Source organism: Herbaspirillum rhizosphaerae, assembly GCF_001189965.1.
In the GTDB taxonomy this organism is placed as follows: domain Bacteria; phylum Pseudomonadota; class Gammaproteobacteria; order Burkholderiales; family Burkholderiaceae_D; genus Herbaspirillum; species Herbaspirillum rhizosphaerae.
Genome location: NZ_LFLU01000014.1, coordinates 57672 through 153985 on the forward strand (window position 1 = coordinate 57672; position 96314 = coordinate 153985).

Here is a 96314-nt window from a genome sequence, read left to right on the forward strand (position 1 = left end):
CTTGTCGTTATGTTTGCGCCGCGAGCACAGTACGCCGCGGAGTTGATATGCGCCTTCCTCGTGGGAAGAACTGTCCATTCGATGCAACGCACTGTATACACAATTACGCCAGCGAGAACAATACCGTACTTTCCCCTACTCCTGCTGGCGCCATTGCCGAGATCGGCGCTGCCGGCCTGCCCGATCAGGTAAAATGGCTGTTTACTCCACGGCTTTCGCCCGGTTTTACCGGCGCCCCTGCCGCCCTTATTTTCTCAAGTTTAAACGGTTCATCATGCTCGACAATCTGACCCAACGCCTTGCCAAAGTCGTCAAAACCATGCGCGGCGAGGCGCGCCTGACCGAATCCAACACCGCCGAGATGCTGCGCGAAGTGCGTCTGGCGCTGCTCGAGGCCGACGTCGCCCTGCCCGCCGTGCGCGAATTCATCGCCAAGGTCAAGGAAAAAGCCCTCGGCGAAGAAGTCATCGGCTCGCTGACCCCCGGCCAGGCGCTGGTCGGCGTGGTCCAGCGCGAACTGGCCAGCCTGATGGGCGCCGACCTCGGCGCGGAAGCATCGCAGCTCAACTTCGCCACCCAGCCGCCGGCGATCATCCTGATGGCCGGTCTGCAGGGTGCGGGTAAAACCACCACCGTCGGCAAGCTCGCCAAGTACCTGCGCGAGAACAAGAAGAAAAAGGTTCTGACCGTTTCCGCCGACGTCTATCGTCCGGCCGCGATCGGCCAGCTCGAAACCGTGACCGGCCAGGCCGGCGCGGATTTCTTCCCGACCAAAACCACCGACAAGCCGGTCGACATCGCCCTGGCCGCGCTCGATTACGCCAAGCGCCATTTCCATGACGTCCTGATCATCGACACCGCCGGCCGCCTCGGCATCGACGAAGCGATGATGCAGGAAATCAGCGCCGTGCACGCCGCCGTCAAGCCGATCGAAACCCTGTTCGTGGTCGACGCCATGCTCGGCCAGGACGCCATCAACACCGCCAAAGCCTTCAGCGACGCACTGCCGCTGACCGGCATCGTGCTGACCAAGCTGGACGGCGACTCGCGCGGCGGCGCCGCGCTGTCGGTGCGCCACATCACCGGCAAGCCGATCAAATTCGCCGGCGTGGCGGAAAAACTGGACGGCCTGGAAGCCTTCGATCCGAGCCGCATGGCCAACCGTATCCTCGGCATGGGCGACATCCTGGCGCTGGTCGAAGAAGCGCGCAAAGGCGTCGACGTCGCGGCGGCGCAAGATCTGGCGCAAAAGATCAAGAGCGGCGGCAAGTTCGACCTCAACGACTTCAAGGCCCAGCTGGGCCAGATGAAGAAGATGGGCGGCATGGCCGGCCTGCTCGACAAGCTGCCGGCGCAGATGCAGCAAGCCGCCGGCAACGCCAACATGGACCAGGCTGAAAAGCAGGTGCGCCGCATGGAAGGCATGATCAACTCGATGACGCTGCAGGAACGCGCCAAGCCGGAACTGATCAAGGCCACGCGCAAGCGCCGCATCGCCGCCGGCGCCGGCGTCCAGGTGCAGGAAGTCAACCGCATGCTGGCCCAGTTCGAGCAAATGCAAACGATGATGAAAAAGCTCAAGGGCGGCGGCATGATGAAGATGATGCGCAGCATGAAGGGCATGATGCCCGGCATGCGTTAGAAGCGGCCCGCGATCCTGCTGCGAGGCCATGATCCGGCAGCGGGCGGTGCTCGGAATCCCCCTGTACTAAAGTACCCTCCAAGGGTTACGCAATTGAGCTCCGCTCCGTCCGCTACCGGCTGATGGCCTTTCGCTACAGATCGCGGACAGCTTCCGATAAGGGCGAAAGCCGCTCCAGGCGGCTTTTCGAGAGGGTTGAAGCAGTTTTTTGAAGTTGTCGTGGTTTATAGCGTGTTTTCCCTCTGAAAACCGCTAAAAAACACTTGCATCGCCGGGAAAACCGCACCACTATTGTCGGTGCGTGATTTGCGCATTCAACTCTTTCCTTGCTTTGATCCCTTATTAAGGAGGCTTACAGATGGCCACAGCCAAAAAACCCGCAGCCGCAGCGAAGAAGCCCGTAGCAAAAGCAGCACCGAAAGCAGCACCGAAGAAAGCAGTCGCAGCACCGAAAAAGGCAGCAGCTCCAAAGGCCGCCGCCAAGCCAGCAGCAAAAGCAGCCGCTCCAAAGAAAGCCGCAGCACCAAAAGCAGCCGCCAAGCCAGCAGCAGCAAAGAAACCAGCAGTCAAGCGCACTCCCAACGCCGCATTCATGAAGCCGCTGACACCGTCGGCAGCACTGGCTGAAGTCGTCGGCGCCAAACCTCTGCCACGTACTGAAGTCACCAAGAAGGTGTGGGAATACATCAAGAAACACAAACTGCAAAACCCCGAAAACAAGCGCAACATCGACGCAGATGACAAGCTGAAGGTTGTGTTCGGCGGCAAGAAACAGGTATCGATGTTTGAAATGACCAAGCTGATTTCCGGCCATTTGAAATAAGCAATACAGGTTTTTGCAGACTTGCTTGCAAAACAAAAACGCCCGCATCGCGCGGGCGTTTTTGTTTTCTGAGGATAGCTTTTCAGCAATGATCGTTGCGCTGCGACCAGCGCCGCATCGACAATCGCATTACGACTACAGAGGACAATCTCCCACGCCGACAGTGCTTTCCTACAGGGTGGCGATATCGCTGTCGCCGGGTGAACTTTGCCGTTTTTATCAGGGTCTAGATTGCACGGACGTTTCCCGAAAGGACACCAGCATGACATTTCCCGATCAGAACATTGCTCACAGTAGCCAAGCTCTCCATCATCCCGCCTTGCACAAGACAGTCGCCATGCTGAGCGTTGCCGCTGCCGGCCTGCTGATCGCCGGCAGCGCTTTTGCAGCAGGCGCCGGCGGCAAGAGCAACGCCGAACTGGACGCGCAATATCAGCGCGAAAAGGCGGTCTGCACCAGCGGCCAGTCAAACCAGGACAAGGCCACCTGTCTTCGCGAAGCCGGTGCAGCCTATCAGCAGGCAAAACAAGGCAGCCTGCAGACCAACCAGTCTCAGCAATACAGCCAGAACGCCGTCGAACGTTGCAAGTCCCTGCCGACACAAGATCAGATGGATTGCCAGCGCCGCATCGACAATCCCACCGAGGTTGAAGGCAACGCGCGGTCCGGCGGCATCCTGCGCAAGGACGTGACGGTGGTGCCGGCAACATCGCAATAGGACATCGCCACACGCGTGTGACAGGCAACAGCTGAGTCGCCACAGACACGCATCGCTTCATCACGGCACGCCCACGGACTAGCGACGCCGACGGAGGGAATCAACGCAAGGCAGGAACGCGGAGATTCCCTCTTTTTCTTTGGTGCCTCTCTGCTTTCCTCTCGGCGGCAGAGACATCCTGATCGCTACCTTGGAGAGCGTCGCGCAGTCACATCATTTGGCGGCATATTCCCATCGCTTCGCCGCCTTCAACACGGCGGTCGGATACTCCGGCAAGCCGCGGCTGCCGTTGTATTTTCCCAGCGCCATGAAGTAATCGCCGCCTTCCTGATCGAGATACAGACGCAGGATGGCGCAGCCGTAGCGCAGGTTGCTGCGCATGTGGAACAGCTTGCGCCGGTCGCCGTCGCCGATGGTGCGCGTCCAGAACGGCATGACTTGCATGTAGCCGGTGGCGCCCGCCGATGAGATCGCATACTTTCGGAACGCCGATTCGACCTGAATCAGCCCCAGCACCAGCGCCGGATCGAGCCCGGCCCGTTTGGCTTCATACCAGGCGCTTTCGAGAAATTCGATTCTTTCCTGGCGATCGTGCAGCGTGTCGGCAAGGCGCGCGGACATGTCGCCCAGCCAGTTGAGATAGGCGATGCGCTGTTCGATGTCATTGAATTGCGGCGTCGGCGGACGAGCGTCCGCCACCGCTTGCGCCAGGGCCAGTTTGACCGAATCGGCCAGGCGCTCTTCTTTTTGATTACCGGCGCGGGCGGACAGGTTTCCGCACCACGCCAGAATCAGCAGCAGGCACAGTGTGCGCATGCTTTACACAGCAGACCGTCAGATCAGGCCAGCTTGCCCTGGATGAACGCCAGCGCATCCGCCAGCGGCACCGGCGTTGCTGCCGTGTCGCGACGCCCCTGGTATTCGATCTGGCCGTCTTTCAGACCGCGATCGCCGATGACGATGCGATGCGGCACGCCGATCAGTTCCCAGTCTGCAAACATCGCGCCCGGACGTTCGCCGCGATCGTCCAGAATGACGTCGACACCGGCCGCCAGCAACGCGTCGTACAGCTTGTCGATTTCGGCCTTGACGGCTTCGCTGCGGTCGTAACCCATCGGGCACAGCACGACTTCGAACGGCGCCAGCGTGGCCGGCCAGATGATGCCCTTATCGTCGAAGTTCTGTTCGATGGCGGCGCCCAGGATGCGGGTGATGCCGATGCCGTAGCAGCCCATTTGCAGCGGCTGCGGCTTGCCGGCTTCGTCGAGGTAGGTCGCCTTCATCGACTCGGAATACGCAGTGCCGAGCTGGAACACGTGGCCGACTTCGATGCCGCGCTGGATCGCCAGCACGCCCTTGCCGTCCGGCGAGGCATCGCCTTCGACGACGTTGCGAAGGTCGGCGACGACAGGCTCGGGCAGATCGCGGCCCCAGTTGGCGCCGGTGTAGTGGAAATCCGCTTCATTGGCGCCGCAGACGAAGTCGCTCATGCTGGCGACGGTGCGGTCGGCCACGACCTTGACCGGCTTCCTGGTGCCGATCGGGCCGAGGTAACCCGGCGGCGTGCCGAACCATTCAACGATTTCGGCCTCGTTGGCGAAACGATAATTGGCAAGACCTGGAATCTTGCCGGCTTTGACTTCATTCAACTCGTGATCGCCGCGCAGCAACAGCAGCCAGACTTCCTTGTCTTCCGGCTTGTCTTTCTCAACGGTCAGCACGATGGACTTGATGGTGCGCTCCAGCGGCAGCTTCAGCAACTCGGCCACGGCTTCGCACTTGGCCTTGCCCGGCGTCGCGGTCTTGCTCAGCGCTTCGGCGGCAGCGCCGCGGGTGGCGTTGACGGCCACGGCTTCGGCGGCTTCCATGTTGGCGGCGTAGTCGGAAGTCGGGCAGTACACCAGCGCGTCTTCGCCGGTGGCGGCGATGACGTGGAATTCGTGTGAGCCGGAACCGCCGATGGCGCCGTTGTCGGCGGCCACGGCGCGGAACTGCAGGCCGAAGCGGGTGAAGACGCGGACGTAGGCGTCATACATGATCTGGTAGGACTTCTTCAGGCCGTCGACATCGCGGTCGAAGGAATAAGCGTCCTTCATGGTGAATTCGCGACCGCGCATCAGGCCGAAACGCGGACGGCGCTCGTCGCGGAATTTGGTCTGGATATGATAGAAGTTGACCGGCAACTGCTTGTAGCTGCGCAATTCGGTGCGTGCCACGTCGGTGACCACTTCTTCCGAGGTCGGCTGGATCGCGAAATCGCGGCCATGGCGATCCTTCACGCGCATCAGCTCAGGCCCCATCTTGTCCCAGCGGCCGGTTTCCTGCCACAGCTCGGCCGGCTGGACCACCGGCATCAACAGCTCGACGGCGCCGGAACGGTTCATTTCTTCGCGCACGATCGCTTCCACCTTGCGGATCACGCGCAGGCCCATCGGCATGTAGGTATAGATGCCGGAGCCGAGCCGCTTGATCATACCGGCCCGCATCATCAGCTTGTGGCTGACGATTTCGGCGTCGGAAGGAGCTTCTTTCAAGGTGGAAATAAAAAATCGGGAGGCGCGCATGACGATGAGTTCTTTTTAAAAGAGGAAGGTTATAATCAACGTAATTTTAAAGGATTAGCTGGCTGATGCGCCCACTCTTTGCACAATTGATCGCTGTTTCACGCACATCTCATGCAGATGTGCGGGCACCTGATGCATCCGATGCCGCACCCGATGCAGGTGAGCACCGCCAATGATTTAGCCGTTGGCGGCGTAGACCGGATTGGGCAAGAGAGGAAGCCCTGCCGCAGAAAGTTTTGAGGTACCAATATGCTGGATCGAGAAGGCTTCCGCCCGAACGTCGGCATCATCCTGCTTAACGCCCAGAATGAGGTATGGTGGGGCAAGCGGGTTAAGGAACATTCGTGGCAATTTCCGCAAGGCGGAATCAAACATGGCGAAACTCCGGAACAAGCGATGTTTCGCGAGCTGGAAGAAGAAATCGGCCTGAAAGCGGAACACGTCAAGATCATCGGTCGCACCCGCGACTGGCTGCGCTATGAGGTTCCGGATCATTTCATCAAGCGTGAAATCCGCGGCCATTATCGCGGGCAAAAACAAATCTGGTTCCTGCTGCGCATGGTCGGACGCGATTGCGACGTCAACCTGCGCCTGACGTCGCACCCCGAGTTCGACGCCTGGCGCTGGCACGACTATTGGGTGCCGCTGGACGTGGTCATCGAGTTCAAGCGCGACGTGTATCAGCAGGCGCTCAAGGAATTGTCGCGCTTCCTGGCCCGCCCGCAGACCACGCATCGCCGCCCCGACGGCCAGGGCCAGTCCAAGAATGGACAGCCGTCATCCGATCATCCAGGCAATGCTCAGCAGGCAGATCCTTGCGAGTCTGCCACTCCGCCCACCACTAAGTGAACTTCATGCCCCAACGCTTCTGGAATACCTTTGCTTCACGCCGGCTTGCCCGCGCTCTGACTGCCGGTCTGCTGCTGTGCTCGGCTTCGCTCAGCTTCGCTCAGCAGCTCGGCACCTTCGACGAAGAATTCGACGATGAAGAAAAGCCATGGCAGGAAATTGCCGTGCAGCTGCCGCCGAATCCTTTGCAAGAAAATCTGGCCGAGTTCTATGTCGGCCCGACCACGTTGTCGAAATCGTATGTCGACCTCAAATCGCTGACCGTCGGTAGCGACAATGTCGTGCGCTACACCATGGTGACAAGGACTGACGGCGGCGCAACCAACATCGTCTATGCCGGTATCCGCTGCGAAACCTATGAGGTGAAGTGGTACGCCTTCGGTCACGCCGACGGCAAGTGGTCGCGTTCGCGCCAGGACAAATGGACCCGGATCAAGGACGCCGGCGCCAATCGCCAGGATGCAGCACTGTACAAGAGCTATCTCTGTGAAAGCGGTATGCTGGCCGGCAATCAGAAGACCATCTATGAACGCCTGCGCACTAATCGCATGCTGGATCCGGCACGCGACAGCCGCTAAAACACGAAGACCATGCAAAACGGGCGCAGCTGAACACTGCGCCCGTTTTGTTTTCGGCTCCGGATTCTTACAGAATCAGAGCAGCACCAGATTGTCGCGATGGATCAGCTCTGGCTCTTCCACAAACCCCAAAATGGAAAGAATCTCGGAAGATGGATGGCGCACGATGCGTCGCGCATCCGAGCTGGCGTAGTTGCTGATACCGCGCGCAATCGCCTTGCCGGCAGCATCCACGCAAGTGATGACGTCGCCGCGGCCGAATTCGCCGCCGACTTCGGTCACGCCGATCGGCAACAGGGACTTGCCTTCCGCCGTCAATTTTTGCACGGCGCCGTTGTCCAGCACCACGCGGCCTGCGGTCTGCAAATGATCCGCCATCCATTGCTTGCGCGCGGTCAGTTGCGCGGTCTGTGCGGTGAGCTGGGTACCGATGGCTTCGCCGGCGGCCAGACGGCTCAGTACACGGTCTTCACGCCCCCAGGCGATCACGGTGTGCGCGCCGGATGTCGCGGCGCGTTTGGCCGCCAGAATCTTGGTCAGCATGCCGCCGCGGCCGATGCCGGTGCCGGCGCCGCCGGCCATGGCTTCCAGCGACAAATCGCCGGCCTTGGCTTCATGGACGAATTGCGCATCCGGGTCGCGACGCGGATCGGCCGTGTAGAGGCCGCGCTGGTCGGTCAGGATGATCAGCGCATCGGCTTCGATCAGGTTGGCGACGAGCGCACCGAGCGTGTCGTTGTCGCCGAATTTGATTTCATCGGTGACGACCGTATCGTTTTCATTGATGATGGGGACGACGCCGAATTGCAGCAGCGTAAACAGCGTCGAGCGCGCATTCAGATAACGCTCGCGGTCGGCGAGGTCGGCATGCGTGAGCAACACTTGCGCTGTGCCGAGCTGATGCGCGCGGAAACTGGTTTCGTAGATTTGCGCCAGGCCCATCTGGCCGACGGCGGCGCAGGCCTGCAATTCGTGCACGCCGGTCGGGCGGCGCTCGAAGCCGAGGCGCTGCATGCCTTCGGCGATGGCGCCGGAGCTGACCAGCACCACTTCCTTGCCCAGCGTGCGCAAGTGCGCAATTTGCTCAGCCCATTTGGCGATGGCGGCGGCATCCAGGCCTTTGCCATCATTTGTCACGAGCGATGAACCAACTTTGATGATCAGCCGCTTGGCTTGTTGTATCACGGAATGCATGTCGTCAGAGGAAGATGAACCGGGCCGGAAAATTCAAATGTCCGCCGCACCGATGGTGTCGACGGACATGTATCGAGAACAAGATAGTAAACGATTTACTGCCGGATAGATCAGTCGAGAACCTTGAAGCGCGGATCATCCGGATCGATGGAAGAAATGCCGCGGGCTTCTTCGGTCATCTGGGTTTCTTCGGCGCGGTGTTCCTGATTGCGCTTGGTTTCCAGATAGCCGTAGATTTCCGTGATCAGGTCTTCGCAACCTTCGCGGGTCAGCGCGGAAATTTCGAATACCGGGCCCTTCCAGCCGAAACGCTTGACGAAATCCTTGACGCGTTTGGCGCGCTCGGCTTCCGGCACGACGTCGAGCTTGTTGAGCACCAGCCAGCGCGGCTTCTCGAACAGGGAGTCGTCGTACTTTTGCAATTCCTTGACAATGGCCTTGGCTTCCTTGACCGGATCGACGGTGTCTTCGAACGGCGCCAGGTCAACGATGTGCAGCAGCAAACCGGTGCGCTGCAAGTGGCGCAGGAACTGCACGCCCAGACCGGCGCCGTCGGCGGCGCCTTCGATCAGACCCGGAATGTCGGCGATGACGAAGCTTTTTTCATGGCTCACACGCACCACGCCCAGATTCGGGTGCAAGGTGGTAAACGGATAGTCGGCGATCTTCGGACGCGCGTTCGAGACGGCGGAAATGAAGGTCGACTTGCCGGCATTCGGCATGCCCAGCAGACCGACGTCAGCCAGCACTTTCAATTCCAGTTTCAGTTCGCGGCGCTGGCCTTCCTTGCCTTCGGTCTTTTGACGCGGGGCGCGGTTGGTGGACGTCTTGAAATGGATGTTGCCCCAGCCGCCTTCGCCGCCTTGAGCCAGCAGCACGACCTGTTCGTGCTCGGTCAGGTCGGCGATATGTTCGCCGGTGACGTTGTCCACGATCAGGGTGCCCACCGGCATGCGCAGGAAAATATCGTCGGCGCCTTTGCCGTAGCAATCGGAGCCTCGGCCGTTTTCGCCATTGCGCGCCTTGTGCAGCTTGGAATAACGATAGTCGATCAGGGTGTTGACGTTACGGTCGCCCACGGCCCAGATACTGCCGCCCTTGCCGCCGTCGCCGCCGTCAGGGCCGCCGAACGGGCGGAATTTTTCACGGCAAAAACTGGCGACGCCGTTGCCGCCATCGCCTGCGATCAGTTCGATCTTTGCTTCGTCGATAAACTTCATGATTGTTACCGCTAACTTAAAAAATAAGAAGCTCTGCTTAAATAACCTGGCAAGCGGTAAGCATCAATGAAGACCGGTCGCCGGAGACAGTGCCCGAACGGCGGTGGCGCCTCAATTACCAATAAGGGGCCACGAGATCGGAACACGGGTAGCTTAGGCAGAGATTCCTGAAGCTACAAGTACAGCCGCGTCAGCCGTGCCGCCGGTCACAAAGATGACCCGAACGGAGGCCCTGCGCGCTGCAGGATGAATACAAAACAGACAAGCTTAAAACTAAAAAAGGCTCCACCAGAGGCAGAGCCTTAAACAACTTTTGCTAAGGCTTGCGCCCTATGTACCGCATGTACCTTATGTAGTCACTGATGTGCAGGACTCAAGTCGAAACCGGGTTATAAAACCCAGTTTACAACTTAAGCTGCTGCAGCTGCAGCAACAACAGTAACGTACTGACGCTTCGCAACGCCCTTGATCACGAACTGGACTTTACCTTCTGTCAATGCAAACAGAGTGTGGTCCTTGCCCATGCCGACGTTTTCACCAGGATGAACCTTGGTGCCGCGTTGACGAATGATGATGCCGCCAGCGTTGATCGCTTGACCGCCATAGACCTTGACGCCGAGTCGTTTCGACTCTGAATCACGGCCGTTGCGCGTAGTGCCGCCGCCTTTTTTATGTGCCATTTAATGACTCCTTGTATCTAGTTTGACCTGCGCTATTAAGCGTTGATCGAGACGATTTGCAGTTCGGTGTAGTTCTGGCGATGGCCTTGACGCTTCTGATAATGCTTACGACGACGCATTTTGAAGATCTTGACCTTGTCGTGGCGACCCTGCGCTATGACAGTAACCAGCACCGTTGCACCCTCGACCAAAGGCGCACCGAATTTAACGGTATCGCCTGCGCCCACTGCGAGCACTTGATCCAAAGTGATTTGGGAGCCAATGTCTGCCGGTATCTGTTCTACTTTAAGTTTTTCACCAGCAGCAACTTTGTATTGTTTGCCGCCGGTTTTTATGACCGCGTACATGTGAAACCTCATCGAATGAATGAAAAAATTTTCTTTTTCTCCCCGGCGACGGCCCTATGAAAAGCGGCTTTCGAATCGGGAAAACCTCCAATTATACATAGACTTAGCCCGCACGTCAAAAGGTCTTGACATTCCCGCGCAACACCGGAAGAAAATAGCAATACGGCAATTTCGCGCGCCGAAACCGCAAACCAATACATACGCCGGCGCACTTACCTTCACGCTTGTCATCGTATAATCACGACAATCTTGATTTTTCACAGGTTCAGCCTTGTCCGCCGCTCTCCAATCCGCTACGCCAAATTCCTTCATTGACCCGATAGCTGCCGACATGGGCGCGGTCAATACCGTTATTCGCCAGCAACTTTATTCCGAAGTCCCGCTGGTGAACCAGGTTGCCGAATACATCATCAGCGCCGGCGGCAAGCGCATCCGGCCAGTGCTGGTGTTGCTCATCGCCAATGCTTACTCTTATCAGGGCAATGCGCACCACGCGCTGGCGGCGGTGATCGAATTCATCCACACCGCGACGCTGCTGCACGACGACGTGGTGGATGAATCGTCGTTGCGCCGCGGCAAGCAAACCGCCAACGCGCTGTTCGGCAACGCCGCTTCGGTGCTGGTGGGCGACTTCCTGTACTCGCGCGCCTTTCAGATGATGGTTACGGTCGGCAACGCCCGCGTGATGCAAATCGTAGCCGACGCCACCAACGTGATCGCCGAGGGCGAAGTGCTGCAGTTGCTCAACATGCACAACCCGGACGTGAACGAAGCCGATTACCTGCGCGTGATCCGCTCCAAGACCGCCAAGCTGTTCGAAGCCGCGGCGCAACTGGGCGCGCTGATCGCCGGCGCCGACGAAGCCGGCATCGAAGCGGCCGGCGAATATGGCCGCTCGCTGGGCACCGCGTTCCAGTTGATCGACGACGTGCTGGACTATTCCGGCAACGCTGCCGAAATCGGCAAGAACGTCGGCGACGACTTGCGCGAAGGCAAACCGACCCTGCCGCTGATCTATCTGATGGAGAACGGCACGCCGGAACAACGCGAGCTGGTGCGCAGCTGTATCGAGAATGGCGACGAGCAGCATTTCGATCAGATTCTTGCCGCCATTACCAACTCGGGCGCACTGGATTACACGCGCCAGGAAGCGCAAAAAGCAAGCCGCCGCGCAAGCGATGCAATTGCCTCGCTGCCGGATAGCAAGTACAAAGATTCTTTGCTAGAATTATCCGCTTTCGCGGTGGACCGTAATCATTAATACAATTAACGATGCGGACAGTCGGGGTGTAGCTTAGCCCGGTAGAGCGCTACGTTCGGGACGTAGAGGCCGGAGGTTCGAATCCTCTCACCCCGACCAAAAATTCCGTCGTGATATGGAACAACAAAGCCCCTGCTAACGGGGCTTTGTCATTTCCGCCCTTTTTCGCCTGAAAAGCAGCGGCGACGCCTCCACCCGCCACCGCCCCTCCGGCCCTCATCCACCGCCGGCCTTCCAGGCAAGGCGTGCTAGGATTCATGATCCGGCAGCATTAATCGGCGCTTCAGGGGAAAACGTGACCGACGTCCAGACCTACAAGCTGTACTCCCGCGTAGCGCGACTGGGCAGCTTTTCCGCCGCCGCGCGCGAATGCGGCCTGGCGCAGTCGCAAGTGTCGCGCATGATCGCCGAGCTCGAAGCCAGCCTCGGCACGCGTCTGCTTGCCCGCACCACACGCGCCGTCACGCCCACGGAAGCGGGGACGGAATTCCTGTCCCGCATCGAATCCATTCTGGCCTCTATCGAAGACGCGGAAAACAGCATCCGCGAGGCCGGCGAACTGCGCGGAACGCTGCGCGTGGCCATGCCTTCCACGCTGGCCATACGCGTCATCCTGCCGCGCCTGGCGGCATTTACCGAACGCCACCCCAAACTGCAGATCGAAGTCATGCTGGACGACAAGCGCCAGGACATGGTCCGGGAGGCGGTAGACGTCGGCATTCGCGTCGGCCCGCTGTCCGATTTGCCCGGCACCGCCCGGCTCATCGGCACCATGCAACGCGTGATCGCCGCTTCGCCCGGCTACCTTGAACGTCACGGCACGCCGCGTCACCCGACCGACATCCTGCAGCACCGCATTGTCGGCGGCCCCGCCGGCGCGCACGCCACTTCCTGGCAATTCGAACAGCACGGCAAGCGAGAATCCATCGACGTACAGCCGCACGTATCGGTGAACGACACGGCCGGCGCACTGGCGGCGGCAATCGCCGGCCTGGGCATCATCTCCACCACGTCCTGGGCTTGCCGCATGGACGTCAGCAACGGCGCATTGACGCCCTTGCTGTCCGACTGGCAAATGGTGGATTTGCCGGTGCACGCCTATTTCCCCCTGGGCCGGGCCACGCGCATGGCGGCGCGCAGTTTTGTCGAATTCATTGAAACAGAATTTGCGCGGGACGAATTCCAACAGCGCTAATGCTGCAACAGCATAAGTCTTAGACAAAATCACCGGCTACCGCGGCTTCCCGAGCCAGGCAATACTGAATTCAGTTTCACGATTCAACACATTCAGTCTGCCAACTTCAAGGAAAGCATATCCATCATGGACTTTATTGAAACCCTCATCCAGCGCAACGCCGAATTTGCGACGACCGCTTTTTCAGCAGGCATGAAAATCCTGCCCTCCCGCCGCACCTTGATACTGGGCTGCGTCGATCCTCGCGTCGATCCCATGGACGTGCTCCAGCTGCAAGCGGGAGAAGCCGCCGTCATCCGCAACGTGGGCGGACGCGTCAATCCCTCGCTGCTGGAAACCATGTCCCTGCTGCGCACGGTGTCGAAGGCGGGCGGCGAGCCGATCGGCAGCGGCTGGAATTTCGTCGTTCTGCACCACACCAAATGCGGCATCGCCGGTTGCTATCGCCATGCCCCGGCTTTGCTGGCGCAGCATATGGGCGTAACCGAAGGAAAAGCGCTGGATGCGCTGGCGATCACGGATCCCTACGCCTCCGTCGCCATGGACGTCGCCGCCCTGAAAGCCAACCCGGACTTTGCCGACGATCTCCAGATCACCGGCCTGGTCTACGACGTCGATACCGGCCTGATCGAGGTCGTGGCGCCCACGGCGCCGGCGCGGACACCTGCGGCCTGAATGCTTGCCCCGGATGAACGGCATTTTCGCGTCGCGCAAATGCCAAATCGTCCGCCGCCGCGGCTAGCTGGTTTCAGGCAGAAGTGCTAAACTCTGCCGCTCGCTGTTCGACGCCTGCGCAGACAGGCCGGAAGTCGGCATCTTTTGCCGGTGAAAGCGAAAATCATATCAACTACCTTACGGTGACCCTTTGGATACCGTGCCCATATGGGTGCAAATTCTTGCACTGGCACTTCTGATTCTTTGCTCGGCTTTCTTTTCCATGACCGAGACCGCCCTGATGGCTGCCAACCGGCATCGCCTCAGGCATTTAGCCAAGCACGGCAACAGGCGTGCGATCACCATTCTCTGGCTGCTTGAACGCACCGACAAACTGCTGTCGCTGATCCTGATCGCCAATACCCTGATCAATGCGCTGGCGACGGCGCTGGTCACGGCGCTGGCGATTGCCGCTTTCGGCAACCATGAAAAGGTCATCACCATCGCCACCGCCTGCGTGGCCGGCCTGCTGATCATTTTTGCGGAAATCGTGCCGAAGATCATCGGCGCCACCTTTCCGGAACGCATCTCGCTGTTCACCAGCTACGTCCTCAAGCCGCTGATGGCGCTGGCCAAGCCCTTGCTGTGGGTGGTCAACATCATCGTGTCGTCGATTCTGCGCATCATGCACATCAAGGCCAGCGGCCGCTCCCACGACCAGCGCCTGTCGCCGGAGGAGTTGCGCTCCATCGTGCTGGAAGGCGGCAACTTCATCCCGCAAAAGCACAAGAGTATCCTGCTCAACCTGTTCGATCTGGAAAAAATCTCGGTGGAAGACGTGATGACCCCGCGCGCCCAGGTCGAAGCGCTGAACCTGTCGGTCTCCATCGAAGAGATCCGCCACCAGCTCGCCACCTGCTATCACAACAAGCTGCCGGTGTACGAAGGCGAAATCAACCAGATCGTCGGCATCCTGCACGTGCGCAAAGCCATCACGCTGTTCGGCCAGGACGAAGAGATTTCCAGCGAAGACATCCGTCCGCTGCTGAGCGCGCCCTACTTCATCCCCCAGGACACCGACGTCTTCACGCAATTGCAATACTTCCAGGAAAACCACGAGCGCCTGGGCATCATCGTCGACGAGTACGGCGAAGTGCAGGGCCTGGTGACACTGGAAGACATCATCGAAGAAATGATCGGAGAGTTCACCACCTCCGTTCCCGGCGCGGCGCGCGCCGACAGCTTCAGCTGGAACCAGGACGGCGAATGCCTGCTGGAAGGCGCCACCACCTTGCGCGACATCAACAAACGCCTCGGCCTGAGCCTGCCGCTGGACGGCCCCAAGACGCTCAACGGCCTGCTGCTGGAATGGCTGCGCGACATCCCGGAAGCCAATGTCTCGGTCAAGATCGCCGGCTGCATCATTGAAATCATCCAGGTGCAGAACCAGGCCATCAAGGTGGTCAAACTGATCGTGCCGAAAGGCATGAAAACGGCGAAAGCCGAACAATAACGATATACAAGAACGTTGCCCGTCTGCATGATCAAGCGCTTCCACTTCTTTCGCAACTCGCTGAGAAGTCCGTTGAACTTCACACATTCAAGGAAGCGCTCCGACATGGGCGGGCCAGCCTGACGCCGACGCATCCCCATGGCCCGCAGCGCCTCCGCCCCGGCCATGTCCCCATACACCACACCACCGGCTCAGTCCCCTCTCTCCGCCAGCCCCGACATTGACGACACGCCCGTCGTCCACTATCTGCAAAAGATCCTGCTCGACGCCATCAACCTCGGCGCCTCCGACCTGCATTTCGAACCGTTCGAGCAGTTCTATCGCATTCGCTTTCGCATCGACGGCCAGTTGCGCGACATCCTCGAACCGCCGCTGTCGATGAAAGACCGGCTGTCGTCACGCATCAAGATTCTCGCCAACCTCGACATCGCGGAGAAACGCGTGCCGCAGGACGGCCGCATGAAACTGGCGCTGACCAAGACACGCGCCATCGACTTCCGCGTCTCGACCCTGCCGACCCTGTTCGGCGAAAAAATCGTCATGCGCATCCTCGACGCCGGCCAGGCGCAGATGAACATCGATACGCTTGGCTACGATGCGGCGCAGAAAGCATTGCTGCTGCAAGCCATCCGCCGCCCTTACGGCATGGTGCTCATGACCGGTCCGACCGGTGCCGGCAAGACGGTGTCGCTGTATGCCTGCCTGAACCTGCTGAACCAGCCCGGCACGAATATCTCCACCGTTGAAGACCCCGCCGAAATCAACCTGCCCGGCATCAATCAGGTCAACGTCAACGAGCGCGCCGGGCTGACGTTTCCGGTAGCCCTGCGCGCCTTCCTGCGCCAGGATCCGGACATAGTCATGGTCGGCGAGATCCGCGACCTGGAAACCGCGGACATCGCCGTCAAGGCTGCGCAGACCGGCCATCTGGTGTTTTCCACGCTGCATACCAACGATGCGCCGTCGACGCTGACCCGGCTGATGAACATGGGCGTGCCGGCCTTCAACATCGCCTCCTCGGTGATCATGATCACGGCGCAACGGCTGGTGCGCCGCCTGTGCAGCTGCAAGCAGGCTGCCAACCTGCCGGTCGCCGCGCTGCGCGAGGCCGGTTTCGACGAAGCCGACGCGCAAGGCGGCTGGCCGCTGTATCGCGCTGCCGGTTGTCCGCGCTGCGGCAACAGCGGCTACAAAGGGCGCGTCGGCGTCTACCAGGTCCTGCCGGTCAGCCCAGCCATCGAGCAGCTCATCCTGGCGCATGCCTCGACGCTGGACATTGAGCTGCAGGCGCGCAAGGAAGGCGTGCTCAGCCTGCGGCAAGCCGGGCTGAAGAAGGTCAGGGAAGGCCTCACCAGCCTCGAAGAAATCCTCGCCTGCACCAATCTTTGACACCAGGAGCAAACGAAACATGGCGACCTCCCCGCAACGGCCCTCCTCCCGACCGCGCGAAACGCTGTATGCCTGGGAAGGCAAGGATCGCAGCGGCAGAACCATGCGCGGCGAAATGCCCGCCGGCGGCACGGCCGTCGTCAGCGCAATGCTGCGCCGCCAGGGCATCCGGGCGATGTCCATCAGAAAGAAGCGCATACAGCGCGAGCGCCGCATCGGCGCAAAGGAGCTGGCGCTCTTCACGCGCCAGCTGGCGACCATGCTCAAGGCCGGTGTGCCGCTGCTGCAGGCCTTCGGCATCGTCGAACGCAGCCAGGCCAATCCGGCGCTGGCGCGCCTGATCCATGCCCTGCGCGCCGACGTGGAAGGCGGCGCCAGCCTGAACCAGGCTTTCGCCCGCCATCCGCGCTATTTCAACGCGCTGTTCAGCAATCTGGTGGCCGCCGGCGAGCAAGCCGGCCTGCTGGACGAGGTGCTGGACAGTCTGGCTCACTATCAGGAAAAAACGCTGGCGCTCAGGAGCAAGGTACGAGCCGCTTTGACCTATCCGGCCGCGATCGTGACGGTGGCGTTGCTGGTGACTTCCATCATCATGATCTGGGTGGTGCCGACCTTCAAAGACGTGTTCAGCAGCTTTGGCGCCGAACTGCCGCTGCCGACGCGCATCGTGATCGCGCTGTCCGACTTCATGGCACGATATTGGTGGGTGCTGGCGGCGTTGCTAGGCGGCGGCATCGGCTGGACTCTGCACCTTTGGCGGCGTTCCGCCGATTGGCGCGCGCGGACCGACCGCGTTCTGCTCAGGTTGCCGGTTTTCGGCAAGCTCGTGCGCCACGCGACCATTGCGCGCTGGAGCCGCACGCTCGCCACCTTGTTCAGCGCCGGCATCCCGCTAATCGATGCCTTGCAGGCGGTGGGTGCGGCGGCCGGCAACGCTGTGTATGCCGACGCCACGACCGCCGTCCGGCAACAAGTCGCCGGGGGCGCCAGCCTGACGGCGGCGATTGAGCACACCCGGCTGTTTCCCGACATGGTCGGGCAGATGGTGGCCATCGGCGAAGAATCCGGCGCGCTCGACCGGATGCTGCTCAAAGTGGCCGACTTCTACGACATGGAAGTCACGGAAGCGGTCGCATCGCTCTCCAATCTCATGGAACCCTTTATCATGGTGGTCCTGGGCGTCGTCATCGGCGGCCTGGTCATTGCCATGTACCTGCCTATTTTCAAACTGGGATCCGTTATCTGATGCTGGACTCGCTGCTGGAACTGCTGACATCTGCCGATCTGCATCGCGGCGCCAGCCCGCTGGCCGCGCTGGTTGCAGCCGGCATCGGCCTGCTGATCGGCAGCTTTCTGAATGTCGTCATCCATCGCCTGCCGCAGATGATGCAGCGCGAAGCCGACAACTACCTGGCGCACGAAACCGGCAAAAGCGCCCCCCACACCGATCGCTACAACCTGCTGACGCCGCGCTCGGCATGCCCGCATTGCGCCGCACCGGTTGCCGCCGGATACAACGTCCCCGTGCTCGGCTACCTGCTGCTGCGCGGCCGCTGCGCCCGCTGCGAGGCGGCGATCTCGCCGCGCTATCCTTTGGTGGAAATTCTCAGCGCGCTCATGTCGGCCTGGCTGGGCTGGCGTTTCGGGCTGGGGACGACGGGCCTGGCAGGTCTGGCATTCGCTTATTTTCTGATCGCGCTGAGCGTCATCGATACACAAACCCAATTGCTGCCCGACAGCCTGACGTTGCCGCTGCTGTGGCTGGGCCTGCTGGTCAATCTGAACGGCGTCTTCACGCCGCTGGCTGACGCCGTGCTTGGCGCAGCCGCCGGGTACCTTGTTCTATGGGCAATTTACTGGGTATTCAAGCTCATCACCAACAAGGAAGGCATGGGCTACGGCGACTTCAAGCTGATGGCTGCGCTGGGCGCGTGGCTGGGCTGGCAGGCATTGCCGCTTGTCCTGCTGCTGGCGTCCAGCATGGGTGCCACCGCAGGCATCGCCATGGTGCTGATGAAACGCAAAACCGCTGACCAGACGCTGCCTTTCGGGCCGTATCTGGCAATAGCGGGTATGCTGATGCTGCTGTATGGCAAATCGTTCATGTATTTCGGAACGCTTCAATGATCGCTTCACGATGACCAACACCTCCTCCCCTTTTTCCATCGGCCTGACCGGCGGCATCGGCAGCGGCAAAACCACCGTCGCCAACCTGTTCGGCGACCTGGGCGCCGCCCTCGTCGATACCGACGCCATCGCCCATCAGCTGAGCGCGCCCGGCGGCGCGGCGATTGCGGCGATCCGCAGCGCATTCGGCGACGACTTCATCACCGCCGGGGGCGCCATGGATCGCGCCAAAATGCGCGCTCACGTCTTTGCCGATGCGCAGGCCAGAAAACAGCTGGAGTCCATCCTGCATCCGCTGATCCGCAGCGAAACCGCGCGCGCCGCCGCCGAAGCGCGCGGCGATTATCTGATCTTCGTCGTGCCGCTGCTGGTGGAATCGCAACAATGGCGCAACCGCACCTCGCGCATCCTCGTGGTCGACTGCAGCGAAGAGATCCAGATCAGCCGCGTCATGCAGCGCAACGCCATGCCCCGCGCGCAGGTCGAGGCCATCATGGCGGCCCAGGCGACACGCGCAGAACGGCTCGCCGCCGCCGACGACATCATCGAAAACAATCTCGATACGGCCGCATTGCTGCCGCAAATTGCAGCACTGCATGCACGCTATCTGTCGCTCGCAAAAACAAATAACGGTGATCATTTGTAATTTTCCGCTGCATGGGTCAGAATCACGTAAATTAAACGCGCTTTATCAATATCTGCAATATCTTCAGTATCGCTTCGATATTTCAAGACATATTCATAAAGCGCGTTGTCGAATCCGGTTCAACTTTAAAGGGACGCAGCTTTGATCGTTTACGAATACCCTTTCAACGAGCGTATTCGCACGCTGTTGCGGTTGGAGGATCTGCACGAGAAATTCGTGTTCTTCCTGCATCAGGAAAGCCCGCTGCAACATCATGTCGCCCTCTCTACTATTTTCGAGATGCTCGAAGTAGCAGGACGCGCCGACCTCAAATCCGATCTGCTGCAAGAACTGGAACGCCAGAAGCAAATCCTGCTGGCGTATCAGTCCAATCCCAACGTCGAACCCGACATGCTCAATGCGATCCTCGGCGAAGTCGATCGCGCCTGCGTCGCGCTGGCGGCCTCGCAGGGCCGGACCGGGCAGAACATCCGCGAAAACGAGTGGCTGATGAGCATCCGCGGCCGCACCATCATTCCCGGCGGCGCCTGCGAATTCGACTTGCCATCTTATTACGCCTGGCAGCAACGCACGCCGGAGCAGCGTTTCAACGATATTTCGAACTGGTTTGCACCGCTGGCGCCGCTGTTCGACGCCGTCACCATCGTCATGCGCCTGTTGCGCGAATCCGGCCACGCAGTCAAGATCAACGCCGACGGCGGTAGTTATCAGCAAATGCTGCAAGGGAAGATTTACCAGATGCTGCGCCTGGTGCTGGATGAAGAGTTGGGCGCGATTCCGGAAATTTCAGCGAACAAATACATGCTTTGGGTAAGATTCACCTCGCAGGATGGCGACATGAAACCCAAGGCGTTTGAAGGTGAAGTGCCGTTCGAACTGGCGCTTTGCGGTTTTTAAGGTTTTTGAGGTAGATGTAATGGCAACAATCGTCGACTGCCCCACTTGCGGCGCCAAGGTGGAATGGACTGAAAAGAACAAATTCCGTCCGTTCTGCTCGGAACGCTGCAAACAAATCGATCTCGGCGCATGGGCCGAAGAGAAGTACGCGATCCCTGCCGTCAACCTGCCACAGGAGCAGGAAGACGACAGCTCGTCGATGCAATAAACCTGGCGCCCAAGTCTGCCGCCTGAACTTCAGGCGGGCGAACTTCCTCAGTCCCGCAGCTTATCGATCCATTCAATCAGCGGTATCGTCGCCGGCAGCAAAGGCTCCACGTCGACGCTGCCCTGCCAGGCAAACGCCTGCCCTTCCAGACTTTGCGGCTCGCCGCGCCATTCCCGGCTGATGTAAAAATGCAAACGCACGTGCGCGTGCGGATAGACATGCTGCACGCCGCACCACGGCTCAGCCGAGACCACCTCGATACCGAGCTCTTCCAGAAACTCGCGCTTGAGCGCCTCCAGAATCGACTCCCCGCCCTCGACCTTGCCGCCCGGAAATTCCCAGTAACCCGCATACGGCTTGCCTTCCGGGCGCTGGCCCAGCAAGACATCGCCGTTCGGCTTCATCAGGATGCCGACGGCGACATCGATGGGAGCTGCGACCTGCGCCGCCGTTGTTTCGGATGCAACAGTCATAAGAGCGTGTTATGGATTATTTCCGCCCCCGCGCAGTGCCGGGAACGGGTTGGATGCAAGGCGCGACGACACGCCGTAGCGGTGCTACGGCACGAAGGAGCAACGCCGCAGACGACCCGTTCCCGGCGCTGCCCGGAGGGTTCGGATGAAAAGGGCACATTGCGGCGTTGCGGCGCTTGCGCAGGGAACCACCCTGCGCGGCGCACCGCGCCTTGCACTGCATCCCTTTTCATCCGAACGCGGGGGTGGAAATAATCCATAACACGCTCTAAGCTTTCAGCTTTCCGGCGTAATCCTTGGAGAACTGCCACGCCACGCGCCCCGAGCGCGAGCTGCGCTGCAGCGCCCAGCGCAGGGCGTCGCCGCGCGCTTCTTCAATTTGGGCCGCATCGCAGCCGAAGTGACGCAGCCAGTGCGCCACGATGTCCAGATAATCGTCTTGCTTAAATGGGTAAAACGTCACCCACAAGCCGAAACGCTCGGACAGGGAAATCTTTTCTTCCACGGTCTCGCCCGGATGCAGGTCGCCGTCGTCGGTGTGCGTATAGGTCGAGTTATCCGACATGCGTTCCGGCATCAGATGGCGGCGGTTGGACGTCGCATAGATCAGCACGTTGTCCGATTGCGCCGCGATACTGCCGTCCAGCGCGACTTTCAACGCCTTGTAGCCGCTCTCGCCTTCTTCGAAGGATAAGTCGTCGCAGAAGATAATGAAACGCTCAGGACGCGCTGACACCAGATCGACGATGTCCGGCAAATCATGCAGATCGTCCTTGTCCACCTCGATCAGACGCAAACCGCGGTCGGCATACTGGTTCAGACAAGCCTTGATCAGCGACGACTTGCCGGTGCCGCGCGCGCCGGTCAGCAGCACGTTGTTGGCAGGACGGCCATCGACGAACTGCCTGGTGTTCTGATCGATCTGTTCCTTTTGCGGCCCAATGTTATGCAGGTCAGCCAGCGAAATGGCCGAGATATGTCCCACCGATTGCAGATAGCCGGCGCCATTGCCATTACGGCGGCGCCAGCGAAACGCCACACCCTTGTCCCACTCCACCGAGGCTGCCGATTGCGGCAGGATGGATTCGATGCGCTCCAGCAAAGCCTCGGCGCGCTGCAAAAACTGATCTAATTGAGTCATGACAAATTGGCAAAGTGGATGGTTACGTCACATTGTGACGGAAACCCGATCCGCCGCGCGTGAATAAAATTCGTGAAAACCGAAAGCCGTTCAACTAAGAAATTATATGGCCGCTGAATTGTTTCAGAAGCGTAGCGAGCGGCTCAAGGTCGGTGCGAGAAGCGCAGCCGTACTTGAGTACGGCGAGCATCACAGCGCCGAGATTGAGTCGCGCAGTAGCTTATGAAGCAATTCAGGAGCGGTAGTCGGCGTTGATGGTGACGTACTCGTGGGAAAGGTCACAAGTCCACACCGACGCCTTGGCCGTGCCGCGCGCCAGCTTCACGCGCACCACGATCTCGCTCTTCTTCATGACGCGCTGACCGTCCTCTTCCTTGTAATCCGGATTGCGCCCGCCGTTCTTGGCGACCCAGACATCGTCCAGATACAGATTCAGCTTCGACACGTCCAGATCGTCCACGCCGGCGTAACCGATGGCGGCCAGGATACGACCCAGATTCGGATCGGAAGCGAAAAACGCTGTCTTGACCAGCGGCGAGTGGCCGATGGAGTAGGCGATCTTGCGGCATTCTTCGACGTTCTTGCCGTCTTCCACGGTGATTTCGATAAACTTGGTGGCGCCTTCACCGTCACGGATGATCTGGTGCGCAAGGTTCTGCGACAGCGCGTTGACGGCGGCGGCCAGTTCCTTGTACTCGGCGCTGTCGGCGCTGGTGATCTCCAGCTCGCCGGCGCCGGTGGCGATCAGCATGAAGGAGTCGTTGGTCGAGGTGTCGCCGTCGATGGTGATGCAGTTGAAGGATTGATCCGCAGCGTCCTTGACCATCTGATTGAGCAGCGCTTGCGGCACCTTGGCGTCGAACGCCAGGTAGCCCAGCATGGTCGCCATGTTCGGCTTGATCATGCCGGCGCCCTTGCTGATCCCGGTCATGACGACTTGCTTGCCGGCGATGGTCAGCGTGCGCGACGCAGCCTTGGGTTGGGTGTCGGTGGTCATGATGGACTCGGCCGCATTGAACCAGTTGTCGGCCTTCAGGTTGCCGATGGCGGCTGGCAGGCCGGCCTTGATGCGGTCAACCGGCAGCGGTTCCAGAATCACCCCGGTGGAAAACGGCAGGATCTGCTCAGGCTTGACGCCGAGCAGGCCGGCCAGTTCGGTACAGGTCTCGTTGGCGCGCGCCAAGCCTTCTTCGCCGGTGCCGGCGTTGGCGTTGCCGGTGTTGATCACCAGTGCGCGAATTGGCAACCCGGGTGCGGCGTCGCTGACCTGGGCCAGATGGGTCTTGCAAATTTGTACCGGCGCGGCGCAGAAGCGATTGAGCGTGAACACGCCGGCCACGGTGGCCGTCGGCGCCAGTTTCATGACCAGCAAGTCCTTGCGATTGGCTTTGCGCACGCCGGCTTCGGCGTAACCCAGCTCGATGCCGGCAACAGGTTTCAGATCAGCGGAAACGGGAAGAGGAGAATTGACGGCCATGGTTGTCTAGTCTGCGTTGAAGGTAAGAGGAAATCGCAGCGGCGCGGAATAGCTGGAATGCGCGAAGCCGACGATCACGGAGAGCGATATTGTAAACGGAGTGCGTGACAGGAATGTTTTTTACGGCATCAGATTTTTGACCACGACAAACCACGGCCGGCGCGCCAGCGGCAGCAGCCGGGCATGAGCCTCGATCGGAATCAGCGATTCCGACACCGAATTGAAAACATTGCCGCCGATCACGCCGGCCCAGCCTTGTTCCGGGTGGATTTCATAGACCAGGTCGCAATGTCCCGGCAGACCCGGACGGATATCGTCCAGCGTCGCCGCCTGATTGCTGTCGCGCGGCGCGCAGATCAGATCGCCCGGCGCAATCGGCTCGCTGGCGGCGGGACGCAGGACGAACAAGGGCGCCGGCAGGCTCTGACGCGCCTTGAGGAAGCTCAGGTAATTGAAATGCACGTCGCTGACCAGGAAGTCGTCCGGCGACACGCCCGCCGTCTGCATCAGATAAGAAATGAATGCCGCCGACCAGGCTTGCTGCGTATCGGCACCGGTGTAGTTCTTGCCGACCGCCTGCCAGTACAAGCCGATGCGCTGCACGGCTTCACCCTCGTCTTCCAGCAAACCCAGGCGCGGTGCATTAAGCACCTCGCTGCGCATGTCGATCTGCTGACGGTCGAAGAAATCCCACTCGGTTTTGGCGACGGCCAGCAAGGCGGCACGGTGTGGCAATTCCCGCTGCACGACCGGCGCAGCCGCAGAATTTGTTGCCGACGGCGACGGCGTAACCGGCGTGCTGCTGCAAGCGGTCAGCGCCAGCACGGCGCTCGTGGCAACGGTGCGGCCAATGCCGCGCAGTGCACTTCGGGTGAACGGGAATGAAAACATGATGGCGCTCTTCCTATTTTTGTTGCCGCTTACTTCTTGCTTGCGGCGCACGGCTGAAAGTAAAAAGCCGCTCTCATAGTGAGAGCGGCTTTCGTCAAGCGATGCGCTTAAGCGAATAACACGATGCTTAAACCAGCTTGCCGTGGCACTGCTTGTATTTCTTGCCGCTGCCGCATGGGCATGGATCGTTGCGGCCGACCTTCGGCAGACCGTTGACCAGCGGCTGTTCACTGCTGCCGTCGTTGCTGTCCGGGTTGGCCGTCGGCGCCAGCAATTCTTCCGGCGCTGCATCGGCGTCGAAGTCGGCGTGCTGGTAGTGCAGGTTTTCGACATGCGACTGGCCGAGGTTTTCTTCCGCTGCTTCGATTTCTTCGCGGCTCTGGATTCGCACGGTCATGACGATCTTGATCACTTCGTTCTTGATCAGGTCGAGCATCTGGGCAAACAGCTCAAAGGCTTCGCGCTTGTATTCCTGCTTCGGATTTTTCTGTGCATAGCCGCGCAGGTGGATGCCCTGGCGCAGATGATCCAGAGCGGCCAGGTGTTCGCGCCAGTGGCTGTCGATGCTTTGCAGCATGACGCTGCGCTCGAAGCCGCTGAAGGCTTCCGTGCCGACCACATCCACCTTGGCGGTGTACGTCGTTGCCGCAGCGGACAAGACGCGCTCCAGCAGCTCTTCGTCGGTCAGGTTGGGCTCGGCTTCCAGAATGCTGGTCAGCGGCACGGCCAGTTGCCATTCGTTGCTCAGTGCGGCTTCCAGCGCCGGGATGTCCCATTGCTCTTCGACCGACTCTTCCGGCACGTGGGTGCGGAAGGCTTCGGTGAACACGCCTTCGCGCAGCGAGGTGATCATTTCCGCCATTTCGGCCGATTCCAGCAACTCGTTGCGTTGCTGATAGATGACCTTGCGCTGATCGTTGGCGACGTCGTCGTATTCCAGCAATTGCTTGCGGATGTCGAAGTTGCGCGCTTCCACCTTGCGCTGCGCCGATTCGATCGAGCGGGTGACGATACCGGCTTCGATCGGCTCGCCTTCCGGCATCTTCAGACGGTCCATGATGGCGCGCACGCGGTCGCCGGCGAAGATGCGCAGCAGCGCGTCGTCCAGCGACAGATAGAAACGCGACGAGCCCGGATCGCCCTGGCGACCGGAACGGCCGCGCAGTTGATTGTCGACGCGGCGGGATTCGTGACGCTCGGTGCCGATGATGTGCAGACCGCCGGCGCCGACCACGTGGTCGTGCAGCGATTGCCATTCGTCATGCAGCTTCTGCGCTTGCGCCGCCTTGTCGGCATCCGACAAAGACGCATCGGCTTCGATAATCTGGATTTGCTTCTCGACATTGCCGCCCAGCACGATGTCGGTACCGCGACCGGCCATGTTGGTGGCGATGGTGATCATCTTCGGACGGCCGGCCTGCGCAATGATTTCCGCTTCGCGCGCGTGCTGCTTGGCGTTGAGGACGTTATGCGGCAGCTTGGCCTGGTTCAGGATACCCGACAGCAGCTCGGAGTTTTCGATCGAGGTGGTGCCGACCAGCACCGGCTGGCCGCGGTCGTAGCAATCCTGGATATCCTTGACCATCGCCATGTATTTCTCTTGCGATGTCTTGTAGACCTGATCCTGGCGGTCTTTGCGTGCGCTCGGACGGTTCGGCGGAATCACCACGGTTTCCAGGCTGTAGATTTCCTGGAATTCGTAGGCTTCGGTATCGGCCGTACCGGTCATGCCGGACAGCTTGCCGTACATGCGGAAGTAGTTCTGGAAGGTGATCGAGGCCAGCGTCTGGTTCTCGTTCTGGATCTTGACCTTTTCCTTGGCTTCGACGGCCTGATGCAGACCGTCGGACCAGCGGCGGCCCGTCATCAGACGGCCGGTGAATTCGTCGACGATCACGACTTCGCCGTTTTGCACCACGTATTGCTGATCCTTGTGATACAGCGTGTGGGCGCGCAGGGCCGCGTACAGGTGATGCACCAGCGAGATGTTGGAGGCGTCGTACAGCGAAGCGCCTTCCGGCAGCAAGCCCATGCTGGTCAGGATTTGTTCGGCGTGTTCGTGACCGGCTTCGGTCAGCAGAACCTGATGGCCTTTTTCGTCCTTGGTGTAATCGCCCGGGACTTCGACCTTGCCTTTGCCGTCGGGCGTTTCTTCGCCGATTTGCAGCGTCAGCAGCGGCGGCACTTCATTGATCTTGTGGTACAGGTCGGTGTGGTTTTCGGCCTGGCCGGAAATGATCAGCGGGGTGCGCGCTTCATCGATCAGGATCGAGTCGACTTCATCGACGATCGCAAAATTGAGGCCGCGTTGCACGCGATCGCCGGCGTCGAACACCATGTTGTCGCGCAGGTAGTCGAAACCGAATTCGTTGTTGGTGCCGTAGGTGATGTCGGAAGCGTAGGCGCCCTGCTTGAGGTCGTGCTCCATCTGCGACAGGTTGATGCCGGTCGTCAGGCCCAGCCAGCCGTACAGCTTGCCCATCCATTCGGCATCGCGCTGTGCCAGGTAATCGTTGACGGTCACCACGTGCACGCCCTTGCCCGACAAGGCATTGAGGTAGGCCGGCAGGGTTGCCATCAGGGTTTTGCCTTCGCCGGTGCGCATTTCGGCGATCTTGCCGAAGTGCAGCACCATGCCGCCGATCAGCTGGACATCGAAGTGGCGCATCTTGAGCACGCGCTTGCTGGCCTCGCGGCAGACCGCGAAAGCTTCCGGCAGGATGTCGTCAAGCTTGGTGCCGTTGGCCACGCGTTGCTTGAATTCCGGCGTCTTGGCTTGCAGCTCTGCATCCGACAGTTTCTCGATGTCCGCCTCGAGTGCATTGATTTGACGGACAATTTTTTGATATTGTTTGAGCAACCGCTGATTGCGGCTACCGAAAATCTGGGTCAGTAATGACATGCTTGGATTCTAAAAAAGCGCCGAAAAATGACTCTGCGCGGCAGTTTTGCCCGCACGGAACCGGAATGAGGCCAATAAACCTTGGATTTTAGCATGCAAGCGCCCTGCTTCAGTGTTCCCGCGGGGTGCATGCATGAGGAGGCATTCCTGCCGTCGTCACTGATCGGCAAAAAACTTCTTCAAGGCAATAATCGAAACATCGACGCCGTGCGACAGACCGGCATTTCCGCTCAAATACTGTCAATAGATTGGGCTATGCCTTAAAGATTCAATATCGCCGACGGATTCCGGCCGGCAAGAGGGACGCTTTGTCAGCGATCAGTGCCCGGCGACGAAGACCGGCGCCGCTTTGGGGCCGCCGCCCGGGCTGCCCAGCGCCAGGAATTTGCGCGGATCCTGCGCCACGCCGCGGATGCGCACCTCGAAATGCAGGTGCGGGCCGGTCGAGCGTCCGGTGGTGCCGATGTCGGCCACGTGCTGGCCGCGCTTGACGATGTCGCCGACTTTCACGTACAGCTGCGAGGCATGCGCATAGCGTGTGATGAGGTCATTGCCGTGATCGATTTCCAGCATGTTGCCGAACTGATAATGGTATTCGGCGGCGATCACCACGCCGGCCGCCGCTGCGACGATGGGCGTGCCGGTGGAGGCGGGAAAATCCAAGCCTTCATGAAAAGCGTTGTGCCCGGTGAAAGGATCCAGACGCCAGCCGAAGCTCGATGAGTTGTAGGCCACATTGACCGGCGGATTGGTCGGCAGCAGGCGCGACTTGATCTTGTCGGCCATGAGCGTGGATTCCACCGCATTCATGTAGTCGGAACGATGCCCGACATCGACCGCCAGCGCATCCAGCATCTTTTGCAGCTCGCTCATGCCCAGCTCTTGTCCTGCGCCGCCGATGGACGAGACTTCCATGCCGCCGCGACCCGGTTTTTCCTTGAAGTTGAATTCTTCCGGACGCACGCCGGCCAGGCCCTGCACGCGCTCGCCAAGCGCATCGAGACGCATCAGCTGCGCCTGCATCTCGCCCAGCTTGACCGCCATGACGGCGAGGTTTTCCTTGAGGTATTTGTCCTTGCGATCATCTTCCTGCTGCGTCATCGACACCAGCAGCTTGTGCAGCATCGGCGAGCTTTCGCCGTCGGCCGCGTTGCGCAGAACGAGATAAGACAGCGCCGCCGCGGCAAGCGCAATACTGATCACCAGAAAAAGCAGCACCGCCACAACGTGTTTGGAAGTCAGCGTGACTGACCGTGCGCGCGTAAAGCGCGGGTGCAGCAGGATAATTTGCATCTTTACTCCTTTGACTCTCCTCGGCTAAGGAGGAGATGTGATAAGGTTTAAAGATGAAGTATCCCTCCACATTTACCCCTTATCGCCGTGGTCCTTCGGCTGCGCAGCTCAAGCGCAAGCCCCGGGACGCGACAGATTTTCTGCAGTCGGATAATGCGATGGCAAGCTTGTTGCCCGCTATTACCCGTATGTCGGCGCTGCAAAAAAGCTGCGCCGCGATTCTGCCGGCTATTTTCAAATCGTGCGACGTCATGAACTTCGAAGGCGGTCAGCTGGTGCTGAGCATGCCCAATGCGGCGCTGGCCGCGAAGCTCAAGCAACAATTGCCGAAGTTGCAAGAACGTCTGCTAAAAGATGGATGGCAGGTTAATGCAATCCGGATCAAAGTACAAGTTGGCAAAAGCTATGTCGTTCCGCCGGTCGAACGCCGGGTGCTCATTTTGCCCAGCCTGGCTGTGTCGTCGTTTGCAGAACTGAACGACGCACTGGAAGATTCAAAGCAGAATCAGGCGCTCAAGACTGCACTGGCGAACATGGTACGCCGCAATACCGGCGTCAAATAGAAAGAGTACAAAAAGAAACCCGGCCTTGTTCTTGCTCTGGCGAAAGGGGAGTTCGCCGGAGTCGCCCGCCGCAGCGAGTGCGGCAGAGACGAATGTATCGGGTAAATACCGGACTGATTCACGGGCTTGCGACTCCCGCTGCCAGACTCGCTACTGCAATGTTGAAATGCGGCGCTTAATTCAGCGCCCACTCCTGCTTGGCCTGCATCACGTAAGTCTGCGGGGCCGATTCCAGCGTGTCAAAAGTCACAATCTCGTAGGCGTCCGGCTGATCCAGCAAGGCGCGCAACAACTGGTTGTTCATGCCGTGGCCGGATTTGTGGGCATTGTAGCTGGCCAGCAGCGGATGGCCGATCAGGTACAGGTCGCCGATAGCGTCGAGGATCTTGTGCCGCACGAATTCGTTGTCGTAGCGCAGGCCGTCCGCGTTGAGGATACGGTATTCGTCCATCACGATGGCGTTCTCGAACGAGCCGCCGCGCGCCAGACCCATGCCGCGCAAGGTTTCCACATCCTGCATGAAGCCGAAGGTGCGCGCACGCGCGATTTCCTTGACGTAGGACTCAATGGCGAAATCGACTTCCGCCGTCTGGCCGGTGCCGTCGACGGCCGGATGATTGAATTCGATGAAGAACTTCAGCTTGAAACCGTTGTACGGCTCCAGGCGCGCCCACTTCTCTTTGTCGCCCTGGCCTTCGCGCACTTCCACCGGCTTAGTGACGCGGATGAATTTCTTCGGCGAGTTTTGCTCTTGCAAACCCGCTTGCTGCAGCAGGAACACAAACGACGATGCCGAACCGTCCATGATGGGAATTTCTTCGGCAGTCAGGTCGATGTACAGATTGTCGATGCCGAGGCCGGCGCAAGCCGACAGCAGATGTTCCACGGTCGAGACGCGCGCACCGTCTTTCGACAGCACCGAGGCCATGCGGGTGTCCCCCACGCCGGTGGCCGACGCAGGAAATTCCACGACAGGATCGAGATCGACGCGACGGAAGATGATGCCGGTATCGATGGCGGCCGGACGCAGGGTCAGCTCCACCTTGGTGCCGGAATGTAAACCGACGCCGACGGTCTGGACGATATTTTTAATGGTGCGCTGTTTTAACATCCCGCCATTATAGCCAAGATGCCATCCGGCCTGCTGCCGGCGTGCGGACTGTTGCAAAAAGTTCCCGCACTGCAAAAGAAGGTAAAAAGCGCGGAAACAGCCCTTTCGGACCGTCTTCCGCGCTTCTTTCCGCACTCTTCCGGCATGGCTCGGTCGGAGACCGGGCCATCCGAATCAGGCAGCTCAGCCGAGCTGACCCAGCAGCGTTTCTGCGTTGGACACTTCGAACTTGCCCGGCGCTTCCAGGTTCAGTTGCTTGATCACGCCGTCTTCGAGCAGCATCGAATAACGCTGCGAACGCACGCCCATGCCCTTTTCGGTCAGGTCGAATTCCAGGCCAACCGCCTTGGTGAAAGTGGCGCTGCCGTCAGCCAGCATGCGCACGACGCCGGTCGCCTTTTGATCGCGGCCCCATGCGCCCATCACGAAGGCGTCGTTGACCGAGATGCACCAGATTTCATCCACGCCCTTGGCCTTGAACTCAGCCGCGTGCTGGATGTAGCCCGGCACGTGCTTGGCGGAACAGGTCGGGGTGAAGGCGCCCGGCAATGCAAACAAGGCGATTTTCTTGCCCTTGACCAGATCGGATACCTTGAATGTGTTCGGGCCGAGCGAGCAACCTTCGGTTTCGGTCTCGATGAATTCAGCCAGTGCGCCTTCCGGCAGGCGATCGCCAACTTTAATGGTCATGATGATTTCCTTCTTGTGAGTAATTCGATAATTCGGGAATGCGGTGTCTGCGCCATCCATACCGCCAGACAAAAAAACGCCGCGCACAAAGGCGCGGCGCGCAGGCGATAGTATGCCTGTTTATGACACGGGTTGCTGCCGGTCGAACCAGACGAGCAACCCAGGCCGGGTGTTACTTAACTACTTAGTCCGCTTGTTTGCGCAGGAAAGCCGGAATGTCATAAGTTTCCATGCCATTCTTTTCCAGCGCGCGCACGGTGTCGGAAGCCGACTCGCGACGCCATACCGCCGGCGCCTTCATGCCGCCGAAAGCTGCGCCGGTTTGCGCGCCGCCGTTGGTGCCGTTGTTCATCGTGCCGGTGCCGGCCATCATCGGTTCGTTGTGCGTACCGGTGCGCAGCATCGGCGTCTGCACCAGCTGCACCGACTTGCGGCTGCGGCCCAGACCGGTTGCCACGACAGTCACGCGGATGTCGTCGCCCATGCCGTCGTCGTACGCGATACCTTGCGCGATCGATGCATCGGGAGCGGCGAAAGCGCGCACGGTTGCCATGACTTCCTTGATTTCCTTACCCTTCAGGTTGCGGCTGGCGGTCACGTTGACCAGCACGCCGCGCGCGCCGGACAGGTCGATACCGTCGAGCAGCGGCGATGCCACTGCCTGCTCTGCCGCAACACGGGCGCGATCCACGCCGGAAGCGGTCGCCGTACCCATCATGGCCTTGCCTTGCTCGCCCATGATGGTCTTGACGTCGTTGAAGTCGACGTTGATATGGCCCGGCACGTTGATGATTTCAGCGATACCGGCGACGGCGTTGTTGAGCACGTCGTCAGCATGACCCAGCCATTCGATCATGCTGTCGTCTTCGTAGATCTCTTCCAGCTTTTCGTTCAGGATGATGATCAGCGAATCGACATGCTGCGCCAGTTCTTCCAGACCCTGGTCGGCGATGTCCATGCACTTCTGGCCTTCGTACGAGAACGGCTTGGAGACCACGGCAACGGTCAGCGCGCCCAGCGACTTGGCGACTTCCGCCACCACCGGCGCAGCGCCGGTGCCGGTGCCGCCGCCCATGCCTGCGGCGATGAACACCATGTGCGCGCCGCGCAGCGCATCTTCGATGCGCGAGCGGGTTTCTTCGGCCAGACGGCGGCCGACCTGCGGCTGCATGCCTGCGCCCAGACCGGTTTCGCCGATCTGGATGACGTTGTCGGCCTTCGACATCTTCAATGCTTGCGCATCGGTATTGGCTGCAATGAATTCAACGCCGGACACGCCCTTGTTGATCATGTGCTGCACCGCGTTGCCGCCTGCACCGCCCACGCCCACGACCTTGATGATCGTGCCGAGAGTGGCGTTGTCGAGCATATCTATTTCCATGATGACTCCTTAAATATATGTATGTGCAGCTTGCAGTTGATAGGCATCACGCGGTGTGACGACTAGCAACTGAGAACTGCGTGTTGCTGATCCGAAGAACTGAATGACTAAAAAATAAATAACGCGACTGCTTAAAAATTGCCTAAAAACCATTCCTTCATGCGCTGCCAGATTGCCTTTACCGAACCTTCCTGTCGGGTGACGATGTACCCGCGCAGATATTGCTTTTTCGCTTCCAACAACAACCCCAAAACCGTCGAATAGCGTGGGCTGCGCACCACATCAGCCAGTTGGCCGCTATATTCCGGCGTCCCCAGTCGGGCCGGCTTGAGGAAGATGTCCTCTGCCAGCTCAATCATCCCCGGCATCATCGCGGAGCCGCCGGTGAGGACGATGCCCGACGACAGCACCTCTTCGTAACCCGACTCGCGCACCACCTGATGCACCAATGCAAACAATTCTTCGACGCGCGGTTCGATCACGGCCGCCAGCGCCTGGCGCGACAGGGTGCGCGGATTGCGGTCGCCCAGCCCCGGCACTTCCAGCGTCTCGGTCGGATCCGCCAGGATCTGCTTGGCCACGCCGTAGCGCAGCTTGATTTCTTCCGCCTCCAGCGTCGGCGTGCGCAAGGCCATCGCGATGTCGTTGGTGATCTGGTCGCCGGCGATCGGGATCACGGCGGTATGGCGAATCGCGCCTTCGGTAAACACCGCCACATCGGTCGTGCCGCCGCCGATATCGACCAGCACCACGCCCAGTTCGCGCTCGTCCGGCGTCAGCACGGAATCGGCCGAAGCCATCGGCTGCAGGATCAGATCCGACACTTCCAGGCCGCAGCGGCGCACGCATTTCACAATGTTCTGCACTGCAGAGACGGCGCCGGTCACGATGTGTACTTTTACCTCGAGTCGGATGCCGCTCATGCCGATTGGTTCACGCACATCTTCCTGATTGTCGACGATGAATTCCTGCGGCACGGTATGCAGCAATTGCTGGTCGGTCGGGATGTTGACGGCCTTGGCGGTTTCGATAACGCGCGACACGTCGGCGGCGCTGACTTCCTTGTCCTTGATCGCCACCATGCCGCTCGAATTGAAGCTGCGGATATGGCTGCCCGCGATGCCGGTGTAGACATTGCGAATCTTGCAATCGGCCATCAGCTCGGCCTCTTCCAGCGCCCGCTGGATCGATTCGACCGTGGCTTCGATGTTGACCACCACGCCCTTCTTCAATCCCTTGGATTCGGACTGGCCCAGGCCGATCACTTCGTGGCGTCCGTCCTGCAATACTTCCGCCACCACGGCCACCACCTTGGAGGTGCCGATGTCGAGACCGACGATCAGGTTTTTTGCGTCTTTTGTCATATCGTTCCGCTTATTTTTTCTTTCCGTTCAATGCAGCCAGTACCAATCCATCCGCCTTCAACGCCAGGCCGTTCGGATAGCGCATGTCGACATTTTCAATTTTCTTCCCCTGCAGGCGGTCCATCAGCTGCGGATAGACGGATACCAGCCTGGCAATTCTTTCCTTCAGCGTGGCATCGCTTTCGGCACGCCCCAGTTCGACCGTGATGCCGTTGTCGAGCTTGACGGTCCAGGCATAACGGTTCGACAAGGCCACGGCTTCCGGCGTCACCTTGATCGGCGCCAGCCAGTCGCGGAACTGATCGAAACGCGCCACCACTTCCTTCTCGCTGCCGTCCGGCCCGTCGAACTCCAGCAAGTCGCCGTCGTCTTCCGCCTCCGCCAGATTGGCCGTAAACACATCGCCCTTGACCGACAGCAGACGCCCGTCATCACCCCAGGTGCCGAGCGCGCGATGTTCTTCTATCGTCACGATCAGCTTGTTCGGCCATTCGCGACGCACCATGGCTTTACGCACCCATGGCACCGATTCGAACGCACCGCGCACCGCGTCCAGATCGGCAGTAAAAAAATTGCCCTTGATGCGCGGCACCGCGCTGGCGCGTATCGTCAGCGGATTCACGCGGCGCAACTGCTCCTGCGCCACGCCTTCGACGCGTATCGTCTTGAGCGTAAACATCGGCCGCTGCGCCAGCCACCACAGGCCGGACGCCAGCAATGCCAGCAGCACCAGCGCCAGCAGGGCGTTGGTGATTGCGTTGAGCATTTTGACGTCTTGCCACATGGTTGCGCCTTAGCCTTTATCCGTCGTGTTGCCGGCATCCGCCGACGCATGCGGCTTCCACGCATCGGACGGTTGCAGGTCCAGCGCTGCGGACTGCAAAATCTCGCAGCACAAATCTTCATAGCTCATGCCGGCCTGCTTGGCCGACATCGGCACCAGCGAATGGCCGGTCATGCCCGGCGAGGTATTGATCTCCAGCAGGAACGGCTCATTGTCCGAGGCCCGCAGCATGAAGTCGACGCGCGACCAGCCGCGGCAACCTAGCGCGTTATAAGCCTTTACCGCCAGATCCTGCACGCGCTGCGTCAGCGCTTCGTCGATCGGCGCCGGGCACAGGTACTTGGTGTCGTCGGTGAAATACTTGTGCTGATAGTCGTAATTGCCTTCCGGCGCGCGGATCTCGATCACCGGATAGGCTTTTGCATCACGTCCCTTGCCCAGCACCGGCACCGTCAGCTCGCGGCCGGTGACGAATTCTTCCGCCAGCACGGCGGCGTCATATTTGGCGCACAGATTGAACGCTTCCTGCATGTCGGAATATCCCGACACCTTGGCGATGCCGATGGTCGAGCCTTCGTGCGGCGCCTTCAGCATCAACGGCAAACCGAGCACGTCCGGCACCTGGCGCAACTCTTCGCGCGGCGTCGCGGCGCTGTCGAGCACGATGAAGCGCGGCGTCGGCAAGTCGTGGCCGATCCAGATGCGCTTGGTCATGACCTTGTCCATCGCAATCGAGGACGCCATCACGCCTGGGCCTGTGTACGGAATGCCGAGTTGTTCCAGCGCGCCTTGCAGCGTGCCGTCTTCGCCGTAGCGGCCGTGCAGCGCGATGAAAACGCGATCGAATTTCTCTGCCGCCAGTTCGGCCAGGCTGCGCTCAGCCGGATCGAAGGGATGCGCGTCGACGCCCTTGCTGCGCAGCGCCTTCAACACGCCGGCGCCGGACATCAGCGACACTTCGCGCTCGGCGGAACGGCCGCCGAACAGCACGCCGACTTTGCCGAATTGTTTGGCCATGTTCGAGTCCGTCATCATGCCCCCTGCCCTTGCGCATCCACGGATTGCGCCGTCAGTTTTGCCGGCACGCCGCTGATCGAACCTGCGCCCATGGTCATGACGACATCGCCGTCGCGCACCACGTTGAGGATGGTTGTCGGCATGTCGGCGATATCTTCGACGAACACCGGCTCGACCTTGCCTGCCACGCGCAGCGCATGCGCCAGCGCACGGCCGTCGGCGGCCACGATCGGTTGCTCGCCGGCGGAATACACCTCGGCCAGCACCAGCACGTCCGGTGTCGACAACACCTTGACGAAATCTTCAAACAAATCGCGCGTACGGGTGTAGCGATGCGGCTGGAACGCCAGCACCAGACGGCGTCCCGGATAGGCGCCGCGCGCAGCGGAAATGGTCGCAGCAGTCTCGACCGGATGGTGGCCGTAATCATCCACCAGCGTGAACGAGCCGGCCGGCTTACCCGCCGCATCGAACAACGGCACTTCGCCGTAGCGCGTAAAGCGGCGGCCGACACCGTTGAATTCGGTCAGCGCCTTTTGTGTATCGGCATCGGCCACGTCCAGCTCGCGCGCAATCGCGACGGCGGCGCAGGCGTTCTGCACGTTGTGCATGCCGGGCTGGTTCAGGCTGACCTGCATCGGCGCATAGCCGTCCTGAATCACGGTGAACTCCATCTTGCCGTCGACGGCCTTGGCTTCGATGGCGCGGATGTCTGCATCTTCATGGAAACCGTAGGTCAGGATAGGTTTGGAAATCATCGGCATGATTTCGCGCACGTGCGGGTCATCCAGGCACAGCACGGCGACGCCGTAGAACGGCAAACGCTGGGTGAACTCGACGAAGGCCTGCTTGAGCTTGGCGAAATCGTGGTTGTAGGTTTCCATGTGATCGGCATCGATGTTCGTGATGACTTCGATCACCGGCGTCAGATTCAGGAAGGAAGCATCCGACTCGTCGGCTTCGGCTACGATGAAATCTCCCGAACCGAGCTTGGCATTGGCGCCCGCGCTGGTCAGACGACCGCCGATCACGAAGGTCGGATCCAGTCCGCCTTGCGCCAGCACGCTCGCCACCAGGCTGGTGGTAGTGGTCTTGCCGTGCGTGCCGGCGATCGCGATGCCCTGCTTCAGGCGCATCAGCTCGCCCAGCATCACCGCACGCGGCACGATGGGAATGTGTTTCTTGCGCGCCGCCAGCACTTCCGGATTGTCGCCCTTGACCGCAGTCGAGGTGACGATGGCGTCGGCGTTGTCGATGTTCTCCGCCGCATGGCCGTAGAGGATGCGCGCGCCCAGTTGCGCCAGGCGCTGCGTCGCCGCGTTGCTGCCCAGATCCGAGCCGGACACGCCGTAGCCCAGATTGAGCATGACTTCGGCAATGCCGCTCATTCCAGAGCCGCCAATGCCGACGAAGTGAATATTTTTAACCCGATGTTTCATTGCTTTACCAATCTTTCCAGCACCTGCGCAATCGCCTCATTGGCGTTGCGCCTGCCTTGTTCATACGCCGCCTGCGCCATCTTCAGGCAGGCAGGCCGATCCAACGTTTGCAGCAATGCCGCCAGGCTGTCCGGGGTCAACCCGGTCTGCGGCAGATGCACTGCGGCCTTGCTTTGCGCCATCCATTTGGCGTTGTCGCGCTGATGCGAGGTGGTCGACGCCACCAGCGGCACCAGCACGCTGGCGACACCGGCCGCCGTCAATTCCGACACGGTGATCGCACCGGCGCGGCAGATCACCAGATCCGCATCCGCATAGCGGCGCGGCATGTCCTCGATGAAATCCACTACTTCCGCCGCGACGCCCGACTGCGCATACGCCGCGCGCAAGGCATCGATGTGTTGCTTGCCCGACTGATGCGTCACCAGCGGACGCTGGTCCGGCGGCAATTTCGCCAGCGCCGCCGGCACGCATTCATTCAATACCTTGGCGCCCAGACTGCCGCCGACCACCAGAATCCGCAACGGACCGCCATGGCCGGCATAACGCGGCGCCGGTTCGCCCAGGGCGATGATTTCCTTGCGCACCGGATTGCCGGTCACTTCCGCCTTGCCGGCCGCCTTGCCGAAATCTGCCGGGAAGCCGAACAGCACCTTGTCAGCCAGTGGCGTCAAGGTCTTGTTCGACAGCAGCAACGCCGCATCCGCATTCACCAGCGCCAGCGGCACGCCGCGCAAACGCGCCATCGCGCCACCCGGCACCGTTACATAACCGCCCATGCCCAGCACCACATCCGGCTTACGCTTGCCGATGATGCGGAAGCACGAACCGAAGCTGGCGATCAAGCGCCACACGCCTTTGACGGTATGCGCCAGGCCTTTGCCGCGCAGACCGGCGAAGACGATGGAGTCCATCTCGACGCCATGCTTGGGCACCAGCTCGCGCTCCATGCCGTGTGTCGTGCCCAGCCAGGACACTTGCCAGCCGCGTGCGCGCATGGTGTCGGCAATCGCCAGGCCCGGGAAGATATGCCCGCCGGTGCCCGCCGCCATGATTAGAAGACGCTTGCCTGTCGGAGTCATAGCCGCCCTCCGCGCATCAGCACGCGATTCTCGTAATCGATACGCAGCAGAATCGCCAGCCCGACGCAATTGATCAGCACGCCCGATCCGCCATAACTCATCAGCGGCAAGGTCAAACCCTTGGTCGGCAACAGGCCGAGGTTCACGCCCATGTTGATGAAGGCCTGCACGCCGATCCAGATGCCGATGCCCTTGGCGACCAGACCTGCAAAGGTCAGATCCAGCGCGATCGCCTGGCGGCCGATTTCGAAGGCATGCTTGATCAGCCAGTAGAACAGCAAGACCACCACCAGCACGCCGGCAAAACCCAGCTCCTCGCCGATCACCGCCAGCAGGAAGTCGGTATGCGCTTCCGGCAGGTAGTGCAGCTTTTCCACGCTGCCGCCCAGTCCCACGCCGAACAGCTCGCCGCGGCCGAAGGCGATCAGCGAATGCGACAACTGATAAGCCTTGCCCAGGGCGTTTTCTTCCACCCATGGATTCATGTACGCGAAAATCCGTTCGCGCCGCCATGGCGACAAGATGATCACCAGCGAAAAAATCCCGACCAGCGTGGCGCCGATACCGCCGAACCAGACGCCGTTGATGCCGCCCAGGAACAGGATGCCCATCGCGATACACACAATCACGCCGAACGCGCCGAGGTCAGGCTCCAGCAGCAGCAGCAAACCGACCACGCCCACCGCCAGCGTCATCGGCAAAAATCCCTTGGTCAGCTTGTGCATCACCGCCTGCTTGCGCACCGTGTAATCGGCGGCGTACAGAACAATGAACAGCTTCATCAGCTCCGACGGCTGCAAGTTGAACACCTTAAACGACAGCCAGCGCTTGGCGCCGTTGACGCCCTTGCCGATGCCCGGCACCAGCACCATCGCCAGCAAGATCAGCGTGACCACGAACAGATACGGCGCGATTTTTTGCCAGGTCTCGATCTTGATGCGGAACACCATCAGGCCGACCACCAGCGATACGCAGATGAACATCGCCTGACGGATCAGGAAATGCGAGGTCTTGTAATTCGCATACTTGGGCGAGTCGGGCAGCGCGATCGATGCCGAATACACCATGACCATGCCGAACAGCATCAGCAGCAAGACCACCCATACCAGCGGCTGGTCGTACTCCATCATGCGCGAACGCTGCTCGATACCGCTGATGCCCTTCAGGCTGCCGCTGTTGCTGCTCGCGCGCGCACTGCCGCGCACGCCGGGCTCATCCTTGGCGCCGAACCAGCCGGTGATCGAAGGCAGGGTCAGTTTCATCACATCACCTCCCCGCGCGACAGGGCGACTTCACGCACTGCATCGACAAATACTTCGGCGCGGTGTTCGTAGTTGCGGAACATGTCGAAGCTGGCGCAGGCCGGCGACAGCAGCACGGCGTCACCGCCTTGCGCCATTTCGGAGGCCTTTTCAACCGCCTCTTCCAACGTCGCGCAATCGATCAGCTCGACGCCGCTGTCTGCAACCGCAGCACGAATGGCGCCGGCATCGCGGCCGATCAGGAACACGGCGCGACCGTACTTCGACAAGGGCTCCGCCAATGGCGCGAAATCCTGGCCTTTGCCTTCGCCGCCGGCGATCAGCAACAAGCGGTTCGGCTTGCCGCCATGGCCGAGACCGTTCAATGCGGCAACCGTCGCGCCGACATTGGTGCCTTTGCTGTCGTCGTAATATTCGACCTCGCGTATCGTCATCACCAGCTCGACGCGATGCGGCTCGCCGGTGTAGTCGCGCAGACCGTGCAACAGGTTCGCCAGCGGCAGATCGGCCGCACGGCACAAGGCCAGCGCCGCCAGCCCGTTGGAGGCGTTGTGCAAACCGCGGATCTTCAACGCATCGACCGGCATCAGGCGCTTGAGCAGGAAAGGTTGCTCGACGACTTCCTTCGGATCCTTCTTGCGGCGGCGGCCTTCCGGCTTTTCTTCGTCTTCGACTGCGACGGCGGCGGCCAGCCACAGCATGCCGTTTTCATCGACCAGACCGAAACTGCCGGCCTTCTTCGGCTCATCCAGGCCGAAACTCGATACGGTCGCGCCGGGCGCGGCCATCGCCATCACGGCGGCATCGTCGCGATTGAGCACGCGCACGGTCTTGTCGCCGAAAATCCGCGCCTTGTCGGCGGCGTAGGCGTCCATGCTGCCGTGCCAGTCCAGATGGTCTTGCGTAATGTTCAGTACGGTGGCGGCGTCGGCCTGCAAGCTGTAAGTCGTGTGCAGCTGGAAGCTCGACAACTCCAGCACCCAGGCTTGCGGCAGGATGCCTTCGTACACCCGCTCCGGTTCCGGCGGCGGCAGTTCGAGCTGCAGTGGCGCGCTGTCGTCTTCGTCAAGGAGCGACGTCTGTGCGGCGACAACAATATCTTCCGCTTCGTCGATTTCCGCATCTTGCGATGCGACGCTGTCGACGTTTGTTTCTTCAACACTCGTTTCAGCAGCCTGTTCTTGCGAAGCCGATGCATCGACATGCTCTTCCGAGCCGTCGGCACTTTCTTGCGGCGCGGCGACGGCGACGGCGACTGTCAGACTGTCGTTCAGACCCATGTGCGCGGCTTGCGCCGGCTGCTCGTGTTCTGCGTCATCCGATGCTTCGACAGATGCCTCCGACGATGCTGCATCAAGCTCGGCAGACTCGGCTTGCTCGGTCAGCTCCAGCTGGCGCGAGGCTTCTTCTGCGGCAGCTTGTGCAGCGGCGGCTTCCTTCGCCGCTACTGCGTCGATTTCAGCCTGCGCTGCGGCCTGTGCTTGCGCCTGTTGTTCGGCGATGACCGCAGCTGCTTCCGCCTCGGCCTGCGCAGCCGCTGCTTCTTCGGCTCTTTGCGCGGCGACCACTATCGCGTGGGCTGCATCTTCGATCAGTGCTTCGCGCAAGACATCCAGCGCCGCCGGGCTGATATTGCCCGCAACCTTGGTCGTCAATCCGGCGCGACGGCACAGCATGCCGGTCAGGCTGGTGACGGTGGTCTTGCCGTTGGTGCCGGTGATGGCCAATACCTTGGGCGCGTAGGCGCGCTCTTCACGCAAGGCCGCCAGCGCCTGCGCAAACAATTCCATCTCGCCCCACAGGGGGATATTCTTTTCTGCCGCTGCTGCGGACAGCACGGCCAGGTCGCGCTCGGGCGCCAGGCCGGGGCTGACGGCGACGAAGTCGATGCCGTCGAGCAGTTCCGCCGACAGGGCCTTGCCGCCGATGAATTCGCTCTGTGCCGATGCCGCGCGCAATACGGCCAGGCGCTCGGCCACGGCCTGCTCTTCGCGGGTATCGGCCACACGCACGCGCGCGCCGCAGTAGACCAGCCACTGCGCCATCGCCAGACCGGATTCACCCAGTCCAAGTACCAGAGCGTGTTTATCGACGTAATTCATTCTTTATTACCTGAGTCTTTCTAAAATGATCTGATCAACGCAACTCAACGCAGCTTCAGCGTCGACAGACCGAACAGCACCAGCATCATCGTGATGATCCAGAAGCGCACCACGACTTGTGTTTCTTTCCAGCCTTTTTGTTCATAGTGATGATGCAGCGGCGCCATCAGCAGCACGCGCTTGCCGACGCCGTAGCGCTTCTTGGTGAACTTGAAGTAAGCCACCTGAATCATCACCGACAGGGTTTCCACCACGAAGATGCCGCCCATGATGAACAAGACGATTTCCTGACGCACGATCACCGCGATGGTGCCGAGCGCGCCGCCCAGCGCCAATGCGCCGACGTCGCCCATGAACACCTGCGCCGGGTAGGCGTTGTACCAGAGAAAGGCCAGACCCGCGCCGGCCATCGCGCCGCAGAAAATCAGCAGTTCGCCAGCGCCTGGAATGTGCGGGATGATCAGGTATTTGGCATAACTGGCGTTGCCGGTCAGGTAGGCGAAGATGCCCAGCGCGCCGCCGACCAGCACTGTCGGCATGATCGCCAGACCGTCCAGGCCGTCGGTCAGATTGACCGCATTGCTGGTGCCGACGATGACGAAATAGGTCAGGGCAATGAAACCCCACACGCCCAGCGGATAGCTGACGGTTTTGAAGAACGGTACGATCAGGTCGGCCTTGGGCGGCAGGTCGAGATTGAAACCAGACTGCACCCAGGCGAAGAACAGATCCAGCACCTTCATGTTGCTGACTTCGGACACCGAGAACGCCAGATAGAACGCCGCCACCAGACCGATCAGCGACTGCCAGAAATACTTTTCGCGCGAGCGCATGCCGTTCGGATCCTTGTAGACCACCTTGCGGTAGTCGTCGACCCAGCCGATGGTGCCGAAGCCCAGCGTGACGATCAGTACGATCCAGACGAAACGGTTGCTGAGGTCGGCCCACAGCAAGGTCGAAATGCCGATGCCGATCAGGATCAGCACGCCGCCCATGGTGGGAGTGCCGGATTTGACCAGATGCGTTTGCGGACCGTCGGTACGCACGGCCTGGCCGACCTTGAGCCGGGTCAGCATGCGGATCACCGCCGGACCGGCGACGAGGCCGATCAACAGCGCCGTCAGCGTCGCAAACACGGCGCGGAAGGTGATGAAGTTGAATACGCGCAGGAAACTGAAATCCTGCTGAAAATTCTGAGCCAGCCAAAGCAGCATGTTAATGAGTCTCCTGGTGAAGTGGCGCGGACTGCAACTGCGCCCCGACCAAATGCTGCACAACGCGCTCCATCTTCATGAAGCGCGAACCTTTTACCAATACCGTCGCCGTCGCGGATGCAGCCTCTTGGGCGGCGGCGCTGACGGCATCGATGGTGTCGAAATGCCGCGCCGGGAATGAGGCTCCCGGCACGGCGTTGTATGCGTCGATGGCGTCGCGCATGGCGTCGCCGAAACCGAGGAAATGCTCGATGCCGCGTTCGCGGGCATAGGCGCCGATTTCCCGGTGGAATTTGGGACCTTCGTTGCCGACCTCGCCCATGTCGCCCAAGGCCAGCACGCGCGGCGCGGCGGCTTGGGCCAGAACGTCGATGGCGGCCCGCACCGAATCCGGATTGGCGTTGTAGGTGTCGTCGACGACCAGTGCGCCGCTGACTGCAGTCTTGCGTTGCAGGCGGCCGCTGACCGGCTGAAACGCTTCCAGCCCGCGCACCACGGCGGCCGCGGAAATGCCGGCGCCCAGCGCGCAGGCGGTAGCGGCCAGCGCGTTGCGCACGTTGTGCTCGCCGACGGCGGCAAGCTTGATGCCGAACTGCTGCACGCGATCGCCGATGTGTGCAGTGACGGCAATCGCGCTGCCGAATTCGCGCGCCTGATAGCTGCCGCTGACATCCGCATCCTGATTCAGCCCGAAGCTGATCACCGGACGCGTGCCGGCGATCTCGCGCCAGACCCAGGCGTAGTCGTCTTCCGCCGGAAACACGGCGATACCATCCGCCGGCAGGGCCTCAAAGACGGCGCCGTTTTCACGCGCGACGGCTTCGACGCTTGCCATGAATTCCTGATGTTCGCGCTGTGCGTTGTTGACCAGCGCCAGCGTCGGACGAGCGATTTCCGCCAGCACGGCGATTTCGCCGGGATGGTTCATGCCGAGCTCGACCACCGCCGCCTGATGTTGCGGTTGCAGGCGGAACAGGGTCAGCGGCACGCCGATTTCGTTGTTGAAGTTGCCGCGCGTGGCCAGGCTGCGATCTTCGCCGAATGCCGCCGTCAAGATCGATGCGATCATTTCCTTGACGGTGGTCTTGCCGTTGCTGCCGGTGACGGCAATCACCGGCACATTGAATTGCTGGCGCCAGTGACGCGCGATCTGGCCCAGCGCCACACGGGTGTCCGGAACGACGATGGCGGGGATGCTCAGACCTGTCGGCACGCGCTCCACCACCACGGCGGCGGCACCTAGTCCGGCGACAGCGTCGAGGAAATCGTGTGCGTCGAAACGCTCGCCGCGCAGGGCGACGAACAGGTTGCCAGGTGCCACTGCACGGCTGTCGGTGGTGACGCCGCGCACCGTGAGTTCGCCGCCGGCGTTATGTACGCCATGCACGGTCGCGCCGTCCAGCCACTGCTGCAATTGTCCAAGCGTCGCCTGCACTATGCACCTCCCATCATCGTGGAGCGCGCGGCCAAAGCCAGTGCAACGTGGTCGGCATCGAGGAAGGGATATTTCTTGCCCGCGATTTCCTGATAGGTTTCGTGGCCCTTGCCCGCCAGCAGGACGACATCCTGCTTGACCGCGTGGCGTACCGCCCACAGGATGGCGCCGGCGCGGTCGGTCATGACATGCGGCACGATGCGGCCCATGCCGCTCTTGATATGCGAAATGATGACGTTGGGATCTTCGCTGCGCGGATTGTCGCTGGTCAGGATCACGTGATCGGCCAGTTCGGAGGCCGAGCCCATCTCCGGGCGCTTGCCCGGATCGCGATCGCCGCCGCAGCCGAACACGCACCACAGTTCGCCGCCGCGCTGAGCGGCAACCTGGCGCAGGGCGATCAAAGTCTTTTCCAATGCATCCGGCGTATGCGCATAGTCGATCACAATCAGCGGCACTTCCTGCCCGCCGAACTGTTGCATGCGGCCCGGCACGGCGGTCAGCGTGGCGATCACCGCCAAGGCTGCGTCCCAGCCGGTGCCCTTGGCCAGCATGACGCCGAGAATGCCGAGCACATTGCTGACGTTGAACTGCCCGACCAGTTGCGTCTTGATCTGGCCCGAACCGAATGGCGATTCGATATGGAAGCTGGTGCCGGTATTGGTGCTGCGGATCGCCGAGGCGCGCAGCACCGGCACGTCATCTGCCGTGACGTCGCCGAGCGAATAGCCGATCACCGGAATATTCTTGGCCTGCAGGTAAGGAATCAGACGCTGCCCCATCTGGTCGTCCAGATTGATGACGGCATGCTGCAGACCCGGCGAATCGAACAGCTGAATCTTGGCGGCTTCGTAGGCGATCATGTCGCCGTGATAGTCGAGATGATCGCGTGTGAAATTGGTAAACAGGGCGACGTCGACGTGCAACCCGTTCAGGCGGCCCTGATCGAGTCCGATGGACGAGGCTTCGATCGCCAGCACCGAAGCGCGTGCGGTGCGCAGGTCGGACAGCTTGCGTTGCAGCAGCACCGCGTCCGGCGTGGTGTAGCCGGTGACGTCGAACGCATGCGGCTTGCCGTCCTGGAACATGCCCACGCCCAGCGTGCCGACCACCGCCGCCGGGGCCGAGGAGCCTTGCAGGCGCGACAGCGCCATGCCCAGCCAGTACGAGCACGAGGTCTTGCCGTTGGTGCCGGTCACCGCGACGCTGAACATGTCCTTGTCGGGCTGCTGGTAATACATATTGGCGGTGAATCCGGCGAGGTGCTTCAGGCCCTTGACGCCGAAATGCGGCAAATCTTCCTTGTCGTCCCAGGCAAATCCAGCCTCTTCGTAGACGACCGCAACGGCGCCGCGCTCGATGGCGTCGGCGATATAGCGGCGGCCGTCGGCGCTGTCGCCGGGGTAGGCAAAGAACACATCGCCGGCCTGCACACGGCGCGAATCAGCGGTTAAATTCGCAGTCGGACTGGCGTTGGCAGCGGAAATGCCGTGCAGCCAGTCGACAATTTTTTGCGCGGAAAGCATGGTTGCAGGCATTACATGCTCTCCTCTAAGGCATCTTTTGGAATGATGATATTGGTCACGCTGGAGTCCGGCGCGACATTGAGCGCGCGTAAAGCGTTGGCCGTTACATTGGCAAAAACCGGGCCGGCGACAGTGCCGCCGTAGTGGCTGCCGGCACTGGGTTCATCCAGCATCACGGCGATGATCAGGCGCGGGTCGGACATCGGCGCAATGCCGACAAACGACGACACATATTTTTTCACGTACTTGCCGCCTTCGATCTTGTAGGCGGTGCCGGTCTTGCCGCCGACGCGATAGCCCGGCACCTGGGCCTGCGGCGCGGTGCCGCCCGGCGCCACCACGGTTTCCAGCATGCGGCGCATTTGCAGCGCGGTGTTTTCGGAAATCACGCGATGCCCGATCGGCAGGTCGTTGACCTTCTGGAACGACAGCGGAATCAGGTCGCCGTTGCGGGCAAAGATCGTATAGGCATGCGCCAGCTGAATCAGCGATACCGAGATGCCGTGGCCGTAGCTCATCGTCGCCTGCTCGATCGGACGCCACGATTTGTAAGGCCGCACACGGCCGGCAACCGCGCCCGGGAAACCGAACTTCGGCTGCTGACCGAGACCGATGCTGGTAAACATTTCCCACATTTCCTGCGGCGGCATTTCCAGCGCGATCTTGGCGGTGCCGATGTTGGATGATTTTTCGATAATCTGTGCGACCGTCAGCGGGCCGTGCGCGTGCGAATCGCCGATGGTGGCAGTGCCGATGGTCAGCTTGCCGGGCGAAGTCTGGAACACGGTGCTCGGCGTCACTCGATGGGTATCCAGCGCCAGCGCCACGGTAAAGGGTTTCAGGGTCGAGCCCGGTTCGAAGGTGTCGGTCAGGACGCGGTTGCGCAATTGCGCGCCGGTCAGCACCGAGCGGTCGTTCGGGTTGTAGGTCGGCAGGTTCGCCAGCGCCAGCACTTCGCCGGTGCGCGCGTCGACGACGATGATGCCGCCGGCCTTGGCCTTGTTCTTTTCGACCGCTTCTTTCAGCTGCGTAAAGGCGATGTACTGGATCTTGCTGTCGATGGACAAGGTCAGGTCCTTGCCGTCGTGCGGTTCGCGCACGGCTTCGATGTCTTCGACGATGCGGCCGAGACGGTCCTTGATCACGCGGCGGCTGCCGGTAACGCCGGCCAGCGTTTTCTGCGAGCCGAGTTCCATGCCGTCCTGTCCGGCGTCTTCCACATTGGTAAAGCCCACGACGTGGGCCATGACTTCGCCTTCGGGATAGAAGCGCTTGTATTCCTTGCGCGTCTCGATGCCGGCGATGCCGAGCTTGACGATCTTGTCGGCGGTGTCCTGCTCGACCTGGCGCTTCAGATAGACGAAGTTGCGGTCGGAATCGAGCTTCTTGCGCAGTTCGGCGTCGCTCATGTCGAGCAGCTTGGCCAGGTCGCGCAGCTTGTCCTTGGGCGCTTCCTGCACGTCGTCGGGGATCGCCCAGATCGCCTTGACCGGCACCGACGAGGCCAGCACCTGGCCGTTGCGGTCGGTGATCTTGCCGCGCGTGGCCGGCAGCTCAAGCGTACGCGCGTAGCGCGAAGCGCCCTGTTTTTGCAGGAAGTCGGTGGACATGCCTTGCAGCCACAGCGCGCGCGCAGCCAGCGCCAGGAATGCCATGAACAGCACGAACAACACCACGCGCGAACGCCAGGCCGGCATCGCGACCTGCAATACCGGGCTGGCCGAGAACGCGACGCCGCGCGAGGCAGCGACGCGGCCTCCCGTGACGTTGGTGCGTGGCGGCATGCGCGTCATTTGTTCCTCACCGTCAGGTATTGGGTTCGTTCCGGCGTCAGCGAGACCATGTTCAGGTCGCGTCGCGCCAGCGCTTCAATACGGGAATTCTTGCCCAGCGTGGATTGGTCCAGCTGCAGTTGCGCCCAGTCGATGTCGAGCTGGCGCGCCGTCGACTGAGCACGTTCGAGCTCGATGAACAACTGGCGCGCCTGATATTGGGCATTGACCAGCGACAGCGCACACAGCACCAGTACGGCAGTGACAAGGAAGCTCAGGCGGCCGGTCATGATGCGTCCTCAGCGACTGTGCGTTCGAGCGAACGCATCACGGCGGAACGGGCGCGCGGGTTGGCGGCGACTTCGGCGTCGCTCGGCTTGACGCGGGAATGCAATTTCCCGAGGGGTTGCGGCAGGTCGACCGCACGAATCGGCAGGCGGCGGTCCGGCTGCGGCACATGGGCTTTGGATGCCATGAACTGCTTGACGATGCGATCTTCCAACGAGTGAAAGCTGATCACAACCAATCTCCCATACTGCGCCATCTGCCGAAATGCTTTTTCCAGTCCTATTTCGAGTTCTTCAAGCTCTTGATTGATGAAAATCCGTATAGCCTGAAAGGTACGAGTGGCCGGGTCTTTGCCTTTCTCGCGGGTTTTGACGGCTTGTGCCACGAGCGTGGCAAGCTGTCGTGTGGTTGAAATTGGCTCGACTGCCCGGCGAGCAACAATCGTCTTTGCAATCTGAACAGCAAACCGTTCTTCCCCATAATCTCGTATCACCTTTGCTATCGTCTGTTCGTCCGCCGTTGCCAGCCACTCCGCTGCCGACACGCCGCGCGTGGTATCCATGCGCATGTCCAGCGGGCCATCGAACCGAAAACTGAAACCCCGCGCCGCGTCATCCACCTGCGGCGAAGAAATACCCAAATCCATCAACACGCCATCGACACGTGTCACACCATGCGCCGCCAGCGCCTGATCCAGCGTCGCAAAGCTGTCATGCACAATGGCGAAACGCGGATCCGCAATGGTCTGCGCCGTGGCAATCGCCAGCGGATCCTTGTCGAACGCGATCAAGCGTCCACGCGCGCTGAGGCGCTCCAAAATCTTGCGGCTATGCCCGCCGCGGCCGAAGGTGCCGTCCAGATAGACACCGTCAGCCCGGCCGCCTTCTATTACCAGGGCATCCACCGCTTCATCCAACAACACCGTACGGTGCTGCAAATCGGGCACCGATTGCAAAGTCATCGCGTCGTGCCGTCAGAAGGAAAAATTGCTCAACACATCCGGCATGCCCGCAGCAACAGCTTCCGATTCGTTCTCGGCCAGCTTGGCGGCATCCCAGATTTCAAAATGGCTGCCCATGCCCAGCAACATGACGTCGCGCTCCAGGCCGACCGCTGCCCGCAACTCCGGCGCGATCAGGATGCGGCCGGCGGAGTCGAGCTCCACGTCGCACGCATTGCCGAGGAAAACGCGTTGCCAGGCGCGCGCCGACATCGGCCACGCGGCGATCTGCTCGCGATGGATTTCCCAGGTCGGACGCGGGAAAAACAGCAGGCAGCCGTGCGGATGGCGCGTCAACGTGACCCGTCCTTCGCACTGAACAGCCAAGGCGTCACGATGCCTGGCCGGAATAGACATCCGTCCTTTGGCATCGAGATTGATTGATGACGCGCCTTGAAACACTGTGTTTGACCTTTTTTCCTGTCGCTGTTGGCATGCTTGAATTCGGTGTTTCGATGCCGGGAATTCAAAAACACCCCACAAAAAAACACTTTTTCACACTATCGCCCACTTTAGAGGATGCACTAATACAGGTCAAGCGATATTCATGGGCCGAAACAGGGATTTTTTTAATAAAGTCAAAGACTTAGCGCGCATAGTTAAAAAGCATCTAAAAGCGCTTTTTCCTCGAAAATGAATGACTTAGAGAATCTATTGAATGTTCCACTTGAGATATACACATGTGTTTATCTCGAATTCCGCGTGGTTTCTGGGGGAGAGACGGGTCAGCGAATCAAAAAACGGCCGACCGGCTTGAGAAGGGATTTTTGCAGACTATCAAAAGCACCAACCTGGACCGACATACAACGCGACATGAAACCGCACATCAAAATGCAGCCGGCGACGCCACTCAACAATTTACCGGCAACCGAAGTATGCCTGAAAAACGCCGTGCAAAAAAATCAGGGCCGCACCGAAAATTCAATCAACGAACACAGAAAACGATGCGTGAAACTCTCCACGGGTATCCGGATTTTTTCAATTCGATGAAATTCCGGTGAAATAGATCATGACAATTCAATTAAACATCAGATGGGGCTTGCGGAGTAGGCGCATTCCAATGCTAAAATCTCGGCACCTTAACAGTGAAAGGAATTTTAAAGTGAACAAATCCGAATTGGTCGACGCAATCGCTGCTGATACAGAAATCTCGAAGGCTGCTGCACAACGTGCTTTGGACTCCGTCGTTGAAAACATCATCAAGGCAGTTACCAAGGGCGACACAGTGCAACTGGTTGGCTTCGGTTCTTTCTCCACAGGCAAGCGCGCTGCTCGTACCGGCCGTAATCCACAAACTGGCGAAGAAATCAAAATCGCTGCTGCAACTACAGTGAAGTTCTCCGCTGGTAAGTCGTTCAAAGAAGCAGTGAACAAGAAGAAGAAATAATGGTTCCATTTGAATGCTGTGAACCAGGAGTTCACGGCATTCAAATACCGCTGCTGCCGCTTCATGCGGCAGCACACCCTCCCCGGCTTTATCCCGCATCATCCCTCTTCTTCAGCCTTTCCACCGCATTCCGCCAGCTTCACGCATAGTCAGACGCAGTTCCTTCGCCATGCTCCGGACGCACGAACGCCGCAGTAAACACGTCAGACTTGCCGCAGCTTGTTTCGTCCCGGATTGTTTGATCAGGCCTGCGCGAACGAAATATCGACCTTGCCGATGTTCTGCAGCAAGGCGTTGACGCTGCTGCCTTTGTCGGCGAACAGCAGACCGGTGCACGATCCCGTGGTCACGAACTGCCCTGCTTTCAGACCACCGCAACGCTCGCCGACGTGATTGGCCAGCCAGGTCACCAGCGGCCAGATGTCGACCACCGGGTTGCCGCCGACGGTCTTGGCGACCTCCAGGCCGTTGAAATACAGCTCGGCGTGCTGGATGCTCTGATCGATCTGGCCAAGGTCGTTGCGTCCCGGACCATAGATAAACGCGCAGTTGCTCAGCGCATCAGCCAGCCCGGCCAGTGGATTGGACGCCGGATATTCGGTATAGCGCGAAGACACCAGCTCGATCGCCGGATGCACCGTACCGACCGCCGCCAGCACTTCTTCTTCGGTGTAAGGCGTGGCGCGAGCCGGCAGATCGCTCTTCATGCGCAGCGCGATTTCGACTTCGATGCCGCGCGATCCGGCGGTCAGCAAGTCGAAGAAATGATAAGGCGCGGCGAAGATGAACTGGGCCGGCATCGGTGCGCAGCTTGGCGGCGCGCCCGGCGCCTTGGCGCCGACCTTCCATCCGCCGACCTCGCCCAGCGACCGGGAAACCGTATCCTGCACCGCGTAGGCTTCAGCGGCGTCGGCCGGAATATATTCATCCGGCAGGCGCGCCAGGGTGATTTCATGCTTGCGCGCCGCCAGCAGCAACTCGGCGGCGGCCTTGATTTTTTGTGTATCCATAGCGAGATCGATAAAGAAACGCTCCGGTGAAGGAGCATGATTAAAACAAGCAAACCCGGTTGCCCGGCTAACAACGGCAAGCGCCGTTCCCACTGGGGAATTCAAGAATCAGATGCGTCATCCTTCCTGTGCAGTTCGGCATCCTTGGCTATTTCAGCCAACTTCCTTTGCAGTTCGGCATCCCCAGCTATTTCAGCGAACTTCGCCTCACTCTCCCGCTTAATCCTGAGCCAATCCTGAAACATAGGCATCACTTCAGCGGCTCCATGTCGCTGCTCATCTGACAGCATCACTGAAGCTTCTGGAGCCGCCATAACAGGCTTAGATTCTTGCGTGGTGAGCGGAAGGCTGGCTCTCTTTGCCTCCGAGGATATTTGGGCGCCGACGGCCTGACCACGAATGCCGATGTTCTGGCCATGGGAGTCAATCTGCCTTGCACCGCTTGACGTCCTTGATTGGTTGGCAGAAAAACCAAACTGGATAGGCGGTTGGCCTACGCGCCTGAGCATGGGCCATATTTCACGAGGCAGTGTCACGCCGCGAGATTTCGCATCCCTATCCATGAGATCCATGTGAAGCTGTCGCTTGTTGGCGTGGGTCTGCATTGATTGCACAAAACCCGTTAAAACATTGTCGGACCATGCGATCCCCTGAGCAGAAGCCTTATTACGCGCACGACTACTTGCCCCATGGATTGCCTCCGGATGCGAAGTCACACCTATCATTGGCGCTCCGTACCGGGTTTCAAAACCTTCCGGATGTCCGTCTTCAAGACTCAACGCCGACACAAGCAATTCGGATTCGTTGTTTCCGGCAGGTAATGCGCTCTTCTTAGCCGGCAAACGCTTGACGCCTTTTATCTCTGCAGCTGTTTCGACGTCGCCTTGCGGGTCAAGCGCAATGACCTTCTCATGCGTGGAATTCACTTTATCCACTCCAGGTGCTCGCGACCCCTCCGGCCACTTTCCTGGCGTGACAACAGGCAGTTTCGGCACCGCTCCAGCAAGTATCGTATGAACATCTGGAAATCTCAGTCCATGCGCCTGCTCGGCCAATCCGCTCTGGTGAATTTTCTTACTATCCTCATCCAGCATCTCTTCTTGGGCGCTGAATCCCCTCGCCATCGATCGTGATCCGCCACATACCGCCAGTATGGGCAAGCCTGTGTTGCGCGCATATCTGATCATTGCCTGCTCATGGATTTCGCGTGTGACGGCGTCTCTCTCATTAAGCTCTGCTGCAAGTTTTTCATCTAACCCTAGCTCCTGGACACGTTCTTCATCCAGCGTAAGCCTATCCTGCCCCCCCGGGATGTACAAGCCGTTTGCCGCAGCAAGATCGGCCATCAGACAAGCGCGGGCAAGCGCGCCCTGCTGTGCGTCTGCAGCGCTTACTTCGGCCTCCGGAACTCCCTGGGTTTTATCATAGACGCGCTCACGAGCGCGGAACAATACCTCCAGCTCGTCGACCGAGAGCTTTATGGGGGGCACTTTCTTTATGGGGCGGTGCTTGACCTCTTCATCGGGTACGAAAGCTCTCTTGTCATACCCATACGCTTCGCGATAACTGATCGCCACCGTTACAGGCGATGTTGATCGCCTGTTAAAAATATCATCGATTCGCTGCCGCTCTGCTGCGTCCATCACGATGCCTGGCTTTCGTTCTACGTCTGGAATGGCATCATCTTCGTGCGCCGCCTTCACCTCGCCGGACGTAGGCGCCATGGGCAGGGGAGGATACGCGCTCGGCGCTGACCTCTTGGACTCATCTCCGCCGTCGCCGCCATCTCGCGCATGCCTCGCAACTTCACGCGCAAAGCTCGAATTGGAAGAAAGGCCAAGCGGCATACCCGGTCCCGGCTGTGGGTTACTTTGCTGCGGCACCGCTGCGTGATTGCCGATAACAGCCGCGCTATCCCTGACTGCTGCTGGTCGAGGTTCTCTTTCAGGTCGTCCGGCAGATCTCATGATTTTCCCTTCTTAAAAGGTCCAGGCAAGCATAATGAATCCCTTTCTTCCGCCAAGCTTTCAAGAGCATGCTCAAGAAAATCCGAAGCGCCGCGGCAGCCACAAACTCAGATCCGGCCAGACGATGATCACCACCAGCGTGACCAGCAGCATCGCCAGATATTTCAGATACGGCTTCACCACATCCTGCAAACGCACCTGGGCGATTGCGCAGGTCGCATACATCCCCAGTCCGAACGGCGGCGAGAACAGGCCGATGCCCATCGAAATCACCAGGATAATGGCAAAGTGTAGAGGATTGTAGCCAAGCTGTACCGCAATGGGCGTAAGCAGTGGTCCGAAAATGATCAGCGCCGGTGCGCCTTCCAGCACCGCGCCGAACAGGATCAGCGCCAGCACCGAGATCAGGATGAACATCCAGCGACCATAATCGTGAGCCAGGCTCACCATCAGTTCGGCCAGCGCATGCGGGATCTGTTCCACGGTCAGTGCATACGCCACGCTGCTGGCGGCTGCCACGATGAACAGCACCATGCCCGACATCGACGCTGCATCGACGAACAGCTTCACCAGCACCTTGCGGTTGAGTTCGCGGAAAGCCAGCCAGCCGACCACGATCGCATACACCACAGCGAACGAGGAAATCTCGGTCGACGTCGCCACGCCGGAAGCCACGCCCTTGCCGATCATCACGATCATGATCAGACCTACCAGCGCGCCGCCGATCAGCTTGCCCATCGGACGCGGCTTGATGAAGACGACGCTGACGTCGACCTTGCGGCCGGTGTAGTACGCCAGGATGGACAAAGCGATCGCCATCGCCAGCGCCGGCAGGATCCCCGCGAGGAACAGGCCGCCGATCGACAGATTGGCGACGAAGCCGAGGATGATCATGTTGATGCAGGGCGGAATCGTCTCTGCCATGATGGCCGAGGCTGCCAGCAGGCCGGCGGCTTCGTTCGGATTCTGCCGGGTCTGGCGCACCGCCGGCATCAGGATGCCGCCCACGGCGGCGACGTCGGCCAGCTTGGAGCCGGACACGCCCGAGAAAAAGGCCATCGCCGTCACCATGATCAGATTCAGGCCGCCGCGCAGACGCCCGAACATGCGCAGCAGCAGTTCGATCAGGCGCGACGACATGCCGTTGCACTCCATCACCATGCCGGCCAGGATGAAGAACGGCACCGCCAGCATGACGAAGTGGTCGGTGCCGGCCGCGACCTGCTGGGCGAACACCATCACTGACAGAGACGGCTCCAGCAGGAAGAACATCAGCGCGCCGAAGGTCAGCGAAAACGCAATCGGCACGCCCGCCACCAGACAGAACAGGAAGCCGAACAGCAAAACGTGCATCGGCCTCAGCGCATGATCGGGCCAGAACTCCTGTAAGGCCAGCACGCCGCCGACCACCGCCAGGCCAAGCAAACCCGACACCAGCGCATGGCGGCCGAACTTCTTCAGCGCATGCGTCATCGCGAACACCGACAACAGCAGGCTGCCGATCAGCACCGGCAAGACAAAAATCGTCTGCGGCAAACCGGAAGGCGTGGTCTGGTCGTTGGAGATCTCCAGCAGCAGCCAGGTGGTGTAAGCCAGCGACATGGCGACAAAGGCGATCACCCAGTCGCACAGCCGGAGGATATACGGCAGCCATGATTTCGGAAAAACGCCGCGCAGGCTGTCGATGCCGACGTGGCGGCTGCGACCCAGCACGCTGGCCGCGCCGAAAAACACCAGCGTGATCATCAGCGCGCGCGCCACTTCTTCCGACCATTCCAGCGGATCGTGCAAGGCGTAGCGCCAGATCACCGAGAAGAACACCACCAGCACATCGACCGCCAGCACCGCCGCCGAGGTCAGCTCCAGCACGCGTTGCAGGCGCGGATAATCCACCACATCGTTGGGCGAGGCGTGCAGCGACTGAATCGCATTTTCGACTGCTGCAGCGTCTTCGGGCGGCGCCAGCGGCGCGGTCATTGTCTTCATCATGGCTTCCTTTGGCTCCGGATTCGGCGCGACATCAGCCGCGCACGGCGACGATCTCGTCGACCACCGGCTTGACCGCCGGATATTGCGCAGTGAACTCGCCCCACAGCGGCGCCACGTCCTTGCGCAGCGCTTCGCGATCGACGGTCGAAACGGTCAGGCCAAGTCCCTTGAGTTTTTCAAAGGCGTCGCGCTCCATATCGGCGGCGCGCTGGCGTTGATACATGGTTGCCTCGGTCGCCGCATCGAGGAAGGCCTTTTGCAAATCAGCCGGAATCTTGGCGAAGGAACGCTTGCCGATCACCGGCGTCTGCGGGTTGTAGATGTGCTGGGTCAGCGCGCAATATTTGGCGACTTCGAAGAACTTGCCTGCCAACGCGGTCGGTGCATCATGTTCAAAACCATCGACCACGCCGGTCTGCAGCGAGGTGTAGATTTCACCGAAAGGAATCGGCGTCGGCACCGCGCCCATATAGCGCAAGGTGCTGACGAAATTTTTCACGGGCAGCACGCGGATCTTGGTGCCCTTGAGTTCCGCCACGCTGCGCACCGGATTCTTGGTGAACACATTGCGCGCCCCCAGCGAATATGCCCAGCCCAGCACCTGTACGCCGATGCGGTCGTACATCAGCTTGCTCAGGATGGCGCCGGCCTTGCCGTCCAGGGCGCGGCCGGAATGATCGAGGTTGGCGAACAGATAGCCCATGTCGAGCACGCCGATTTCCGGCACGGTAGTCGACCAGATCGACGAGCCCGAGATCATCATGTCGACGCTGCCGATGCGCACCTGGTTGACGACATCGGATTCCTTGCCGAGCTGATCGCTGGGGAAATAGTTGACGACGATCTTGTTGCCGACGGCGGCCTTCAGGTTCTGCGCGAAGCGGCTGTACCAGACATAGTGGGCGGAATTGGCGTCGAGCGGCAGCGTCGACGACATGCGCAGCGTGACCAGCGGCTTCTCCTGCGCGAAGGCGAGGTTGCCGGACAAACCCAGCCCCGTCGATGCGGCGGCGCCGATCGCCAGGCCGGTTTTCAGAAATTGTCGTTTGGATGCGTTGGTGGTGTTCATCATGTCTCCTGTAGTTTTATATAGGTCTACTTTTGCTTGCTGCTGATGCCTGTCCTTTGCTACCCACTGCCCTGCCTGGCGGTTCTATCCTTTCGCAAACGGTGTGTCCGGCATGCCGGCGACACCCGGATTCAGTGTCCAGACGATGCCCGCGCCGGCGTCGCCTTGCGGCGCGCCGAGGCTGATGCTGGTGACGATCATGGTCTTCAGGTCGTCGCCGCCGAACGCGCACATGGACGGCTTTTTCGCCGGCACTTCGATAGCTCGATCGAGCTTGCCGTCCGGCGTGAAGCGCAGCAGGCAACCGGCGTCGTTGGCGCAAATCCAGTAACAGCCGTCGATATCCATCGCCGCGCCGTCGGGACGGCCGCGATGCTGGTTGAGATCGGCAAACACGCGGCGGCGCGACGGCGTGCCGCTGTCGAGGTCGTAGTCAAACGCCCAGACCAGGCGGCTGGCAGGATGCGAGTCGGACAAATACATGGTCTTGCCGTCGGGTGACCAGGCCAGACCGTTCTGCACGATCAGGCCATCCACCACCGGCGCCGACAAACCCGCTGCGTCATAGCGATACAACTTGCCGTCGGCGCGCGCGAGCGACATGTCAAGACACATCACGCCACTCCAGAATCGTCCCTGGCGGTCGCAACGGCCGTCGTTGAAACGCTGGTCGGCTTGCAGGCCGACCGGCTGTGCAAGCTTGTCCAGCAGCACGTTGCCATCGTCCTGCAGCGTCACGCTGAAGATGCCGGTATGCATGCCGGCGATCAAGCCGCCCGCGTCGTCGGGTGCGATGCACGCCACCATTTCCGGCAGTTGCCATTGCTGGTAAATGCCGTCGACGGTCTGGCGGCAAATCAGCTTGCGCGCAATGTCGACCCAGTACCAGGCCGATTGCGCGGCATGCCAGAACGGGCTTTCGCCGACGTCGTAACGGTGATCGTTGAGGGGAAGGGCTTGCATGGTGGATATCCGGGGTATTTTCTATTCGTATTGCGGACCGGCCAAAATGAACGGACCGCCCTGAAAGTTGCCGGCGTCGTCGGCCGGCGGCCAGGAACCGGTGAAAGGAAAACGTTCCGCGTAGGGATCGGCGGAATCGTGCGCCACGAAGCCGAGATGCCCGGCCTTGCTGTTGTCCCACCAGTTGATGCGATTGTCGGAAACGCCGTAGACGATGCTGTGGCCGACGCGCGGCGTGAACAGGGCGCAGCGCACCAGTTCGACGAAATCGTCGTAGCTCAGGTAAGTCGCCAGCATGCGCGCGTTGCGCGGCTCCGGAAAGCACGAGCCGATGCGCAGGCAGACCGTCTCCACGCCGAAGCGGTCAAAGTAGTAACGCGACAGCGATTCGCCGAAACATTTGCTCAACCCGTACAAGCCATCAGGACGCAGCGGGCTGTCGGCATCGATGCGCTCGGTGGTCGGGTAGTAACCGACTGCGTGGCTGGAGCTGGCGTAGACCACGCGCCGGATGCCGCGCTTGTGCACGCCCTCATACAAATTGTAGGTGCCCTGGATGTTGGCGTGCATCAGTTGCTCGAACGGCGCTTCCAGCGAACGGCCGCCGAAGTGCAGAACGGCGTCGACGCCTTCCAGCATGTCGTATACCGCCGCCTTGTCGGCCAGGTCGCAGACGGCGATTTCTTCACCCGCCGCCGCAGCGCCGAGATCGCCGATATCGGACAGCCGCAGCACCTCGGCCCATGGTTTCAGGCGTTCGCGCAGCAGCTGGCCGAGGTTGCCGGCAGCACCGGTCAGCAGCAATCGCCGGAAAGGTTTTGAAGGAGACGCCTGATGATCTTGCGAATTGCTCATGTCTGTGAATCGCCGTTGGTTGGACTACCGGCGCTGAGCAGGCGGCATTGATTTCCACGCAGACCGAAGCCGCGAAATCCTGCCGTATCACCCCGGCGCACGCCGGCCACTCAGCAAAGAAGGAACAACAACATGTCAGCGCGCCCTTGCCGCGGCACGCGGAACAGTCAGCTAACAGAAACGAAAGGACAGCGTAAAAGCATGCATGGAGTGTCTCCGGAGATATCGTTATTTTTAATTGGCAGTCATCGTACAACATGAAAATTTTGAATGCAAGGACATTCGATCCGCTATTTTTTTCACGCGTTGAGCTGTTTTTGAGAGCGTGATTATCGTCCTGAAAGCCGCACCCCTGCTGGCATCTGCAAAAAAGAATGACTTGCCTTTATGTCATCTGATGACTGATAACAATTTTTTGCCGTGATGCATCTCGCAACCCATCCGAAGTGCACAGTTCGCCAGCGCGGCGCGAAGCACAGTTGCGCACCGAAGTCCGATCGGCCGATTTGGCTTGCACCTGCTTTTAAGCCGCACTAGACTTTGTTTACCGATCGGTACAAAACGTTTTCACCGCAGTCCAACTTCATCTCAATGACAGGTGCCCCATGACGACATCCCGCCCTCCGCTTCCACCGTTCACGCGTGAAACCGCGATCCAGAAAGTCCGCGCCGCCGAAGACGGCTGGAATACCCGCAACGCCGAGAAAGTCTCGCTGGCCTATACCGAAGACAGCCGCTGGCGTAATCGCGCCGACTTCGTGCAGGGCCGCGAAGCCATCGTCGCTTTCCTCTCCAAAAAATGGGTGCGCGAACAGCAGTACCGCCTGATCAAGGAATTGTGGGCGTTCGAAAGCAACCGCATCGCGGTGCGCTTCGCCTATGAATGGCATGACGACTCGGGTAACTGGTTCCGCTCGTACGGCAATGAAAACTGGGAGTTCGATGAGAACGGCCTGATGCGCGTGCGCCATGCCTCGATCAACGACCTGCCGATCAAGGAAGGCGAGCGCAAATTCCATTGGGACCAGTCGGCGCCGCGCCCGGCCGATCATCCGAGCCTGAGCGACCTCGGCTTGTGATGAGAACGGTTCGTACCCAATGACCGACGCAACAATCGTCGCGAAGCCGCTCTCGCAACGCGAGGAACTGATCCCGGTGCTGGCTGAAATCTTCCGCGCCCACGGCTACGAAGGCGCCAGCCTGGCGCGCATTACCGAAGGCACCGGGCTGGGCAAAGGCAGTCTGTACTACGTGTTCCCGGGCGGCAAGGACGAGATGGCGAACGCCGTGCTGAGCCATATCGACGGCTGGTTCCAGCGCGAGGTATTCATCCCCTTGCGCGAAAGCGGCGAGGGCGAAGACGCCATGGCCGGCATCGCCCACATGTTCCGCGAGGTGCAGCGTTACTTTTTATCGGGACGCAAAGTGTGCCTGATCGGCGTGTTTGCGCTGGTCAACGTGCGCGATCGCTTTGCCGACAAGGTGAAGGATTATTTTGTGGACTGGGCGGCGGCGCTCAACGATGCCTTGCTGCGCAGCGGTCTCGATGCCGACGAAGCCGCCGGCTGGACCGAAGAGATACTGGCCGCCATCCAGGGCGCGCTGGTGTTGGCGCGCGCCATCGACGATCCGGCAGTGTTTGTGCGGACGCTCGATCGCTTGCAGCAACGCCTGCAAGCGACCGGTTAATATTATTTGCCGAGATCGGCCAGCGGATGCTCCGCCGCCGGCCACGGATCGGCGAAGAAACCTTCCACCCATGCCGGCGTCGCATCTACCAGGCGCGCCGGATTCCATTGCGGCTTCTGGTCTTTTTCCACGATCAGCGCGCGGATGCCTTCGACAAAATCGGGGCGCGCTGCGCAGTGCAGCGACACCACGAATTCGAGACGGAATACTTCCGCCAGCGACATGTAGCGCACGCGCTCCTGCAAGGTCAGCGACAGCCAGGCCGACCCGGGCGCACCGGCGCCGAGTGTCGCCACGGCCTTTTGCAACCAGGGATTGTCGCTCTTGAGGGCCAGGATGGCGTCGACAATGTCGGGCACGGTCTGGCCGCTGCACAGCGCATTGATCAGGTCGAAATTGTCGCGCAGAGCCGACGGCGCAAACGTCACGTCGGCAGCGACATCGCGCTCGGCCTGTTGCAGCACGCGGCCGAGCAAGGCCTTGTCGTCGCCTTCGCCCCAGTTTTGCAGCAGCAAAGCGTCGACGACTTTTTGCTTGTCGGCCTGGGCGATGCGATAGTCCGCCAGTTTGGTGAATTTGGCGTCCTCGGCATTCATCAGCGCGCCGGTCAACGCCAGGAAAGCGCCCAGCTTGCCCGGCACGCGGCTCAGGAACCAACTGCCGCCGACGTCGGGATACAGGCCGATGCTGATTTCCGGCATGGCCAGGCGCGAACGCTCGGTGACCACGCGATGGCTGCAACCGGCCATCAGGCCGATGCCGCCGCCCATGACGATGCCATGGCCCCAGCAAAGAATCGGTTTCGGATAGGTGTGGATTTCGTAGTCGAGCCGGTATTCGTGTTCGAAGAATTCGGCCGCGTAGCGATTGGCGCGGATGTCGTCGCGCGCCGGCGAGGCGTGATGTTCGCGCATGGTGCGATACAGCTGTTGCAGGTCGCCGCCGGCGCAAAAGGCCTTCTCACCCTGCGCTTGCAGCAGCACCATGGCGATGTCCGGATCTTTCGCCCACTGCCGCAACTGCGGCGTCAGCAAATGCACCATGTCGAGCGACAGCGCATTCAAGGTTTTTTCGGAAGCCAGCGTGGCGACGCCGATGCGGCGGCCATTCTGCGTGGCCAGTTCTTCAAACAAAACCGGTTGGCTCATGGGGATCCTGATTGTCTCTGAAAGCGTCTTGTGCGACCTCGCCGGCCTCGTGAACCGGGAGATCATTTATATAAATTAATTGAAGCAAGCCGATAGGCCGGATTCTGTTACGACGGTTGCCCGTTATGACAGCCATTCCTCTAGGCGCCGGATTGCTCCGGTGCTCAAGCTCTCTACCCGCACGCTCCGCGAGCAACATCAACGCGTGCCTATTTGAGATTGCTCCGAGTGGAGGTTACCGCGTTTCACCGTAACTTAATACGCTCGTCTCTGTGGCCCTGTTCCTCGCCTTATACCGGCTTGCGCCGGCTTTCGGCGGACGGCCGTTAACCGTCACCCTGCTCTATGGAGTCCGGACCTTCCTCCCGCCATCGCATGACACGATGACCAGCGGCTGTCTGGCTTGCTTCGGGCGCTATTGTAACGTGGAACGCCCGCCGTCGGGGGCCACAGCGGCCGGGCGCGCTTTCGGAAAATTTTTTATTGTATTTTTTCACTGCGATTCTTCAGAACGGTATTTGTCTTACCGATAACAGCAACTGGGACTGTGCGTTGTCGCTCCCTGTAGTATCTGTAACGCAATTGCTGCAACTGTATTGCTGCCGTGGAATGGAAAATAAGAAGGGATCAGCAAACCGACCCTCCATCCTCGAAAGGACATCCTATGAAACTGATCCGAGCGGCGTCGATTTGCCGCGCCCTGTCCTTTTCCCTTGGCATCGCCGCCCTGCTTGCCGTGGCGCTGGCGGCGCATGCCGAAGACCCGGTTAAAAAAGTCACTATCGGGTTCGCCGCACCGCTTTCCGGGCCTGCCGGCGCAGTCGGCCAAAGCCAGCAGTTCGCCATCGAAATGGCGCTGGCCGAGGTCAATGCACGCGAGTTTCGCGTCAACGGCCAGCAGATCGTCTTCAATTTGCTGGTCCAGGACGATCGCGGCGATCCACGCGCCGCGGCGCTGGTTGCCGACTACCTGGTGCGCTCCGGCGTCGTGGCCGTGATCGGCCACTGGAACACCGGCGCCAGCGTGGTCGCCAGCAAGATCTACCACGCTGCCGGCATCCCGCAAATCGCCCCCGGATCGAGCGGACGCATTTATACCCAGGCCGGCTACAAGAACGTCTTCCGCATCATCGGTCACGACGACGACGGCGGCATCTACGCCAGCCGCTTCGCGGTGCAAAACCTGCGCGCGCGGCGCGTCGCCGTGATCGACGACGATACCGATTTCGGCCGCATGCTGGCCAATCAGTTCGTCAAGGGACTCAGCCAGCAAGGCATCACGCCGGTCGCCCGGCAGTCGGTGAGCAGCAAGACCTCCGATTTCAATGCCGCGCTCAACGAATGCAAGGCCCAGAACGCCGACCTGATCTTCTTCGGCGGCCTGGGCCCGCAGGTGGCGACCCTGACGCACAGCATCAGGCGCATGACTCCCAATTCCCGCCTGCTGGCCGCCGACGGCACCGTCGGCCCGCTGTTCCTGCACATGGCGGGAGCGGACGGCGAAGGCACCTATGCATTGGCGTGGGGACAGACGCAGGAAAAGATGAACGGCTGGAAGAAATTCAAGGAAAAATACACCGCCCTCCATGGCGACCGCATCGAACTGTTCGCGCCTTTCGCCTACGATGCCGCCAACATGATCTTCGCCGCCATCCGCCAGGCCGATTCAACCGACCCGAAACGCATCGCCGCGACGCTGCATGCCATGAAATACACCGGACTGACCGGCGTCATCGCCTTCGACGACGAAGGCAATCTGGTCAATCCGGTCTATACCGTGTATCAGGTGCAGCAGCAGAAATGGATGCCGGTGCAGGCCTTCGGCGGGCGTTGAACACGCGACCGGCAGACCATGCCGATTCGGCATACGACAGCAAAATGCAGGCTGCGTATACTTGCAGGCTTGACGCTTGCTCTTGAATCTTATTCCCGGTGCTGCTTGCCGGCCGCCTGATCGGCGCGCTGCTCAGACACCTCTCCCCGCCACAGGAAACAACCATGCACATCTGCGTACTCGGCGCCGGCATCATCGGCGTGACTTCCGCCTACCGCTTGCTGGAAGACGGCCATCAGGTCACCCTGATCGACGCCCATCCCGTTGCGGGCGCCGGCACCAGCATGGGCAACGGCGCGCAGCTGAGCTATTCGTATGTGGCGCCGCTGGCCGATCCTTCGGTGTGGACGCACTGGCCGCACTACCTGTTCAGCGCCGACTCGCCGCTGACCCTGAAACCCAAGCTGGATCCCGCACAATGGAGCTGGCTGCTCAAATTCCTCGGCGCCTGCAATGCAGAGCGCGTCAAACGCACCACGATCGAGCTGCTGCAGCTGGCGTTTTACAGCCGCGATGAATTGACGCAGCTGCAGCAGGCCGCGCCGTTCGACTTCAGCCACCGCACCGCCGGCAAGCTGGTGATGTACACCGATCCCGCCGGCCTGGCGTCGGCGCGCAAGCAAGTCGCCTTTCAGTCGCAATACGGTTGCCGGCAGGAAGTCATCGACGCCGCGCGCTGCCTGGAGATCGAACCGGCCTTGGGCAATGCCGCCCGCAACTGGGCCGGCGGCGTCTACACGCCGAGCGAAGAAGCCGGCGACTGCGCGCAGTTTTGCCGGGGACTGGTGACGGCGATGCACGGCAACAGCGGCTTTCGTTTCATGCCCTCGACCACCGTTGCGCACGTGAACATGCAGGACGGCGCCATCGCGTCCGTGCAGGTCACCTCGCAGACGGGCGTGCAATCGATCGATGCCGACGCCTTCGTGCTGGCGCTGGGTGCGGACAGCGCCGCCTTCGCGCGCCAGGCCGGCTTCAGCCTGCCGCTTTATCCGCTCAAGGGCTACAGCATCACCGTGCCGCTCAACGACAGCTTCACGCAATCGGCTGCGCCGCAGGTTTCCATCACCGACATCTCGAAAAAAATCGTCTACGCACGCCTGGGCAATCGCCTGCGCGTCGCCGGCCGTGTGGAACTGGTCGGCATGGACAGGCACATTCCCGATCGCGCCATCAACGAACTGGTCGATGGCGCCAACGAACTCTTCCCCGGCAGCATTCGCGACCAGCGCGCTTCGCAGCTGTCGCCATGGGCGGGATTCCGTCCGGCCACGCCCAGCGGCGTGCCGGTCATCGGCGCCTCGCCGGTGAAAAACCTCTACCTGAACATCGGCCAGGGCGCGCTCGGCTGGACGCTCGCCTGCGGCAGCGCCGCCTTGCTGGCGGCACAGATCGGCGGCCGCAAGACGGCGATCGACGATGCGCCGTTCCGTTACGGGCGCTGATTTGACCGCATCATTTCCAGCAGTCAGCGTGATCGCCGGATTCCGAATACCATATCCCGACGACAAATAAAGATACTCAAGGAGACTGGAATGCGGGAAAACAATCTGCGCACACTGTTCGCGCAAAAGAAGCTGGCCCTGAACGGCTGGGCCTCCATCGGCAATGCTTTTCTGGCGGAACTGGTCGCCGACTGCGGCTACGACGCGGTGACGGTGGACTTGCAGCACGGACTGTTCTCGGTCGACGCGGCGGTGACGATGCTGCAGGCGATTTCCGCCACCAAGGCCGTGCCACTGGTGCGCTGCTCCGAAAACAGCCTGGGCGAAATCAACAAGCTGCTCGACGCCGGCGCTTACGGCATCATCTGCCCGCTGATCAATACCAAAGAAGATGCCGAGAAATTCGTGCACGCCTGCCACTACTCGCCACGCGGCGGCCGCAGCTACGGGCCCGCGCGCGGCGTGCTGTACGGCGGCAAGGATTACTTCGAACACGCCAACCGCACCATCCTCACACTGGCCATGATCGAGACGCGCCAGGGACTGGCGGCGGCGGAAGACATCCTGTCGGTGCCGGATCTCGACGGCATCTTCATCGGCCCCAGCGACCTCGCCATCGACATGGGGCTCGCCCCCGATGCATGGAATGACGACAAGGTCGACCAGGCCTTCCAGCACCTGATCAGACTGTGCCGCGCACGCGGCAAATACGTCGGCATCTTCTGCGGTTCGGTCGAGATGGCCGAACGCATGAAAGCCTACGGCGTCGACATGCTGGTGCCCGGCACCGACGCGCAACTGCTGCGCGCCGAAACCACCCGCCGCCTGAACATCCTGCGCGGCTAGTCGCAATACCGCAATACGCCCGCCGACGCGCGCATGCATCACGCTGCGCGCGTTTTTCTTTCCAGGACGGCAAACAGTCGGCGACACGCGTCGCCATTGGCGCCCGGACCGTCCGAAAAAAATCCGCATATCGTCATTATTCGACTGCAAATTCGCATCGGAGAAAACTGCATATGACAGTTATTCGATTTACTGCGCGGATAGTCGCTTTTTAAGAATTATCTTATTTAAGCATCACCACGGAACTTACATAATCCCCTCCGGAAGCACCGACAGCGGGCTGGCTCATCGTGAGCCAAGGCCTCGTCGGTCAAGGGAACAACAGGGGAATATCATGACGCTCTCGACCAACCGGTTTTCGCTGGCCAGCATCGCACTGATCGCTGCAGCATTGCTGCTGAGCGCCTGCCACAGCGACTCCGTAGCGCACAACGACACACTGGCCGCATCGCCCAAAGAAGCCAGCAGTTGGGACACGCTGCCGCAAAGCGACACCTTGCGCGCCGCCGAACAAACCTATCGCGCCTGCGCGCGGGAAGCGGCGCAACTGCATATTGCAACCAAAGAATTTCCGCAAATCAGCGACCGCGTCACTTACCTGACACAAGACGGCCGACGCGTGCGAAAGACAGAACAGATGAGCGTCAACGTCGACGACATGCACATCGACAACGGTTGCGCGACGCGCATTGTCTATAGCATCAGCGTCGATGTCATTCCCGAAGGGGCCACGCCGGCTATCGTTGAGCAGACATCGCCCGACGTCTCCGCCCACGTGCAACTTGCCATCGACAGAAAAACACCAGCGGCGCCGGCATGCGCACTCACACGCGACCCCGGCCCGCAAAGCCATTTCATGATGCTCAACCTGTGCCGGAGCGAAGAACACCGCGCCGAACAGGAACAGCAGGCGCGCCAGGAAGAGCCCATCGTCCGTCCGAAGAAAAACATTTCCCCGGCAACCTCCAGCTAGTCTCCGGTACGTTCCTGCCGCCGACCCGGTTCCGGCAGCGGCTTAGGCGAAGGGAACGCGACCGAAGAACGGATAGCTAGGATCGTTGTAACCCGGCGTCGACGAATGCCCGGGCGTCACCAGCGCATCGATCATCGCCTCTTCTTCCGCAGAAATCTTCAGGTCGACCGCATCGTAATAATCTTCCATCTGCGCCAGCGTGCGCGGTCCGGCGATCACGCTGCTGATCGCGGAATTGGCCAGCACCCACGCCGTCGCAAATTGCCCCAGCTTGACGCCGCGCGCGGTGCAATGTTCTTGCAGGCGCTCGGCGATGAGCAGCGACTCTTCGCGAAATTCCGTTTCCATGATGCGTTTGTCGCCGCGGCCGGCGCGCGTGTTCTGGTCGGGCGCCTGGCCCGGTTTGTATTTGCCGGTCAGCACGCCGCGTGCAATCGGGCTATAGGGCACGACGCCGAGACCGTAGTTGTTGCAGGCCGGCAGGATTTCCACTTCCGGCATGCGGTTGAGCAAGTTGTAATACGGCTGGCACACCAGCGGCAGCGGCACGTTGTTCTTCTCGCACAGGCGCGCGATCTCGGCGATGCGCCAGCCGCGGAAGTTGGACACCCCGAAGCCGCGGATTTTGCCCGCGCGGATCAGGTCGCCCAGCGCCTGGATCGCTTCTTCCAGATTTTCTTCGTGGTAATCGCGATGCATGTACAGCACGTCGAGATAGTCGGTGTCGAGGCGGCGCAGGATGTTGTCGGTTTCGGTGACGATCCAGTGGCGCGAATAGTGCGATTGATTCGGCGCGCTGCTCATGGCGTTGCCGAGCTTGCTGGCCAGCACCCAGTCGCCGCGCTGTCCTTGCAGCAGCTTGCCGACCATCTCTTCGGACTTGCCCTTGCTGTAGACGTCGGCGGTGTCGATGAAGTTGACGCCATGCTCGCGCGCCGAGGCGACGATATTGCGCGCTTCGTCGATCGCGGTCTGGTCGCCGAACATCATGGTGCCAAGGCACAGGGCCGAGACTTTCAGGTTGCTGTTGCCAAGGCGTCGATATTGCATGGTGTGTCTCCGGTGAGAATAAGGTGGGCCAGACAGAACAAATCAGGGAAGACGATTCTAGCGCCTTGACGGAAATCGCGTCGGCGACTCTCCGGCTTTGCTTACAAGGCCGGCGCCTCTTCTTCCAGCCAGCGCCGCTTGTCGCGCAACGGCGGCGCGCCGAACATGCGGCTGTATTCGCGGCTGAACTGCGACGGACTTTCGTAACCGACCGTCTGCGACGCCAGCGCCACGCTCACGTCATCGGCCAGAATCAGGCGGCGCGCTTCCTGCAGGCGCAGGTTCTTCTGGTATTGCAGCGGGCTCATCGCCGTCACCACCTTGAAATGATGATGCAGCGACGACACGCTCATGTGCACGTCGCGCGCGATGTCGTCCACCCGCAGCGGCTGCACGAAGTTTTCTTTCATCATGCGGATGGCCTTGGCGATACGGTTCATCTGGCTATCCTGCAGCACGGTCTGGCGCAGCAAGGCGCCCTGCCCGTTCATCAGCAGGCGATACAGGATTTCGCGCTTGACCATGGGCGCCAGGATGGGAATGTCGCGCGGCGTATCCAGCAGGCGCAACAGCCGCAGCACCGCGTCCAGCAGCGTAGCGTTAAGCCGGTTGACGAACAAGCCGCGCGAGGCGTCCGAGGCGATCCCCTGCGGCAGGCTCTCGTCGCCGATCAGCGCGCCGATTTCCTTGGTGTCGAGCTCCATGCGCAAACCCAGATAGGGCTGCGCCGGACTGCTGATCATGACCTTGCCGACCATCGGCAGATCCACCGATGACACCAGATAGTGCATCGGGTCGTAATCATAGACATCCTCGCCGACGTAGAGGCGCTTGGATCCTTGCGCGATCACGGCAAAGGCCGGCTTCTGCACAGCATGCTTGGGACCGCCCGGATTCACGATGCGATGAATCGCCAGGCCCTCGATGGCGGTCTCGATCGAACCGTCGGCGTCGCCGGTCAGCCGCGTCATCAGGGTCACCAGTTCGCGCTGCGCCAGCTCCAGGCGCGCATCGGTGTCGACCATGGAGTTCACGGCGGCAGAGCGTTCCGCAGGCGCAGACGGCTCAAACTCGGCAGCGTCGCCGGGAATATCGTTCAGATCCATGGCAATTCCGAAAAGGAAAGTGGGGAGCGCTCAGCTTACTCCAGTTTCACGACTTGCCTGAATCTCCGGCTCCATTGATTGGAGAAATAGGCAAATAATTGAGAGGATTAGGTATCCGAGCCGTCCGTGCAAGCATGATTTCTTGCCGGAAGAAAAACTTCAGCGCACTTCCTTCAGCCCGTCATTGCATTCGCCCGGCACCACAGACAATGCGCAGAAGGCCCTTCCCAGCCGGCACTTCGCCACCACGAAATAGTCAGACTCGCATTCATGCCGCGATGTCGGCGATAGCGGCTTGTATCAAAAAGAACGCCGCCTTCGCACGCCGCAAGCGATCTCAAAAATAGCAAAAACTGCCTGATTCACCGATACACTGGAGAATCAGGCAAATATTCGACAGATTTCAGCAAACGTAAATTGCTGCGTTGCGCGCATAATCTCTTCACGCCAAAACACATGATTCAAGCTGTCTGTCGCTCCGCTTTGGGGCCGACCATGCAAGACAGTGCTTCACGGGACCGCCGACAACCGGTGCGCAGATCCGCGCCGCCGCCTCGGCCCTTCATTAACTTTTCCAGACCATCGCCCCGATACTTTTCGCCCCTCCCGGCGAAGGGACGCGCTGCTTTCTTTCAGATTGCAGCGTACCCGGCATCGATGCCGCCGGCCGGACGAACAAGGACGCACATGCAAGCAATCGCCCACGCAAAAACCGCGACGCGCCTGAGCTCAACATCAGGCGGGCCGCTGCATGGAAAAACAAGAACCGGAAAACGCGCCTTAGAACACGCTCTCGGCAATGTTGTGCTGTTCGATCACAGCGCGGATGGTGTTGCTCTCCGGCTTGGCGGTGAAGTGGCATTCCTTGGTCTCGTCGGCCATGCCCATCTGGCAGCCCTTTTGCAGCGGGCAGGTAGCGAACAGTTCGGCGACCCAGTCGACGAAGGCGCGCACCTTCGGCGACAAGTGACGATTGTGCAGGTAGACCACGGAGATCGGCATGGGAACCGGCTTCCACTGCGACAGGACTTCGACCAGGCGGCCGTCTTCGAGGTAAGGCTGGATCATGTACAGCGGCGCCTGCACCAGGCCGAAACCTTGCAGCGCGCAAGCCACGTAGGCATCGCCGTCATTGACCGACAGCTTGCCGGGCATCTTCACTTCCTGGGTGGTGCCGTCGACCATGAAATCCCAGTCGATGGTGCGTCCGGTGCGGCTGGAAAAGTAATGCACCGACTTGTGGTTCTGCAGATCGTCGATGGTATGCGGCATGCCGTGGCGCTCGAAATAAGTCGGCGAACCGCAGGTCACCGCCTGGAAGGTGCCGATGCGACGCGCCACCATGCTCGAGTCCTGCAGGTCGCCGACGCGGATCACGCAGTCGACTGCCTCCTGCACCATGTCGACCGGACGGTCGCTCATGCCCATGACCAGTTCGATGTCCGGGTACTTAGTATAGAAGTCGCACAGATTGGGCAGCAACAGCAGGCGGCCGATGGAGGCCGGCACGTCGATGCGCAGGCGTCCTTGCGGACCGCGCGTGACGTTGCGGAACGAGGCTTCGGTCTCGTCGACCTCGGCCAGGATGCGCACGCAGCGCTCATAGTAAGCGGCGCCGTCGGGCGTGAGGCTGATGCGGCGCGTGGTGCGATTGAGCAAACGCACCTGCAGCAAACTCTCCAGCCCTTGAACAATCGTCGTCACCGTGGTGCGCGGCAAATTGAGGTTGTCGGCCGCGCGCGTAAAGCTGTTGGCGTCGACCACGGCCGTAAAGACCTGCATTGCCTGAAACCTGTCCATTTGATTCTCCTAAGCAACAACGACGAGCTTGCCTCTGTCGCCGAATTTGCACAAATCCGTGTCGGCGATTGTTTTGCAACAACGCCAAAACTGCATTTTTCACTGCCAAATTGCCATCTTTTGCTGCCATTGGCGGTCTTTTTCAAGGCTTCGCCGGCTAATTCAAAAACAGCCGAGAACCGCGGCAGCATTGGCTTGCCCACGATTTTCGTCAAACTAATTCGATCATTTTACGCCTATTGTTCGGACATGGCGAACAGTGTTGTTGATTTTGCCTGCTTTATCCGTCCCCATGCTGTGGCGCACAATCCGCTTCAATCTAGCGAACCTGGCTTTTATGCCGGCCACCACATCATGGAAGTCTCACAAGAATCGGTTGTTCAATCAACCATCAGCAACTTCACCGTCCCCGGCCCGATCGGACGCATCCCGGTGCGCCTGTATCACCCGCTGGCGACTGGCGAGAAGAAGCTCAAGAGCAAGTCCGGCCCGCTGCTGCCGCTGGTGCTGTACTTCCACGGCGGCGGTTTCGTCTCCGGCGGACTCGACGATGCGGACCTGCAAGCACAATACATTTCACAGCACAGCCACGCGGTCGTGCTGTCGGTCGATTACGCGCTGGCCCCGGCCAAGCCTTTCCCGGCTGCGCCGGAAGACGCCTACGCCGCCTGCTGCTGGGCCGTGAAGAACGCCGCCGACCTGCACATCGACCCCAGCCGCATCGCCGTGGCAGGCGACGACGCCGGCGGCAACCTGGCGGCCAGCCTGACCATGATCACCCGCGACCGCTGCGCCGCGCCGTTTGCCGCGCAAGTGCTGATCAGCCCGATGCTCGACCCCAGCATGACCTTGCTGGGCGACGCCAAGCGCCTGAATTCCGATATCACCGCAGAGAAATGCGCCGCCGGCTACCGCCAGTACCTGCCGCAGACCATGCAGCGCCTGCACCCTTACGCCGCGCCGCTGGAAGCCAGCCGCCTGGCGGGATTGCCGCCGGCCTACATCGCCACGGCCGGGTGCGACGTGCTGCATACCGAAGCGGAAAAATACGCTTCCTCGCTGATCCGCGCCGGCGTGCATACGCAAGTGGCCCGTTTCGCCGGCATCACGCACGGCGCGCTGCGCACCCACATTCCGCTGCTTAAAGAAATCGTCGAATTCCTGCGCCGCCGCTTCAGCGTGGCCGGTCCAGGCCCCACAAACCTTGCTTTCCAACCTTCTTAATGAGGTCCACCATGTCTAACGATATCCAAAGCCCTACCCCAAGCTTCCGTAACCGCTACCTGGCCACTGCCGCCGTACTGACCGTCATCGCCATCGCCGTCGCCGGCACGCTGTCGGCCATCGGCGTCGACTCCACCGCCGTTGCACAGCAAGCGCCGCAAGCCGCCAGCGTCGACGTCGCCGAAGTCGTCAGCAAGCCGATCACCGACTGGCAGCAATATTCCGGCCGTCTCGAAGCAGTCGACCGCGTCGAGATCCGTCCGCTGGTGTCCGGCACGCTGACCGCCGTGCACTTCAAGGATGGCGCCATGGTCAAGAAGGGCGATGTGCTGTTTACCATCGACCCGCGTCCTTACGCCGCTGAAGTCGCTCGCGCACAAGCGCAACTGGCCGGCGCCGAAGCCCGTGCCGCCTACACCGCCTCGGACGTCGCGCGCGGTCAACGCCTGCTGGGCGACAACGCCATCGCCAAGCGCGATTACGAAGAAAAGCAAAACGCTTCCCGCGAAGCCGCCGCCAACGTGCAAGCTGCGCAAGCCGCCCTGCGTTCGGCCAAGCTGAACCTGGAATACACGCAAATCACCGCACCGGTCTCGGGCCGCATGTCGCGCGCCGAAATCACCGTCGGCAACATCGTCTCGGTCGGCTCTGCGACACCGGCGCTGTCGACCCTGGTGTCGATGTCGAAGATCTACGCATCGTTTGACGTCGACGAGCAAAGCTTCCTGAAATACGTCAATCCGGCACGCGCCAAGGGCACATCGGTCGCGGTGTTCCTGGGCCTGGCCAATGAAGATGCTTACTCGCGCGAAGGCAAGGTCGGTTCGATCGACAACCGCGTCGACACGTCGTCCGGCACCATCCGCGTGCGCGCCGTGTTCGACAACGCCGACGGCCAGTTGCTGCCAGGCCTGTACGCCCGCATCCGCCTCGGCGGCGGCGCACAGCGCGAAGCGCTGCTGATCGATGAAAAGGCGCTCGGCACCGACCAGGACAAACGCTTCGTGCTGGTGCTCGACAAGGACAACCACGCTACTTACCGCGAAGTCCGCGTCGGCGCCAACCAGGACGGCCTGCGCGTCATCGAAAACGGCCTGAAGCCGGGTGAGCGCGTCGTCGTCAACGGCCTGCAACGCGTACGTCCGGGCGACACCGTGGCGCCGAACGTGGTGCCGATGGTGAAGGTTGCTGCCTCTGCGACTCCTGCTGCGCCGGTCGCCAAGACTGACAAGAAAGCTTAAGACGGGCTCATCAGAAATTTAATACCGAGCTTTAAAAGATCCGGTTCAAAAGATTATTAACGGGGAACTCCCATGAACATTTCAAAATTCTTTATCGACCGCCCGATTTTTGCGGGCGTGCTGTCGATATTGCTGCTACTGGCCGGGGTGCTGGCCATGTTCCAGTTGCCCATTTCCGAATATCCGGAAGTGGTGCCGCCCTCGGTGGTGGTGCGCGCGCAATTTCCTGGCGCCAATCCGAAGGTCATCGCCGAAACCGTGGCTTCGCCGCTGGAAGAGCAGATCAACGGCGTGGAAAACATGCTGTACATGCAGTCGCAAGCCAACAGCGACGGCAACCTGACCCTGACGGTCAACTTCCGTCTCGGCGTCGATCCCGACAAGGCCCAGCAACTGGTGCAGAACCGCGTCTCGCAAGCCTTGCCGCGTCTGCCGGAAGACGTCCAACGCCTGGGCGTGACGACCATCAAGAGCTCGCCGACGCTGACCATGGTGGTCCACCTGATCTCGCCGGACAACCGCTATGACATGACCTACCTGCGCAACTACGCAGTGCTGAACATCAAGGATCGTCTGGCACGTATCCAGGGCGTCGGCGAAGTCGGCCTGTTCGGCTCGGGCAACTACGCCATGCGCGTCTGGCTTGATCCGAACAAGGTGTCGCAACGCGGCATGACCGCCAGCGACGTGGTCAAGGCGATCCGCGAGCAGAACGTGCAGGTTGCCGCCGGTGTGATCGGCGCCTCGCCCAGCTCGCCCGACGTGCCGGTGCAATTGTCGGTCAATGCGCAAGGCCGCCTGAAAACCGAAGAAGAGTTCCGCGAAATCGTTCTCAAGAGTGCACCCGACGGCGCCGTCACCAAGCTGGGCGATGTTGCCCGCGTGGAGCTGGCCGCGTCCGAATACGGCCTGCGCTCGCTGCTGGACAACAAGCAGGCTGTCGCGATCCCGATCTTCCAGGCGCCCGGCGCCAATGCGCTGGAGGTGTCGACGCAAGTGCGCGCTGCCATGAAGGATCTGTCGAAAGACTTCCCGTCGTCGATTGAATATCGCATTGAATACGATCCGACCCAGTTTGTGCGCGCCAGTATCGAGGCCGTGATCCACACGCTGCTCGAAGCGATTGCGCTGGTCGTGATCGTGGTGATCATCTTCCTGCAAACCTGGCGTGCATCGATCATTCCGCTGCTGGCCGTGCCGGTGTCGATCATCGGTACCTTCTCGCTGCTGCTGGGCTTCGGCTATTCCATCAACGCACTGTCGCTGTTCGGCATGGTGCTCGCCATCGGGATTGTGGTCGACGATGCCATTGTGGTGGTGGAGAACGTCGAGCGGAACATCGGCGCCGGCCTGACGCCGCGTGAAGCGACCTACCGCGCCATGCAGGAAGTGTCCGGCCCGATCATCGCGATCGCGCTGACCCTGGTGGCGGTGTTCGTTCCGCTGGCCTTCATGACCGGCCTGACCGGCCAGTTCTACAAGCAGTTTGCGATGACGATTGCGATCTCGACCGTGATCTCTGCATTCAACTCGCTGACCTTGTCGCCAGCCCTGGCTGCGATGCTGCTCAAGGGCCACGACGCCAAGCCTGACTGGCTGACACGCCAGATGGATCGTTTCCTCGGCGGCTTCTTCGTCCGTTTCAACCGCTTCTTCAACCGCGCCTCCGACGGCTACGGCAAGGGCGTGACCGGCGTGATTTCCCGCAAGGGCGCCGTGATGGCGGTGTACGCCGTGCTGCTGGCAGCCACCGTCGGCATCGGCTATCTGGTCCCGGGCGGTTTCGTGCCCGGCCAGGACAAGCAATACCTGGTCAGCTTTACGCAATTGCCGAACGGCGCCTCGATTGACCGCACCGAAGACGTGATCCGCAAGATGACCGACATCGCGCTCAAGCAACCCGGTGTACAAAGTGCGATTGCCTTCCCGGGCCTGTCGATCAACGGCTTCACCAACAGCTCTTCTGCCGGTATCGTGTTCGTGACGCTCAAGCCTTTCGAAGAACGCCGCAGCAAGGAATTGTCGGGTAACGCCATCGCCGGCGAACTCAACAAGAAATTCTCCTCCATCAAGGAAGGTTTCATCGCCGTGTTCCCGCCGCCGCCGGTGATCGGCCTCGGTACGCTCGGCGGTTTCAAGATGCAGATCGAAGACCACGGTTCCGTCGGCTATGCCGAACTCGACGCCGCGGCGCAGGCCTTCATGAAGGCGGCTGCCAAGGAACCGGCACTGGGTCCGATGTTCTCCAGCTATCAGATCAACGTGCCGCAACTGGACGTCGACCTCGACCGCGTGAAAGCCAAGCAGCTCGGCATTCCCGTGACCGATGTGTTCTCCACCATGCAGATTTATCTGGGTTCACTGTACGTCAACGACTTCAACCGTTTCGGCCGCGTCTATCAGGTGCGCGCCCAGGCTGATGCGCCGTTCCGCGCCACTGCTGACGACATCCTGCAACTGAAGACCCGCAACAACGCCGGCGACATGGTGCCGCTGTCGTCCGTGGTCAAGGTCAAGCAAACCTTCGGTCCTGAAATGGTGGTGCGCTACAACGGCTTTACCGCTGCCGACATCAACGGCGGCCCGGCTCCCGGCTTCTCGTCGGATCAGGCGGAAAAAGCTGCTGAACGCGTTGCTGCTGCAACCCTGCCGCGCGGCGTGCGTTTCGAATGGACCGACCTGACCTATCAGAAGATCCTCGCAGGCAATGCCGGCATCTGGGTGTTCCCGATCAGCGTGCTGCTGGTGTTCCTGGTGCTGGCTGCGCTGTATGAAAGCCTGACCCTGCCGCTGGCCGTGATCCTGATCGTGCCGATGAGCATCCTGGCGGCGCTGACCGGTGTCTGGCTGACCAAGGGCGACAACAACATCTTCACCCAGATCGGTCTGATGGTGCTGGTGGGCCTGTCGGCGAAGAACGCGATTCTGATCGTGGAATTCGCCCGCGAACTGGAACTGCAAGGCAGCACCGTGATCCGTGCCGCGATCGACGCCAGCCGCCTGCGTCTGCGTCCTATCCTGATGACCTCGATCGCGTTCATCATGGGCGTGGTGCCGCTGGTGACGTCGTCGGGCGCCGGTTCGGAAATGCGCCATGCGATGGGTATCGCGGTGTTCTTCGGCATGCTGGGCGTGACGCTGTTCGGCCTGTTCCTGACGCCGGTGTTCTATGTGCTGCTGCGTAGCATCGGCGGCAGCAAGAAACTGCACACCGCCCACAAGCATGAAGCGCCGATGACCGCCGGTACACATGTCGCGCCAGCCGATTCGCACGATGGTCGTTAATCGCGGCCAATGAGCAAAGGAAAAATAACATGAACGCACTATCAATCAACAACCTCGGAGGCCTGGGCAGCAAGCTGCTCAAGCCGGTCCGGATCAGTTCAGCCCTGCTGGCAGCCATGCTGGTGCTGGCAGGCTGCTCGGTGGCCCCGACTTACGAGCGCCCTGCGGTAAATACCTCGGTCGCCTACAAGGAAGCCGCAGACGCCAAGGCGGCTTCCGACTGGAAGACCGCGCAACCGGCCGAAGACCTGGCCCGCGGCGAATGGTGGAAGATCTTCAACGATGACGGCCTCAATGCACTGGAAGTCCAGGCGCTGGAAGCCAATCAGAACCTGAAGGCCGCCGCCGCCCGCCTGAGCCAGTCGCGTGCGCTGCGTCAGGACGCCCGCTCCGGCCTGTTCCCGCAAGTCGACGCCGGCTTCGGCGCGACCCGCCAACGCCAGTCGCCGGCCTCGCAAAACCTGGCGCCGGACGCCAACACCACGCCGACCACCCTGTGGCGTGCACAACTGGGCGTGTCGTATGAAGCCGACCTGTTCGGTCGCGTCGCCTCCACCGTGGATGCGGCAACCGCCGATGCGCAACGCAGCGAAGCGCTGTTCCATTCGGTGCGCCTGGCGCTGCAAGCCGATGTGGCCCAGCAATACTTCCTTCTGCGTGAACTGGATGCCGAGCAAGACCTGTACAGCGGCACCGTCGACCTGCGCACGCAATCGCTGAAGCTGGTTCAACGCCGCTTCGACGAAGGCGACATCAGCGAAGTCGACGTTGCCCGCGCCAAGGCTGAACTGGCTTCCGCACAATCGGAATCCTTCGGCATCGCCCGTCAGCGCGCCAATGCGGAACACGCACTGGCAATCCTGCTGGGCAAGACGCCGGCTGAGTTCAACTTCACGCCGCAACCGCTGCAACGCTTGTCGATCACGATTCCTGCCGGCCTGCCGTCCGACCTGCTGGAACGCCGTCCCGACATCGCTGCTGCAGAACGCGCGATGGCAGCCGCCAACGCCCGTGTCGGCGTGGCCCGTTCAGCCTGGTTCCCGCGTCTGGATCTGACCGGCGGCCTGGGTTACGAGTCGGCCAAGCTGGGCGACTTGTTCAACTGGTCCAGCCGCACCTTCCTGCTCGGTCCCTTGGTCGGTACGGCGCTGACGCTGCCGATCTTCGACGGCGGCCGCCGTGAAACCGGCGTCAATCGCGCCCGCGCTGCCTATGAAGAAGATGTCGCCAACTATCGCCAGACCGTATTGACGGCCTTCCGCGAAGTGGAAGACAACCTCGCCAGCCTGCGCATTCTGGGCGACCAGACCCGCGCGCAGGATGACGCGGTGTCGGCGTCCAATCGCGCCGCCAAGCTGTCGCATGTGCAGTACCGCGAAGGTTCGGTCAGCTACTTCAACGTGATCGACGCCGACCGCACCGTGCTGCAACAGCAACGCGCAGCAGTCCAGCTCGACGGCGAACGCGCGCGTTCCACCGTCAACCTGATCCGCGCACTCGGCGGCGGCTGGCATGGTCCGCTGGCAGCGACTGAAACGCAAGCCAAGAACGACGCTGCCGGCAACAAGATGTAAGAGCGCATCCGCGGTGATGACACTGCGGATCGCTATGAGGTGTTTCGTCCCCTTGCCGGCCGGTTCGGTAGCCCATGCTGAACTGGTCGGTTTTTTTATTCCCTGCGGCTGCTTTGCCTTGTCGTTATCATCGATAAAAACAGAAGCAGCCGTTGTTGTTTGGTTGTTATCCAAAACGGGCAAGGCGCCTTCCGCAGCCTTGCCCTACTTATTCCAGGAGTCACTATGCCGCTCACCATGTACCAGGCTTCCATCCCCGTGTTTACCCGCGCGCTGAACATCCTGTCGACCTTGCTCAACAAGGCCGTCGCCCATGCCGAAGAAAACAAGCTCGATCCGGAAACGCTCCTGAACACGCGTCTGTATGACGACATGTTTTCGCTGATCGGACAAGTCCAGCGCGCCAGCGATGCCGCCAAACTCGGCACCTCGCGCCTTACCGCGATCCAGCCGCCGAGCTTTGCCGATGAAGAAACCAGCTTCCCGCAATTGCAGGAACGCATCGCCAAGACGATTGCCTTCCTCGACACCGTGAAGCCGGAACAATTCGAGGGCAGCGAAGAACGCGAAATCGTCATCAAGCTGCGCGGCCAGGAAACGAAGTTCACCGGCCAGGCCTATCTGCTCACCTTCGTGCTGCCGAACTTCCTGTTCCACATCACCACCGCCTACGACATCCTGCGTCACAAGGGCGTGGTCATCGGCAAGATGGATTACCTCGGTTTCTAGGCTGAAGCCAAGCTGACCGAAAAGCCGGCGCATGCCGGCTTTTTTGCGTCCGCCGTATCCTCGCGGCATATCTTGCCGACAGTCTGGAAGTGCACGTTGTTGCTGGCATTGCCGGCATTGCTGGCCTCACTGTTGTTGCAGGGCGACGAGGTTGTATTTCATTTTCGAGCGTGTTACGATCCGCCCCGTTACAAACTTCGGAGTTCCTCCTGTGGATAGTTCTTGTAGCCGATCACTGATCGGCCAACCACAGACAAGGTAATCGCGCATCGTTTTTCGCCGCTACCTTGCCTGTCTGGCAGGTAGCAGCATCAGGCAGCCGGTTCACGGCAGTCCTGCTCTACTTCCCTTCTTTATCTGATTCTTGCGTACGGTCGCCGCCTTGCAGCGGCGCCGTGTCCGTGTCGCGCCGACGTGCGCCGCAAGATCCATGCTGCCCGCTGGCGTCTGACATTCAGCACGCCGGCGGTCATTGTTTATTGTCACTTCCAGGAGAACAACATGGACCCCGATCCAGAGCCCGAACCCGTCAGGCCCGCTACCAGCATCACTATTGATTTTGTTTTCAACACCGTATTCCGGCCCGATGCCGGAGGAATGTCTTCGTCTCCGCATTGAGATAGCGACTCCTCCTGCGCAATGGCCGGTCAGGAGAGTCCCATGTTTCAAGTCCTCGTTTTCCTCCGCCCTTGCACACTGCAAGCGCAGCAATTTCTCGCCGCACGCCGTCTGCGCAACCGCAAAGTCAGGCTCCTCGTCGCCGCCATGTTCTGCACTGCGGCGTCGACCTCAGTCCATGCCGGCCGTCCGATGGCGACCGACGATGCCGCTGTACTCGATGAGGGGGCGTGTCAGCTTGAGACCTGGACCGAACATTCACCCGGCCTCAACACGACATGGCTCAATCCGAGCTGCAATCCCTTTGGGGCGACCGAGTTTGCACTCGGCGCGGCGCGCCAGCAAGATCGCAAGGACAGCACCAACAACAGTTCGCTCATCAGTTGGCAAATCAAGCATCTGCTGCGCGACTACGACGCGCAACACGCCGGCTTCGCCGTCGCAACCGGCGGACAACATACCCGCCTCAGCGGCGACAACGAAATCTTCATCAAGGGAATTACGACCCTGCCGCTGATGGGCGAGCGCTTGCTCGCGCACATCAATGCCGGCGGTATCCGGCAACGCGATCGGCAGGGTGGCAACTATCGCGGCGCCTGGGGTGTCGCGCTGGACGGTGCCGTGGGGAGCGCAACGCGCGCTTCGCTTGAGACTTTCGGTATGACGGGAACCGGCAGCGCCGCCAGAACAAACTGGCAAGCCGGCCTGCGCCGTGAGCTGATTCCCGGCCGCCTGCAACTCGATGCGAGCATCGGCAGTCCTTTCGGGCATTGGTCCGACAGCCGCATCGTGACCGTGGGTCTGGTGTTTGTAACGCCGGCTTTCATGCGTTGACCGGTTGCAGCGGCGGGGCAACAGGACGGCGAGATCAAAAACCTATGATGCGTAGGGATATCCGATGATGGTTTTCATCTAAAATCGGAGTCCTTCACTTTTGCCAGCTCAGTCTGCAACGCCACCTATACGGCAGCCTCCCTGTATCCATTCCGGCCCTTCAACCGGCCTGATCCACAACCGGAGAGAACCATGCCCTATAGCCTGCCTGCCCTGCCTTACGCCTACGATGCGCTGGAACCGCACATCGATTCGCAGACGATGGAAATCCATCACACCAGGCATCACCAGACCTACATCAACAACCTCAATGCCGCCGTCGCCGGCAGCGAGTGGGAAAAACTGAGCGTGGAAGAACTGGTGGCGCGCGTCAAGGAAGTGCCGGACAACATCAAGGCAGCCGTGATCAACCAGGGCGGCGGCCATGCCAATCACTCGCTGTTCTGGCTGGTCATGTCGCCCGGCGGCGGCGGCCAACCCGCAGGCGAACTGGCGGCCGCCATCGACGCCGAACTCGGCGGTTTCGACGCCTTCAAGGAAGCTTTCACCAAGGCGGCGATCTCGCGCTTCGGCAGCGGCTGGGCCTGGCTCAGCGTGACGCCGCAAAAGAAACTGGTGGTGGAAAGCAGCGGCAACCAGGACAGCCCGCTGATGCACGGCAACACACCCATCCTCGGCCTCGACGTCTGGGAACACGCCTATTACCTGCGCTACCAGAACCGTCGTCCGGAATACATCGGCGCCTTCTATAACGTGGTGAACTGGCCCGAAGTTGCGCAACGTTATCGGGCCGCACTGAAGTGACGCAGGCGAGCAACAAGGAGGGCCGCATGGAAATGCCAAGTCAGGACGTGACGCTGCTGGAGCATGAACAGCGCGCGCTGGTGTCGCATCTGGCGCGCGTGCAAACCCGCTGCAGCGCCTTGATCCAGGAACAGGCCGCGGAGATTGCAGCGCTCAAGGCACAGGCCATGCACATGCGCGCCGCCATCATCGCGCGCGATAGCGCGCTGGCCTGGGCCTGGGAAGACCGCGCGGCGCTGGAGGCGGCCATCCCCGACCTGCCGCAACGCGCCACGCTGGCGCGACGCGTGAAGGAGCTGAGCCAACGCTTGCAGGAATTGATGCGGGAAAAATTGCGGCCGACCATTTCGGTCCCGGCAGATACCGACATGCCTTCAGAGCAGGCCGTTGCAAAACAAAAGCCGCCGGCCGCACCGGAAGAAATCTCCGAACTGGAAGCCAGCATCGTCGCCGCCGACCTGGTGATTTGCCAGACCGGCTGCCTGAGCCACGGCGCGTACTGGCGCGTGCAGGATCACTGCAAACGCACCGGCAAGACCTGCATGCTGGTGGCGCAGCCGGCCAGCGTGCGGATCGTCCGCATTCATCAAAACAACGACGGTGCGCGCAGCGCCAGTCTTGAAGAGCAGACGCCGGAATAAGGTCCGAAAGGATCAGCGGGCTGCGCCGGCGCCGGCAATATCCGGCTGGCCGACATCCATGCCCGCCCGTTGCAGCAATTGCTGATTGCGTTTGGACATATACAGCATCTGCAATTGCTTGCCGGCCTTGCCGTAACGTTCCGACAAAGCCTCCAGCGCGGCGATAGCCGAATGGTCGGCCAAGTGCAGATGACGGCAATCGAGCACCACGCGCTGCGGATCCTGCTGCGCGTTGAACATTTCCTGGAAATGCGCGGTCGACGCGAAGAACAAGGTGCCGTGCAACTGGTAAATCTTTTCATCGGCGTCCGCCTGCACGATGTCGGCGCGGATCTCGCGCGCATGCTGCCAGGCGAAATTGAGCGCAGCAATCACGATGCCGCACAACACCGCCACCGCCAGATCGGTAAACACGGTGATGACCGTGACGGCCACGATCACCAGCGCATCGTGGCGCGGCACCTTGCCCAGCACGCGCAGCGAGCCCCACGCAAAAGTCTGCTGCGCCACCACGAACATCACGCCCACCAGCGCCGCCAACGGAATACGTTCGATCCACGGCGACAGGAACAGGATGAACAGCAGGATCATCACGCCGCTGACCACGCCGGACAGGCGCGAGCGGCCACCCGAGCCGAGGTTGATCATGGTCTGGCCGATCATGGCGCAACCGCCCATGCCGCCGAACACGCCAGACAAGACATTGGCCGCGCCCAGCGCCAGGCACTCGCGATTGGCCTGGCCGCGCGTCTCGGTGATGTCGTCGGTGAGGTTGAAGGTCAGCAAGGTTTCCAGCAAACCGACGATCGCCATCAGCACCGCATACGGCGCGATGATGCGCAGCGTTTCCAGCGTGAGCGGCACGTCGGGAAAATGGAAGACCGGCAAATCGCCGGCAATGTGCGCCATGTCGCCCAGCGTACGCGTGGGCAGATGCAGCACCTGGCTCAGCACGCCGATGCCGACGATGGCCGCCAGCGCCGGCGGGATTGCCTTCGTGACGCGCGGCAGCAGGTAGACGATCAGCATGGTGACGATCACTAGCCCGACCATCACCAGCAGCGGCGCGCCTTGCAGCCAGTGCACGCCGTCCGATGTGGTTTGTTTGAAATGCTCCAGCTGCGCCATGGCGATGACGATCGCCAGACCGTTGACGAAACCCAGCATCACCGGATGCGGCACCATACGCACCAGCTTGCCCAGGCGCAGCGCGCCGAACAGCAGCATCAGCACGCCGCTCAGCACCACCGTCGCCAGAAAATATTGTGCGCCGTGTTGCACCACCAGCGCCACGATCACCACCGCCATCGATCCTGCCGCACCGGAAATCATGCCCGGACGTCCGCCGAACAACGCGGTAATTGTGCAGATGATGAAGGCGCCATACAAACCCATCAGGGGATTGAGCTGCGCCACCAGCGCAAAAGCGATGCACTCGGGCACCAGCGCAAAGGACGAGGTCAGGCCGGCCAGGACATTGGCCTTGACGTTCGAGAGCCACTCATCCCGAAAAGAAGTTTTGTTCATTGGTCGTAACCCATAATCTGTAATCTGATGCCGGCGAATGGTCTGACAAGTTCAGACGCATGCACTGCACACCGCCAAAGGCGAAACAGAGATGACGACCTGCAGGAAAGGCGCTCCGCAATAAGCGAGGGGGGAGCAAGAAGCGCGCAGAAAGGAAGATGTCAGATTGTTGCGGTGGAGGCAATGCGCAAGCCGGACCGGCGCCGGCAAGGCGCCGCGCCGATCCCGCATTTTACCGCATCCGGGGCATGGCCCCGGTACTGCGGCCCGCTCAGGCCAGCCGGGCGGCTGCGTAGTGCGGCAATACCGGCGCCGGCCTGGATCCGTGATCCAGCGAAAACACGCTCACCAGTTGCGCCAGCTCCGCCGCCTGGTTCTGCATGGAGGACGCTGCCGCCGCGGCCTGCTCCACCAGCGCCGCATTCTGCTGGGTCATCTGGTCCATCTGGCTGATGGCGTCGTTGACCTGCTCGATGCCGGCAGATTGCTCGCGGCTGGCGAGGCTGATTTCACCGACGATTTCGGCAACCTTCCGGACGCTGTCGACCACCCGTTCCATGGTCGCACCAGCCTGCTCCACCAGTACGTTGCCGTCGCCGACCTGCTTCACCGAGTCGTCGATGAGCAGCTTGATCTCCTTGGCGGCGGTGGCGCTGCGTTGCGCCAGGCTGCGCACTTCGCTGGCGACCACGGCGAATCCGCGTCCCTGCTCGCCGGCGCGTGCCGCTTCGACGGCGGCGTTCAAGGCCAGGATATTGGTCTGGAAAGCAATGCCGTCGATCACGCTGATGATGTCGACAATCTTGTGCGACGAGCCGTTGATGGCGGTCATGGTCGCCACCACGCGTCCCACCACTTCACCGCCTTCGACGGCAATGCCGGATGCCGCCGACGCCAGCCGGCTGGCGGTATCGGCGTTGTCGGAATTCTGGCGCACAGTGGAAATCAGCTCCTCCATCGCCGATGCAGTTTCTTCCAACGCACTGGCCTGCTGCTCGGTGCGCGCCGACAAGTCGTGGTTGCCGATGCTGATCTCGCCGGAGGCAATCGCAATCGTATTGGTGCCGGTGCGCACATTGCTGACGATATTGCGCAAGCTGCCGTTCATGTCGTTCAGCGAAGACAGCAGCTGGCCGACTTCATCGCCGCCCTTGCCGTCTTTGCCGCTCTTACCCTCAATGCTGTTGATTTGCGTCGTCAGGTCGCCGTCGGCGACACGGCGCGAGATGCCCAGCGCGATATTGATCGGACGCGTGATGCCGACCGTCAGATACCAGGCGCAAAAACATCCCAGCAACAGCGCCACGCCTTCGAGGATCAACAGCAGGCGACGGCTGCCGGCGGCGATGTCGTCGATCTGCTGCGTGGTCTTGTCGATGTCGCGCTGCTCCAGTTCCAGCAGCTTGAGCATGGAATCCTGATAGCTCTTCGCCAGCGGCACGAACTCCTGGTCGAGGATGCGATTGCCTTCTTCGATATTGCCGGCGGATTTCAGGTCGAGGATGTGATAGTGCGACGCCAGATACACCTTGCGGCGCTCGCCGATGTTCTGGAACAGGGCTTTCTCTTCGTCGCTGCTGAGCAGCTCGCCGATCTCCTTTTGCAGCCGCGTGGAGTTGTTGGTTGAGGCCTTGGCTTCATCGATGAAGTAAGTCTTGAGCGTAGTATCGGCGCTGCGCGAGATCGCGATGGTGCGCACGATCCCTGCACGCAGGCTGCCGTACCAGCTGGAGATCAGGCGTTCCTTGCGCGCCGACTGCTCGACCATCGCCCGCGTGACATCCGACACCACCTGCAGGCGCCAAATACCGATCGCCGCGATAACGATGGACAGCAGCATGATCACGGCAAACCCCAGTGCCAGCCGCTTGCCGATTTTCATTTTTCCCATGATGCCCATTCCCCCGATTGACTGTATGCGCAGAACTAACGCGCGACGATATGCCCCAGCCGCACCACGGTCACGCCGGGTCCGAGCTGGCGCAGCGATGGCATGACGATGACGCAGTTGTCGTACGGCGTGACGAACTCGCGCTCGCCTTCGCGCGCGATGACGGTGCCGGCCTTGGCGATGATTTCCATGCCGCGATAGTCCTCGGCAAATTCAAAATCGTAGGAGGTCGCCACCACCGGCTCGGTCACGCGGATGAAGCACTGCTGCGCAGGTTCCCCCGCCAGCATGAAGCCGCGCAACGCGCTCTCCGCCACCACGCCGGTGGCGATCATGAAACGGCAGGCCGAGTTCATCGCGACTTCCTTGCTGCGCGCGGAGAAATGCTGGCCGGTTTCGATCAGCAAGGCATTCTTGGGGCTGGACGGATCGCCAAACCCGGCGTAGTCGCGCATGCGCTTGCCGTTGGGGTGGCCGACGTCGATGATCACGTGCTCGGGGGCACCCACGTCCGCAGCAAACTGAATGCCCTTGTCCAGCGGACCGCAGACGATCAGCGGCGGCGCTTCTTCATGCATGGAATGCAGATCCAGCATGTAGTCGACGGTGTCGATGATGGGACGCAGCTGGCGTGCGCGGCGCAGTTCGACACTGTCTTCGGCGCCGTCGAGACGCGACGACGACCACACGCGATTCATGTCTTCGTCGACATAGCGCGTCGCATCCGGATTGTTCGCATCGAAGCGGCGATAAGCTTCGACGTTGGCAAAGCCCAGCGTGATGCGTCCCTTGAGCGGCTTCAGGCCGGCCTGCAGCAGACGGTCGACCGTGATCGCGCCGCTGACTTCATTGCCGTGCATCAGCGCCAGGATCATCACATGCGGACCGGCAACGCCGCTGTCGATGCTGTGCACGTAGTCGACGCCGGTATTGCCGTGCTGCCATTTGTCGATATCGGGGAATTCCACCTCGACCGGATAATGTTTCAGTTGTGCGCGTACTTGTTCCAGGGTTTTCATGCAAAAGACTCCAGCTAATCCAGTTAAATTATTGGGTGCGCCCCATCCGGCGGCCCAGCGCGATCACGGCCACAAGGCTGATCAACGCGGTCGCCATGACGTAAAAACTCGGCGCCATCTTGTTCTCGGTGGCAGCGATCATCCAGGTCACGATCAGCGGGGAGAAGCCGCCGAACAGCGTCACCGAGAAGTTATAGCTCAGTGCAAGACCCGTGCCGCGTGTCTGGGTCGGGAAGATATCCGACAGCATGGCCGGGATCGGTCCCAGGCAGGCGGCAATCAGCACGCCCACAATACCCTGTACGGCAATCAGCGTGGTCACGGTCGGCCAGGTGTTGAGCAGCATGAATAGCGGATATGAGGTCAGGCCGATCGACACCATGGCGATCGTCAGCACGCGGAAGCGGCCGTAGCGATCCGACAAGGTGCCGAACACCGGCGCGGTCAGCATCAGCACCAGTCCGGTGATCAGCGCGCCGATGAAGGACGAGGTGGCGGGAATGTGCAACTGCTTCAAGGCGTAAGTCGGCATGTACAGCTTGTGCACGTAATTGAAGCCGGTGGCGCCGGCCACCACGCCGATGGCCAGCAACAACTTGACGCGATCGCGCACCAGCACAAGCATCAGCGGCGACTTCTCCGCCTTGGCGACAGCCGCGTCGGCAGCGATTTTCTTGAACTCCGGCGTTTCATCGATCTGGCTGCGGATGTAAAGACCGACCGGCCCCACCAGCAAACCGAAGCAGAACGCTACGCGCCAGCCCCAGTCGTTGAGCTGCGCATCCGTCAGGTTGTAGCTGAGTAGTGCACTGACACCGGCTGCCAGCACGGTGGCCAGGCCTTGCGTCGACAACTGCCAGCTGGCAAAGAAGCCGCGCCGTTTGGCGTCGGCATGCTCGACCATGAAGGCCGTCGCAGCGCCGAATTCGCCGCCGGTGGAGAAGCCTTGCAGCAGGCGCGCCACGATGATGATCAGGGGCGAGGCAATGCCGATCTGCGCATAGGTCGGCGCAAACGCGATCATCGCCGTGCCGACCATCATGATCAGGATCGATGCGGTGAGCGATGCCTTGCGCCCGGCGCGGTCGGCGTAGGAACCGAGCACGATGGCGCCCAGCGGACGAATGATGAAGGAGATGCCGAAGGTGCCGACGCTCAGCAGCAGCGAGGTCGTTTCATCCTGGGCGGGAAAAAACAATTTCCCGATCACCACGGCGAAGTAGCCGTAGATCAGCAGGTCGTAAAACTCCAGTGCGTTGCCGATGCTGGCGGCGCAGATTTCTTTCCAGGGATTCTTGCGTTTGGCTGCCTGCGGTGCGGTGGCGCGATGTTGTGCGGCAAGCGGTGACGACGACTCGAATTCGGCTGACATGCGGTGACTCCCATTCTCTCTCAGTGCGGCGCATTGCTGCTGCGATGGCTTCATGTCTGCGCCGCTTATTCTATTTGGCTCGCACGCTATGAGACGTCGGACACGATGCTCGAAAATAGTGCGCGTTGCAGGCTATTGCACTCTATTTGTGAGCATCTTCCTGACGTACCGGAAGGCGTTTCGAGAACTTTGAGGGAGTATAGTGAGCGCGATTTTTTGCTTATTGCCGTTTCGGCACAAGCCTGTGCTTTTTGCTGCAGACCAGCTGGAAGGCGAGGTTCAATGCGTTCAATGCCTCAGGGCTTGTCGATGGCGTCCGATGCCACGCCGTCCCAGATTGCATTGACCAGCGCGTTGTCGTTGCCGCGCACGCGATACAGCGAGATGTCGAAATTGACCCGCATCTCCGGCTCACCGATGACCAGCAGGCGGCGCTCGTTGACGTCTTCCTGCACCAGCCGCTGCGGCAGCCAGGCCACGCCGACGCCGCGGCGCGCCATCTCGTGGATGGATTCGTAGGAGTCGGCTTCATACACCATGCGCAGCGAAATCTTCTTGGGCAAGCCGGCCAGATGTTTGGCCAGCACGCCGCGCAAGGTCAGCGATTGCGAAAACCCCAGCCACGGCGTCGGCGTTGCTGCGCTGGCCGGCGCCAGCTTGAATTTTGGACGTCCCTTGGCATCGGCGGCGACCACCGGCAACAGGATCTCGCGCGCCAGCGTCAGGGATTCGTAGCGCATAGGATCGATCAGCAAGCGCGTGGTCGGACTCGAATAAATCACCAGCAGATCGGCGTCGCCCGCGCCGAGTCGCAGGATCACTTCCTGCGCGCCGCCGGTGCTGACCGATACGGGAAAAGGCCCGAAGCGCTGGTTGATGCTTTCATACCAGTCCGGGAAAAACGTGCGCGCCAGGGTGCGCCCGGTAGCCACGCGCAAGGTCTGCTCGACCGGACTGGAACCGTCCTGCAATTGCGCGCGGGCGGCGTACAGCACATCAGTGGAATGCGTCGCCGCATCGAGAAACAACTGCCCCGCCGCCGTCAGCGACACCGGATGCGAGCGCACCACCAGCTCAGCGCCGACCCATTGTTCCAGCGCCTTGATGCGCCGGCCGAAAGCCGGATGCGTGACGAAACGATTTTCCGCCGCGCGCGAAAAACTCCGCGTGCGCGCCAGTTCGATGAAGTCTTCCAGCCAGATCAGATGCACGTTGCCGTCCTTGTTTTGTCCCGATTTGCCGCAATTACACCATATCGCCCGGCACAATCAGCATGTCATCAATCTCATTGCCGCGAATACAGCACCCGCAAGGTGTGTTTGCGCAGCGCTTCCGGCTGTATGTCGATCGCCTTGAGATAAGCGATCACCATTGCGCATGCGGCGCCGGGCGACGCTGCACGCAATGGCGGCGACCTGAGCAGCTCCTGCTGCCCGGGCGTCAGCGACGCCAGCAGATAACGGACGGTCTGCTGCGTCTCTTCCTTGCTGACGTTCTTGCGATTGGCAGGGCTGCTGTCGCGGATCATGGCGGCGGTGAAGCGGACCTCGCGGTCGGTGAGTTCCTGCGGCAGCGACACCCTCGCATGCGCAGTCTGCGAACCGGGGAATAATGTCGCCACGCAGGCTTCGCTGTTTTGCAGGCGCAAGGCCTCGGCGCGCTCCAGCAGCAAGTGCTGGAAATCCATCAGCGATTTATCGGACGCCGTCGGCAGCAGCCGCTCCGTCATCAGGTTCAGCTCGGTCCGCGCCGCCGCGATAATCTCGCTGTCCGGACGCTTGTCCTGCGCCTTCTTCCAGGCGTCGTCGACGATGCGATTAAAGTCGGCCGGATACTTCACGGACAGGACGTCGAAGACTTCGGACTTCTTGAATTCTTCTTCCAGCTTCTCGCGCGTGGAAGCAGCGGTGGCCAGCGTCGCAGTTTCGCCGCCCAGGCTGGTGCGGGTCAGCACCCCGGCCTGCAGCAACTCGTCATGGCTGGGATACCAGACGCTGTTGTGACTGGTGCCGACGATGCGGTTGATGAAAGCCGGCGACAAACCGGCCTGGCCGTAGGTGTCGCGCGCCAGTTTTTCATCGGACGACTGCGCGAACTTCTGATCCAGTCCGCCGAGAGAATGGAAGGCATGGAAGCCGATGTGTGCAGCGGGATCGGCAGCCCTGCTCTTGCCCGCCAGGAAGGCGATGGTGCAGGCGGAAGCACAGTCTTGTTCGACGTAGGTATCGAGTCCGCGCGCGGCGATGATCTTTGCCAGCCGGCGCCCCTGCGTCACCCAGCCGCCGCTGGAATACAGCACCACGGTGCGCACGCCGGGCGCCGCATCGAGCACCTTGACGAAACGTTCGGCGGTGTCGTCGTTGATACCGCCCTTGAGCAAGATCGACCGGCCGTCGGCGCGTACTTCGAAAGTGGTCTCCGGTCCCCACTGCGAACCGAGCGCCGTACGCAGGTATTCGCCCAGCGCACCATGGATCCTGACTGCGTTGCCGATTGTGCCTATCAGTCCGAACACCAGCATGGCTCTGGCAAGGTTCGCCCAGAAGCGCTTGCCGCCGCGTTGCACGTGCTTGCCGGCAGACATCCAGGTTCCCCATGCAGCCCAGCCCCATGCGACCCAGCCCATGACCAGCACGATCAGCGTCGCCGCAGCGCCGTAACGCGCCGGCTGGTCGGTAAAAATGGGACCCAGCAATATCCCGAGCAACCTCGGCAGCAGTGCGGCGAACACCACCATGTGCAGCCAGTAGGAACGCCCCAGCGAATAGTCGCCGCGCAGATGGCGGCGCAGGAAGGATACGCGCGGCGCCGCAAGCGGCTTCCGGATCGCAGGAGGGGATGGAGGCTGGTGTATTTGCGGGGAATTTGTTTTGTTGTCGATGCCCGTTGATGCGTCCATCAGGTGACACTCCCACACTGTCTTTTGCGGCCACTGCCGGCGTCAGCTTGCGCCGCGACGCATCGACCGGGGCAGGCGACTGTTGTCGCACGGAACCGCCGGACAGCTGGACCGCCCGGCGCCGAGATGCAACTCAGGGCACGAAGCCCGGAATCTTGCTGTGATCGACCACGTCGATCTGGCTGGCGGGCATGAATTTCTCTGCGTATTTTTCGTACACCCTACTGCGCACGAAGACGTCGAACAAGTCCGGATCGATGTGATCGCGCAGGCGGAAGCCGCCAAGAATTTCCAGCGCTTCGCTGAGCGTGTTGCCGCGTTTGTAGGGACGGTCGGCGGCGGTCAGCGCTTCGAAGATGTCGGCGATCGCCATCATGCGTGCCGGCAGCGACATCTGCTCGCGCGTGAGTCCCTTCGGATAGCCCTTGCCGTCCATGCGCTCGTGGTGGCCGCCGGCGTATTCGGTGACGTTGCGCAATTGCTTCGGCCACGGCAGCGACTCCAGCATCTTGATGGTGACGACGATGTGGTTGTTGATGATCTGGCGCTCGGCGTCGTTGAGCGTGCCCATGCGGATGCGCAGATTGGTGATTTCGTCGTCGGTCAGCGCCGAGATGACGTCGCCTTCCGGGCCGCGCCACTGGCGTGCGGCGATGGCGGTGACGTGATCCTGGTCTTCCGGCTTCATGCCTTCGCTGCCGATGTTGGCCTTGCGCAGGAAGTTGCGGTCGGCGTCGAGCGCCGCGCATTGCTCCGCCAGTTCGCGGTCCAGCGCTTCGCTTTGTGCTGCGTCCAGCGCGACGCCCAGTTCCAGCTTCTTCCGGAGGACGGCGATTTCGGCGTCGCGCTTGAGGACTTCGAAGCGGGTGTCGATCAGGCCGATGCGGTCATAGATGGTTTGCAGCTTGGTCGATTTTTCGACCACGTGGTCCGGCGTGGTGATCTTGCCGCAGTCATGCAGCAGGCCCGCCACCCACAGCTCGCGGCGATCGCGCTCGGTCATCTGGAACGCGGATATCGGACCTTCGGTAGTTTCGTGCGCCGCCTCGGCCAGCATCATGGCCAGCTCGGGCACGTGTTCGCAATGGCGGCCGGTGTGCGGCGATTTCTCATCGATGCCCATGTTGATGAGCTTGATGAAATGTTCGAACAGGTTTTCCAGGCGATAGATCAATTGCTGGTTGGTGATGGCGATGGCCGCCTGCGACGCCAGCGCTTCGATGAAGTACTGATCGGTTTCGGAAAACGGATGCGGCTTGCCGGTGTCCGGATCGATGGCGTTGACCAGTTGCAGCACGCCGACCAGTTCGCCCTCATGGTCCTGCATCGGCACGGTCAGGAAAGACTGCGAGTGGTAGCCGAACTTCTCGTCGAACATGCGCATGCCGGAGAAGTTGAATCCCTCCGCCTGGTACACGTCGGGAATGTTCACCGACTTGCGCGTGTTGGCCGCATAGGCGGCGACGGCGCCGAGGTTCTTGCTGCCGTCGGGAAGGGTCAGCTGAATATTGGGAATGGAGATCTTCTGCGCGCTGCTGCCGCCCTGGTGCATGCCCAGCGTGTCGTTGATCGAGATGTAGAACGCCAGGCTGTCTTCGTCTTCCACCGTGCGGTAGAGCGTACCGCCGTCGGCCAGGGTGATGCTGCGCGCGGTCTGCAGGATGCGCTCAAGCAACAGCGGAATGTTCCGGTTGCTGCTGAGCGCCACGCTGAGTTCGGTCAGTTTTTCCAGGCGGTGGGCGATATCGAGATGCTGGTTTTTCATGTTGTTCGTCGGCTCAATGGGATAGCTGGCCTGCATCGCATTCTTCGATGCAGTGAAAACGTTTGCTTGCTTTGATCGGTGATTCTGGAAAGATACGCTTCAATACTGACAACAAAGTGTCAAGCAGAGCGCCTTTTTCCCGCCTGTTGCCGCCACGAGACATCGGCGCGCATGCGCCCGCCGGACCAGCCGTCGAAATTCGGTTTCCCCGCACCGCAGTCCCTTGATCTGCATCATGTTTGCGTGTTGTTTCGCTGGATGCATCCGTGCTTTTTATTGATTTAGACCGGCGGATAACTTACCATCGAACGATGTTGCATAGATTGCCACATTCTGCTTCCGGGCAGCAATCTTTGGCGCAAAAAAAGAACAGTAGCATTATGGGGGGCCGCGGAAAATTTCCGTACGAACATTTCTGTTCCGGTCGCAACAATCATCATTTCAATTCAGATCAGACGATGCGTGTAGAAATTCTCGGATGCAGTGGCGGCATAGGCGGCAACACGCTGCGCACCACATCCCTGCTGGTGGACAGCGACATCCTGATCGACGCCGGCACCGGTGTCAACGACCTGCCGCTGCAGGCGCTGGCCGCCATCGACCACGTTTTCATCACGCATTCGCACCTGGACCATATCGCCTGCCTGCCCTTCATCCTCGACAGCGTCGGCGACCAGCGCAACACGCCGCTGACCATGCACGCCACGCGCGCGACGCAGGACATCATCCGCAAGCACATCTTCAACTGGCAGATCTGGCCCGATTTCAGCGAGATTCCGTCCCCGGAAAACCCTTTCCTGCGCTTCAACACCATCGAAGTCGGCAAATCGCTGCTGATCGGCGAGCGCAGCATCACCGCGCTGCCCGCCAACCATACCGTGCCGGCGGTGGGTTATCGCTTGCACGACCTGAACACCGACGCCAGCCTGGTCTTCAGCGGCGACACCACCAGTTGCGATGCGCTGTGGGAAACCGTCAACACCATCGACAAGCTGCGCTACCTGATCGTCGAAGCCGCCTTCCCGGACAGCGAACGCGAACTCGCCAAGCTGTCCAAGCATTTCTGCCCCAGCCTGTTGCTGGAGGATCTGGCCAAGCTCAGGAGCAATCCCGAGATCCTCGTCACCCACGCCAAGCCCGGCCTGTTCAACCAGATCGAGAAAGAACTGCTGCAAGGCGCCGGCACGCGCAACATCAAGATGCTCATGGCCGAATCGGTACTGAGCTTCTAAGCGTTTCCACTTCCTGATTGCCAAAACACTACGGCGCTGTCTGCACAGCGCCGTACCGTCTTCGTCCATCACTCTTCACTCGTCACGCTTCCTGCTGCGGCCTTACTGGACGATGCAATCCACGTTGCCGCTCTTCGCACTCTGCTGAGTGCCCGGCGCATTTTTGCTGATCGATTGCGGCATCGTCACCGGCACGCCCTGGGTCGGCGGCACCACCGTCGGCGGCGTGTTCAGATTCGCCACATAGCCGAACTGTCCGGTCTGGAACACCTGCTGCCCGGCCGGATTAGTCAGCACGATTGCGCCCTGCGCCACGTCCACGTGCAGACCGTTTTGCGGCGTACTGCCGTTGGCAGTCGGCACGCTGCCGCAATCGTTCTGGCAGAACAGCGCACCGAAGTGGGTGCCCCGGATACCGATGGTTGCCGTCGGCGTGTCGAAACTCACCGCGTCATGGTTACGCTTGCCGACCAGACCCGTGACCGCGCGCAAACCACCCTTGACCAGGCTGATGCTGACGTTGTCTTTCTCAGGCTTGTCGGCGTCGTAGAGATAGCTCTTGACCACCAGCTGCGATCCTGGACGCAAGACGATTTCGCCGTTGTCGAGAAACTTCACGCGGGTGTAGGTGTTGGATTCGGTGATCAGCGTATCGCCTTGCTGGATTTTCGACTGGATCGCCAGCACTGCCGTGCTGCCGTCGGCGCGCTTGGCGGTCAGCACACCGGACAGGTGCGTGACCACGCCAACCACCTGGGCGTACGCCATGCCGCCCCAGCTGAGCAAGACAAACAGGCAGAGCAGGCGCCATACGTGCAACGGGCTATATCTCGTGGAATCAAGTCGTTTCATGTTGATCGGTTCCCGGGAGATCAGCTGCAGTACAGCTTGACGACTTTTTTGGAGCCATTGGCGGAAGTGCCTCCCTGTCCGCTTGCGGACTCGGTATCGTCGCCACCAAAGGTGCCGGCAGTGCCACCGGTTGTCTGGGTGTTGTCGACAACCGGATTGGCGCCTGTATTGGGGGTACTGCTCGATGCCGATGTCGTCTGAGTGTTGTTGACGCTGCGATCAAGCTGACTGGTGGTATCGGGAGCTGTCGCCAACGTCTGCTGTTGAGGCAAAGATGGAGAAGGGTATTGCGGTTGAGCAGCCGGCGGAGGGGCTGGTATGAAGTTACCGATAGGAGGTGTATTGATAATGAGACTGCCGCCGGCGAGCAGGCTGATAACGCCACCCGCGGAATTCAGCTGGCCGTTGATGACAATGCTGTCAGCAGGGAGGCCTGAACCAAGTACACCTGCGGCAAGGGCAATGCCGGTCCCGGCCGTGATATTGCCGTTAATGGTCAAAGGACTATGCGTGACCAGACTGACCGAGCCGGAAGTATTTGCGTTGCCAACCAGCACCATGCCCCCGGTATTGTCAACGGAGATATTGCCACCGGCATTGCTCAGGCCGTTGAGGCGCACCACGCTGGTATCGGTGACGTTCAGATTATTCACCAGAACGATGTCGCCGCTGGCGCTGTTGGTGCCTGTATATGCTGCGATCTGGTTGTTGACATTATCCAGCGTGGTGCCGTTGGTCGAAGTTGTCGTCAACTGCCTCTTCACATGCAGTGCATCGGTCTGAGTAATGCTGCCGCCCTGCGTCGTCAGAAACAGATCGCGCGCCGTGATGTTGCCCACCACCACGTTGCCCTCGGTGCGGCTCACCGCGACCGTACCGTTGCTGTTGATGCTGCCGCCGGTTTGCGAGAAATCGCTGGTCACGCTCAGTACCGAACCGTCGCCGCCGTTGACGGTGCCGCCATTGGACAAGGACAGGCTGGTCATGCTCGCCGTACCGGACACATTCAGGACGCCGGCGTTAGGCGATGAGGTTCCGCCTCCCCCCGTATAGCTGAATCCGCTGAAGCCCTCGCCGCCCTGGCCGCCGCCTTCTACAACGGTACCGCTAACCGAGATGCTGCCGTTAGAGATGATGTTGCCGACGCTGACGGTGCCGCCGCTGATACTCAGGCTGGCCCCCTGGTTAAGGGTAATGTTGTGAACGATATCGATACCATCAGAGGCGATATGCGTTAGCCCGGCGCCACCGGAAACGACAACGTTATCGATGGCGGTCGGGAAATAGCCGGTGCTCCAGTTTGAGATGCTGCCCCATCCACCCTCGGCACCACTAAACGTGATGTCTTCCGAACCTGACATGGTCAGGAAAATTCCGCTGTCGCTGACGAAAGACTTGATCATTTGCTGGCTGCCGCCGACGTTGACCACGTCACCGAGCACGTGGCGGAAAGCGCCGCTGACATTGGTCGTCGTGCCGAACGGCTGGAAGCTCTGGCTCAGCGTCGGCACGTAGGTGCCCAGCAGCCTGGTCTTCAGGGTACCGTTCAGCGTGACAGAGTAAGCCGAATCAACATTCAGATGATCGTAGTCGTTGTTACCAGCGCCGGCAATATCGACCAACAGCGTGCCGCCGGCATTCTGAAGGTAGTTGCCGTTGATTGTCAGCGTACCGACCGTGCCGTCACCGCCGGGGGCGATGGTGCCGTTGTTGGTCACGGTGCTTGTGCCGGCGTTTGGCGGAGAGATGGTTCCTGTGCCGGAAAGCGTGCCGCCGGCGTTGTTGTTAAGCGTGGCGACAGTCAGGGTGGCGCCGGTCAGGGTGAGATTGCCATTGTTGTTCACATCACCGCCGCTGGCGTTCACTAAGCCAAACATGTTCAGCGTGCCGTTGTTGGTCACGCCTCCGTTTACCGTGATCGTCGTGTCGCCCGTGTAACCGGTCGGCTTGTTGGCGGTGGAGTCCAGCGACATCGTGCCGTTGTTGTACACTTGGCCGACAAGAAGTGAAGTCAGATAGTTGGCCGCGATCGTACCGCCGGCGTCATTGTAGAAGCCATGCTGAGTCCAGACGGTGCTTTTGGTGAGATTGACCGTACCGGTGTTGTGCAAGCTATCGCTGACGTTAAACGACGCATTGGACAGTGTCAGGTTGCCGCTGTTGCTGACCCCGCCGCTGCTGAAGGCCGTGACATTGGTCAGCGTGGCGTTGCCGTTGTTGGTGAAGGTGCCGACGTTCATGGCGGCCGTGTCGAGCAGCGTCAAGGTGCCATTGTTGGTGTAGGCGCCGTTCACGGTCAGATTGGAATTGGGACCGCCGCTGCCGACGATGCTGCTGGTAGCATCCACGGTCAGGTTGCCGGTCGCCACGGCGCCGGCTCGCGTAGCATTCGGATCCGATGTGTTGTAGCTCAGGTTGAGCACGGCGCCATTGACCAGAGACAGGTTGCCGCTTCGGAAACCGGAATAGCCGTCGCTGATGTTGAGTACGCCACCGTTGAGCGAAACCGTGGCGCCGCTGATCTGGTTCGACTGGATCCCGTTATAGAGGCCGCGGTAATTGCTGATCATGTTCACATCTAAGCCGCCGCTGGTGCTGGTAACGTTGGCGTTGACATAGATATTGCCGTCGGCATTGAGTGTCAGTACGGAATAAGTGCCGGCGCTCTTGGTGATCGCTGCATTGATCGTGATGTTGCCGTTACCGCCGTCCGACTGAGTGCCCGTGGTGGCCAGCGTCACGTTCAGATCCTGGCTAAGCCAGGTGCTGATGGACGATGCCCGGATCTTGGCGCCGCCGCCGGCAGAGGTGACGGCAAAGGGACCGCTACCGCCGACGGAGATGCTGGCGTTGGCGACGGCATCGCTCACCACCTCCAGATCGTAGGGATCGATGAGCCAGGTGCCGCCGGCGCCAATGGTCGGTGCGTTGACGACGTCCAGCGACTTGAGGCCGGAGGTCTCC

Annotated in this window: 80 protein-coding genes, 1 tRNA gene, 1 other RNA gene and 1 pseudogene; 33 read left to right on the forward strand and 50 right to left on the reverse strand. The window is 60.9% G+C overall.

The window, feature by feature from the left end:
- Positions 1 to 274: 274 nt before the first annotated feature.
- The 3 genes from ffh to AKL25_RS17635 all read left to right on the forward strand — a co-directional run bounded on the left by ffh (position 275) and on the right by AKL25_RS17635 (position 3183).
- On the forward strand, positions 275 to 1642 hold the full coding sequence (gene ffh, locus AKL25_RS17620) for a signal recognition particle protein (RefSeq protein ID WP_050479017.1): 1368 nt from the start codon (positions 275 to 277) through the stop codon (positions 1640 to 1642).
- A gap of 358 nt (positions 1643 to 2000) precedes the next feature.
- Positions 2001 to 2465, forward strand: coding sequence for an SWIB/MDM2 domain-containing protein (locus AKL25_RS23830; RefSeq protein ID WP_083444766.1), 465 nt, complete (start codon positions 2001 to 2003; stop codon positions 2463 to 2465).
- 25 nt (positions 2466 to 2490) lie between these two features.
- A complete protein-coding gene (locus AKL25_RS17635; protein WP_240475786.1) occupies positions 2491 to 3183 on the forward strand; it encodes a hypothetical protein in 693 nt (230 codons plus the stop codon).
- A gap of 213 nt (positions 3184 to 3396) precedes the next feature.
- Here the strand turns inward: AKL25_RS17635 and AKL25_RS17640 are convergent, their stop codons facing one another.
- The 3 genes from AKL25_RS17640 to AKL25_RS24690 form a co-directional block, all read right to left on the reverse strand.
- Positions 3397 to 3999: a lytic transglycosylase domain-containing protein gene (locus AKL25_RS17640; RefSeq protein WP_050479020.1), complete on the reverse strand. Its 603-nt coding sequence runs from the start codon at positions 3997 to 3999 to the stop codon at positions 3397 to 3399.
- Between the two features lie 23 nt (positions 4000 to 4022).
- Positions 4023 to 5747 (reverse strand): proline--tRNA ligase, encoded by a 1725-nt coding sequence (locus tag AKL25_RS17645; RefSeq protein WP_050479021.1) that lies wholly within the window; start codon positions 5745 to 5747, stop codon positions 4023 to 4025.
- A 177-nt stretch (positions 5748 to 5924) separates the two neighbouring features.
- Positions 5925 to 6122: a hypothetical protein gene (locus AKL25_RS24690; RefSeq protein WP_240475792.1), complete on the reverse strand. Its 198-nt coding sequence runs from the start codon at positions 6120 to 6122 to the stop codon at positions 5925 to 5927.
- Between AKL25_RS24690 and AKL25_RS17650 the strand changes: the two genes are divergently transcribed.
- Together AKL25_RS17650 and AKL25_RS17655 are read left to right on the forward strand one after the other, a co-directional pair.
- Positions 6039 to 6596 carry an RNA pyrophosphohydrolase gene (locus AKL25_RS17650; RefSeq protein ID WP_240475788.1) on the forward strand — a complete coding sequence of 186 codons (558 nt, stop codon included), beginning with the start codon at positions 6039 to 6041 and terminating at the stop codon, positions 6594 to 6596. The two genes, AKL25_RS24690 and AKL25_RS17650, sit on opposite strands and share 84 nt — an antisense overlap.
- Before the next feature lie 5 nt (positions 6597 to 6601).
- Positions 6602 to 7174, forward strand: coding sequence for a CNP1-like family protein (locus AKL25_RS17655; RefSeq protein WP_050479090.1), 573 nt, complete (start codon positions 6602 to 6604; stop codon positions 7172 to 7174).
- 75 nt (positions 7175 to 7249) lie between these two features.
- Here AKL25_RS17655 and proB read toward each other — a convergent pair whose 3' ends face one another.
- The 4 genes from proB to rplU form a co-directional block, all read right to left on the reverse strand.
- Positions 7250 to 8368 (reverse strand): glutamate 5-kinase, encoded by a 1119-nt coding sequence (gene proB, locus AKL25_RS17660; RefSeq protein WP_050479023.1) that lies wholly within the window; start codon positions 8366 to 8368, stop codon positions 7250 to 7252.
- Positions 8369 to 8478: 110 nt separating this feature from the next.
- Complete coding sequence (cgtA, locus tag AKL25_RS17665) at positions 8479 to 9588, reverse strand: Obg family GTPase CgtA (RefSeq protein WP_050479024.1); 1110 nt, start codon at positions 9586 to 9588, stop codon at positions 8479 to 8481.
- Positions 9589 to 9998: 410 nt separating this feature from the next.
- Positions 9999 to 10268 (reverse strand): 50S ribosomal protein L27, encoded by a 270-nt coding sequence (gene rpmA, locus AKL25_RS17670; RefSeq protein WP_050479025.1) that lies wholly within the window; start codon positions 10266 to 10268, stop codon positions 9999 to 10001.
- A 35-nt stretch (positions 10269 to 10303) separates the two neighbouring features.
- On the reverse strand, positions 10304 to 10615 hold the full coding sequence (gene rplU, locus AKL25_RS17675) for a 50S ribosomal protein L21 (protein ID WP_007878066.1): 312 nt from the start codon (positions 10613 to 10615) through the stop codon (positions 10304 to 10306).
- 271 nt (positions 10616 to 10886) lie between these two features.
- Between rplU and ispB the strand changes: the two genes are divergently transcribed.
- The 11 genes and pseudogenes from ispB (at position 10887) to yacG (ending at position 20505) form a co-directional block, all read left to right on the forward strand.
- The gene (ispB, locus tag AKL25_RS17680; RefSeq protein WP_050479026.1) at positions 10887 to 11876 is read left to right on the forward strand and encodes an octaprenyl diphosphate synthase; all 990 of its coding nucleotides are present in this window, start codon (positions 10887 to 10889) and stop codon (positions 11874 to 11876) included.
- A gap of 22 nt (positions 11877 to 11898) precedes the next feature.
- Positions 11899 to 11975, forward strand: a tRNA-Pro gene (locus tag AKL25_RS17685).
- A gap of 196 nt (positions 11976 to 12171) precedes the next feature.
- Positions 12172 to 13071, forward strand: coding sequence for a LysR family transcriptional regulator (locus AKL25_RS17690; RefSeq protein WP_050479027.1), 900 nt, complete (start codon positions 12172 to 12174; stop codon positions 13069 to 13071).
- Between the two features lie 126 nt (positions 13072 to 13197).
- Positions 13198 to 13746: a carbonic anhydrase gene (locus AKL25_RS17695; RefSeq protein ID WP_050479028.1), complete on the forward strand. Its 549-nt coding sequence runs from the start codon at positions 13198 to 13200 to the stop codon at positions 13744 to 13746.
- A 190-nt stretch (positions 13747 to 13936) separates the two neighbouring features.
- Entirely contained in the window at positions 13937 to 15238 is a 1302-nt protein-coding gene (locus AKL25_RS17700) for an HlyC/CorC family transporter (RefSeq protein ID WP_050479029.1), read from the forward strand.
- 204 nt (positions 15239 to 15442) lie between these two features.
- Positions 15443 to 16627, forward strand: a pseudogene (locus tag AKL25_RS17705) (ATPase, T2SS/T4P/T4SS family); the annotation flags it as partial.
- 19 nt (positions 16628 to 16646) lie between these two features.
- The gene (locus tag AKL25_RS17710) at positions 16647 to 17873 is read left to right on the forward strand and encodes a type II secretion system F family protein (RefSeq protein ID WP_050479030.1); all 1227 of its coding nucleotides are present in this window, start codon (positions 16647 to 16649) and stop codon (positions 17871 to 17873) included.
- A complete protein-coding gene (locus tag AKL25_RS17715) occupies positions 17873 to 18754 on the forward strand; it encodes a prepilin peptidase (RefSeq protein ID WP_050479031.1) in 882 nt (293 codons plus the stop codon). The genes AKL25_RS17710 and AKL25_RS17715 overlap by 1 nt, the downstream gene beginning before the upstream one ends.
- A 10-nt stretch (positions 18755 to 18764) precedes the next feature.
- The gene (gene coaE / locus AKL25_RS17720; protein WP_050479032.1) at positions 18765 to 19400 is read left to right on the forward strand and encodes a dephospho-CoA kinase; all 636 of its coding nucleotides are present in this window, start codon (positions 18765 to 18767) and stop codon (positions 19398 to 19400) included.
- 141 nt (positions 19401 to 19541) lie between these two features.
- Positions 19542 to 20297 carry a cell division protein ZapD gene (gene zapD / locus AKL25_RS17725; protein ID WP_050479033.1) on the forward strand — a complete coding sequence of 252 codons (756 nt, stop codon included), beginning with the start codon at positions 19542 to 19544 and terminating at the stop codon, positions 20295 to 20297.
- Positions 20298 to 20316: 19 nt separating this feature from the next.
- Entirely contained in the window at positions 20317 to 20505 is a 189-nt protein-coding gene (gene yacG / locus AKL25_RS17730; protein ID WP_050479034.1) for a DNA gyrase inhibitor YacG, read from the forward strand.
- A gap of 47 nt (positions 20506 to 20552) precedes the next feature.
- Here yacG and AKL25_RS17735 read toward each other — a convergent pair whose 3' ends face one another.
- From AKL25_RS17735 to AKL25_RS17760, 6 genes are all read right to left on the reverse strand, one after another.
- Positions 20553 to 20978, reverse strand: coding sequence for an NUDIX domain-containing protein (locus tag AKL25_RS17735; RefSeq protein WP_050479035.1), 426 nt, complete (start codon positions 20976 to 20978; stop codon positions 20553 to 20555).
- Between the two features lie 268 nt (positions 20979 to 21246).
- Positions 21247 to 22119 carry an ATP-binding protein gene (locus AKL25_RS17740; RefSeq protein ID WP_050479036.1) on the reverse strand — a complete coding sequence of 291 codons (873 nt, stop codon included), beginning with the start codon at positions 22117 to 22119 and terminating at the stop codon, positions 21247 to 21249.
- 232 nt (positions 22120 to 22351) lie between these two features.
- On the reverse strand, positions 22352 to 23596 hold the full coding sequence (argJ, locus tag AKL25_RS17745; RefSeq protein ID WP_050479037.1) for a bifunctional glutamate N-acetyltransferase/amino-acid acetyltransferase ArgJ: 1245 nt from the start codon (positions 23594 to 23596) through the stop codon (positions 22352 to 22354).
- Positions 23597 to 23716: 120 nt separating this feature from the next.
- Positions 23717 to 24487: a DUF2272 domain-containing protein gene (locus AKL25_RS17750; protein WP_050479091.1), complete on the reverse strand. Its 771-nt coding sequence runs from the start codon at positions 24485 to 24487 to the stop codon at positions 23717 to 23719.
- A 127-nt stretch (positions 24488 to 24614) separates the two neighbouring features.
- Entirely contained in the window at positions 24615 to 27389 is a 2775-nt protein-coding gene (gene secA / locus AKL25_RS17755; protein ID WP_050479038.1) for a preprotein translocase subunit SecA, read from the reverse strand.
- 318 nt (positions 27390 to 27707) lie between these two features.
- Positions 27708 to 28682 (reverse strand): M23 family metallopeptidase, encoded by a 975-nt coding sequence (locus AKL25_RS17760; RefSeq protein WP_050479039.1) that lies wholly within the window; start codon positions 28680 to 28682, stop codon positions 27708 to 27710.
- 53 nt (positions 28683 to 28735) lie between these two features.
- Between AKL25_RS17760 and AKL25_RS17765 the strand changes: the two genes are divergently transcribed.
- Positions 28736 to 29245 (forward strand): DciA family protein, encoded by a 510-nt coding sequence (locus AKL25_RS17765; protein WP_050479040.1) that lies wholly within the window; start codon positions 28736 to 28738, stop codon positions 29243 to 29245.
- Positions 29246 to 29420: 175 nt separating this feature from the next.
- Here AKL25_RS17765 and lpxC read toward each other — a convergent pair whose 3' ends face one another.
- The 17 genes from lpxC to mraZ all read right to left on the reverse strand — a co-directional run bounded on the left by lpxC (position 29421) and on the right by mraZ (position 49114).
- Positions 29421 to 30356 carry a UDP-3-O-acyl-N-acetylglucosamine deacetylase gene (gene lpxC, locus AKL25_RS17770; protein WP_050479041.1) on the reverse strand — a complete coding sequence of 312 codons (936 nt, stop codon included), beginning with the start codon at positions 30354 to 30356 and terminating at the stop codon, positions 29421 to 29423.
- A gap of 183 nt (positions 30357 to 30539) precedes the next feature.
- Positions 30540 to 31046: a peroxiredoxin gene (locus AKL25_RS17775; RefSeq protein ID WP_050479042.1), complete on the reverse strand. Its 507-nt coding sequence runs from the start codon at positions 31044 to 31046 to the stop codon at positions 30540 to 30542.
- Positions 31047 to 31230: 184 nt separating this feature from the next.
- Positions 31231 to 32427, reverse strand: coding sequence for a cell division protein FtsZ (ftsZ, locus tag AKL25_RS17780; protein ID WP_050479043.1), 1197 nt, complete (start codon positions 32425 to 32427; stop codon positions 31231 to 31233).
- A 131-nt stretch (positions 32428 to 32558) separates the two neighbouring features.
- The gene (gene ftsA / locus AKL25_RS17785; protein ID WP_007878109.1) at positions 32559 to 33791 is read right to left on the reverse strand and encodes a cell division protein FtsA; all 1233 of its coding nucleotides are present in this window, start codon (positions 33789 to 33791) and stop codon (positions 32559 to 32561) included.
- A gap of 10 nt (positions 33792 to 33801) precedes the next feature.
- Complete coding sequence (locus AKL25_RS17790) at positions 33802 to 34575, reverse strand: cell division protein FtsQ/DivIB (RefSeq protein WP_050479044.1); 774 nt, start codon at positions 34573 to 34575, stop codon at positions 33802 to 33804.
- Positions 34576 to 34584: 9 nt separating this feature from the next.
- Complete coding sequence (locus AKL25_RS17795; protein ID WP_240475787.1) at positions 34585 to 35592, reverse strand: D-alanine--D-alanine ligase; 1008 nt, start codon at positions 35590 to 35592, stop codon at positions 34585 to 34587.
- 14 nt (positions 35593 to 35606) lie between these two features.
- Positions 35607 to 37031, reverse strand: a complete 1425-nt coding sequence (gene murC / locus AKL25_RS17800) for a UDP-N-acetylmuramate--L-alanine ligase (RefSeq protein ID WP_050479045.1) — start codon at positions 37029 to 37031, stop codon at positions 35607 to 35609.
- Positions 37028 to 38113, reverse strand: a complete 1086-nt coding sequence (murG, locus tag AKL25_RS17805; protein WP_050479046.1) for an undecaprenyldiphospho-muramoylpentapeptide beta-N-acetylglucosaminyltransferase — start codon at positions 38111 to 38113, stop codon at positions 37028 to 37030. The genes murC and murG overlap by 4 nt, the downstream gene beginning before the upstream one ends.
- A complete protein-coding gene (gene ftsW, locus AKL25_RS17810; protein ID WP_050479047.1) occupies positions 38110 to 39375 on the reverse strand; it encodes a putative lipid II flippase FtsW in 1266 nt (421 codons plus the stop codon). Before ftsW ends, murG begins: the two co-directional genes overlap by 4 nt.
- Complete coding sequence (murD, locus tag AKL25_RS17815; protein WP_050479048.1) at positions 39375 to 41477, reverse strand: UDP-N-acetylmuramoyl-L-alanine--D-glutamate ligase; 2103 nt, start codon at positions 41475 to 41477, stop codon at positions 39375 to 39377. The genes ftsW and murD overlap by 1 nt, the downstream gene beginning before the upstream one ends.
- A 44-nt stretch (positions 41478 to 41521) precedes the next feature.
- Positions 41522 to 42691, reverse strand: a complete 1170-nt coding sequence (gene mraY / locus AKL25_RS17820; protein ID WP_050479049.1) for a phospho-N-acetylmuramoyl-pentapeptide-transferase — start codon at positions 42689 to 42691, stop codon at positions 41522 to 41524.
- A 1-nt stretch (position 42692) separates the two neighbouring features.
- Positions 42693 to 44129, reverse strand: a complete 1437-nt coding sequence (locus AKL25_RS17825; RefSeq protein WP_420840721.1) for a UDP-N-acetylmuramoyl-tripeptide--D-alanyl-D-alanine ligase — start codon at positions 44127 to 44129, stop codon at positions 42693 to 42695.
- The gene (locus AKL25_RS17830; protein ID WP_050479051.1) at positions 44126 to 45664 is read right to left on the reverse strand and encodes a UDP-N-acetylmuramoyl-L-alanyl-D-glutamate--2,6-diaminopimelate ligase; all 1539 of its coding nucleotides are present in this window, start codon (positions 45662 to 45664) and stop codon (positions 44126 to 44128) included. Before AKL25_RS17830 ends, AKL25_RS17825 begins: the two co-directional genes overlap by 4 nt.
- Positions 45664 to 47445: a peptidoglycan D,D-transpeptidase FtsI family protein gene (locus AKL25_RS17835; RefSeq protein ID WP_050479052.1), complete on the reverse strand. Its 1782-nt coding sequence runs from the start codon at positions 47443 to 47445 to the stop codon at positions 45664 to 45666. The genes AKL25_RS17830 and AKL25_RS17835 overlap by 1 nt, the downstream gene beginning before the upstream one ends.
- Positions 47442 to 47714 carry a cell division protein FtsL gene (ftsL, locus tag AKL25_RS17840; protein WP_050479053.1) on the reverse strand — a complete coding sequence of 91 codons (273 nt, stop codon included), beginning with the start codon at positions 47712 to 47714 and terminating at the stop codon, positions 47442 to 47444. The genes AKL25_RS17835 and ftsL overlap by 4 nt, the downstream gene beginning before the upstream one ends.
- Positions 47711 to 48673 carry a 16S rRNA (cytosine(1402)-N(4))-methyltransferase RsmH gene (gene rsmH, locus AKL25_RS17845; protein WP_050479054.1) on the reverse strand — a complete coding sequence of 321 codons (963 nt, stop codon included), beginning with the start codon at positions 48671 to 48673 and terminating at the stop codon, positions 47711 to 47713. Before rsmH ends, ftsL begins: the two co-directional genes overlap by 4 nt.
- Positions 48674 to 48685: 12 nt before the next feature.
- A complete protein-coding gene (mraZ, locus tag AKL25_RS17850; RefSeq protein ID WP_050479055.1) occupies positions 48686 to 49114 on the reverse strand; it encodes a division/cell wall cluster transcriptional repressor MraZ in 429 nt (142 codons plus the stop codon).
- 700 nt (positions 49115 to 49814) lie between these two features.
- Between mraZ and AKL25_RS17855 the strand changes: the two genes are divergently transcribed.
- Positions 49815 to 50099 carry an HU family DNA-binding protein gene (locus AKL25_RS17855; protein ID WP_007880659.1) on the forward strand — a complete coding sequence of 95 codons (285 nt, stop codon included), beginning with the start codon at positions 49815 to 49817 and terminating at the stop codon, positions 50097 to 50099.
- 242 nt (positions 50100 to 50341) lie between these two features.
- Here the strand turns inward: AKL25_RS17855 and AKL25_RS17860 are convergent, their stop codons facing one another.
- The 6 genes from AKL25_RS17860 to AKL25_RS17885 form a co-directional block, all read right to left on the reverse strand.
- A complete protein-coding gene (locus tag AKL25_RS17860; protein WP_050479056.1) occupies positions 50342 to 51109 on the reverse strand; it encodes a 2-keto-4-pentenoate hydratase in 768 nt (255 codons plus the stop codon).
- Positions 51110 to 51210: 101 nt separating this feature from the next.
- A complete protein-coding gene (locus AKL25_RS17865) occupies positions 51211 to 52956 on the reverse strand; it encodes a type 1 glutamine amidotransferase family protein (protein WP_050479057.1) in 1746 nt (581 codons plus the stop codon).
- Positions 52957 to 53148: 192 nt separating this feature from the next.
- Positions 53149 to 55062 carry a TRAP transporter large permease gene (locus tag AKL25_RS17870; protein WP_050479058.1) on the reverse strand — a complete coding sequence of 638 codons (1914 nt, stop codon included), beginning with the start codon at positions 55060 to 55062 and terminating at the stop codon, positions 53149 to 53151.
- Positions 55063 to 55096: 34 nt separating this feature from the next.
- Positions 55097 to 56134: a TRAP transporter substrate-binding protein gene (locus tag AKL25_RS17875; RefSeq protein WP_050479059.1), complete on the reverse strand. Its 1038-nt coding sequence runs from the start codon at positions 56132 to 56134 to the stop codon at positions 55097 to 55099.
- A gap of 84 nt (positions 56135 to 56218) precedes the next feature.
- Entirely contained in the window at positions 56219 to 57097 is an 879-nt protein-coding gene (locus AKL25_RS17880; protein WP_050479060.1) for an SMP-30/gluconolactonase/LRE family protein, read from the reverse strand.
- Positions 57098 to 57118: 21 nt separating this feature from the next.
- Positions 57119 to 57952 carry an NAD-dependent epimerase/dehydratase family protein gene (locus tag AKL25_RS17885; protein ID WP_050479061.1) on the reverse strand — a complete coding sequence of 278 codons (834 nt, stop codon included), beginning with the start codon at positions 57950 to 57952 and terminating at the stop codon, positions 57119 to 57121.
- A gap of 605 nt (positions 57953 to 58557) precedes the next feature.
- Here AKL25_RS17885 and AKL25_RS17890 point away from each other — a divergent pair.
- Both AKL25_RS17890 and AKL25_RS17895 read left to right on the forward strand, forming a co-directional pair.
- Entirely contained in the window at positions 58558 to 59031 is a 474-nt protein-coding gene (locus tag AKL25_RS17890) for a nuclear transport factor 2 family protein (RefSeq protein WP_050479062.1), read from the forward strand.
- Positions 59032 to 59050: 19 nt separating this feature from the next.
- Positions 59051 to 59641 (forward strand): TetR/AcrR family transcriptional regulator, encoded by a 591-nt coding sequence (locus tag AKL25_RS17895; protein ID WP_050479063.1) that lies wholly within the window; start codon positions 59051 to 59053, stop codon positions 59639 to 59641.
- A 2-nt stretch (positions 59642 to 59643) separates the two neighbouring features.
- On the opposite strand, the gene AKL25_RS17900 is transcribed toward AKL25_RS17895, so the two are convergent.
- Positions 59644 to 60789: an enoyl-CoA hydratase/isomerase family protein gene (locus AKL25_RS17900; protein WP_050479064.1), complete on the reverse strand. Its 1146-nt coding sequence runs from the start codon at positions 60787 to 60789 to the stop codon at positions 59644 to 59646.
- A 77-nt stretch (positions 60790 to 60866) separates the two neighbouring features.
- Positions 60867 to 61199, reverse strand: an RNA gene (gene rnpB, locus AKL25_RS18030) — RNase P RNA component class A.
- 254 nt (positions 61200 to 61453) lie between these two features.
- Between rnpB and AKL25_RS17905 the strand changes: the two genes are divergently transcribed.
- The 4 genes from AKL25_RS17905 (at position 61454) to AKL25_RS17920 (ending at position 65887) form a co-directional block, all read left to right on the forward strand.
- Positions 61454 to 62623 carry a branched-chain amino acid ABC transporter substrate-binding protein gene (locus tag AKL25_RS17905; protein WP_050479065.1) on the forward strand — a complete coding sequence of 390 codons (1170 nt, stop codon included), beginning with the start codon at positions 61454 to 61456 and terminating at the stop codon, positions 62621 to 62623.
- Positions 62624 to 62787: 164 nt separating this feature from the next.
- Positions 62788 to 64068 (forward strand): D-amino acid dehydrogenase, encoded by a 1281-nt coding sequence (locus AKL25_RS17910; protein ID WP_050479066.1) that lies wholly within the window; start codon positions 62788 to 62790, stop codon positions 64066 to 64068.
- 90 nt (positions 64069 to 64158) lie between these two features.
- Positions 64159 to 64914: an HpcH/HpaI aldolase family protein gene (locus AKL25_RS17915; protein WP_050479067.1), complete on the forward strand. Its 756-nt coding sequence runs from the start codon at positions 64159 to 64161 to the stop codon at positions 64912 to 64914.
- Between the two features lie 334 nt (positions 64915 to 65248).
- Positions 65249 to 65887, forward strand: a complete 639-nt coding sequence (locus AKL25_RS17920; protein ID WP_050479068.1) for a hypothetical protein — start codon at positions 65249 to 65251, stop codon at positions 65885 to 65887.
- Between the two features lie 42 nt (positions 65888 to 65929).
- On the opposite strand, the gene AKL25_RS17925 is transcribed toward AKL25_RS17920, so the two are convergent.
- The 3 genes from AKL25_RS17925 to AKL25_RS17935 all read right to left on the reverse strand — a co-directional run bounded on the left by AKL25_RS17925 (position 65930) and on the right by AKL25_RS17935 (position 69843).
- Entirely contained in the window at positions 65930 to 66937 is a 1008-nt protein-coding gene (locus AKL25_RS17925) for an aldo/keto reductase (protein ID WP_050479069.1), read from the reverse strand.
- A 101-nt stretch (positions 66938 to 67038) separates the two neighbouring features.
- Positions 67039 to 68043: an AraC family transcriptional regulator gene (locus AKL25_RS17930; protein ID WP_050479070.1), complete on the reverse strand. Its 1005-nt coding sequence runs from the start codon at positions 68041 to 68043 to the stop codon at positions 67039 to 67041.
- Positions 68044 to 68823: 780 nt separating this feature from the next.
- Positions 68824 to 69843, reverse strand: a complete 1020-nt coding sequence (locus AKL25_RS17935) for a LysR family transcriptional regulator (RefSeq protein ID WP_050479071.1) — start codon at positions 69841 to 69843, stop codon at positions 68824 to 68826.
- 354 nt (positions 69844 to 70197) lie between these two features.
- Between AKL25_RS17935 and AKL25_RS17940 the strand changes: the two genes are divergently transcribed.
- The 8 genes from AKL25_RS17940 (at position 70198) to AKL25_RS17975 (ending at position 80793) form a co-directional block, all read left to right on the forward strand.
- Positions 70198 to 71067, forward strand: a complete 870-nt coding sequence (locus AKL25_RS17940) for an alpha/beta hydrolase (RefSeq protein WP_050479072.1) — start codon at positions 70198 to 70200, stop codon at positions 71065 to 71067.
- 11 nt (positions 71068 to 71078) lie between these two features.
- On the forward strand, positions 71079 to 72308 hold the full coding sequence (locus tag AKL25_RS17945) for an efflux RND transporter periplasmic adaptor subunit (protein ID WP_167541905.1): 1230 nt from the start codon (positions 71079 to 71081) through the stop codon (positions 72306 to 72308).
- Between the two features lie 72 nt (positions 72309 to 72380).
- The gene (locus AKL25_RS17950; protein WP_050479073.1) at positions 72381 to 75593 is read left to right on the forward strand and encodes an efflux RND transporter permease subunit; all 3213 of its coding nucleotides are present in this window, start codon (positions 72381 to 72383) and stop codon (positions 75591 to 75593) included.
- 29 nt (positions 75594 to 75622) lie between these two features.
- Positions 75623 to 77167 carry an efflux transporter outer membrane subunit gene (locus AKL25_RS17955; protein ID WP_050479074.1) on the forward strand — a complete coding sequence of 515 codons (1545 nt, stop codon included), beginning with the start codon at positions 75623 to 75625 and terminating at the stop codon, positions 77165 to 77167.
- A 225-nt stretch (positions 77168 to 77392) separates the two neighbouring features.
- A complete protein-coding gene (locus tag AKL25_RS17960) occupies positions 77393 to 77896 on the forward strand; it encodes a DUF1993 domain-containing protein (protein WP_050479075.1) in 504 nt (167 codons plus the stop codon).
- Positions 77897 to 78556: 660 nt separating this feature from the next.
- Entirely contained in the window at positions 78557 to 79348 is a 792-nt protein-coding gene (locus AKL25_RS17965) for a hypothetical protein (RefSeq protein WP_050479076.1), read from the forward strand.
- A gap of 192 nt (positions 79349 to 79540) precedes the next feature.
- A complete protein-coding gene (locus AKL25_RS17970) occupies positions 79541 to 80152 on the forward strand; it encodes a superoxide dismutase (RefSeq protein WP_050479077.1) in 612 nt (203 codons plus the stop codon).
- A gap of 26 nt (positions 80153 to 80178) precedes the next feature.
- Positions 80179 to 80793, forward strand: a complete 615-nt coding sequence (locus AKL25_RS17975) for a DUF2325 domain-containing protein (protein ID WP_050479094.1) — start codon at positions 80179 to 80181, stop codon at positions 80791 to 80793.
- Positions 80794 to 80805: 12 nt separating this feature from the next.
- On the opposite strand, the gene AKL25_RS17980 is transcribed toward AKL25_RS17975, so the two are convergent.
- The 7 genes from AKL25_RS17980 to AKL25_RS18010 all read right to left on the reverse strand — a co-directional run bounded on the left by AKL25_RS17980 (position 80806) and on the right by AKL25_RS18010 (position 91266).
- Entirely contained in the window at positions 80806 to 82320 is a 1515-nt protein-coding gene (locus AKL25_RS17980; protein WP_050479078.1) for a SulP family inorganic anion transporter, read from the reverse strand.
- Between the two features lie 271 nt (positions 82321 to 82591).
- Positions 82592 to 84220 carry a methyl-accepting chemotaxis protein gene (locus tag AKL25_RS17985; RefSeq protein ID WP_050479079.1) on the reverse strand — a complete coding sequence of 543 codons (1629 nt, stop codon included), beginning with the start codon at positions 84218 to 84220 and terminating at the stop codon, positions 82592 to 82594.
- A 26-nt stretch (positions 84221 to 84246) separates the two neighbouring features.
- Positions 84247 to 85230: a M14 family metallopeptidase gene (locus tag AKL25_RS17990; protein WP_050479080.1), complete on the reverse strand. Its 984-nt coding sequence runs from the start codon at positions 85228 to 85230 to the stop codon at positions 84247 to 84249.
- A 28-nt stretch (positions 85231 to 85258) separates the two neighbouring features.
- Positions 85259 to 86602, reverse strand: coding sequence for an MFS transporter (locus AKL25_RS17995; RefSeq protein WP_050479081.1), 1344 nt, complete (start codon positions 86600 to 86602; stop codon positions 85259 to 85261).
- Between the two features lie 296 nt (positions 86603 to 86898).
- Positions 86899 to 87813: a LysR family transcriptional regulator gene (locus tag AKL25_RS18000; RefSeq protein ID WP_050479082.1), complete on the reverse strand. Its 915-nt coding sequence runs from the start codon at positions 87811 to 87813 to the stop codon at positions 86899 to 86901.
- Positions 87814 to 87887: 74 nt separating this feature from the next.
- Positions 87888 to 89501 (reverse strand): COG3904 family protein, encoded by a 1614-nt coding sequence (locus tag AKL25_RS18005; protein WP_050479083.1) that lies wholly within the window; start codon positions 89499 to 89501, stop codon positions 87888 to 87890.
- A 133-nt stretch (positions 89502 to 89634) separates the two neighbouring features.
- Positions 89635 to 91266: an HD family phosphohydrolase gene (locus tag AKL25_RS18010; RefSeq protein WP_050479095.1), complete on the reverse strand. Its 1632-nt coding sequence runs from the start codon at positions 91264 to 91266 to the stop codon at positions 89635 to 89637.
- A 458-nt stretch (positions 91267 to 91724) separates the two neighbouring features.
- On the opposite strand from AKL25_RS18010, the gene AKL25_RS18015 reads away from it, so the two are divergent.
- Positions 91725 to 92498 (forward strand): 3',5'-cyclic-nucleotide phosphodiesterase, encoded by a 774-nt coding sequence (locus AKL25_RS18015; RefSeq protein ID WP_050479096.1) that lies wholly within the window; start codon positions 91725 to 91727, stop codon positions 92496 to 92498.
- Between the two features lie 102 nt (positions 92499 to 92600).
- Here AKL25_RS18015 and AKL25_RS18020 read toward each other — a convergent pair whose 3' ends face one another.
- Together AKL25_RS18020 and AKL25_RS24475 are read right to left on the reverse strand one after the other, a co-directional pair.
- The gene (locus tag AKL25_RS18020) at positions 92601 to 93350 is read right to left on the reverse strand and encodes a FecR family protein (RefSeq protein ID WP_050479084.1); all 750 of its coding nucleotides are present in this window, start codon (positions 93348 to 93350) and stop codon (positions 92601 to 92603) included.
- Between the two features lie 20 nt (positions 93351 to 93370).
- A partial coding sequence (locus tag AKL25_RS24475; RefSeq protein ID WP_420840720.1) for a beta strand repeat-containing protein occupies positions 93371 to 96314 on the reverse strand: 2944 nt, incomplete at its 5' end.

What these genes read in the sequence shown, in the direction of transcription:
- ffh (WP_050479017.1), top strand. Translation starts at nt 275, where the DNA reads ATGCTCGACAATCTGACCCAACGCCTTGCCAAAGTCGTCAAAACCATG.
- AKL25_RS23830 (WP_083444766.1), top strand. Translation starts at nt 2,001, where the DNA reads ATGGCCACAGCCAAAAAACCCGCAGCCGCAGCGAAGAAGCCCGTAGCA.
- AKL25_RS17640 (WP_050479020.1), bottom strand. Translation starts at nt 3,999, where the DNA reads ATGCGCACACTGTGCCTGCTGCTGATTCTGGCGTGGTGCGGAAACCTG.
- AKL25_RS17645 (WP_050479021.1), bottom strand. Translation starts at nt 5,747, where the DNA reads ATGCGCGCCTCCCGATTTTTTATTTCCACCTTGAAAGAAGCTCCTTCC.
- AKL25_RS24690 (WP_240475792.1), bottom strand. Translation starts at nt 6,122, where the DNA reads ATGTTTGATTCCGCCTTGCGGAAATTGCCACGAATGTTCCTTAACCCG.
- AKL25_RS17655 (WP_050479090.1), top strand. Translation starts at nt 6,602, where the DNA reads ATGCCCCAACGCTTCTGGAATACCTTTGCTTCACGCCGGCTTGCCCGC.
- proB (WP_050479023.1), bottom strand. Translation starts at nt 8,368, where the DNA reads ATGCATTCCGTGATACAACAAGCCAAGCGGCTGATCATCAAAGTTGGT.
- cgtA (WP_050479024.1), bottom strand. Translation starts at nt 9,588, where the DNA reads ATGAAGTTTATCGACGAAGCAAAGATCGAACTGATCGCAGGCGATGGC.
- rpmA (WP_050479025.1), bottom strand. Translation starts at nt 10,268, where the DNA reads ATGGCACATAAAAAAGGCGGCGGCACTACGCGCAACGGCCGTGATTCA.
- rplU (WP_007878066.1), bottom strand. Translation starts at nt 10,615, where the DNA reads ATGTACGCGGTCATAAAAACCGGCGGCAAACAATACAAAGTTGCTGCT.
- AKL25_RS17695 (WP_050479028.1), top strand. Translation starts at nt 13,198, where the DNA reads ATGGACTTTATTGAAACCCTCATCCAGCGCAACGCCGAATTTGCGACG.
- AKL25_RS17710 (WP_050479030.1), top strand. Translation starts at nt 16,647, where the DNA reads ATGGCGACCTCCCCGCAACGGCCCTCCTCCCGACCGCGCGAAACGCTG.
- AKL25_RS17715 (WP_050479031.1), top strand. Translation starts at nt 17,873, where the DNA reads ATGCTGGACTCGCTGCTGGAACTGCTGACATCTGCCGATCTGCATCGC.
- coaE (WP_050479032.1), top strand. Translation starts at nt 18,765, where the DNA reads ATGACCAACACCTCCTCCCCTTTTTCCATCGGCCTGACCGGCGGCATC.
- yacG (WP_050479034.1), top strand. Translation starts at nt 20,317, where the DNA reads ATGGCAACAATCGTCGACTGCCCCACTTGCGGCGCCAAGGTGGAATGG.
- AKL25_RS17735 (WP_050479035.1), bottom strand. Translation starts at nt 20,978, where the DNA reads ATGACTGTTGCATCCGAAACAACGGCGGCGCAGGTCGCAGCTCCCATC.
- AKL25_RS17740 (WP_050479036.1), bottom strand. Translation starts at nt 22,119, where the DNA reads ATGACTCAATTAGATCAGTTTTTGCAGCGCGCCGAGGCTTTGCTGGAG.
- argJ (WP_050479037.1), bottom strand. Translation starts at nt 23,596, where the DNA reads ATGGCCGTCAATTCTCCTCTTCCCGTTTCCGCTGATCTGAAACCTGTT.
- AKL25_RS17750 (WP_050479091.1), bottom strand. Translation starts at nt 24,487, where the DNA reads ATGTTTTCATTCCCGTTCACCCGAAGTGCACTGCGCGGCATTGGCCGC.
- secA (WP_050479038.1), bottom strand. Translation starts at nt 27,389, where the DNA reads ATGTCATTACTGACCCAGATTTTCGGTAGCCGCAATCAGCGGTTGCTC.
- AKL25_RS17760 (WP_050479039.1), bottom strand. Translation starts at nt 28,682, where the DNA reads ATGCAAATTATCCTGCTGCACCCGCGCTTTACGCGCGCACGGTCAGTC.
- AKL25_RS17765 (WP_050479040.1), top strand. Translation starts at nt 28,736, where the DNA reads ATGAAGTATCCCTCCACATTTACCCCTTATCGCCGTGGTCCTTCGGCT.
- lpxC (WP_050479041.1), bottom strand. Translation starts at nt 30,356, where the DNA reads ATGTTAAAACAGCGCACCATTAAAAATATCGTCCAGACCGTCGGCGTC.
- AKL25_RS17775 (WP_050479042.1), bottom strand. Translation starts at nt 31,046, where the DNA reads ATGACCATTAAAGTTGGCGATCGCCTGCCGGAAGGCGCACTGGCTGAA.
- ftsZ (WP_050479043.1), bottom strand. Translation starts at nt 32,427, where the DNA reads ATGGAAATAGATATGCTCGACAACGCCACTCTCGGCACGATCATCAAG.
- ftsA (WP_007878109.1), bottom strand. Translation starts at nt 33,791, where the DNA reads ATGACAAAAGACGCAAAAAACCTGATCGTCGGTCTCGACATCGGCACC.
- AKL25_RS17790 (WP_050479044.1), bottom strand. Translation starts at nt 34,575, where the DNA reads ATGTGGCAAGACGTCAAAATGCTCAACGCAATCACCAACGCCCTGCTG.
- AKL25_RS17795 (WP_240475787.1), bottom strand. Translation starts at nt 35,592, where the DNA reads ATGGCCAAACAATTCGGCAAAGTCGGCGTGCTGTTCGGCGGCCGTTCC.
- murC (WP_050479045.1), bottom strand. Translation starts at nt 37,031, where the DNA reads ATGAAACATCGGGTTAAAAATATTCACTTCGTCGGCATTGGCGGCTCT.
- murG (WP_050479046.1), bottom strand. Translation starts at nt 38,113, where the DNA reads ATGACTCCGACAGGCAAGCGTCTTCTAATCATGGCGGCGGGCACCGGC.
- ftsW (WP_050479047.1), bottom strand. Translation starts at nt 39,375, where the DNA reads ATGAAACTGACCCTGCCTTCGATCACCGGCTGGTTCGGCGCCAAGGAT.
- murD (WP_050479048.1), bottom strand. Translation starts at nt 41,477, where the DNA reads ATGAATTACGTCGATAAACACGCTCTGGTACTTGGACTGGGTGAATCC.
- mraY (WP_050479049.1), bottom strand. Translation starts at nt 42,691, where the DNA reads ATGCTGCTTTGGCTGGCTCAGAATTTTCAGCAGGATTTCAGTTTCCTG.
- AKL25_RS17830 (WP_050479051.1), bottom strand. Translation starts at nt 45,664, where the DNA reads ATGCCTGCAACCATGCTTTCCGCGCAAAAAATTGTCGACTGGCTGCAC.
- AKL25_RS17835 (WP_050479052.1), bottom strand. Translation starts at nt 47,445, where the DNA reads ATGACGCGCATGCCGCCACGCACCAACGTCACGGGAGGCCGCGTCGCT.
- ftsL (WP_050479053.1), bottom strand. Translation starts at nt 47,714, where the DNA reads ATGACCGGCCGCCTGAGCTTCCTTGTCACTGCCGTACTGGTGCTGTGT.
- rsmH (WP_050479054.1), bottom strand. Translation starts at nt 48,673, where the DNA reads ATGACTTTGCAATCGGTGCCCGATTTGCAGCACCGTACGGTGTTGTTG.
- AKL25_RS17860 (WP_050479056.1), bottom strand. Translation starts at nt 51,109, where the DNA reads ATGGATACACAAAAAATCAAGGCCGCCGCCGAGTTGCTGCTGGCGGCG.
- AKL25_RS17865 (WP_050479057.1), bottom strand. Translation starts at nt 52,956, where the DNA reads ATGCCGCTTGGCCTTTCTTCCAATTCGAGCTTTGCGCGTGAAGTTGCG.
- AKL25_RS17870 (WP_050479058.1), bottom strand. Translation starts at nt 55,062, where the DNA reads ATGAAGACAATGACCGCGCCGCTGGCGCCGCCCGAAGACGCTGCAGCA.
- AKL25_RS17875 (WP_050479059.1), bottom strand. Translation starts at nt 56,134, where the DNA reads ATGAACACCACCAACGCATCCAAACGACAATTTCTGAAAACCGGCCTG.
- AKL25_RS17880 (WP_050479060.1), bottom strand. Translation starts at nt 57,097, where the DNA reads ATGCAAGCCCTTCCCCTCAACGATCACCGTTACGACGTCGGCGAAAGC.
- AKL25_RS17885 (WP_050479061.1), bottom strand. Translation starts at nt 57,952, where the DNA reads ATGAGCAATTCGCAAGATCATCAGGCGTCTCCTTCAAAACCTTTCCGG.
- AKL25_RS17890 (WP_050479062.1), top strand. Translation starts at nt 58,558, where the DNA reads ATGACGACATCCCGCCCTCCGCTTCCACCGTTCACGCGTGAAACCGCG.
- AKL25_RS17895 (WP_050479063.1), top strand. Translation starts at nt 59,051, where the DNA reads ATGACCGACGCAACAATCGTCGCGAAGCCGCTCTCGCAACGCGAGGAA.
- AKL25_RS17900 (WP_050479064.1), bottom strand. Translation starts at nt 60,789, where the DNA reads ATGAGCCAACCGGTTTTGTTTGAAGAACTGGCCACGCAGAATGGCCGC.
- AKL25_RS17905 (WP_050479065.1), top strand. Translation starts at nt 61,454, where the DNA reads ATGAAACTGATCCGAGCGGCGTCGATTTGCCGCGCCCTGTCCTTTTCC.
- AKL25_RS17910 (WP_050479066.1), top strand. Translation starts at nt 62,788, where the DNA reads ATGCACATCTGCGTACTCGGCGCCGGCATCATCGGCGTGACTTCCGCC.
- AKL25_RS17915 (WP_050479067.1), top strand. Translation starts at nt 64,159, where the DNA reads ATGCGGGAAAACAATCTGCGCACACTGTTCGCGCAAAAGAAGCTGGCC.
- AKL25_RS17920 (WP_050479068.1), top strand. Translation starts at nt 65,249, where the DNA reads ATGACGCTCTCGACCAACCGGTTTTCGCTGGCCAGCATCGCACTGATC.
- AKL25_RS17925 (WP_050479069.1), bottom strand. Translation starts at nt 66,937, where the DNA reads ATGCAATATCGACGCCTTGGCAACAGCAACCTGAAAGTCTCGGCCCTG.
- AKL25_RS17930 (WP_050479070.1), bottom strand. Translation starts at nt 68,043, where the DNA reads ATGGATCTGAACGATATTCCCGGCGACGCTGCCGAGTTTGAGCCGTCT.
- AKL25_RS17935 (WP_050479071.1), bottom strand. Translation starts at nt 69,843, where the DNA reads ATGGACAGGTTTCAGGCAATGCAGGTCTTTACGGCCGTGGTCGACGCC.
- AKL25_RS17940 (WP_050479072.1), top strand. Translation starts at nt 70,198, where the DNA reads ATGGAAGTCTCACAAGAATCGGTTGTTCAATCAACCATCAGCAACTTC.
- AKL25_RS17945 (WP_167541905.1), top strand. Translation starts at nt 71,079, where the DNA reads ATGTCTAACGATATCCAAAGCCCTACCCCAAGCTTCCGTAACCGCTAC.
- AKL25_RS17950 (WP_050479073.1), top strand. Translation starts at nt 72,381, where the DNA reads ATGAACATTTCAAAATTCTTTATCGACCGCCCGATTTTTGCGGGCGTG.
- AKL25_RS17955 (WP_050479074.1), top strand. Translation starts at nt 75,623, where the DNA reads ATGAACGCACTATCAATCAACAACCTCGGAGGCCTGGGCAGCAAGCTG.
- AKL25_RS17960 (WP_050479075.1), top strand. Translation starts at nt 77,393, where the DNA reads ATGCCGCTCACCATGTACCAGGCTTCCATCCCCGTGTTTACCCGCGCG.
- AKL25_RS17965 (WP_050479076.1), top strand. Translation starts at nt 78,557, where the DNA reads ATGTTTCAAGTCCTCGTTTTCCTCCGCCCTTGCACACTGCAAGCGCAG.
- AKL25_RS17970 (WP_050479077.1), top strand. Translation starts at nt 79,541, where the DNA reads ATGCCCTATAGCCTGCCTGCCCTGCCTTACGCCTACGATGCGCTGGAA.
- AKL25_RS17975 (WP_050479094.1), top strand. Translation starts at nt 80,179, where the DNA reads ATGGAAATGCCAAGTCAGGACGTGACGCTGCTGGAGCATGAACAGCGC.
- AKL25_RS17980 (WP_050479078.1), bottom strand. Translation starts at nt 82,320, where the DNA reads ATGAACAAAACTTCTTTTCGGGATGAGTGGCTCTCGAACGTCAAGGCC.
- AKL25_RS17985 (WP_050479079.1), bottom strand. Translation starts at nt 84,220, where the DNA reads ATGGGCATCATGGGAAAAATGAAAATCGGCAAGCGGCTGGCACTGGGG.
- AKL25_RS17990 (WP_050479080.1), bottom strand. Translation starts at nt 85,230, where the DNA reads ATGAAAACCCTGGAACAAGTACGCGCACAACTGAAACATTATCCGGTC.
- AKL25_RS17995 (WP_050479081.1), bottom strand. Translation starts at nt 86,602, where the DNA reads ATGTCAGCCGAATTCGAGTCGTCGTCACCGCTTGCCGCACAACATCGC.
- AKL25_RS18005 (WP_050479083.1), bottom strand. Translation starts at nt 89,501, where the DNA reads ATGGACGCATCAACGGGCATCGACAACAAAACAAATTCCCCGCAAATA.
- AKL25_RS18010 (WP_050479095.1), bottom strand. Translation starts at nt 91,266, where the DNA reads ATGAAAAACCAGCATCTCGATATCGCCCACCGCCTGGAAAAACTGACC.
- AKL25_RS18015 (WP_050479096.1), top strand. Translation starts at nt 91,725, where the DNA reads ATGCGTGTAGAAATTCTCGGATGCAGTGGCGGCATAGGCGGCAACACG.
- AKL25_RS18020 (WP_050479084.1), bottom strand. Translation starts at nt 93,350, where the DNA reads ATGAAACGACTTGATTCCACGAGATATAGCCCGTTGCACGTATGGCGC.